At 42.9% G+C, this 115,343-nt stretch carries 95 protein-coding genes (1 of these 95 only partly in view); 25 read left to right on the forward strand and 70 right to left on the reverse strand.

All coding sequences use genetic code 11. The features are described from left to right. Window positions 1-862, forward strand: the 3' portion of a protein-coding gene (locus ACHUFN_RS00505; RefSeq protein WP_394220305.1) for an MFS transporter. It extends 566 nt beyond the left edge of the window; the window shows 862 of its 1,428 coding nt (coding positions 567-1,428); its start codon lies beyond the left edge, outside the window; its stop codon occupies window positions 860-862. 238 nt (window positions 863-1,100) lie between these two features. Here ACHUFN_RS00505 and ACHUFN_RS00510 read toward each other — a convergent pair whose 3' ends face one another. The 3 genes from ACHUFN_RS00510 to ACHUFN_RS00520 form a co-directional block, all read right to left on the reverse strand. Beyond that, window positions 1,101-1,685: a TetR/AcrR family transcriptional regulator gene (locus ACHUFN_RS00510; RefSeq protein ID WP_394220306.1), complete on the reverse strand. Its 585-nt coding sequence runs from the start codon at window positions 1,683-1,685 to the stop codon at window positions 1,101-1,103. After that, entirely contained in the window at window positions 1,685-2,542 is an 858-nt protein-coding gene (locus ACHUFN_RS00515; RefSeq protein WP_394220307.1) for a phytanoyl-CoA dioxygenase family protein, read from the reverse strand. The genes ACHUFN_RS00510 and ACHUFN_RS00515 overlap by 1 nt, the downstream gene beginning before the upstream one ends. A 488-nt stretch (window positions 2,543-3,030) precedes the next feature. Next, window positions 3,031-3,873, reverse strand: a complete 843-nt coding sequence (locus tag ACHUFN_RS00520) for a DUF6279 family lipoprotein (protein WP_394220309.1) — start codon at window positions 3,871-3,873, stop codon at window positions 3,031-3,033. Window positions 3,874-4,047: 174 nt separating this feature from the next. Here ACHUFN_RS00520 and ACHUFN_RS00525 point away from each other — a divergent pair, with 174 nt between their 5' ends. Continuing rightward, window positions 4,048-5,052 carry an ATP-dependent 6-phosphofructokinase gene (locus tag ACHUFN_RS00525; RefSeq protein ID WP_394220310.1) on the forward strand — a complete coding sequence of 335 codons (1,005 nt, stop codon included), beginning with the start codon at window positions 4,048-4,050 and terminating at the stop codon, window positions 5,050-5,052. 92 nt (window positions 5,053-5,144) lie between these two features. Here the strand turns inward: ACHUFN_RS00525 and ACHUFN_RS00530 are convergent, their stop codons facing one another. From ACHUFN_RS00530 to ACHUFN_RS00545, 4 genes are all read right to left on the reverse strand, one after another. Next, window positions 5,145-5,972: a LytR/AlgR family response regulator transcription factor gene (locus ACHUFN_RS00530; RefSeq protein ID WP_012518407.1), complete on the reverse strand. Its 828-nt coding sequence runs from the start codon at window positions 5,970-5,972 to the stop codon at window positions 5,145-5,147. A gap of 1 nt (window position 5,973) precedes the next feature. Further along, window positions 5,974-7,047, reverse strand: a complete 1,074-nt coding sequence (locus ACHUFN_RS00535; protein ID WP_394220311.1) for a sensor histidine kinase — start codon at window positions 7,045-7,047, stop codon at window positions 5,974-5,976. A 163-nt stretch (window positions 7,048-7,210) separates the two neighbouring features. Continuing rightward, window positions 7,211-7,672, reverse strand: a complete 462-nt coding sequence (locus ACHUFN_RS00540; protein ID WP_394220312.1) for an Mpo1 family 2-hydroxy fatty acid dioxygenase — start codon at window positions 7,670-7,672, stop codon at window positions 7,211-7,213. 67 nt (window positions 7,673-7,739) lie between these two features. Next, window positions 7,740-8,423, reverse strand: a complete 684-nt coding sequence (locus ACHUFN_RS00545) for a PilZ domain-containing protein (RefSeq protein WP_394220313.1) — start codon at window positions 8,421-8,423, stop codon at window positions 7,740-7,742. Between the two features lie 185 nt (window positions 8,424-8,608). Here ACHUFN_RS00545 and ACHUFN_RS00550 point away from each other — a divergent pair, with 185 nt between their 5' ends. Then, window positions 8,609-10,414, forward strand: a complete 1,806-nt coding sequence (locus ACHUFN_RS00550; protein WP_394220314.1) for a M61 family metallopeptidase — start codon at window positions 8,609-8,611, stop codon at window positions 10,412-10,414. Between the two features lie 62 nt (window positions 10,415-10,476). Here the strand turns inward: ACHUFN_RS00550 and ACHUFN_RS00555 are convergent, their stop codons facing one another. From ACHUFN_RS00555 to yejK, 3 genes are all read right to left on the reverse strand, one after another. Further along, complete coding sequence (locus ACHUFN_RS00555) at window positions 10,477-11,301, reverse strand: M23 family metallopeptidase (RefSeq protein ID WP_394221020.1); 825 nt, start codon at window positions 11,299-11,301, stop codon at window positions 10,477-10,479. 168 nt (window positions 11,302-11,469) lie between these two features. Beyond that, complete coding sequence (locus ACHUFN_RS00560) at window positions 11,470-12,345, reverse strand: 6-carboxytetrahydropterin synthase (protein ID WP_394220315.1); 876 nt, start codon at window positions 12,343-12,345, stop codon at window positions 11,470-11,472. 66 nt (window positions 12,346-12,411) lie between these two features. After that, window positions 12,412-13,518 (reverse strand): nucleoid-associated protein YejK, encoded by a 1,107-nt coding sequence (gene yejK / locus ACHUFN_RS00565; RefSeq protein WP_394220316.1) that lies wholly within the window; start codon window positions 13,516-13,518, stop codon window positions 12,412-12,414. A gap of 159 nt (window positions 13,519-13,677) precedes the next feature. Between yejK and ACHUFN_RS00570 the strand changes: the two genes are divergently transcribed. Together ACHUFN_RS00570 and ACHUFN_RS00575 are read left to right on the forward strand one after the other, a co-directional pair. Then, window positions 13,678-13,896, forward strand: a complete 219-nt coding sequence (locus tag ACHUFN_RS00570) for a YejL family protein (RefSeq protein ID WP_394220317.1) — start codon at window positions 13,678-13,680, stop codon at window positions 13,894-13,896. 8 nt (window positions 13,897-13,904) lie between these two features. Beyond that, entirely contained in the window at window positions 13,905-15,431 is a 1,527-nt protein-coding gene (locus ACHUFN_RS00575; RefSeq protein ID WP_394220318.1) for a DUF3413 domain-containing protein, read from the forward strand. Window positions 15,432-15,636: 205 nt separating this feature from the next. Here ACHUFN_RS00575 and ACHUFN_RS00580 read toward each other — a convergent pair whose 3' ends face one another. The 3 genes from ACHUFN_RS00580 to ACHUFN_RS00590 form a co-directional block, all read right to left on the reverse strand. Beyond that, a complete protein-coding gene (locus tag ACHUFN_RS00580; protein ID WP_394220319.1) occupies window positions 15,637-16,491 on the reverse strand; it encodes a putative RNA methyltransferase in 855 nt (284 codons plus the stop codon). A 164-nt stretch (window positions 16,492-16,655) separates the two neighbouring features. Further along, window positions 16,656-17,786 carry an enoyl-CoA hydratase/isomerase family protein gene (locus ACHUFN_RS00585; protein ID WP_394220320.1) on the reverse strand — a complete coding sequence of 377 codons (1,131 nt, stop codon included), beginning with the start codon at window positions 17,784-17,786 and terminating at the stop codon, window positions 16,656-16,658. Between the two features lie 62 nt (window positions 17,787-17,848). Then, complete coding sequence (locus ACHUFN_RS00590; protein ID WP_394220321.1) at window positions 17,849-19,003, reverse strand: acyl-CoA dehydrogenase family protein; 1,155 nt, start codon at window positions 19,001-19,003, stop codon at window positions 17,849-17,851. A gap of 259 nt (window positions 19,004-19,262) precedes the next feature. Here ACHUFN_RS00590 and ACHUFN_RS00595 point away from each other — a divergent pair, with 259 nt between their 5' ends. Beyond that, window positions 19,263-20,846, forward strand: a complete 1,584-nt coding sequence (locus ACHUFN_RS00595) for a response regulator (protein ID WP_394221021.1) — start codon at window positions 19,263-19,265, stop codon at window positions 20,844-20,846. Between the two features lie 72 nt (window positions 20,847-20,918). Here ACHUFN_RS00595 and ACHUFN_RS00600 read toward each other — a convergent pair whose 3' ends face one another. Continuing rightward, window positions 20,919-21,794: an NAD(P)-dependent oxidoreductase gene (locus ACHUFN_RS00600; RefSeq protein ID WP_394220322.1), complete on the reverse strand. Its 876-nt coding sequence runs from the start codon at window positions 21,792-21,794 to the stop codon at window positions 20,919-20,921. A gap of 87 nt (window positions 21,795-21,881) precedes the next feature. Here ACHUFN_RS00600 and ACHUFN_RS00605 point away from each other — a divergent pair, with 87 nt between their 5' ends. Together ACHUFN_RS00605 and ACHUFN_RS00610 are read left to right on the forward strand one after the other, a co-directional pair. Beyond that, window positions 21,882-22,367, forward strand: a complete 486-nt coding sequence (locus tag ACHUFN_RS00605; RefSeq protein WP_394220323.1) for a glutathione peroxidase — start codon at window positions 21,882-21,884, stop codon at window positions 22,365-22,367. A gap of 106 nt (window positions 22,368-22,473) precedes the next feature. Then, window positions 22,474-23,514, forward strand: coding sequence for a 2-hydroxyacid dehydrogenase (locus tag ACHUFN_RS00610; protein ID WP_394220324.1), 1,041 nt, complete (start codon window positions 22,474-22,476; stop codon window positions 23,512-23,514). Between the two features lie 109 nt (window positions 23,515-23,623). On the opposite strand, the gene ACHUFN_RS00615 is transcribed toward ACHUFN_RS00610, so the two are convergent. Together ACHUFN_RS00615 and ACHUFN_RS00620 are read right to left on the reverse strand one after the other, a co-directional pair. Then, a complete protein-coding gene (locus ACHUFN_RS00615) occupies window positions 23,624-24,391 on the reverse strand; it encodes a methyltransferase (RefSeq protein ID WP_394220325.1) in 768 nt (255 codons plus the stop codon). 14 nt (window positions 24,392-24,405) lie between these two features. Continuing rightward, window positions 24,406-25,167, reverse strand: coding sequence for a Nif3-like dinuclear metal center hexameric protein (locus tag ACHUFN_RS00620; RefSeq protein ID WP_394220326.1), 762 nt, complete (start codon window positions 25,165-25,167; stop codon window positions 24,406-24,408). Window positions 25,168-25,398: 231 nt separating this feature from the next. Here ACHUFN_RS00620 and ACHUFN_RS00625 point away from each other — a divergent pair, with 231 nt between their 5' ends. Then, entirely contained in the window at window positions 25,399-25,734 is a 336-nt protein-coding gene (locus tag ACHUFN_RS00625; protein ID WP_394220327.1) for a hypothetical protein, read from the forward strand. Between the two features lie 136 nt (window positions 25,735-25,870). Here ACHUFN_RS00625 and ACHUFN_RS00630 read toward each other — a convergent pair whose 3' ends face one another. The 4 genes from ACHUFN_RS00630 to ACHUFN_RS00645 all read right to left on the reverse strand — a co-directional run bounded on the left by ACHUFN_RS00630 (window position 25,871) and on the right by ACHUFN_RS00645 (window position 33,123). Next, on the reverse strand, window positions 25,871-26,518 hold the full coding sequence (locus ACHUFN_RS00630; RefSeq protein WP_394220328.1) for a TetR/AcrR family transcriptional regulator: 648 nt from the start codon (window positions 26,516-26,518) through the stop codon (window positions 25,871-25,873). Window positions 26,519-26,620: 102 nt separating this feature from the next. Then, window positions 26,621-27,649 carry a protease SohB gene (gene sohB / locus ACHUFN_RS00635; RefSeq protein WP_394220329.1) on the reverse strand — a complete coding sequence of 343 codons (1,029 nt, stop codon included), beginning with the start codon at window positions 27,647-27,649 and terminating at the stop codon, window positions 26,621-26,623. A gap of 120 nt (window positions 27,650-27,769) precedes the next feature. Continuing rightward, the gene (locus tag ACHUFN_RS00640; protein ID WP_394220330.1) at window positions 27,770-30,295 is read right to left on the reverse strand and encodes an acylase; all 2,526 of its coding nucleotides are present in this window, start codon (window positions 30,293-30,295) and stop codon (window positions 27,770-27,772) included. Window positions 30,296-30,525: 230 nt separating this feature from the next. After that, window positions 30,526-33,123 (reverse strand): VolA/Pla-1 family phospholipase, encoded by a 2,598-nt coding sequence (locus ACHUFN_RS00645; protein WP_394220331.1) that lies wholly within the window; start codon window positions 33,121-33,123, stop codon window positions 30,526-30,528. A 319-nt stretch (window positions 33,124-33,442) separates the two neighbouring features. On the opposite strand from ACHUFN_RS00645, the gene ACHUFN_RS00650 reads away from it, so the two are divergent. After that, complete coding sequence (locus ACHUFN_RS00650; protein ID WP_394220332.1) at window positions 33,443-34,189, forward strand: YciK family oxidoreductase; 747 nt, start codon at window positions 33,443-33,445, stop codon at window positions 34,187-34,189. A gap of 97 nt (window positions 34,190-34,286) precedes the next feature. On the opposite strand, the gene glnS is transcribed toward ACHUFN_RS00650, so the two are convergent. Further along, window positions 34,287-35,954: a glutamine--tRNA ligase gene (gene glnS / locus ACHUFN_RS00655; RefSeq protein WP_394220333.1), complete on the reverse strand. Its 1,668-nt coding sequence runs from the start codon at window positions 35,952-35,954 to the stop codon at window positions 34,287-34,289. Window positions 35,955-36,253: 299 nt separating this feature from the next. On the opposite strand from glnS, the gene ACHUFN_RS00660 reads away from it, so the two are divergent. After that, the gene (locus ACHUFN_RS00660; RefSeq protein ID WP_394221022.1) at window positions 36,254-37,276 is read left to right on the forward strand and encodes a LacI family DNA-binding transcriptional regulator; all 1,023 of its coding nucleotides are present in this window, start codon (window positions 36,254-36,256) and stop codon (window positions 37,274-37,276) included. A 151-nt stretch (window positions 37,277-37,427) separates the two neighbouring features. Here ACHUFN_RS00660 and ACHUFN_RS00665 read toward each other — a convergent pair whose 3' ends face one another. The 18 genes from ACHUFN_RS00665 to sdhC all read right to left on the reverse strand — a co-directional run bounded on the left by ACHUFN_RS00665 (window position 37,428) and on the right by sdhC (window position 69,747). Next, the gene (locus tag ACHUFN_RS00665) at window positions 37,428-39,131 is read right to left on the reverse strand and encodes an alpha-amylase family glycosyl hydrolase (RefSeq protein ID WP_394220334.1); all 1,704 of its coding nucleotides are present in this window, start codon (window positions 39,129-39,131) and stop codon (window positions 37,428-37,430) included. A 1-nt stretch (window position 39,132) separates the two neighbouring features. After that, window positions 39,133-40,614, reverse strand: coding sequence for an MFS transporter (locus tag ACHUFN_RS00670; RefSeq protein WP_394220335.1), 1,482 nt, complete (start codon window positions 40,612-40,614; stop codon window positions 39,133-39,135). A 38-nt stretch (window positions 40,615-40,652) separates the two neighbouring features. Beyond that, on the reverse strand, window positions 40,653-42,605 hold the full coding sequence (locus ACHUFN_RS00675; protein WP_394220336.1) for a glycoside hydrolase family 13 protein: 1,953 nt from the start codon (window positions 42,603-42,605) through the stop codon (window positions 40,653-40,655). Window positions 42,606-42,751: 146 nt separating this feature from the next. Continuing rightward, the gene (locus tag ACHUFN_RS00680) at window positions 42,752-44,707 is read right to left on the reverse strand and encodes an alpha-amylase family glycosyl hydrolase (RefSeq protein WP_394220337.1); all 1,956 of its coding nucleotides are present in this window, start codon (window positions 44,705-44,707) and stop codon (window positions 42,752-42,754) included. A 124-nt stretch (window positions 44,708-44,831) separates the two neighbouring features. Beyond that, entirely contained in the window at window positions 44,832-45,737 is a 906-nt protein-coding gene (locus ACHUFN_RS00685; RefSeq protein ID WP_394220338.1) for a PEP-CTERM/exosortase system-associated acyltransferase, read from the reverse strand. 85 nt (window positions 45,738-45,822) lie between these two features. Beyond that, on the reverse strand, window positions 45,823-46,332 hold the full coding sequence (locus ACHUFN_RS00690; RefSeq protein WP_394220339.1) for an RNA methyltransferase: 510 nt from the start codon (window positions 46,330-46,332) through the stop codon (window positions 45,823-45,825). An 898-nt stretch (window positions 46,333-47,230) separates the two neighbouring features. Next, the gene (locus tag ACHUFN_RS00695; protein WP_394220340.1) at window positions 47,231-51,562 is read right to left on the reverse strand and encodes an alpha-1,6-glucosidase domain-containing protein; all 4,332 of its coding nucleotides are present in this window, start codon (window positions 51,560-51,562) and stop codon (window positions 47,231-47,233) included. A gap of 83 nt (window positions 51,563-51,645) precedes the next feature. Continuing rightward, window positions 51,646-54,696, reverse strand: coding sequence for a TonB-dependent receptor (locus ACHUFN_RS00700; protein WP_394220341.1), 3,051 nt, complete (start codon window positions 54,694-54,696; stop codon window positions 51,646-51,648). Between the two features lie 286 nt (window positions 54,697-54,982). After that, entirely contained in the window at window positions 54,983-56,506 is a 1,524-nt protein-coding gene (locus ACHUFN_RS00705) for a tryptophan halogenase family protein (protein WP_394220343.1), read from the reverse strand. A gap of 128 nt (window positions 56,507-56,634) precedes the next feature. Next, the gene (locus tag ACHUFN_RS00710; RefSeq protein WP_394220344.1) at window positions 56,635-59,496 is read right to left on the reverse strand and encodes a TonB-dependent receptor; all 2,862 of its coding nucleotides are present in this window, start codon (window positions 59,494-59,496) and stop codon (window positions 56,635-56,637) included. A 328-nt stretch (window positions 59,497-59,824) separates the two neighbouring features. Further along, a complete protein-coding gene (gene sucD, locus ACHUFN_RS00715) occupies window positions 59,825-60,697 on the reverse strand; it encodes a succinate--CoA ligase subunit alpha (RefSeq protein WP_014998326.1) in 873 nt (290 codons plus the stop codon). After that, window positions 60,697-61,863 carry an ADP-forming succinate--CoA ligase subunit beta gene (gene sucC, locus ACHUFN_RS00720; RefSeq protein WP_334020574.1) on the reverse strand — a complete coding sequence of 389 codons (1,167 nt, stop codon included), beginning with the start codon at window positions 61,861-61,863 and terminating at the stop codon, window positions 60,697-60,699. Before sucC ends, sucD begins: the two co-directional genes overlap by 1 nt. Before the next feature lie 152 nt (window positions 61,864-62,015). After that, window positions 62,016-63,527 (reverse strand): 2-oxoglutarate dehydrogenase complex dihydrolipoyllysine-residue succinyltransferase, encoded by a 1,512-nt coding sequence (gene odhB, locus ACHUFN_RS00725; RefSeq protein WP_394220347.1) that lies wholly within the window; start codon window positions 63,525-63,527, stop codon window positions 62,016-62,018. A 9-nt stretch (window positions 63,528-63,536) separates the two neighbouring features. Further along, window positions 63,537-66,356, reverse strand: coding sequence for a 2-oxoglutarate dehydrogenase E1 component (gene sucA, locus ACHUFN_RS00730; RefSeq protein WP_394220349.1), 2,820 nt, complete (start codon window positions 66,354-66,356; stop codon window positions 63,537-63,539). Window positions 66,357-66,532: 176 nt separating this feature from the next. Further along, window positions 66,533-67,243, reverse strand: coding sequence for a succinate dehydrogenase iron-sulfur subunit (locus tag ACHUFN_RS00735; protein WP_394220351.1), 711 nt, complete (start codon window positions 67,241-67,243; stop codon window positions 66,533-66,535). Between the two features lie 14 nt (window positions 67,244-67,257). Then, entirely contained in the window at window positions 67,258-69,030 is a 1,773-nt protein-coding gene (gene sdhA, locus ACHUFN_RS00740; protein WP_394220353.1) for a succinate dehydrogenase flavoprotein subunit, read from the reverse strand. Window position 69,031: 1 nt separating this feature from the next. Further along, window positions 69,032-69,379 (reverse strand): succinate dehydrogenase, hydrophobic membrane anchor protein, encoded by a 348-nt coding sequence (sdhD, locus tag ACHUFN_RS00745; protein ID WP_394220354.1) that lies wholly within the window; start codon window positions 69,377-69,379, stop codon window positions 69,032-69,034. Next, window positions 69,373-69,747 carry a succinate dehydrogenase, cytochrome b556 subunit gene (gene sdhC, locus ACHUFN_RS00750; protein ID WP_394220355.1) on the reverse strand — a complete coding sequence of 125 codons (375 nt, stop codon included), beginning with the start codon at window positions 69,745-69,747 and terminating at the stop codon, window positions 69,373-69,375. Before sdhC ends, sdhD begins: the two co-directional genes overlap by 7 nt. 704 nt (window positions 69,748-70,451) lie before the next feature. Between sdhC and ACHUFN_RS00755 the strand changes: the two genes are divergently transcribed. Together ACHUFN_RS00755 and ACHUFN_RS00760 are read left to right on the forward strand one after the other, a co-directional pair. Next, complete coding sequence (locus tag ACHUFN_RS00755; protein WP_394220357.1) at window positions 70,452-71,729, forward strand: citrate synthase; 1,278 nt, start codon at window positions 70,452-70,454, stop codon at window positions 71,727-71,729. Between the two features lie 88 nt (window positions 71,730-71,817). After that, window positions 71,818-72,240, forward strand: a complete 423-nt coding sequence (locus tag ACHUFN_RS00760) for a DUF3429 domain-containing protein (RefSeq protein ID WP_394220359.1) — start codon at window positions 71,818-71,820, stop codon at window positions 72,238-72,240. Between the two features lie 269 nt (window positions 72,241-72,509). On the opposite strand, the gene ACHUFN_RS00765 is transcribed toward ACHUFN_RS00760, so the two are convergent. The 3 genes from ACHUFN_RS00765 to ACHUFN_RS00775 form a co-directional block, all read right to left on the reverse strand. Further along, window positions 72,510-73,970 (reverse strand): phosphohexomutase domain-containing protein, encoded by a 1,461-nt coding sequence (locus ACHUFN_RS00765; protein ID WP_394220360.1) that lies wholly within the window; start codon window positions 73,968-73,970, stop codon window positions 72,510-72,512. Between the two features lie 169 nt (window positions 73,971-74,139). Next, window positions 74,140-74,652 (reverse strand): GNAT family N-acetyltransferase, encoded by a 513-nt coding sequence (locus ACHUFN_RS00770; RefSeq protein WP_394220361.1) that lies wholly within the window; start codon window positions 74,650-74,652, stop codon window positions 74,140-74,142. Window positions 74,653-74,912: 260 nt separating this feature from the next. Continuing rightward, window positions 74,913-75,875, reverse strand: a complete 963-nt coding sequence (locus ACHUFN_RS00775) for a glutathione S-transferase family protein (RefSeq protein WP_394220363.1) — start codon at window positions 75,873-75,875, stop codon at window positions 74,913-74,915. 220 nt (window positions 75,876-76,095) lie between these two features. Between ACHUFN_RS00775 and tcdA the strand changes: the two genes are divergently transcribed. After that, window positions 76,096-76,872, forward strand: coding sequence for a tRNA cyclic N6-threonylcarbamoyladenosine(37) synthase TcdA (gene tcdA / locus ACHUFN_RS00780; protein WP_394220364.1), 777 nt, complete (start codon window positions 76,096-76,098; stop codon window positions 76,870-76,872). A 146-nt stretch (window positions 76,873-77,018) separates the two neighbouring features. Beyond that, window positions 77,019-77,426, forward strand: a complete 408-nt coding sequence (locus ACHUFN_RS00785; RefSeq protein ID WP_394220365.1) for a hypothetical protein — start codon at window positions 77,019-77,021, stop codon at window positions 77,424-77,426. Window positions 77,427-77,494: 68 nt separating this feature from the next. Here ACHUFN_RS00785 and ACHUFN_RS00790 read toward each other — a convergent pair whose 3' ends face one another. Next, complete coding sequence (locus ACHUFN_RS00790) at window positions 77,495-77,983, reverse strand: DUF2919 family protein (RefSeq protein ID WP_394220367.1); 489 nt, start codon at window positions 77,981-77,983, stop codon at window positions 77,495-77,497. Between the two features lie 425 nt (window positions 77,984-78,408). Here ACHUFN_RS00790 and rimO point away from each other — a divergent pair, with 425 nt between their 5' ends. Then, on the forward strand, window positions 78,409-79,854 hold the full coding sequence (gene rimO / locus ACHUFN_RS00795) for a 30S ribosomal protein S12 methylthiotransferase RimO (protein WP_394220369.1): 1,446 nt from the start codon (window positions 78,409-78,411) through the stop codon (window positions 79,852-79,854). A gap of 212 nt (window positions 79,855-80,066) precedes the next feature. Here the strand turns inward: rimO and ACHUFN_RS00800 are convergent, their stop codons facing one another. The 6 genes from ACHUFN_RS00800 to ACHUFN_RS00825 form a co-directional block, all read right to left on the reverse strand. After that, window positions 80,067-80,726 (reverse strand): SDR family oxidoreductase, encoded by a 660-nt coding sequence (locus tag ACHUFN_RS00800; RefSeq protein ID WP_394220370.1) that lies wholly within the window; start codon window positions 80,724-80,726, stop codon window positions 80,067-80,069. A 132-nt stretch (window positions 80,727-80,858) separates the two neighbouring features. Further along, the gene (kdsB, locus tag ACHUFN_RS00805; protein ID WP_394220371.1) at window positions 80,859-81,608 is read right to left on the reverse strand and encodes a 3-deoxy-manno-octulosonate cytidylyltransferase; all 750 of its coding nucleotides are present in this window, start codon (window positions 81,606-81,608) and stop codon (window positions 80,859-80,861) included. Window positions 81,609-81,648: 40 nt separating this feature from the next. Continuing rightward, window positions 81,649-81,843 (reverse strand): Trm112 family protein, encoded by a 195-nt coding sequence (locus ACHUFN_RS00810; protein WP_394220372.1) that lies wholly within the window; start codon window positions 81,841-81,843, stop codon window positions 81,649-81,651. Between the two features lie 5 nt (window positions 81,844-81,848). After that, complete coding sequence (gene lpxK / locus ACHUFN_RS00815) at window positions 81,849-82,880, reverse strand: tetraacyldisaccharide 4'-kinase (protein WP_394220373.1); 1,032 nt, start codon at window positions 82,878-82,880, stop codon at window positions 81,849-81,851. After that, complete coding sequence (gene msbA / locus ACHUFN_RS00820; protein WP_394220375.1) at window positions 82,877-84,625, reverse strand: lipid A export permease/ATP-binding protein MsbA; 1,749 nt, start codon at window positions 84,623-84,625, stop codon at window positions 82,877-82,879. The genes lpxK and msbA overlap by 4 nt, the downstream gene beginning before the upstream one ends. A 166-nt stretch (window positions 84,626-84,791) precedes the next feature. Continuing rightward, entirely contained in the window at window positions 84,792-87,374 is a 2,583-nt protein-coding gene (locus ACHUFN_RS00825; RefSeq protein WP_394220377.1) for a DNA internalization-related competence protein ComEC/Rec2, read from the reverse strand. Between the two features lie 107 nt (window positions 87,375-87,481). Between ACHUFN_RS00825 and ACHUFN_RS00830 the strand changes: the two genes are divergently transcribed. After that, window positions 87,482-88,009 (forward strand): DUF2062 domain-containing protein, encoded by a 528-nt coding sequence (locus ACHUFN_RS00830; protein ID WP_394220378.1) that lies wholly within the window; start codon window positions 87,482-87,484, stop codon window positions 88,007-88,009. A 124-nt stretch (window positions 88,010-88,133) separates the two neighbouring features. On the opposite strand, the gene ligA is transcribed toward ACHUFN_RS00830, so the two are convergent. The 3 genes from ligA to smc form a co-directional block, all read right to left on the reverse strand. After that, entirely contained in the window at window positions 88,134-90,170 is a 2,037-nt protein-coding gene (gene ligA / locus ACHUFN_RS00835) for an NAD-dependent DNA ligase LigA (protein ID WP_394220379.1), read from the reverse strand. Between the two features lie 259 nt (window positions 90,171-90,429). Beyond that, window positions 90,430-91,980 carry a cell division protein ZipA gene (gene zipA, locus ACHUFN_RS00840; RefSeq protein WP_394220381.1) on the reverse strand — a complete coding sequence of 517 codons (1,551 nt, stop codon included), beginning with the start codon at window positions 91,978-91,980 and terminating at the stop codon, window positions 90,430-90,432. A 20-nt stretch (window positions 91,981-92,000) separates the two neighbouring features. After that, the gene (gene smc, locus ACHUFN_RS00845) at window positions 92,001-95,495 is read right to left on the reverse strand and encodes a chromosome segregation protein SMC (protein WP_394220382.1); all 3,495 of its coding nucleotides are present in this window, start codon (window positions 95,493-95,495) and stop codon (window positions 92,001-92,003) included. 240 nt (window positions 95,496-95,735) lie between these two features. Here smc and cysZ point away from each other — a divergent pair, with 240 nt between their 5' ends. Next, a complete protein-coding gene (cysZ, locus tag ACHUFN_RS00850; RefSeq protein WP_394220383.1) occupies window positions 95,736-96,473 on the forward strand; it encodes a sulfate transporter CysZ in 738 nt (245 codons plus the stop codon). A gap of 53 nt (window positions 96,474-96,526) precedes the next feature. On the opposite strand, the gene ACHUFN_RS00855 is transcribed toward cysZ, so the two are convergent. Together ACHUFN_RS00855 and nlpI are read right to left on the reverse strand one after the other, a co-directional pair. Further along, window positions 96,527-98,122, reverse strand: coding sequence for an SEL1-like repeat protein (locus tag ACHUFN_RS00855; protein ID WP_394220384.1), 1,596 nt, complete (start codon window positions 98,120-98,122; stop codon window positions 96,527-96,529). A 12-nt stretch (window positions 98,123-98,134) separates the two neighbouring features. Next, window positions 98,135-99,037, reverse strand: coding sequence for a lipoprotein NlpI (gene nlpI, locus ACHUFN_RS00860; protein WP_394220386.1), 903 nt, complete (start codon window positions 99,035-99,037; stop codon window positions 98,135-98,137). A gap of 93 nt (window positions 99,038-99,130) precedes the next feature. Between nlpI and cdd the strand changes: the two genes are divergently transcribed. After that, window positions 99,131-99,580, forward strand: coding sequence for a cytidine deaminase (gene cdd / locus ACHUFN_RS00865; protein WP_394221023.1), 450 nt, complete (start codon window positions 99,131-99,133; stop codon window positions 99,578-99,580). Between the two features lie 93 nt (window positions 99,581-99,673). Here cdd and ACHUFN_RS00870 read toward each other — a convergent pair whose 3' ends face one another. From ACHUFN_RS00870 to ACHUFN_RS00920, 11 genes are all read right to left on the reverse strand, one after another. Next, window positions 99,674-100,336: a hypothetical protein gene (locus ACHUFN_RS00870; RefSeq protein ID WP_394220387.1), complete on the reverse strand. Its 663-nt coding sequence runs from the start codon at window positions 100,334-100,336 to the stop codon at window positions 99,674-99,676. A gap of 2 nt (window positions 100,337-100,338) precedes the next feature. Further along, window positions 100,339-100,941 carry an RNA polymerase sigma factor gene (locus ACHUFN_RS00875; RefSeq protein ID WP_394220389.1) on the reverse strand — a complete coding sequence of 201 codons (603 nt, stop codon included), beginning with the start codon at window positions 100,939-100,941 and terminating at the stop codon, window positions 100,339-100,341. Between the two features lie 9 nt (window positions 100,942-100,950). Further along, window positions 100,951-101,643 carry an energy transducer TonB gene (locus ACHUFN_RS00880; RefSeq protein WP_394220390.1) on the reverse strand — a complete coding sequence of 231 codons (693 nt, stop codon included), beginning with the start codon at window positions 101,641-101,643 and terminating at the stop codon, window positions 100,951-100,953. Between the two features lie 96 nt (window positions 101,644-101,739). Then, window positions 101,740-101,910, reverse strand: a complete 171-nt coding sequence (locus ACHUFN_RS00885) for a hypothetical protein (protein WP_394220391.1) — start codon at window positions 101,908-101,910, stop codon at window positions 101,740-101,742. Window positions 101,911-102,058: 148 nt separating this feature from the next. Continuing rightward, complete coding sequence (locus ACHUFN_RS00890) at window positions 102,059-102,592, reverse strand: hypothetical protein (protein WP_394220392.1); 534 nt, start codon at window positions 102,590-102,592, stop codon at window positions 102,059-102,061. 101 nt (window positions 102,593-102,693) lie between these two features. Continuing rightward, window positions 102,694-103,062, reverse strand: a complete 369-nt coding sequence (locus tag ACHUFN_RS00895; RefSeq protein ID WP_394220393.1) for a hypothetical protein — start codon at window positions 103,060-103,062, stop codon at window positions 102,694-102,696. A 187-nt stretch (window positions 103,063-103,249) separates the two neighbouring features. Further along, a complete protein-coding gene (locus ACHUFN_RS00900) occupies window positions 103,250-103,969 on the reverse strand; it encodes a DUF4328 domain-containing protein (RefSeq protein WP_394220394.1) in 720 nt (239 codons plus the stop codon). Window positions 103,970-104,049: 80 nt separating this feature from the next. Beyond that, on the reverse strand, window positions 104,050-105,096 hold the full coding sequence (locus tag ACHUFN_RS00905; RefSeq protein ID WP_394220395.1) for a DUF2157 domain-containing protein: 1,047 nt from the start codon (window positions 105,094-105,096) through the stop codon (window positions 104,050-104,052). A gap of 116 nt (window positions 105,097-105,212) precedes the next feature. Next, window positions 105,213-105,617, reverse strand: coding sequence for an MAPEG family protein (locus tag ACHUFN_RS00910; RefSeq protein ID WP_394220396.1), 405 nt, complete (start codon window positions 105,615-105,617; stop codon window positions 105,213-105,215). 208 nt (window positions 105,618-105,825) lie between these two features. Beyond that, the gene (locus ACHUFN_RS00915) at window positions 105,826-106,209 is read right to left on the reverse strand and encodes a hypothetical protein (RefSeq protein WP_394220398.1); all 384 of its coding nucleotides are present in this window, start codon (window positions 106,207-106,209) and stop codon (window positions 105,826-105,828) included. A 385-nt stretch (window positions 106,210-106,594) separates the two neighbouring features. Next, the gene (locus ACHUFN_RS00920) at window positions 106,595-107,437 is read right to left on the reverse strand and encodes a hypothetical protein (RefSeq protein ID WP_394220400.1); all 843 of its coding nucleotides are present in this window, start codon (window positions 107,435-107,437) and stop codon (window positions 106,595-106,597) included. Here ACHUFN_RS00920 and ACHUFN_RS00925 point away from each other — a divergent pair. From ACHUFN_RS00925 to ACHUFN_RS00935, 3 genes are all read left to right on the forward strand, one after another. Beyond that, the gene (locus ACHUFN_RS00925; RefSeq protein ID WP_394220401.1) at window positions 107,421-107,621 is read left to right on the forward strand and encodes a hypothetical protein; all 201 of its coding nucleotides are present in this window, start codon (window positions 107,421-107,423) and stop codon (window positions 107,619-107,621) included. The genes ACHUFN_RS00920 and ACHUFN_RS00925 overlap by 17 nt on opposite strands. A 73-nt stretch (window positions 107,622-107,694) precedes the next feature. Then, a complete protein-coding gene (locus ACHUFN_RS00930) occupies window positions 107,695-107,928 on the forward strand; it encodes a type II toxin-antitoxin system CcdA family antitoxin (protein WP_394220402.1) in 234 nt (77 codons plus the stop codon). Then, a complete protein-coding gene (locus tag ACHUFN_RS00935; protein ID WP_394220403.1) occupies window positions 107,928-108,245 on the forward strand; it encodes a CcdB family protein in 318 nt (105 codons plus the stop codon). The genes ACHUFN_RS00930 and ACHUFN_RS00935 overlap by 1 nt, the downstream gene beginning before the upstream one ends. Window positions 108,246-108,482: 237 nt before the next feature. On the opposite strand, the gene ACHUFN_RS00940 is transcribed toward ACHUFN_RS00935, so the two are convergent. Then, window positions 108,483-109,145 (reverse strand): hypothetical protein, encoded by a 663-nt coding sequence (locus tag ACHUFN_RS00940; protein WP_394220404.1) that lies wholly within the window; start codon window positions 109,143-109,145, stop codon window positions 108,483-108,485. 615 nt (window positions 109,146-109,760) lie between these two features. Between ACHUFN_RS00940 and ACHUFN_RS00945 the strand changes: the two genes are divergently transcribed. The 3 genes from ACHUFN_RS00945 (at window position 109,761) to ACHUFN_RS00955 (ending at window position 111,445) form a co-directional block, all read left to right on the forward strand. Beyond that, window positions 109,761-110,738: a transposase gene (locus ACHUFN_RS00945; protein ID WP_394220406.1), complete on the forward strand. Its 978-nt coding sequence runs from the start codon at window positions 109,761-109,763 to the stop codon at window positions 110,736-110,738. Window positions 110,739-110,882: 144 nt separating this feature from the next. Further along, entirely contained in the window at window positions 110,883-111,128 is a 246-nt protein-coding gene (locus tag ACHUFN_RS00950; RefSeq protein ID WP_394220408.1) for a type II toxin-antitoxin system CcdA family antitoxin, read from the forward strand. After that, window positions 111,128-111,445, forward strand: a complete 318-nt coding sequence (locus tag ACHUFN_RS00955; RefSeq protein WP_394220409.1) for a CcdB family protein — start codon at window positions 111,128-111,130, stop codon at window positions 111,443-111,445. Before ACHUFN_RS00950 ends, ACHUFN_RS00955 begins: the two co-directional genes overlap by 1 nt. 283 nt (window positions 111,446-111,728) lie before the next feature. Here the strand turns inward: ACHUFN_RS00955 and ACHUFN_RS00960 are convergent, their stop codons facing one another. The 4 genes from ACHUFN_RS00960 to ACHUFN_RS00975 all read right to left on the reverse strand — a co-directional run bounded on the left by ACHUFN_RS00960 (window position 111,729) and on the right by ACHUFN_RS00975 (window position 115,278). After that, window positions 111,729-112,550 carry a toll-Interleukin receptor gene (locus ACHUFN_RS00960; RefSeq protein WP_394220411.1) on the reverse strand — a complete coding sequence of 274 codons (822 nt, stop codon included), beginning with the start codon at window positions 112,548-112,550 and terminating at the stop codon, window positions 111,729-111,731. A gap of 152 nt (window positions 112,551-112,702) precedes the next feature. Next, window positions 112,703-113,035, reverse strand: coding sequence for a hypothetical protein (locus ACHUFN_RS00965; RefSeq protein WP_394220412.1), 333 nt, complete (start codon window positions 113,033-113,035; stop codon window positions 112,703-112,705). Between the two features lie 168 nt (window positions 113,036-113,203). Further along, the gene (locus ACHUFN_RS00970; protein WP_394220413.1) at window positions 113,204-114,721 is read right to left on the reverse strand and encodes a P-loop ATPase, Sll1717 family; all 1,518 of its coding nucleotides are present in this window, start codon (window positions 114,719-114,721) and stop codon (window positions 113,204-113,206) included. A gap of 263 nt (window positions 114,722-114,984) precedes the next feature. After that, a complete protein-coding gene (locus tag ACHUFN_RS00975; protein WP_012518312.1) occupies window positions 114,985-115,278 on the reverse strand; it encodes a DUF1244 domain-containing protein in 294 nt (97 codons plus the stop codon). Window positions 115,279-115,343: the final 65 nt, after the last annotated feature.

Consider the following 115,343-nt stretch of genomic DNA (forward strand, 5'->3'; position numbering starts at 1 on the left):
TTACTTTTGTAATGTGTTCTTACCTGAAGATAGTGAGGATAAGGTGGACTCAAAAAGGTTAGATCTGATCAGTATGGCGTTACTTTGCACATCCTTGTTGTGCTTCACACTTTTTATTTCATCAAGTGCTTCACTATCTAGTCAAACGAACACTGGTTTGCTGGGAGTATTTGCTCTTAGTCTTTCTCTTTTTATAAACAGCCAAAAAGATAACGAACACGCATTCATAAGGCTTAAATTATTCAGAAATACGTACCGTAACACGTTGCTCACTGAGAGTTTTCTCGTTGACGCTACTGCAATGGCAACTCTAGTTGTTGGGCCTTTTTATCTCACCTATGTAACAAATCTATCTCCCGCGAACGTCGGGTTGGTGATGGCCATTGGGCCATTTGTAGGAGCATTGTCGGGTTACCCGGCGGGTCGAATTGTAGATTATTATGGCTCAGGAAAGGCACTCATCTTTGGATTGTGTCAAATAGGGTTGGGCGTCTTATGCTATGCATATTTCCCTCTATTTTTTGGCGTTTACGGGTATATTGTTGCGCTATTTATTATGACGCCGGGACGGCAGTTGTTTCTTGCTGCCAATAGTACATACGTGATCAATAGCGTAACCAACTCTGAAAAGGGGCAAGCCTCCGGGTTGCTTAATCTTTCAAGAAATTTAGGGTTAATGACTGGAGCATCAGTAGGGGGAGCGTCCTTTACTCTGTTTCTTGGGACTGACGTAGTTTCATCTGCAACTCTAGAGCAACTTAACACTGCTTACTCAATGACCTTTTTAATCATGTTCTTCCTACTCATGCTCTCTATTTTGGGCATAATATATACCAAAATAAGAGAGCGTAAATACATCTAGGCGCTCTCAACTAAAAAGTTCGAAAATTGACATTCAGATTATATTAATTCGAGTAAGACTGCCCTTCGCTTTTTAATGCAAAAAAAAATACAATGGGCCATTGGCCGCTTTATGTACTGAGCCGCCTAACAGCGATAGAGGCATCTGGAGACAAACAGCAAACGTTCAAGTTTTGGGTTTTAATTTTCCGAGTTGGGCCACTGAAAGAGACCGAGTGTCATACAAGGGCCACGGCGTCTCAGTTGAGACCGACCGCTCGTGCAACAAAATTCCACACTGAACGTTGTGCTTGCGCTAGTGTCAGCGGTGGTGACGCGGTTAATGCCACTCTTACTCCGGCCATAACACCAGCCAATAACATCGAAGCCATCATTAGAGGGTTGAGCGACGGATCGAGTTCGTTTGCCCTTTGTGCGCTGGCGATATTGCTTGCGCCTAATTGCTCTAGTCGGCTGTTGCGCTCAGCCTCTTCTTCTGCAAACGCAGGGTCTGTGCGTAGGCGCGTGACAGCTATCATCGCCACTGGGTCCTCATAAAACAACGTCACCATTGCATTTACTCGCGCTTGTTCTCGCTCGGCCCAAGTTTCTCCCTCAAAAGGCACGCCCGCAACTTTATCGTCGAAGTGTGCATAGAAGTCGTTTACTATCGCGTTGATTAGGCCAGATTTATTGCCAAAGTGATAATAGGTTAAGCCGTCGGAGACGCCCGCGCGTTTTGCGACATTGGCAACCTCTAAGTCACCATTGCCGAGCACAATTTCTTTACGCGCGGCGTCTAAAATACGTTGGCGGGTAGATTCCTTTGCCGCTGATTTAGCCATTACAAATTCTCAAGTAAGCGTTTGGGGTGCATGCCATTAACCATTCCTGCAAAAGGCGGATGAATTGAATAACCTAGCATTCGGCGAATATCTTCAGATACTTCTGCGACGACTTCAAGTGGTGTACCCAGAAAATAGTTCTCTTGTGTTCGCAACCAGGGTTCACAGTATTGGCAAGTAACTGCAAGACGGTTTGCATCGGACTCATTCGCACCGCCACCATGCCACAAGGTTCCCGGATAAAATAGAACTGAACCGGCTTTCATAACAGCTGATACGGCTTCTTCAGGTTGAGGCTTGCGTTCATCATCCCAAGTATGGCTATTTGGTACAATTACGGTCGCACCATTGGTGTGGGTAAAGTCATCAATTGCCCAAATAGAGGCTGCACCAAGGCCTGCACGTGGTCTTGGAATTGGATAAAACCCATCGTCATAATGCAACGGCTGGCCGCTCTCGCCGGGTAACAGGTTAATGACTTGCAATTGCGACAGTAAGTAATTCGGCATAAACATTTTGTCGAGCATGGCCAAAATGCGTGGATGATCAACAAGACGATCCAGTGCTCTTGTTTTGGTGAGCACCGCATATAAACGTTGTGTTTTATATCCTTCAAATGCGTTTCTGCCAGTTTCTTTTAAGAGTGGCCCAATTTCCGCTTTAATGGTTGCAAGTTCTTCAGCAGACAACACCTCTTCAATAACTACGTAGCCTTGTTTTTCTATTTGTGCTAAGTCGGCTAGTGTCACTTCTTCTGGGATTTGTTGCGCTTTTTCGCTCGTAGTTTGGCGGTATTTATCTGCATTGTCGCCGGAAATGTAGTCACTACTGATGTTCTTTGTAGAAAGTGTTGGCATGTTGAACCCTCATTAAGTTGAGTTCAACTCAATATATATTGTGATTTAATTTTGTTCAATGTCATTATTTTGATTAAAACTTAACCCACTGATCAATTTAGACTTTATGTTACCTTTGGTAAGGAAAAAACGGATCTATGCAAATTACGCTATTGTGATGAACCAAATTTTACTAAAAACTTTTCAAGCGTTATTTTTGATGATGGTACTCGTGTAAGTGTGGGTCATTCCGGCAGTGATTATTATTATCTCATCTTCTTTGAAGACGTGAGCGCTTAAGTCAACAGTGATCATTGTGGTACCGAGCATGCGAGTAGTTCACGTGGCTTGCACAGTATCTATAGTGGGCGCCAAATTTATTGTCTTCAGCGATCAAAGTTTTCGTTGCCCTGTTTGTATCAGGTATGGTTTGTCTGAAGCAAGAACAGAGGTCTACACACCATGCGGACGTTAAAGGGGCCTTTACAATAGTAAGCCCCCTCTCCCTTTTACCGTTTAAAACTCTCTACCGTTTCAATAAATTCATTTATGTTTTCAATGAGGGTTTCTTTTTGCTTGGTAGATAGCGTTGAATAAATTTCTGCAACCAACGTTGCCGAAACGGTCATGTTATGTGCACTACTTTGTTTATATACTTCGCTTCTATAATTATCTGGGTTTTGCATCAGAGTGATAAGGTCTTCTTCGAAATTACTATTCAGTTCACGCGTAACAAATAGCTTTCTAGCCGCGTTTTGAATGTCTCTGCGATACTTCAACCACTCTTCACCAGTGGGAATAAACTGCTCTGCGTATGTGCTTACAATTTGCTTTTGTTCATCGCTTAACTTGCCTATGCGCTCACTTATCGCGTTTTCAATACGCTCTTTTCTATCGTTTAAACGTTCGGTCTCTGACTTTTCTAGCGCCTCTTCGCGCTCCTCCTCTTCTTCTTTGTTATCTTTTTCCAGCGCAGCGAAAAGAGTAACTACCTGTTCGTCATCAAGCGTTTTAGCTATTGAGGCAAGCTCTGGACTTATTTCATCGCGTACTCTTTCCCAATGGGCTCTTCCAAGCTCTAAGTGATTATAAACAGCGTTAAAGTTTAGCGAGCCGTTTTCTACCTGGCTTTTTATTTTAACTAGCTGATCTTTATAACGGCTCAGCTCACTTTTTTTGTGCCAGCGAAGCCAGTTCTGTAAGTAACTATCAAACTCTTCTTCTTGGTCGTTATTAAGCTCGATATAGTCATCAATATACCAATAAACCCACCAATCAATGTTGTTGTAAGCCAATTTAGAGCTGCAAGACGTTAGTAAAAAAACGAATACAAGAATGAACATTGAACGCATAGCTTTTCCTTTTTATGTTGTTTACGTAGCTGTAAACAAAACCGCTTAGTGTTTTACACTTAAATTTTGCCTTGGGCTGGAAGTGGTAAAATAGAGACCATAAATTGAATACTTTACGTGTCTGGGCGTTTACTCTACTTTAATGGCATAGCTTATAAAAAGAAGGATTTTAATGTGTCAAAACGTGTCGCTATTTTAACATCTGGGGGGGACGCGCCCGGAATGAATGCCTGTATACGTGCCACAATTATTGCCTGTCAAAAAGCTGATTACACGCTACTAGGTTACAAGCACGGCTATAACGGGCTTCTTCAGCAGGAGTACATTTCGCTTTCGCTCGACTCTACCCACAACCTTCTTCAGCAAGGTGGCACTATTCTGCATAGCGCTAGATGTAAAGAATTTAAAAACCAAGAGGGATTGATTAAGGCCGCAAATAACCTATTACAAGCCGAAATTGATACATTAATAGTAATAGGTGGAGATGGCTCCTTTAGAGGAGCAGCAAAGCTCAGTGAATATTGGGGCGGTCAGATTATAGGTATACCCGGTACAATAGATAATGATATTTCAGGCACAGATGCCACTATTGGTTACTACACCGCAATAGATACGGCGATGAGTTCTATTGATAAAGTTCGAGATACCGCCGATGCCTTTGAACGAATTTTTCTAGTTGAAGTCATGGGCAGAAACGCAGGTTTTTTAGCGCTAAACGCCGCGCTGTCTTCTGCAGCTGATTACGTAGTAGTGCCCGAATTTTTCGTTTCTGAAAAAGACGAAATTCAAAAGATAGTGTCGCAAATTAAAGCGCAGCGAAGCGTAAAAGGCCCGGTTAGTTTTATTGTTGTGGTAGCGGAAAATGTTTGGCCAAATGGATTAACTGGCTTAACGGACGCCCTTCAAAAGCATAATATTGACGATGTGAGGCCGGTTACTCTAGGGCATGTTCAGCGAGGAGGTTCACCTGTTGCCCAAGACCGTTTATTAGCCACAACGCTAGGCGAGTTCGCTATTAGCCTTGTGGGTAAGGATATAACAAACGTAATGGTTGGAGAGGTTAATCAGCGCCCTGTTACTGTACCGCTTTCGAAAACATGGGAAAATACGAAGCCATTGAACGAGGCTCGGGTTGATGCAATGCGTACGTTAATGAACGAGAGATACGATAATACTTAGTGAGTATTTAACGAAAAGCCTTGTTTTAACCGAGAAGACGCCAATGGCTAATTAACGATTAAACAAGGCTATTGATTAGGCGGGGTCAAAAGCTACATTTTCATTGCTGCTTTTACCTTATCTCGATGACTGCGACTTACTTTAAGCTCTGTGTCGTTTTGAAGTATTAAATGATACTCACCGCTAATGTGACTAACCAGCTTTTTGACAAATCGAATATTAGCAATAGCTGAACGGTGCACGCGAACGAAGAATTGGGGGTTAAGCTCTTGCTCTAACTCCTTCATGGTTTTACGCATTATGTGCATACCGTCAAGCGCATGAACGCACATATAGTCACCTGCGGCGTCTATCCACTGAATATCTTGGACATTGACTCGCGTAACTTCCGAGCCATCTTTTATTGCCAATACGTCAGGATAAGGGTTCGTTTCAACTGGCTCACCGTTTGCTAATTTACGAAGAATTTCCTCACAGTCATCACCGGTTAACTCTGCAACTAAACTAACCAACTTCTGTGACTGCTCGTCTTGATGTTGAGTAGAGAAGTATTCTCGCACCTTGTTTAATGCAGCACCAAGACGTTCATCGTCGGCTGGCTTTAAAAGGTAGTCCAGTGCGTGAACATCAAACGCTTTAATTGCATAGCTGTCGTAGGCAGTCACGAAAACAATCATAGGAATAGGCTGTTTTAGCTCTCGCAACTTATGAATAACTTGAAAGCCATTTAGGCCGGGCATTTGAATATCTAAAAAGACCAAATCAGGACGGTGCTGCGAAATACTGCTAACCGCTTCTAAACCGTTTTGACATTCGGCAAGTACTTGCACATCATCATGACGCTCTAACCTAGCGCGCAGGCCTTTACGCGCCAGCGGTTCGTCGTCCACTACAATGGTTTTAATTACTTGCTTTGTCATGTTATACGTCCTTAACTTCATACGGAATACGAATTCTTACTCGTACTCCTGAAGGCTGATTGTGTTCTATTGAGAATGCAAAATTACGGTGGTAAAGCGACTGCAAACGTTCTTTAATGTTAGCTAAACCTACGCCATTTTCTCGGCTAAGCGTACCGTTTTTAATATCGGCGCCTGGTCCGTTGTCTGCGACATCCATTAATAAATCGTTACCAAATGTCCGTGCGGTAATGGATATACGGCCCCCATTTTCCATTCTAGATATGGCATGTTTTATTGAATTTTCAATAATGGGTTGCAAAATCATACTGGGGACCAGAGCGCTTTCACATCCCTCATCAATATCCCAAGACACTTCAAGACGGTCATCGAAACGCACTTTCTCAATTTCTAGGTATAAGCGTAACGCCTTGATTTCTTGACCTAACGGAACTCGTTTGATGGGGTCATTATCAAGAGAGTAACGCAAAAAATCACTAAGTCGAGATACCATCGCTTCAGCGGTGTCGTTCTCTTTCAATAGCACTAACGTGGAGATGGCATTAAGTGTATTGAACAAGAAATGAGGATTAAGCTGATACCGCAGCATTTTTATGTGTGCCTGGTGCGCCATAGTGCTGGCTTTCAACGCGTTTTGCTTCTCTTTTTGCAGCATCTGAAAGTTTTTAATGCCAAAGTAAACACCGCTCCAACAGCCCACCATAATGAGTGAATTAATAGTATTAGTAAAATACATATACCACTCATCTGGGCGATAGCCATGCTTGTATATCTCCCAATAGTTAATGTTTTTAACTACAGCCCAAAGCAACGCAATCAAATAACACGACACAATCACAATAATGATCATATTCAGTGGCGACTGTTTTCTTGCCCAGCGATATACATAGCGAAGGGGAATGGTAAGTAACCATCCAGCGTAAGCGTTGAGCATGATGATAAAGACCCATATCGGCCTTACGTCATGGAGAAAAGATCCAATGTAATAAATTATCGCGAACCCTGCCCAGCCTGCACTGTGCAACGTCCAAAACAACCGTTCATTACTTTCTATTACACGCTGAAAGCGGCTCACAATATTACCAATCTAAAAACTAATAAGAAGATTATACGCAAGACCTGCCACGACCCAAGCGGCTTGGTCGTGCGCGTTGTGCTTCTGGTCGCAGGGCAAAATCTTGAAACTAGACATGTTTTGGCAGGTTAGCCCTGCTACAAAATGAGTAAACCAACCCTCGTTAATAACTTATATTCATTCTTTTGAGCCAATGCACCCACCACCAGGCTGGCCCGACTAAGAGAAAACGTAAATCATCAAAGAATGATGGTTTTTTACCTTCAATATGATGACCGATGAATTGTAAAACCCACATCACCACAAAAAGAACAAGAGAGAAAAGCCATACTGAAATATTGAGATAGTCGAGTACGTTAATTACGCCGAAGCAAAAAATAGTGAGCAAAGTCATTGCTGCACCGATGGGCCCAGACAACATGAAGTAATAATACAACACAGGTATTGCGATAATGTGTGCCCATGTAATTTCAAAATGCTTGATAAAATCAGGAACTGGCAAACTCCATAACAAGCCAATCGACACTAAATAAATACTAGGTACCGCAATAGCATGTATAATAATGTTAGCTTTATTTTGATGGCTTTCACCGTACTGGATCAATAGCCTTTCAATGCTTCTCATGTTTATCCCCCTAGCCTATTTTCATCTTTGCCTAAAGAGCGCCCCACCGAATATCAAACTGCTTAAATCATGCTAACAGCGTGTGTCGGGACAGCAGCGTTTTTATTAATTTCTCGTCACAGTTGAAGGCAAGCCCGTAATAAATGACATCGTTTTCAAGCTTGTGATTTTTAACCTTAGCGCTAAGGGCAACCTCTTTGCCATCTAAAGAATAGTTTAAAATTACACTAGACTCATCAAGCATAACTGGCCAGTTTGGTTTTACTTGTAGCGCCACTTTGCAGCCTTTTGCGCTTAAATCTACAATGATCCCGATCACACTTTCGTTGTCGGGAAACACGTCTGATGCTAGCGTCACAGAAACACCAAGCTGGGCCCTTTTAACGGCACGAAGTCCTATACTTTCTATTCTTTTAGGAAACGTAGTTATGAGCAGGCTTGAGGGCTTTGAAATTAATTTTAGCACTTTAACTTTGAACGCGATAACCTGACCCGTGTCTCCTTCAAGTACCGAGCGAACAACTACACTATTCCCCGTCGTAAGCGCGTCTCTAACCGTTATCCATTTTGCCGAATTTGAAATGTAAAAAAGTAAACAATCATCAATGAGCATACCAACATAGTCAGTTTTGACGCGCTTAGAAGCGGCTGGCATAGCGATTTCTAAATCAACCGTATCGCCAGGTACTAGGGTACGCAAAGATTCTAGGCCTTCTGGACTAAGTATATTACTTTCGATATTTTCGGCCATTTGTACTTGTTAATGCTGGATTAAGGGATGGTTCTTTAAATGTACTCATCAAACAAGAACTTATCAACTTATATCACCAGACGACTATTGTTAAAACAAAGCAAAGCGCAACGAGAACTGTTGGGGATATGAAAATAGATTGATATAGTGAAACGCAATCAATGCTCAATTAAATCTGGATGTTTATGCCTTCTTCTATTCATTACACGTTAACGATTTCAAATTGGCGTGCTCACCAATTCACTGTAGACATATCTGTGCCTGAGCACGCACAATCTTCACTTGAGCTTTCGCTGCCAAGTTGGATACCAGGCAGTTATATGGTGCGCGATTTTGCCAAAAGTATCATTTCGATTCACGCTTATACTGATGCACACAAAACAAACACGGTATCTCTATCCAAAATGGATAAGCAAACGTGGTCTGTCGACTCAAAAGGGAAACCGTGCATTATTAGCTATGTCGTTTATGCAAACGATCTTTCAATTCGTTCCGCTTTTATGAACGATCAATATGCGTTTATTAACGGTACTAGTGCATTTTTAAAAGTTTCAGGCTTCGAGAACGAAAAGTGCGAACTTGACATAAAACTCAATGAAGACGACCCTACGACTGCTAGTTGGCAAGCTTATACTTCCATGCCCGTTCGTAAGAAAAGTGATACTGGCTTTCTTTGGTACTTTGAAGAGGCAAATTATTACGAGCTAATTGACCATCCTATCTACGTTGGTGTTGCCGACACTCATAGCTTTAATGTTGATGGCGTTACATTTACGTTACTGTTTTCGGGTAATAACAAAATCGATTATGACCGCATAGCCAATGACTTGAAGCCAATTTGTAAACATCATCTTGATTTGTTTGGTAACCCGCATCCTATCGACAACTATTTGTTTATGACATTGCTTGCCGATAATGGCTTTGGTGGCCTAGAGCATAAGTACTCCACAGCTTTACTCTATCCGCGCTTTGATCTCCCTCAAATTGGAGATTCTGAGACAAAAACCGATAGCTATATAACGTTTCTAAGTTTATGTAGCCACGAGTTTTTCCATACTTGGCACGTAAAGCGAATAAAGCCCAACGTAATGGTGATGCCAGATTTGTCTCAAGAGACTTATACCAATCAACTTTGGATATATGAGGGCTTTACTAGTTTTTACGATGATGTCGCACTTGCGAGAGCCGGCGTCATTGAGCCACAAAAATACCTTGATATTATTTCACACAATGTCTCTCGACTACTTCAAAACGCGGGGCGTTTTAAACAAAGCGCTGCACAGAGCAGCTTCGATGCCTGGACTAAGTTCTATAAGCAAGATGCTAGCGCAACTAACAACATCGTAAGTTATTACACCAAAGGTGGAATTATAGCGCTTGGACTCGATTTGTTGCTTCGCTCTAAGTCGGATAACAGTGTAACCCTAGACTCCCTAATGCAGTTGCTATGGCAGCAATATGGCATTGATGAGAAAGGCACGCCGGATGATGTCATTGAAAGATTATGCAAATCTCATTTTAACATCGATGTATCTGAGTACTTAAATTCCGTGGTTTATGCAACAAATGATGTTGATTTAGCCGCCGTGGTAAGCGAAATGGGTGTAGAATTCCACACTCGCTCTCGCGTATCCGCTGAAGATAAAGGTGGTAAAACGAATCAGCCCGCTATTAAAAATCAGCTTGGCGCTACGCTAAAAACTGCGCCTTTTGGGTTAAGTGTTACGCAGGTTTTCGAAGGCTTAGCGGCGATGGATGCAGGCATATTATTAAACGATGTCATCATTGCTATGAACGGCCATATTGTAAACGCGCAAAAACTTCAGCGCATGCTAGATAATACACAGCAACCTTCGGTAGATATTACACTTATACGTGACGGAAGACTCCTTACGCTCACTTTGAAAGTGATGAGAGCCCGCTCTGAAATGGCCTACTTCGAAATCAACGACAACGAAAAACTACAGAAATGGTTGGGAATGAAAAACTAACTAAAAGGTTCATACGAAAAAGGCTCCTAAAGGAGCCTTTTTCAATGGGTAGAGCGCGCTATTTAATCGGCATTTGGCAACCCAGAAATAATGGTTTGAGGATCTAATCGCATTTTACCAAGGTTAATACGCCAGTCTAAATGCGGGCCGGTTGAGCGTCCAGTTGAACCAATCGTCCCTATTTTATCCCCCTGCTTTACTTTCTCACCAACCGTTACTGTTATCTCATCCATATGCAGAAAGGTTGAGAATACGCGCATTCCATGGTCTAAAATTAACGTGTTACCCGAGTAATAAAGGTCGTCCGCCATCGTTACGATTCCATCAACCGGAGCATAAACAGGTGTGCCGGTTTCATTAGCAATATCAACGCCGTAATGTGGCCATTTCGGCACGCCATTTAAAATACGCTGGCTGCCGTAAACACCCGATATCACTCCTTTAGCGGGCCATTCAAAACGTGTAAATAAAGCATCTAAGTTAGAATTACCACTTCGAGCATTAGCAACGTTGATATTGTCACGCTTTATTCGCGCCGTAACCTCAGCGGGAGGCGTCACCATTTTTTGCTCTAAGCCATCTATGCGTTGAATATTGTATTCACGCTTCTCAAGCGTGAAGGTGCGTTGCCACGCTTCACCATTGTGCCCCTTTACAACCAGTGTTTGTTGCAACGGTGCTTCGCGCTCAAACCCGACGACGAATTTACCTTCGCCATTAGTGGGAACGCGCTCATCATTCAAAAATACTTGCGCACCCACTGGCGCTTGGCCGCGTAGAAGTGCACCTTGGGTAAACTTACCATTTAGTGAAACATCAATGCTGTTTTCACTTGAAACCACAGCGCCTTGCGTGTCGGATACAACTGCTGCTAACGCATTGTTCATTGACGTACCAAATATAGACGACAGCCCACCTAGAAAAATCATGCATGTTAAGGTTCGTACCGAAGACTTAATTGCCGTGCGCTTAGATGTGTTTACTGAAGCATATTGTAACGAGGTCAATGTCATAAGTTAATTTCAAATCCTTGTAAATTCTAGTATTTACTTGCGTTAACCCTTAACGGTGGCACCTTTACCTACACCTTCATAAGCGATAACTTGGCAAATGCCATTTGGTGTACGTTTTTTCTGCTCTTCAAGAAGGTATTGGGCTAAACACTCAACGGTTGAGTCGGTATCAATCACTTCGCAATCTGACTTGGGTATTAACAACTCAAAGTAGCCCTGCGATGACTCGTAGGCAAAACAATAATAGTCAGCCTCGTTAGCAACCTCGCCTTTTAACTTTCTGTTACAATAAGCAATTTCGTCTTCTCGTGTGGCGATGTATATATCTTCCCAACGTTCTGCCCAATACTGCTGGCTTTCAACGCTAACCTTTCCGTCTAAAAGGATATCTATACGCGAGCGATGGCCATGAGCAATACGTTGGCAATTACCATCGTGCTTTTTAAGCCCGTGAGTGTAATGATAAAACGGAGAGTTGATGACCTCTTCACGCAGATTCAGCGTTATGTTTTCAACATTCTCGGGTAAATGGGTAGCAAGCACTTCTTTGAGGTATACGCCCACCGACTCCATATTTATTTCATCTGAATAAACAAATGCATACGCTTCTGCAGGACAATGCAGCATAATGCTTCGCCCGTCTGTGCAGGTAAAGCGAGTCTCAACTTGCTCTGTCACATCATCATGTATCACTTCTGAGCCGCTATATTCAGCAGGCACAAGCAACTTGTGGTCGACGTATTCGTCGATTAATCGCTTTAGGTTCTTTTTCACGTGACCAAAGTCTTGAACCATGCTCTCTTCGTTGAGTTCACCGTCCAAAATCACATCGACAATCCAGCTTTCGCCTACCATGCCTCGTTTTGGGCATAGGTAAGAGAAGTCCATTACTGTCAAATCATTTACAAATAATTGCATAACACCCTTGAATCGAGTTTATTTTCTACTAACTAGTATACGTGTTTTATTTCGCCTTCGCAGCGACTAGTCCATTGAAGATTGGCGATTTAGCTGATCTTTCAAATTAGGCGGAATTCCGCGAATGGTAAGCGTATCTGTCGCTGGGTCGTAAAACACTCTGTCACCCATCAACTTGCGCTCGAAGCTTAGCGATATACCACCGCCTTGGCCGGTAAATTTGGCTAGCTGTTTTAGTGCTGCAGGGTCTGGCTGAATTTCTTTCTCAAGCGGCACTTCCATAGACTGTGTAAACGCAGAAAAGTTGCTACTGGTATCTTCATTTTGTGGAAGTCGGTTTGCCAGTTCATCCACCGATAAACTCTCACCAGCATCAATCTTTTCTTTAAAATATGATTTTACTTCTTCTCTATGCTGATGTTGCTCTTGTGGATCTAATGACTCACTGGCTAAATACGCGTCAACTGTTGAAATAAGCTGCTTATTTTGCTGTTTGACGTCGACCAATTCTTCACAACCAACAAACTGCATAAAGAAATCAGAGACCTTGCGGCCCATTCTACCTTTTATAAAGCTAACATAACGCTGCTGTTCTGGCTGTATGTCCCACTGCGTTAAGTCGAAACGCACAGCTAGCTGCATTTTCGCCAAATCTAAGTGCTCGCGTGCAGATAAATCAAGTGAGTTGGTTACTTCAACATGCGAACGCGTGTTTAAAAGGGCAATCATTAAATACTGCGTAGCTAAGTATTCGTACTGACAGAAAATAAGAAAGCCGGTTTCTACCGTGCCGGTTTCTGCTAATGTGCGAACTAAGCGGTTTGTGGCTGCAACTGAAAACTCGTGAAACGCGTTCTCTACATTATCTCCCGCTGCTTTTTGAATATCCATGTACTGCTTAAGGCCTTCTGCGAACTCAGCCACGTTCTCAGTACTTTTTTGAGTCGACGTTTCACCTTCTTCGTTTTCAACGGTAGACTCACGGGTAACTTCACTTACAAAGTGACCAACCCCTTTACCAGGTTTTGCGTTGAAGCTGTGGTTAATTTGATGGGCAAGAAGTTCAATTTCCGGTGTAACTGCCAAACAGTTTTCGCGTGGAATAGCTTCAATTTTCTCGTCTTTGTTTACAATCAATCGATGTACAACAAAGTGATGAATCAGTGCACTCATAGAGTATCGGGTGTCCTGTAGCTTAAAAAGTGTCAGAAATATCCAAAGAATTGCGGGATTTTAGAATGAATGATTGTACTCACTCAAACAACGATTATAATCATTTTACGTGTAAAACCATTCTTTTTATCAAAGAAATCATAAAAAAGAGGCGTAGCAATGCCCCAACAAAGCCGCTATAGCAACGACGAATTCGAAACGCTAATGAATAAAGTTATTCTAACCCTAGAAGAAGGCGGTGCAAACCGCGATCTTTCATTAATGGTGCTAGGAAACGTAATTACTCATATTTTAAACACTCAGGTTGCTCCTGAAAATCGCGAGGCAATGGCAACTCAGTTTGCTGACGTTCTTAAGAAAAGCGTAAAAAATAGCTAAGGGATTGCATGATACTTGCCGAATCACCTCGTCGCCAGCGTGTTACTAAACTGGTAAATTGGGGGCATTGGTTTGCCTTGGCAAATATAATTATTGCCATTGTTATTGCCTCAATTTTCGTTTTTTCTTCTCCTATGCCTGGCACAGGGGTCGGCACTTTGTATCTTCTTGCCAATTGGTTTGGTCATATCGGATTTATGACCTTTTTTGGCTTTGTGATATTTATTCTCCCTCTTTGTTATTTGGTGAGTAACCCCAGAATAATTAAGGCTAGTGCATCAATCATAGCTGCAGTTGGCCTCGCGCTTTTAGCTTTCGACGCGCTGCTATTTAATCGAACAGGTTTTCATATAAGCTTTCATGCTGCAGATCTTCTGCGCAGCGAGGCCCAGTCTACAATGGCGGTAGAAAGCTGGCAGCAATGGGCGTTTTTGTTTTTGCTATTCATTGTATGGCTTGGCTTTCAGCTTGTTTTGGCTAACGCCATTTGGAAACGAGTTGAACGATTTACGCGATATAAAATTGGTGTTCCAGTAACCACATTTTTCGTCTGCTGTTTCGTCACTAGTCACGCTATTCATGTGTGGGCAGACGCAAAGCTCTATCAGCCAATCATAAAACAAGACAACATGTTTCCGCTTTCGTACCCGGCAACGGCAAAAACGACTATGTCACGCTATGGCCTGCTAGATTTAGCGGCTTACGAAGAGCGCAAGCAACTTCAATTTAATCCAGACATACATAATATTACCTATCCAGCTGAGCCAGTTTACTGCTCTATCGAGACCAGTAAAAACCTAACGGTAATTGTTCAGTTAGATAACGAGCAAGATGTTGATTTAAGCAAAATTAAGCGAAATACCTTAAACAAAGTAGATAATTACTACTCTACTGCGAGCAGTATTGAGGGCTTGATGACAACAACATTGTTTGGTGTCCCTGAAATCTACCAAGATGCGCTTTCTCAGAAGCGACCTGTGCTTCTAGCGCTTCCGCTAGGCTCGGGCATGCCTGTTTCAATTCATAGCGATGAAGCTTTACCACTTCCCCACTTGTCAGGTTACTTACAACCGATAAGCAATATTCACGATGGTCTTCATATTGCTTTTATGAAAAGCAGTGAGATTGAAAGCTACGTAAAAAACACGCTAGCCCGTAAGCATGAAGTGATAGTTGCAACGGGCTTTGGAAGCGACAGCGGACAAGGTACCCTTTACAGCACACTCGAGCTGACTGCCAATTTAGCAAGTACGGAAGACTTGGCGCCGACCATTCTAAATGCCTTAGGCTGCAATGCGCCTTCCACCTTCTATTCAACAGGGCAGAACCTTCTATCCCCTTCTAGGCCTTGGCTAGTAAGTACGTCGGGTGAGCGTATTGTCGTATTTCACGACAACAAACGAACTGACGTACTCAGCAACGGTAGTTATGAAATAAGTGATTTGGAAACGGGTAAGCGAAGTAAAGAAGCATTAAATGTCAACTTATTGAGCCAAGCTATTAAGCATTTGTCGCGTTTTTCTAATCAAAATTAAAATTGGATTAGCGTTGCGGTAACTAGGTTACGCATAACCCGAAAGTCGTTCAGCGACGCTAACTGACACATAATAAAAAACGCGGGCAACATAATTTGTAGCTTGGAAACTCGAACCGTGCTCTATCTGCAGCGCTTGAGTTGTTAAGTAAGGCCTTTCTAGCTAGCGATAAAAGACCCAACTAAACAACAATCATCAGACCATTTTAGGCTTTTTGCCAAAGCTGGATATGAAAGTCTGCGGTTACCTGTTGAAGTGAACCAACAATTTCATTAATTTTGCCTTCAGAAAGCTTCCAGTAAAACGGTGTCATTTTAATAAGTGATAGCGCATGCTCTGCGCTTTCAAAATGTATAGGAAACGAAAAGCACTCGTTTTTTAAATGTGTGAAACCGTCTCTTGTTTCACTACTAAGTTGGTGCTGCTTGGGATTGTCGTAAACCTGCTGTTTTAATTCATATAAATGTTGTGGCGCTGGATCTACGGTTAAAAGAATTCCGTTAGCTTTTAACGCTCTTCGATATTCGTCGTTGCTTCCAGGTGCAAATACCTTCACCATCACATCTTGACTGTTATTTATTATTGGTAACTCAAAGCTACTTGCTACAACGAATTGCGCTTGCTTGTAAGCTTTTGCTGCAAGTTCAACGGCTATTTTGGCAATATCACTACCAGCGCCATTTACAATGAACCCTTTTGCTGACAAATCTTGCATTAACGAATCTAAATAACTGCCTTCGCCACAGCCCGTATCGTAAATGTTAATGGTTTCACCTTCGCCGTTTGCAGAGCACGTAGGCTGTTTATCTGCTGCTATAAGGGCTTGCTCAAGCAGCGATGCCATTTTGGCTTTCAACGGTTTGTAAGCACCGCGTTGATGAAACTCTCTTCTGGCTTTAACCATGTCTTTGTCATCGCCGGGAAGCTTTGACTTTTTAAACTGAACAGGCAATAGGTTCACATAACCAGATTTTGCTTTATCGAAACTATGATTATTCTGACAACGGATAGGTGTTGAAGCTAACGATATAGGTGTTTTACAAAGTGGGCAGTGCCACATGACAGGTTCTTATTAGATTTGGATTTGCCGTAAAGGATACCAAAAGCGGCACCTTTGCGGCAATAACAGTAGAAAAGTCCCCATGTGAAAAGCGTCATTAGACTGGCTTTTGAGCTTTTCTAGAGCAGAAGCAGTTTGCTTTTGCTTTTGCTTTTGCTTTTGCTTTAAAGCGAAGCTAAAGGGTGACTCTCTTTAGACCAAGGGGATGTAAAGAAGTGCTCAACAACCTCTTTAGGCACATCATCTACAGTTTTGTATTTCCACCTAGGAGACATATCTTTGTCAATTAACAAGGCTCTAACTCCCTCTTGAAACTCGCCACTTTCCCCGCAGCGACAAGACATATCTGCTTCCATTCTGAAACACTCAGCCAGCGTCATGTTTGCGCCTCTTTTGCACTGCCCATATACCAAATGCATGGTAATGGGAGAGCCTTTTGCTAATGTGCTTTGTGCACGTGTTAACCACTTATCTTCATTCATATCGGCATTAAGAATGTTATGAACAATATCACTCACGTTATCGGAGGAACACAAGTCGTTAATGTGGGCCATGTGTGTTTCAACGTTTGCGCTTGGGCTGACTTCAGGTTGGTTTAATGCACTTACAATATCAGAAACAGAAGACGCTAAGCTGTCTTTATCTACCCCTTCCCATGAATAATCTGCTAAGTTTTTCAGCAGTGTTTCTTTTTCAGAGCTCGCTACCATCGCGTCAGCAAGCCCCACAAAACAAGCATCCGTGCCGTTCATTTGACCGCCAGTTAAACCCAAAAATAAACCGGATTTGCCAGGTAAACGCGGAAGAAAGTAGCTTCCTCCCACGTCTGGATATAAACCAATGGTAATCTCTGGCATTGCAAGACGCGACGTTTCAGTAACTACACGGTGACTAGCGCCACAAAGAAGGCCCATACCACCGCCCATTACGATTCCACTGCCCCACACTATAACGGGCTTGCTGTAGTTGTGAATGGTATAATCTAACGTGTACTCAGTTTCAAAGAAGGTCTCCAAGAATGCAGGAATTTTACCTTCAGACTCTACCATTGATTTGTACATAGACACTATGTCGCCACCAGCGCAAAATGCCTTATCGCCAGATGCATCTATAACAACTGCTACCACATCGCTTCGCTCATCCCATTTTTGAAGAGCGTTAAGCATTTTACCCGCCATATCAAGGTCGAGCGCATTCAGTGCTTTGGGCTTATTCAGTGTTAATCGGCCTATGGTGTGGGTATTACTTGTTGTTTTTAATTCATCGACAATCACTACCGAATCGACATCTGTCATATCCATACCTCGTGAACAAAATATATTTATATGCGAAGACTATCGTGGTTCAAGAACGCGTGCTACAGCACGCTTCTTTCATCTGACAATAAGCGCCTTCCAATGATAACGCGCATTATTTCATTGGTACCTTCCAATATTTGATGCACGCGTACATCTCTAAAGTGACGCTCTAGCGGATACTCTTTTATATAACCGTAACCGCCGTGCAGCTGCAGTGCATCATTGCATACATTGAACCCCACATCAGTCGCAAAGCGTTTTGCCATGGCACAGTAAGTTGTTTTATCAGCGTCATTATTGTCCAACTTACACGCAGCCATACGCACCATCTGTCTTGCTGCGACTAATTCGGTCGCCATATCGGCTAATTTAAACTGTAAAGCCTGAAAGCCGGCTATTGCTTTGCCAAATTGCTCGCGTTCGTTCATGTAATCGCGAGCCACGTTTAACGCTTGCTGAGCTGTGCCAACTGAGCACGTTGCTATGTTGATTCTTCCGCCATCAAGGCCCTGCATGGCCATTTTGAAACCTTGCCCCTCGTCACCAAGAAGCCAGCTTGCATCAAGCTTAACATTATCAAAGGTGATCATGCGTGTAGGCTGAGCATTCCAACCCATTTTTTCTTCAGCTTTTCCGTACTCGACACCGTCAGCGTTTGCAGGCACTGCGAATGCTGAAACCCCTTTTGGCCCGTCTTCACCCGTTCTTGCCATAACAACAAGCACGTCTGTGCTTCCAGCACCAGAAATGAATACTTTCGACCCATTTAATACGTAGCCGCCGTCTGCTTTTGTTGCTTTTGTTTTTAGTGAGGCAGCGTCTGAGCCCGCGCCAGGTTCAGTTAAGCAATATGATGCTAGCTTATCGCCAGAAACTAATTGATCGCACCACATGTCTTTAACTTCTTGTGACCCCCAAGTGGCAATCATCCATGTTGCCATATTATGAATGGTCAGCATTGCAGTAGTCGTTGTACAACCCATTGAAAGTTGCTCAAAAATGATAGACGCGTCGAGTCTTGACAGGCCTAAGCCACCAGCACTCTCAGGCGTGTATAAACCACAAAAGCCTAATTCCCCTGCTTTCTTTATCGCCTCAACTGGAAAGTGGTGTTCTCTGTCCCACATGGCTGCATTCGGCGCCAATTCTTGTTGAGCAAATTGGCGAGCGGTTTCTTCAAAGGCTAATTGGTCATCGGTTAATTCAAAGTTCATTAGACATACCTTCAATTGGATTGCTTTTGAACAACAATAACCAATAGCTCCCCCTTACGTAAACGTAAAGGTAAACATTTATTTAAAATATATGGTCAATATCGTAAATATTTTGTGACGAGAAGGCGTGTTGGCTTTTCCAAGATCTAGGCTGCGCACTAAAACTAGCCCCATTTAATAATGCACTTTTATTCAGCCACTGATAAGCTACATTGAAGTGAGTAAACTTTATCTGGACGTCGTGGAATTTAGAATAGCCATTGTTGAAGACAATGCCACCGCTCGAACTGCGCTTCGAGGGCATCTGATGTCTATCGCAAATTTATCAGTAAGTAGCTTCGCATCAGGTGTCGAATTGAAAGCGGCGCTTAAAAAGCAAAATTTTGAGTTGCTGTTAATGGACTATCACCTGGGAGAAGGTAAATCTGGGGTTGAGTGGATCCAGAATCTCAGAGAAGCTGGTTTTATCAAGCCAAGTACGGGCATAATCTTTTTGACTTCAGATCGCTCTCCTCAAATTATTGGGCGAATTATGGACTTACAACCCGACGTCTTATTAATTAAGCCCTACACCATAGCCTCATTAACGCGACAAATTACCAACTATTTGAGCTATCGAGACTTTGTCAAAAACGTTTTACACGCGCTTGATAACAAAGAGTTAGACCGAGCAATAAGTATAGTAAGAGCAAAGATTAAAGAGGGAATTCCCCCTCGCCTTATTGCTGACATTAGAAAGCTATATGCGCGCCTTCTTTTTGATAATGGAGAAATACAGCGTGCGCTCAATATTTACGACGATGTATTAACCCGTTCTGACAAAGTGTTATGGGCGCAGTGGGGTAAAGTAAAGTGCCAATATTCCTCTGGGCAATGGCCACACTGTAAAAGTCATTTAAGCCAAATGGTGAATTCGAGTCTGGCTCGAGATAAGGCTTTTGAATGGCTTGCATCTATCTCTTTCGAACAACACTCTTATGATCAAGTAGAAAAATACCTCAACGAGATAAAATTTAGTGAATTGAGCCTACCGGCTGCAAAGCTAAAAAGCATCGCTTACCAAAAACAAGATAAGGTAGTTGAAGCTATCGATCTTCTACAAAAAAAGCGTGCCATGCACCGCAGTGCGAAAGATAGATTTAATGACTTCACTTTTGAGCTGGCCGAGTTTTATCTATTTTTAGCCGAAGATGCACCTGAAACAAATAGAAAAGAAAGCCTTTCTCAAGCACGTAAACTAGTGGGTATTGCTGGAAGAAGCCAGGGCGATCCACAGACCTTACAAAAACGTGATTACCTTCTCGCGTTTTCAGCAATGTTAGACGGCGACCTAGAAAAAGCAGCTCACCTTCTAGAAGGCGATTACATCGATAATTATTTACGCACCGAACCGTCAATATTGGTTATTGCCGCAAAAGTTCACCACAAACTAGGCGACGAGCGAAAAGCAGGCGAATTGTTGTTAATGGCCAAGCAAAAGAACGCCGAATTACAAGCTATCTCAGAAAAGGTGATGAATGATGAGCTGATTTTTTCTGGAGGTGAAAGACTCGGGTTAAACCATGACCAAGCAATAGCTATCAACGAAACGGGGATGCATCTTTTTATTGAAGGTTTGTTTAACAAAGCGATGAAGCACTTTTACGATGCATTCCAGCTATCGCCGACTACTGCTGCCTTTGGGCTAAACCTTTTCCATTGCATGATAGAGGCTGATACTCACGTGTACCGTAAGTTTAATCTTAACCAACTGCAAGAGAAGATTTCTAGGTTATCGCTCAACGATACCAATAAAACACGTTTAGAGCAGCTTGCACTTCTAGCACAAGAACAAGCGCTGTAGATGTATTGCCTTTTAAAGCTTGCTAATTGCTAACAACGCTTTACAAATACACCAAATACAGCGCCCCCTTTGTTACTTTAACCGCGTAAGCAAGCTAGATGTATCCCAACGTCCTCCGCCAAGCTTTTGAACATCAGCATAATATTGGTCAACTAACGCAGTAAGTGCCAATGTTGAACCATTTTTACGCGCTTCATCAAGCGCAATGCTTAAATCTTTACGCATCCAATCTACAGCAAACCCGAAGTCAAACTTGTTATTGAGCATAGTGCTTGCTCTATTTTCCATTTGCCAAGACTGCGCTGCCCCTTTGCTTATAACATCTATTACCGCATTGCAGTCTAGCCCGGCTCTTTGTCCAAAATGAAGTGCTTCTGCTAGCCCCTGTACAATGCCAGCAATGCAAATTTGATTCATCATTTTTGCAAGTTGCCCGCTCCCGCTATCTCCAAGGCGCTGACTATGGCGAGCATAATGCGACATCACAGGCTCTACTCTGTCATAGACATCACTATCACCGCCCACCATGATGGTCAGTTGGCCATTTTCAGCACCTGCTTGTCCACCAGAGACAGGCGCGTCTAAAAAACCAATTTGTTTGTTTTTACATTCTGCATACAATGCTCTAGCGATATCCGCAGACGCTGTGGTGTGATCAACAAGCGTACTGCCAGCCTTCATCACCGCTAGTGCTTGCCTTGCGACTTCGTTTACATCTTTATCGTCGCCTACACACATAAAAACAATATCGGCACCTTCACATGCCTTTTCTACCGTGTCAAAAGCCGCCACCTCTGCGCTATCTTGGTCATATTCATTTAACCAGTCTTGCGCCTTTTGTGACGTACGATTGTATACAGCGACCGAATACCCAGCCTTACTTAAGTGTCCAGCCATAGGGAATCCCATTACACCCAAGCCCAAAAAACTCACTTTCAAATTACTCATACAAAATATACTCTAGATACTGAAAAAGATGTTTGGATTACTTAAGAGTAACAGACTTAACAACAACAAAAATATAGGAAAATCACTTTGGAACTCTACCAGCACCCCGTTACGCTAAATACTGGCGAGCAAACTACGCTTGAACAATATAAAGGAAAAGTGCTTCTGATTGTAAATACTGCAAGCAAATGTGGCTTTACGCCACAATATGAAGGACTAGAAGCCCTTTATAAAAAATACTGCGACAAAGGCTTCGAAATATTGGGGTTCCCTTGCGATCAATTTGGTCATCAAGAGCCTGGCAGCGACGAGGATATTGCACAGTTTTGTAGCCTGAATTTCGGCGTGTCCTTCCCCCTTTTCAAGAAAACAAACGTAAATGGACCTGACGCGAATCCACTTTTTGAAGCATTGAAAAATGAAGCGCCTGGCTTATTGGGCACAAAACGTATTAAATGGAACTTCACTAAGTTCCTAGTGAACGCTCAAGGTAAAGTGCTTAAACGCTATGCTCCAACTGTTACCCCTTCAGCAATTGAAAAAGATATTGCGAAGCTTCTTAACGACAGTTAAACATAGGTTGTGTTCTTGTCTTAGGTTTTGTTGATCTGAGTCTAATCTATGCAGCTCTACCTCTATTAAGTTCTAATTACAGTTTATAGAAAAAGTGGTCATTGAGATGAACATTAAAAACAGTGAGAAGATAGATAGTGAACACAACGTTAGCTACAAGAAAAATGTTGCGTTTTTTAGTACACGTCCATACGAACAGAGCGTTTATGTTTCGTTAATTGATGCGCTAAATGAAGATTCACCTCATTCCATTAACGCAACTTTTTTCGACCACCCACTAAACCCATCTACCGCCGCGAGCTGTAATGGCTTTACTGATATCGTTGTTTTTGTAAATGACGATGTCAGCGCCTCGACAGTCGACGCTCTTAGGCACTGTGGTGTAAAACATATTGCGCTTCGTTGCGCGGGCTTTAACAATGTTGATATCGATGCAGCGAAAAATGCTGATATTACAGTAAGCCGTGTGCCTGCCTACAGTCCTGAGACTGTTGCTGAACACACACTTGCGCTAATCCTTACCTTGAATCGCAAAACCCATAAGGCTTATAACCGAGTACGTGAAGGAAACTTCAACCTTCAAGGTTTAATGGGTTTCACTTTGCATGGAAAAACAGTTGGCGTCATTGGTACGGGTAAAATAGGTAAGGCAGTCATTCGTATTCTGCTAGGTTTTGGCTGTAACGTACTGTGTTTCGACCCGTATGAAGATAAGGCAATTACTGATTTGGGTGCGCATTATGTTTCTCTTGATACCCTGTTGGAGGAAAGCATAATCATTACACTACACTGCCCTTTAAATGAACAAAGTCACCATATCATTAACGCTGACAGTATTGATAAGATGCCCGATGGCGTCATGCTTATTAATACATCAAGGGGTGGTCTCGTTGACGACAGTGCCATTATCAAAGCACTTAAATCAAAGAAAATAGGCTATTTGGGACTAGATGTTTATGAAAGAGAGTCGGAGTTATTCTTTACCGATCACTCACATGACATTATTCAAGATGATGTCTTTCAAAGGTTAACAACCTTCCCCAATGTCGTAATAACCGGCCACCAAGGCTTTTTTACACAAGAAGCCTTAGAAGAGATTGCTGCAATTACGCTTAGAAATATCATGGATGGTAAAAACATTACTTAATGTTTTTACAGTATTTATAAAAAGATTACTAAGCGTTATCCAACAGCGTATTTCGACAAACCCTATTGTTTGTAATGGGCTTCAATTCAAAATACGAAGTTGGGCATGTTTATTCATTCAAAGCTTTCTCTAAAATCAACTGGAAGTACTTTCCAAGCCATAAGTAAGGTGCTTGCTTATGGTATTGCCGCTCTAGTGCCAATAAGTCGTCGAACTTGCTATTTTGGTGGGAAATATCGCGCATGTAGTCGTGGAAGCAGCGTATTCCCGCCTTATCTAGCACAGTAAACCCTAGCGATTCACAATGCTCTACAACGCGTATTGCGCTTAGCGGCTGTTTTGGATTAAGCCGAACTTGTTTTTTAACCTTCATGCCCTTCGCTATGTAATCAAAATTACCATAGATGGCATTTGCAAATAGATTCGCATCTTGATTAAAAAAGCTAAGACTTAAGCGCGCACCTTGTTTCATATTTTGGTAAATGAAGTCAATGGCCTCAAACGGCGCATCAAGCCACTCTAGTACTGCATGACATATCACTAAGTCGAATTCAGCTAAATCCTCAATTGACTGTAAATACTGATGTCTTACCTCAATGTTGTCTACGTTAGCTAAGTCCATGCTTTCAAACAAACTTGATGCCTGCATCAACACGTCTTTTGAGGCGTCGGTAAGTACAACGGAATGTCCTAGTGAAGCGATGTGAGCTGTCATCACCCCCGTACCGCCTCCAATTTCAATTGCACGAACAGGTTTATCTAAATAAGGAGCAAGAACATCACACAACAAAGTGTGTCTTAGCTTTCCTTTTGTAGTGCCATAAATATTATTTGAAAACTTTTCCGCGATACCATCGAAGATACGATCGTTGTTCATACCTTTATTCGCCGTTAAGCAGGATTATCGATATCAACAAATTCAACAGACACGTTGAAATGCTGAGCAATATGTTCACCTAAAGATTTCACACCATATCGCTCTGTCGCATGATGACCTGCCGCAATAAAAGTAATACCCATTTCTCTGGCTGTATGAACCGTTTGCTCAGAGACTTCACCAGTAATAAACGCATCAACTCCCAATTCAACGGCTTGCTCTATAAAGCCCTGTCCCCCACCTGTGCACCAAGCTAGTGTTGAAATAGGCTTGGTCTCGGGCCCTTCAAGTAACACTGCTCTACCAAGAATACTTTGCAGTTGAGATTGTAGTGAAGCTCCGTCAGTTTCCTTTCCCAAATTACCTTGCATAACCACGCCAACTGGCTTAACACCAGAGACAGCACTTACATTTTGAATGTTTAGTAATGAGGCTAGTTGGCGGTTATTGCCAAATTCAGGGTGAACGTCTAACGGTAGGTGGTAAGCGTATAAATTAATGTCGTTTGACAGAAGTGCAGAAAGTCTGCGCCTTTTCATTCCAGTGATAACCTGAGACTCACCTTTCCAAAAATAGCCATGGTGAACTATCAGTGCGTCTGCTTGCGCTTCTATTGCAGCGTCTACTAGCGCTTGCGATGCGGTAACGCCTGTAACGATTTTCTTTATTTTACTGGTGCCTTCTACCTGTAAACCATTAGGGCAATAGTCACTGATTTCATTAACCCTTAGCATTCCATCTAGATAGTTAAGTAGTTCAAGGTTTGTAATAGACACACATCCTCCGGTTGAAAGTTAGACAATTTGTTTAAAAAACGTTATAAAAAGGCGCGAACACCTATCATTATACCTGTTATTCGACAATCTTAAGCGGCGTGTGCGTATAATTTTTTATTAAGCTTCTCGCCTGTTTTGTCATAGCACTTCGCAGTCATTCTAAATAATGTGACTGCACAGCATAAGATGATAATTCGTTTGTTGAATTAACAAGACAAAGAGCAAAATAACATGGCAAATTTAGACAAAGACGAAGTACTAGCAGCTTTTACTGAAGCCTATAAGAAAGCTAATGGCAAAGCGCCTTCTATTGAAAGTAAGAGCGGTTGGTATAGCGTTGATGGCGGTAAAAATATGCGCTTAACACAGCTTCAAGAAATGATCGCATCACTAAATTCTAAATCGTCGGGCGCTGCTGCAAAAAAAGAGACGGCAACAAAAGCGAAATCTGTGTCTAAACCGACTAAGAAACAAGGTGCTAAGTCGAGCAAAGCAGGCTTTTCTGTAAAACAGTTTTGGGCAGAGAAGCTAAGCGAAGAAGCCCCAGGCGCAACACTACCAAGATAGTTGATTAGCGATGGTTCACTCGCCCCCATAAGGCTTACATAGCGTAACATTTCAACTTTTTGGTTAGTGCGCTGTGCTAAGCCTTCGGTCTATCCTTGCTACAGATTTTAAACGTTATCGAAGACTTTGATTTTGTTTAAACGCTCATATTGGCGAATGCTCTATTACCTGCCAAGCCCTGTGCGACGAAAGGTACGAGATGATGAATCACCTCTTCAATATCTACGTGTTTGTGAAAGTCAGATTCAGCAATCTCTGTCAGCGCTTGACTCGACGCCATTGAAAAAACAAAACTTCCCATTGCGAAGTGTAAACGCCAAAACAATTCTTCTTCGGGCAATTCAGGAAGACAGCCTCTAATAGCATTAACCAGTGCTCTTATACAATCCCCGTAATCGTTCATAATAAACTTTCGCAAGTGCCCCTGAGTTTCGTTATAACCGCGTCCTAACAACTTTACGAACGTTGCCGTTCCATGCGTAGAGACATCGTTAAGATTCAACATTGGAGGTATAAGTGAATAAAGCAGTTGCTCTACTCCATTAGCTCCCTTTATTGGGGGTAATGAAGCTAAGCACGATTTCACTTGTGGCATGAGATGGTCAAAATATCGCTTAAACACAGCTTGAATAAGATTCTTTTTACTGCCGAAATGGTAATTTACTGATGCTAAGTTAACTTCCGCTTTAGCCGTAATTTCTCGCATTGAAGTTTGAGTAAACCCACCTTGGGAAAACAAATACTCTGCCGCATCCAATATATCGGTTTTAGTGTGCCGTGCCATATTCTTTTTATTATCTTTTGTTAGGTTGAAAACTTAACTAGCGTCTGGACTCATGTAAACTGCTGAATTTACCACTTAACAATCACAGACGCTTTGCTTACCTTAGAACCAGTGACGCATTTTGCTCATTGATTTCATAAAAACACGTTCAACTACGTTCGCGGCTGACATTCCTAATTTTTCAGCAACGTTCTTTTTCACAGAGTATTTTACGCTAAAGATTTCACGCGCAGGATAGTGAGAAAGAATATAATCATCTGAAGTTGTAATATCGTCGATGAGCCCTAGCGATTTGGCTTTCACCCCTGGCCAGTATTCACCAGTAGCTACCGTGTCAATGTCCATTTCTGGGCGTTGACTTTGAACGAAGTCTTTAAATAGCACATGAATTTCTTCTATTTCTTCTTTAAATTTAGCGCGCCCTTCGTCATTATTTTCACCGAAAACGGTTAACGTACGCTTAAACTCACCTGCTGTGTGCTGCTCAAATTCAATGTCGTTTTTCTTTAAAAGCTTATTGAAATTAGGAAGTTGCGCCAACACCCCAATACTACCGATGTACGCAAACTGGGAAGCAAGTAACTTGTCTGCGACACAAGCCATCATATATCCGCCACTTGCCGCCACCTTATCTACGGCTATTGTTAACGTTAGGCCTTTTTCTTTAATTCGCTGGAGTTGCGAAGCTGCAAGCCCATATCCGTGCACGACACCGCCGCCACTTTCAAGACGAACCAGAACTTCATCTTCTGTGTTTGCGACACAAAGAATAGCAGTGACCTCTTCACGTAAATGCTCTACTTCGTGTGCATCCATTGAGCCTTTAAAGTCAATAACGTATAAGCGAGACTTTTTAGATTCTCCATCTTGCTCTTTAGCCTTGCTTTTAGCCTTTTCTTCTTTTTTTTGCTCTTTTGCCAACTTCTTCAGCGCGTTTTTGTCCAACAACACTTGTTTAGCATAATTAGTTATGTCTTTTAATTGTTCGGAAATAGACACGATTTCAAGCTGCCCTTTCCCCTGCTTTTGCTTACTTGCTACACCGACAATAGTTGAAACAACTACCACGAAAGCGATAACAAGTGTTACTGCCTTAGCAACAAACAAACCGTATTCGTACAAAAACTCCAAACTTTACTCCTAGTAAAATAAACGGGCTAACCTTTATTTTCGCCCTTAACGTAAATAGCGGCACTACCTTTTGAGAAGGTAAAGCCGCTGATTCAATCACGTTATAATACCAGCCTCAACTTATTCTGACGATAGTGTAACTTGCTCTACCTTGTTGGCTTCTATCTCTTCCGGAGTGAAATAGATATCCCTTAGCGTAGGCTGAGTTGAATAAAGCTGAGTTTGGTCAAGGAAATGCTCACTGCCATATTTGCGTGACTGTGAGTAAGTCAAAATACCACGGCTTTTTGGACCTTCGTCGGTGAAATTAATTACCATGGCCCAGCTTGTACCATAGTTAATATGATAGCCTTCAGCTTCAGCACTCATGATAGTCTCATTGCTTATAGGGGTGTAAGTATGACGTGGAAGCAATGTGCCGTTTCTGTTTCGAATAACGTCAAATACGTTAAAACCACCTTCAATATTATGCGCTCCTGCCCATGGTAATTTTATACCAGAGGCTGAGCCATCAGGCAGACTTCGCTCAACAAACTGAACCTCGCCAAGCGGCGCATCAAACGCTACACCCGCTTGTTCAACTATCTGCGTCGCGCGCGCTAGCTGCTCTAGGGTTGTGTCATTTTGTACTAAACCTGATGGCGTAGTAACGGGGGATTCAAGCGAAAACGGTGTTTCCCACTGCGGAGCCTGATTAAACTGAAAAGCAAACTCTCTGAAAACATGAGCACCTGTGCTGGTGAGGTTCATAGTGCCATCCCAGTCTTCCAGCGCGCTACAAGCTTGAGAGACGTCAACGTCGGTACCGTCTACATCTACTGGGGTGCTACCTTGCGCCGCACACAAGGCAAGCAGTGAAGGTAAAATATCTTCTGCTAAGTAACTACGGTTATTAAGCAGTAAAGCCTCTACTTCCTGTGGCGTGAAAGTACCGTCACTTCCCGCTTCGTTTTCGATAAATTGTTGACCCATGCGAGAGCGCAACGTTTGCTGATTATCTACATTTCCATAAAGCGGGTTGCTTACTACAATGGGCGAATTTAAGTTAGTTAGCCAATAACTGTCATTAGAATTTTGAACTGAATCTGTACCTTCATACTTTGGTGCCTCTTCATAAGGAACTGGGCCTTCAAAGTCGAATTGAGAAATATTGCCCGGCAAAACGGTGAAACCTGCAGCCGCTTTGGTTTGTATCAGCAAAGGGTTATTGGTTAATTGCTCAATAGCGGTCTCAGTCAAATTTGGTACAGTCGAATCATCAATATAAAAAACCTGACCGTCACTAGATGCTGCCATGGTGTTATTAAAAATCACGCCATCGTAATCTTTAAACGCTTGCTTAAACTCGTCCATTGACGTTGCCATATTCATAGCTAGCCAGTGGTCTACAATATCGAAGTTTGGCAAGTTAGCATCTTTTATGGCGAACGCATTAGTACTGTTCCAATCAAAATTCCCAGGAATTTCGATCATGGGGCCGTAGTTGGTGTAATAGGCTGTTTTATTAAGTTTAATGGTTTGCCCGCCACCTACCGCAACGTCAATTTGCAGAGGTTTTTCATAAATTGTTCGTCTATTACCATCGACTAAGTGAGTAAGGCCGGCGTCATCATTTTCATCGAGAGTAAGTTGATAAACTACAAAATGCTCGGCAGTCGAAAATGTGTGTGTCCACGCAACGTTTTCATTAAACCCAATATTTACCGCACCCGGTAAGCCCATCAACGAGCCGCCGGTAACGTTTAGGTGACCCGGTACTTCAGCGTGAAAATTCCAAAAGCGCAAATTTCCGGTGTGTGGAAAATGTGGGTTCCCCAATACCATACCTTTTCCGTTAGTAGTTTTGTCACTACCTAAACCCCACCCATTTGAGCCCATTTCTTGTGGGTTTCTGTCAGGCAAAGAAACTGAAGGAGCAATTTTGAAAGAAGCTGCGACTTCATTTGAAGTACTGGCTGGTGTCGGTAAATAACTTTCACCTTCGGGCGCCGCTAAAAACATGGGGCCTAAAAAGTTTGCAGCCCCTGGAAGAAGAGCAACACCAAGTGAATAAGTGAGCAAATCGACACTGTCTATTTCTGTAACCCATGGTTGTCCGGCACAGCTTTGATCTTGCTCGTCGACAGGAGTTTCATTTAGATAACGATTGTAACCCGCGGTGTAACCTTGATACATAGCTTGTGCATTGTCAGATAGCAGAGGAAGGTTTTCTTCTGCCAGTTCTCTAATGCCTAATGTAAGAAAACCAAAGTCATTGATAAGGTGCTCTGAATCTCCGCTTCCAAGTACCATGTCTGGGCCGAAATATTTCGCCCGCTCTGAATTATATTTTACGATTTGGTCTGCCAGTACACACAGGTTATCTCTAGCAAAAGCATATCCAACGCCATAAGCCATACTTTCCAAGTTGTCAGCTTTAACGTGGGGCACACCATAGGTTGTCCATGTGATATCTGCAGACAAAGTGCCGGTTGGTGAAAATGATGGAATGGGCGTTGGAGTGGGTTCAGGTGTTGTGGGCGTCGTTGGTGCTGGTTGGTCTACATTTGAAAAGTCGTTATCGTTGCCTCCACATGCGCTTAAGAGTGCTGAAAGAGTTAATGCAATTAATGTCCGTTTAGCGGTGAACGTGTTTGTGTTAATCATCTTGAATGATCCCTAATGATGAATGAAAATGGCGAATTCCCCTTTAGCACATGTATTTTGAATAGTGTTTTGAAAGTGTGCTGATGTACAGATCCGACCTCGATTTACACTACATTAACAACCATCAACATTCAAACAACATTATATTTTTGATACAAAAAAGCCGACGAGACCGTCGGCTTTTAATATTTCTCGTAACGCGATTCAACGCGTGTGCTTAAGCGTAATACTTAGTTAGCTACAACACTCTCATCTTCAATTGGCAGAACCAACGCATCTGAAGCAATGTAACCGGCCACTTGTTTTTGCATTTCAGTGGTTACCGCTGCACTCGCAGCCGGGCTTAAGCTAGAAGCATGAGCGCCGCTATTAAACAACACAATACCGCTAACAGGGTCAGCACCTGGCCCTTGCGTGGTTGTTACTTGCTCTAGTCCAATAGTTGCAGCTAATGGTAACTGACCTGCTAATGGTAGCACGGTAGAAACTGGGATTACTTGGTCTGGCAAGTTCTCTTCGCTTCCGTCACCTACAACCGTCATCATATGAACAGGTGTATTGCTACCTAGCGTTTGTGCGTAGTTAGTCGGGTCACCGGCGTCCATAACAGTCTGCGCTGCGAACGCAAACTCAGCAAATACAGCGTTTACGGCAGCTGCTTGTTCAGCGGTTAGGTTATCTTCAAAAATACTAACGGCATTTCGAAGTTGCTCTTCACTAACGTCAGTTGTGTCATAAAGCTGATTAAGCAATGCAACGAAGTCTTCAGACGCTTGAGATAGTAGCAAGCCTTTAATAAGTGGGCCAAATGCCGCCGACTCTAACAAGAACTGTGCTACACCGCCTCCAGGCGATTCAAGTGACGCTTGCTTAACAGCGAACATACCGTCAAGTGCAGCTAAATCACCACCCATAGAAGTATTCGCCACAGCAGCAAAGTTGCCGCCTGTGATTGCACCTAACGAAACACCCATAATAGACACACGGCTCATATCGAACTTAACGTTTTGTGACGCCGTTGTATCAACAACCGCATTTAGGCCTAAGCGCAAGCCTAATAAGTCGGAAACGCTTTGACGCAAATTGTCTCGTGCAGTCGGAAGGCTTTGTAAGTTCATATAATGAACAGCGGTTACCGTAGTAGCATTAATTTCGTCTGTACCGTCACCGTTTAAGTCAAAACCACGGCTACCGTGTAAAGGCTGGTCAATCGCGACAGACGCAATACCTGCCAGAGATAACGCACCAGTAATTGCTAGCATATCTTCTTTTTTGCTCGTAATGCCGTGCGCTAGAATTACCACTGGCCACCCCGCCTCAGGCATGCTAACAGAGAAGCCCAAAGCGCCCGCGATTGCTGGGTCAGGAATAGTTACCTGAACGTCTAGCGTTTCGGTTCCCATATTTCCGCCTGTAGGCTGAGGGTATGGGTTAAACTTAGTAATATTTCTCGCGCTGTCTAACATTTCACCGTTAATACGAACGTCAGCAAGACCAAGCGTTGAGCACAGCTGTGCATTTGGACCTGGGTCTGCATCTGCCAGTAGTTCTTGTGGTGCACCCGCTAAGACAATCCCGCTGTCACATGCTGCTGTCCAGAACTCATTTACCGGTGCTAGTGGATTTTCGGCACTAGGAACACCTAGGAAGTATGGTAGTGCGATATTACCTTCATATCGCTGCGCTGCACAAAACGGCCCTACTTGCGTTAAAATTGCTGTAGAAACACCTACCGCAAAATCATTTAACCCACCCCACTGGGCAGCTAACTGACCAGAGGCTGTGCCGGCAAGACCTGCACAAGTTTCTAACGCGCTGAAATCAGTTGCGTCAATTGCAGCTTGAACGTTGTCAGGTAAACCTTGTTTACCTTGTTCAACCGCCCCTGCAACAACTGTAGAATTCACCAACCCGATTGCTTCCATAGCATTTGGTGCTGCAGCAACGTCGCTTACGGTAATAGCAGGTAAGGCTGTTGGAGCAGATGGATCGCCAACTGCAGCAAGTTGTGCAAAGGTACCAATCATTACCTTTTTGATGGTGTCTAAAGAATTAGCAACAGACTGTGTCGTAAATGCTGATACGTAGGTGATGTCCTCACGCGCAAATCCAGCACCAATCACCGGGTTAACCAGTGAATTAACTAAACCTTGAATTTGCAACTGAGCATCGCTAGACAAGGGGTTCGTGTTGATATCTTGTCTTACTAAATCCCACGTGGTCGAGCCTTGAACTGATTTCCCAGAAGAATCTTTTAAGTCAGTAGTCATCACAAGCATATACCCTTGAGCAGCTTTCAGCGGCTTCAATGGTACAAACGTAATGGTGTTACTGTCTGCAAGGCTTAATACGTAATCAACACCAAAGGTTAACTGATCGCCAAGCTTACAGCCTGCTGAAGGTGTAGTAATTTGTGCACAGTCTGGGTCGCTTTGATCAAGACCAAGTGTTGCCTCGAACAACAGGACTCCAGATGCAAGAGAGCTTTCATCCAGCGATGCGCCAGCTGGCGTTTCTACGTTGATAACGAATGGATGTTGAGTAGACCATCCATCTAACACGTTAAGTGCGTTTTGTGGGTCGCTGAAATCTGTAGGATCAGCAACTGGAATATTTAATGTGTAATCGAAGAAACCATCATCGCCCGGAAGCATTAGAAGGTCGTTTGGAATGTTTAAGTTACCACCAGCTGGATCGAAAACGATTCGTGAAAATGGTGTTTGGACTTCTGTTTCGGCTTGAATGTCGGAAAGGGTTTCATCGGAGCCACCACAGCCTGCTAGACCCAGCGCAAGGGCCACACTGGAACTTAATACGAGTTTTCTCATCTCTACTCCCTACAAGCATTGTTGTTATTCTGTGTCTAAAACTTTGCTCTTTATAAAATTAGCTTCGCCTACCCTGGCTTTCAGGCGTAGTGTGTCGTTTTAAACATGTTAGACCAGTTGTATCTACCTCAATCTTATTGACTTTGTTGCAACTTTGCAAAGTTTTGTTAACTACTTTTGTTAACTTTTTTTACGTTTAAAGATTTTTGCATTCAATGTTTTACTTGTGAGTCAGGCTGAGTATGATCTGCAGTCATAATTAGCCTAAGGGCATTTGGTCCTTATTATCGCGATTAAATAAACCTTTTAAAGGAATACAATGAACGATTACAACGCACCAGCGGATTTGTTGCGAGACAAAGTTATTTTAATCACCGGTGCCGGCGATGGCATTGGTGCACAGGCCGCAAAAACGTATGCTGCTCACGGTGCTATATGCATTTTGCTTGGTAGAACGGTGTCGAAACTAGAAACCGTATACGATGAAATTGTTGCTGCTGGTGGCCAAGAGCCAGCAATTGTTCCGTTAGATATTAAAGGCGCAACGCCCTCTCATTATCAGCAAATGACCCAAACCATTATTGATCAATTTGGTCGACTAGACGGTGTTCTGCACAATGCTAGCATTCTAGGGCATTTAAGCGCATTTAAAGACATTGATGCGCAAGAATGGCAAGATGTCATGCAAACAAACCTAAACGGTATGGTCTTTATGACGCAAGCGCTCATCCCTGCCCTAGAAAAGGCCGAAAACGCTTCTATTGTTTTTACAACGTCTAGCGTCGGCAGAAAAGGTCGAGCTTTTTGGGGAACCTATGCGGTATCTAAGTTTGCAACGGAAGGCGTTATGCAAACGCTTGCCGACGAATACCAAAACAAGTCATTGCGCTTTAACTGCATCAATCCAGGCGGCACTCGTACACATATGCGTGCACAAGCATTTCCTGCAGAAAACCCAGAAACGCTAAAAACACCGGCTGACATCATGCCTATGTATCTGTATTTAATGGGTAATGACAGTATCGATGTGAACGGTCAGTCGCTAGACTGCCAGCCAAAAAAATAACTATTTGAATTTGCCAATACAATTCTGATACACAAATAAAAAAACCGCTTAAGTTCCCTTAAGCGGTTTTTTCACATTTGGACTCTTTAAAGATAGGTTACTCGCCTATTTTGGCCCACGTATCTCTTAGCCCAACAGTACGATTAAATACTGGTTTGCTTTCTGAACTGTCGTTATCTACACAGAAATAGCCAGTGCGCTCGAACTGCCATGCACCGACTTCCGGAACATTATTAACCAGACCAGCTTCTACCCAGCCTTGCTTAGTTTCTAGCGATTCCGGATTAATTGCGTCAGTGAAGTTTTCTTCAGCTGCAGGATTCGGCACGTTAAACAAGCGGTCGTAAAGCCTAAACTCTGCAGCTTGCGCTGTCGCTGCGTCAACCCAATGAATAACACCTTTCACTTTACGTCCATCGGCCGGGTCTTTACCCAACGTTTCAGGATCGTACGTACAGTAAACCGTGGTGACGTTGCCAGCCTCATCTTTTTCTACGCGATTTGCTTTAACCACATAGGCGTTTCGAAGACGTACTTCTTTATCTAACACCAAACGCTTGAATTTCTTATTCGCTGACTCGCGGAAATCTTCGGCTTCAATGTACACTTCTCGACTAAAGCCGATGTTACGCGTACCCATGCTTTCATCGTTAGGATGATTAGGAGCAACTAAGGTTTCAGTCTTGCCTTCATCATAGTTTTCAATAACGAGTTTTATGGGGTCTAACACGGCCATTGCACGCGGAGCATTGGCGTTAAGGTCGTCGCGAATGCAGGCTTCCAACATAGACATTTCAACCATGTTGTCCATTTTGGTTACGCCAATACGCTTACAAAATTCAACGATTGAGCCAGGTGTGTAGCCGCGGCGGCGTAGGCCTGCAATAGTAGGCATACGCGGGTCATCCCAACCGCTTACATGGTTCTCTTCAACCAATTGAATTAAGCGACGTTTGCTCAATACAGTATATTCCAGGTTTAAGCGAGAAAACTCGTACTGACGCGGTGTGCATTCAATAGAAATATTCTCAATAACCCAGTCATATAGACGACGGTTGTCTTGAAACTCTAATGTACACAGCGAGTGCGTAATTCCCTCAATCGCATCTGAAATGCAGTGGGTAAAATCGTACATTGGATAGACACACCACTTATCACCTGTTTGATGGTGATGAGCGTGCTTCACTCGGTAGATAACCGGGTCGCGCATGCACATGAAAGGTGACGTCATGTCTATCTTTGCGCGTAAGCTGCATTCGCCTTCTTTGTAATCGCCTGCCGTCATCTTGGCAAACTCGCGAAGGTTTGTTTCAACATCCGTATCGCGATAAGGGCTATTTTGACCAGGCTCTTTCAACGTACCGCGCATTTCACGCATCACTTCCTGCGCAGAAAAGTCGACGTATGCTAACCCTTTTTCAATAAGTTCAACAGCATAAGCGTGTAATTGGTCAAAGTAGTTTGATGAATAGCGCGCTTCTCCGTCCCAAGTAAAACCAAGCCACTGCACGTCTTCTTTAATAGAGTTAACGTAAGTAATGTCTTCTTTTGCTGGATTCGTGTCGTCAAAACGCAGGTTGCACGTACCTGTGTAGTCTTGTGCAATCCCAAAATTCAAACAAATAGACTTAGCATGGCCTATGTGAAGAAAACCGTTCGGCTCTGGTGGGAACCGAGTTTTGATAGCGTCATGCAGACCACTAGATAGGTCTTTATCTATAATTTGACGGATAAAATTGGTCGGACGGTGCTCAGTCTCGGCCATTCGCATGTTCCCCTTATGCACGTAATATTTCAAAAATCGCATTGAGTATAACACTGTCACAATTGGTTCAACCATGTTTTATTCAAAGAAGCCTAACAAGTGGTTGAATTAGCGACGATCCAACTATTTAGTCTTCTTTTGACAATAAACATTTGTAATAAACAACCAGCGCTGTGCTAACAATTGTATAACTTTAAGAGGCTAGCCCCATTAAGCGCACGCAAAATACACGCGTTAATTGAAAATTATGGTAATCTAAAGTCGCGACAACATTGTCGTAGCAGCAAAACATGGTGTTTATGAAAGAAAAAGCAACCTCTTTTGATATTGCCCATTTGGCAGGGGTTTCACAATCAACGGTATCAAGGGCTTTAAATAATAGTCCGCTTGTTAATCAGGAAACCCGTGACCGCGTTCAGCGTATTGCCAGGGAACTCAATTACAAAGTCGATAAGAACGCCAGTAATTTGAGAAAACAAAAGAGCAGCACAATTGCCCTACTCTTGTTTGAAGACCCAACGTCTGATGACTCGATGATTAATCCGTTTTTCCTTGCGATGCTTGGTAGTATTACTCGCGCCTGCGCGCACGCGAATTATGATCTGTTAGTTTCATTTCAAAACTTAGATGATGATTGGCATGCTGAATACGAAGACTCGAACAAGGCCGATGGAATTATATTGTTAGGTTATGGTGACTACACTGACTATCAGAACAAAGTAGCCCAGCTAGAATCTCAAGGCACACATTTTGTTCGATGGGGAGCGCCAGATGAAGCTCATCCCGGTGTAAGCATTGGTTGCGACAATTACCAGGGCGGTCAAAGCATTACTGAACATCTGATCAGTCTTGGGAAATCTTCATTTGCGTTTATTGGTGACAATGGAGACCACGCACCAGAGTTTAAAGCGCGTTTCAACGGATACTTCGAAACCCTTCAATCTCATGGGCTTGATAAATCAAGCGTGCAGCGCAACGCCAATTCAACTGAAGACGCGGGCTCTGAAGCGGTTAAATCACTGCTTCAAAGTGGCGAGCTACCGCAAGCGATTGTGTGTGCATCCGACCTTATTGCCATGGGGGTTTTACGTGCGTTAAGACAGGCCAAAGTGAATGTACCCGATGATGTCGCAGTTGTTGGCTATGACAACATTGCTGTGTCTGCCTACACCACCCCTTCACTTACCACGGTTCAGCAAAACACTAAACTGGCTGGTGAACTGTTAGTTAATACGTTGTTGAAAGCCATCAATAATGAAGAAGTTCAAGACTACCTAATGCCAGCTGATGTGATTATTCGTCAGTCTTGCGGTAGTGAATAACCTGAAGTCTTAAGAATTCGCTTTCGTCAGCATTTCAAATATTAAAAAGCCCCGTAAGCTAAGCTTCGGGGCTTTTTAATTTAATCGTCGTTTTAACTGGAGGCGTTCTGTTCAATTTATTTTAACGCTACCTACCCTTACAACATCGCTTTTATTGACGAGCAAGCTGATATTCAATTTGAGCGCGTAAAGCAGAATTACTCACTTTTCCTTCGCGAACCCAAACTTGTACACCATTCGGTGCTACGGTTGCAGTTAACGCCCCGTCGTTTGCGATATTTACGGTTTGACCAGACAACTGCTCAACCCACTGACCAGACTGCATAAACTCGTTAACTTCAAAAGACTGCGCACTTTCACCTTTGTTCAGTAAAACTAACGCAGTTTGTTGCGCATCATTGGTGTCCACTACACGATAAAAAGCCGCGCTATGCCCTTCTAGTTCAAGGTTAACCTGAACACCGCGCTGCAGTGCCACTGTATTTTTACGTACATTCGCAATTTTCGTTAAGGCTTGCTGTATGGGATGCGTTTTTGCTTTATTAAGACGCTCTTGGCCCACGTAATTTCGGTTGCCCGCATGTTCAGCCGTGCCGCGCATATACCCAATTTCAGACCCCATATACACAACTGGGATTCCTCTTACAGTAAACAACCAGTTGTGCGCATTAATAAAGCCGTTATCGGTTGCGTTTATACGTGCCATATCATGATTGTCGTAAAACGTTGTCAGTTCATAGGGGTTTTTATAAGGCCCATGAGTAAGGTGAAGTACCTTCTCTAAATCTGCAAAGTCGCTCTCAAGCGGCTTTTCGAATACACTGACCATCGCTTTTTGCATTGGAAAATCTAAAACGCTCACACCACCATTTTTTTCCAACGTATGTTGAGCGATATTATTAGCCTCGTAATCAAAGGCTTCGCCAAACATAAAGAAGTCTGGGTTTTGTGCGCGAATTCGATCAGATGCTTCGCGCCAAAACGAATGAGGTACATGCCTAATAGTGTCGATTCTGAATGCATCTGCACCTTGTGAAATCCAATGCAAGTAGCTATTGATAAGGTAATCACGTACCGCAGGGTTTTCATCGTCAAGGTTCGACAGCTTTACCAAATCTGGGTAGTTATGAAAAAACGCGTGAAGTGGGTTATTTTCCGGGTCTAATTCTTCAGGTGCCAAATTTTGATGATCGGCAACAAGATTCCCTTCTTTATCGTAAAGCTCACCGTATCCCGGTAAATCTTTTTCCATTGTAAAGCTGGGTGTTCCATGGTTAGCTACTATATCAAACACCGATTTTAGGCCGTGTTCACGCATTTTCGCGGTGTAGTCGCTAACGCTTAAATCTTCGCTAATAAGGTGCTCATCCGCTTTATAAAAATTTGTAGCCCAGTACCCGTGATAACCCGTTTTACCACCATCTTTAAATGCGCCACCGTAAGTAATGGGTTCATCACCATTAAAGGCATAGTCGGGGTTATCGTGAACCGGAGTCATCCAAACAGCGGTAAATCCCATATCCTTAATGTACTCGGCGTTATCTAAAATACCTTTTAAATCTCCCCCCATGTAACCGACGTAGGCTTTTTTACCCTCTGGGCCTTCAAGCGGAAGTTGCCACGTTGGGTGCTCACCACCTTGGTCCACGTGGTTATTAGACGCATCGCCATCTACAAAGCGATCGGTAACAACAAAGTAAACAGATTCACTGGCAAACGGTGTTTGAGTACCCACTATACTGCTATTTCCCGTTACTTGAGCTCGGTTGCTTGCATTAGAGTCTGCGGTACTTGAACACGCTGAGCATAAGACTGTGGCTACAGTAAGTGCAATCGTAGTTCGATTAAATAACATATTAAGCTCCTTCTGCCGCTTCAAGCTCTAATTTATCGGTTTCTTTTACAAAAAATACTGACACTGCACCAATAAGCATTGATACACCTGCAACAACAATGATGTATTTTGCATCGTTATCAAACACGCTACTTAAGATCCAGCCGGCAGTTAAGCCTGACACAATTTGCGGCGCAGCTACGGTAAAGTTAAATATGCCCATGTAAACGCCAGTCTTGTTTGCCGGAAGTGCGCCAGCAAGCATGGCATAAGGCATAGCAAGTATTGCGGCCCAAGCAATACCAACGCCTATCATTGGAATAAGCAGTTTAACTGCGCCTAGCGGAACTGTAACTTCGGTGATAAGTAAGTTTACGTTTACCATTGTTAGGTCTTGGAACAGTAAGAAGCTTACGTAGCTGAGTCCACCTAAAGCCAAAGAACTTGCATATACCGTTTTACGGCCAAATTTGTCAGCTAGCTTGGCTAAGAAAATAGAGAAGATTGCAGCAAACACCGAGTATGCAGCGAACAAAATACCTACCCAATCGCCAGCCGCGCCTTTTGCCATGATGATTGTTTCTGGAACCATTGGCGCTGCGGCAATGTATGCTGGGTCAAACCACTGTTTATCAACATTCCAAATGTGTTGTGTAATAGCTGGTGTTGTATACACCCACATAATAAACAAAGCAAACCATGAGAAGAACTGAACTACAGCCAACTGCTTCATAGTTTTTGGCATATCCTTCACTAGCGTGAAAAACTCTCCTAAGCGCTGTTTAAGCGGCGCTTTTGGCGCTTTTTTGTCAAGAGGGCTCTCATTAGTTAACCCTTTATAACGATTATACTCTTCGGGTGCGTATTCTTTTGTACGAATGACGGTCCAAATTACCGTGCCTAAAAGCACAGTTGCACCGATATAAAATGCCCAAACCACAGAGGGTGCAACCTCGCCCATTTGCGCAGTATTTTCTAAGCCTATAACGTTGGTCAGTACAAACGGTAGAATTGAGCCAATTACCGCACCAATATTAATAAGTAGTGATTGGATAGAATACCCGACATTGCGCTGAGATGGCGGCACCATGTCAGAAACCAATGAACGGAAAGGTTGGAAGCAAACGTTAAACGAAGCGTCCATAAGGGCAACCATCAACGCCCCCATTAGCATTGGCGCTAAAAATGCTACAAATATCGGTGCGTTTGGTAGAAGAATCATACCAAGCACAGCGGCAATGGCACCGGCTAGGATAAATGGTCGGCGTCGGCCCAAACGGTTCCAAGTTCTATCGGATGCTGAACCGACAATAGGCTGTACGATTAGCCCCATTATTGGTGCGACAAGCCAAAATAGCGATAATGAATGTAGGTCTGCGCCTAGGTCAGACAGTATTCGGCTTACGTTTGCGTTTTGCAGTGCAAAACCAAATTGAACACCGAGAAAGCCAAAACTGACGTTCCATATTTGCCAGAAAGACAGGCGTGGTTGAGTTGCTTGCATATTTTGCTCTATTTATTGTTTTACTGTAATTAATAATGTTATTGCACAATGAAGACACTGGCAGACATGGCTGGTAAGTTTAACGTATCTGAAGTGTTAAATATCTTTCCATCGCTCACCCTCTTTAGTGTGTCGTGTGAACTTAGCATTTCTGCGTATGAACTTAGCGGCAATTCCACCGATTTTTTATTTAAGATAACCATAATTTTTTCAGACTGCGCGTTTTGTTTCTTTGCTTCGCGGCGCTTGTTTTCTTCGTCAGTACTCGCCACTCGAAAATAGGTATAAACACCATCTTTGGGCGCATAGTGCTTCAATTCGCCTTCAAATAACCACGGGTGAGATTGGCGTAATGCAAGAAGCGCTTTAACACGGGATTGTGCCCAGCTTTCTTCAGAAGTAAGCCCTTTTCCAGTAAACCCGTTCTTGTCGTTATCTGATGGCCAACCACCTGGAAAATCAGAACGTATGATACCGTGGTCGTCACTCCCCTCATTCCCCATCAAAATTTCAGTACCATAAAAAACCTGTGGTATGCCTCTTGTGGTAAGAAATAGCGTCATCGCCATGTTCCATTTTTCAATGTCATGGTCTAATGCGGTAAATATTCTGCTCATATCATGGTTATCTGGGAATATAACCAAGTTGTTTGGCGCGCCATACAGAAAGTCAGTAGCCAGTGTGTCATAAACACTTATAAAACCAGAGTTCCAGCTTTCATCAAAACTTAGTGCTTTAACAACTGATGCTTGTAACGGAAAATCCATTACAGAAGGTAACGCGCTATCATAATCATCGTGACGATGGCTTGTTGCCTGCCAGTAAGCTGTAATCGCAGGGTTCACCGACCATTCTTCGCCAACAATATTAAAGTTTGGATATTCGCGCATTAAGCGGTTTGTCCATTGACTTAAAAATGCTTTATCAGAATACGAATAGGTGTCTACACGAATGCCGCTAAGCCCAGCAGTTTCAACCCACCAAATCGCGTTTTGAATGAGGTAGTTTGCCAAATGCGGATTGCGCTGGTTTAAATCTGGCATAGTTGGAACAAACCAACCGTCGCTAAAACCTGTAATATCACTATCTATGGCGTGAGGGTCGTGCAATGACTCACGTTTATGCGTTGTTCCTACAAACTCGCCATTATTGTTAATCCAATCTTTCGAAGGAGCATCTTTCATCCATACGTGATTACTTCCGATATGGTTAAGCACCATATCCATGATGATGCCAATGCCATGCTCCTTCGCCTTTGAACTTAGTTCAATAAATTCGTTGTTAGAGCCAAAACGAGGATCCATTTTATAGTAATCGGTCATGGAATAACCATGGTAGCTATACTTCTCCATGGCATTTTCAAGCATGGGCATGGTCCAAATTTGTGTGAACCCCATGTCTTTAATGTAATCAAGGTGTTCGACAATACCCTGAATATCTCCACCGTGACGCCCACCTTTAAAGTCACGGTCTGCTAATTCTGCGTAGCCTTCTACATTGTCATTTTCGGGGCTACCATTAGCAAACCTGTCAGGTGCAATTAAATAAATTGCATCACGTGGGCCAAACCCTTCACGCAATGCTGAACCTTTCTCTCGCTCAAGTAGCGAAAAATTTATCTCTCGTGAGGTTCCGTCATTATCACTAAGCCGCAACACCAAATTTTGTGCTGCTGCTTCAGATGTATCTAGCGTAATGAAAAGATAATTTTCACTATCAAGTGACTTGATTTGCTGCAGTTTAGCGTCGCCTTTGACGATAGAGACAATATCATCCGCTACGCCTTCACCATGAATCATCAACTCAACGTCTTTATTTTGCATGCCCGCCCACCAGTTCGGTGGATAAACATCAATGTCATTGTTATTAGCTGAATAGGTGGAAAAAGCGGGCAATGTAACCGCAATGCTAAGAAGAACTGGGAGTGCGCGCTTTCGAATTCCTGCGCTAGAATGATTAGTGGCTTTGTTTACGCTTTCAAGTTTAGACACATCAACCCCATGTTAAAAATACGTTAAGTGCAGGATACTGATGAGATACTACCTCGCACACTGAAACAGACCAACGCTCTGCATACGTATTCACGAAACACCATGTAAAAAACCATGGTGTTTCGAGTTAATTCTACGGTGCCTTCTTAATAAGAAAAGACTTTGGTTTCTAACGCTTCAAGCGACAAAGTTGCTTTATAGCCATTGAGACCTTTTTCAAGCGTTAGGCTTTCGTGCGATAGCAAAGGATTTAAAGTCAGAGACTCAGCGTCACTTTTCACTACATCTGCGGGTACCGTTAATGCAATCGAGCCTGTCGAGTTATCACTAAAATTAGCAACTACTAACAGGCCGTGACCGTCTTTTTCACGTACAAATGCGAATTGCTTCTCAGTATATGCCGAGCCTTCAACACTAAGATTTTGAGCGTGCAGGCTTGTGTACTTTCCTGTTACTGCACTATGAGACGCAGCGATATTCATCACGTCTTTATAAAACGTGTGTAAGGCTTTTTCTTGTTCTGTAGATTTCCCGCCATCAAATTCACCGCCATTCATAAAGCGTTGATGTGCTGGTACGCCTACATAGTCAAAAATTGAAGTTCGGGTCGGATCGCCAAATCCCGTTTCCTCACTACCGTCTTCACCCACATCTTGACCAAAATACAGTAGTGTTGGAGAAGCGCTTATAAGCGCACTCACGGCTAGCGCAGGTTTCCCCTTTTCAGCACTGCCTGCAAAATCAGGGCTTGCGATACGCTGCTCGTCATGGTTTTCTAAGAAATGAAGCATATTAGGAGCGATATCGCTAATCTCATCATGAATAGCAACAAGATCGCTAACCTCACCTTTCCCTTGCATTATGGTTTTCAACGTATCGTAGAACCCTACTTTATCGTACAGATAATCCATCTTTCCTTTTTGGATGTAAGCACGGTATTTATCTGGTTGATAAACCTCGGCCAAAAGAAACGCGTTGGGATTTTTCTCTTTAATACTACTATTTAAAAATGACCAAAACTCAACGGGTACCATTTCAGCCATATCGTAGCGAAATCCATCCACGCCTTTATCTATCCAATAATGTGCAATATCTCTAAACTTGTACCACGAGTCAGGAACATCTTTCCCCTCCCAAAACGCCGCATGAGCTTCAAAAGGTTTGTTACTATACTCCTCTGGTAACGTTGGAAAATCGTAGGTGCCATCTGGTCGGACACCGTAATTTACTTTTACCGTTTCGTACCAGTCGTTAATATCAGGTTGAGCAGCCCTAGCGCCATTCCCCGTCCATTTCGCTGGGAACTCGTCGAATTTACCGTCAGCTAGAGGGTGTTCTTCTCCACCAAGCGGTTCGTAGTCATTACTTGACGGAACTTTAAATGCTTCACCAACCACGTAGTAGAAGTTGTTATCTCGCGCATATTCAACCGATGTGTCATCTAGTTCGCCAAAGTCGTTAACACCTTCAGGTGCAGAAAGTGATTGGTAATCACGTGCCACATGATTAGGTACAATATCAATAATCACTTTCATTCCTGCTTCATGCGTTCTTGCAATAAGCGCTTCAAATTCCTCTAGGCGCTTTGCAGGGTTGTCGGCAAGATCAGGGTTAACGTTGTAATAATCTTTAACTGCGTATGGGGAACCCGCGCGCCCTTTCACAACATCAGGATCATCATTTGAAATCCCATAATCGGTATAGTCGTTGATCACAGCGTGATGAGGAACACCCGTAAACCAAATGTGGCTAGTACCCAATGATTTAATCGCCTGTAACGCTTTGGGCGTGAAGTCGCTAAATTTGCCAACACCATTTTGCTCTACCGTACCCCAAGGTTGGTTTTTCGTATTCTGATTTCCAAAAAGGCGGGTAAAAACTTGGTAAACCACCGGCTTACCTAATCTTTGCTCTGTGCTGTTGAGATTTGACATTTCTGCTGAATCGCTTTGACTAGACGATGTGGGGCTTGAGTCTGCACCAGAAGCGTTTTGGTTACTTACAGATGAAGGCCCTGAGCACGCACATAACCCAATAGCAAGCATAGCAACAGTTAGCGGTTTGAGGCAAAATCGAGAATGAAAATTTGGCATTGAATTCATTAGTAAAATGTAAGTTATGCCAACAGGATACGCGTTAACCGTTTGTTAAAAAACATGCATACGTATTCAAAAATGAAATAGCCACCTTAAAAGGTGGCTATTGTATTAATTGCACGTGCTAGCATCACGCAGCGTGAGCAATGCGCAGAGGCCTAATGGTGTTATTTACACGAGGCTCACAAAGGTTACCAATTGCCTTAAGGGCACTTTGCAGCTCCGAGTTAATCGTTCTTTGGAAGCCTTTTAAAGGCTTGGCAAGGTCTTCTAAAAACACATGAGTTGAAAGTCTATACGGCATGCGCTTACCATTAAACTCAATGGCACCACCTACTGGAGTGAAGTTAATTCCAAATGCTTTCATCCGCCTTGCTAGTTTCGGCTCCATTAGCACATAGGCATGTTTAACATTTAAATGTAAACATACACTCGTTGCCATAAGATAAAGTGCAATAGAAAGATACGGAAAATGTTCAATGTTGAAAGGAACATTTTTCTTCTTCTTTAGCTTCTCTAATTTATCAGAGGGTAAAATTCTTGAACGCAATTGACGCATTCTAAATTCTTTAGGAATAGCTAATCGAGATATTTCGCATACACTGTGAGGTGCCATACTAGAAGGTAAAAGTGCACCATCACCAATTACGTCTGCACACTTTTCCTCTAATGGCAGCGCTAGCCCGGCTTCGGTTGGCAGTACGAGTCTTATCGTACCTGCACATTCTCCGGTAGGGAGATGTTTGATATAACAATTAATAGACCTGTCATCAAACTTATCTTTTTCAAGTGCTGTAGCGTTCTTTTGCTCGAATTTCATTTCTTCACAATAAACTTTGTGACGTGTTTTGTAACTCACTTGTTTTTCGCTTTCTTCGTTAGCGATCACAAGCTCGTAACGGCTAAAGAAGAAACTAGAAATACTCTCTTCAAGTGAGAGACGATTCGGAATGACCCTCGAAAATTTTTGAGGTAGTTGATTTAGTTTGTTAGACACGGCGCCATTAAACGCTCGAACCGCGCTCATCGATCTCATATTCAACGCAAAGCTCCCCTGATATAAATTTATTATTAGGCCTGTGGGTAACTTCCTGGTCGTAACTCCAGCCTTAAGTTAATTTCTAAGTAATTTTTGCTTTATTATTTGTATCTCTACTTTGTCTAATTAATGCATCTCCACGCACATAATCAGACTTAGCTAAACGGTCGTACAACAGCACATTTGCCGTAGCAGCTAAATTCATACACGAGTATGTTGGCACGTAAACAACATGGTCACACCACGACAACGTCTCTTCACCAATACTCCCATCTTCTGGGCCTAATAAATAAAAGGCATTGTCTGGATGTTCAAACGAAGGCAGCGGTGTTGCACCTTCTACAAGCTCTACCGCAACGACAGATGCGCCTTCGGGCACCACGTCTCGCAATTTTTCCACACCAATTGTTGGTATAACTTTGTGAAACGCCTTTGTATCTGCGTTAAAGTCTTTGGCAAATCGATAACGTTGACCAGTATAAAATACACTGGCTACGCCATAGCAGCCTGCAGCGCGTAAAATCGACGCAACATTTACTGGATTTTTGGGATTTATTAACCCGATTGAAACTCTCTGATTTGCTATTTGCACTTTATTATTAGCGTTATTTTATTTTTGTGTCGTGATAGTGCCACGTAATCTTAATAGCTTCTACTTGTGAAGGCAGAAAAAGTCTTAAGTTTAGTTAAAAGTGTATTAACTGCGCATTAATCTAGTGCTAATTACGCAAATTTGCATCTTTTTATAACATTTATCACAAATTAATTAGTGTTGATAAGCAATAAGCCATCACTTAATTGAGCCCATGCATATTCGAATTTTGTATCCGCAGCTTTATGCTGCGCAAATCGATACTTTATACACGCTTAGATATTTATACATTTACTTTAAGTTAACACCGTAGCCGCTTAACCTGTGCCTCAAGTATAATGTTACCTAAACCAATAGCTCTTGCATGACACTCGCTTTATTGTAGTTCTCTCAGTGAAAGATTCAGCAAAAAGCAGACCAGTTCTTTGAAAATATTGCACGTTACGTGCAAAGTTTACAAATAGTGGCTAATTTAGGGGTACAAAACCACCGTTTTTCATAGAGTTACAAATTGATAAATGATGTTGAGCTTTTTTCTCTTCTTTCATCAATTTTGTTTTTCTACTTATTGGTTGCTCAGAGCGAACTCAAGTTTGCTTAACAACACGGGCATATTCAGTATTTAATACCTGAAAACGTAAGCAGTTTTCTAGAGTGTTGCCATTTTGAAACATCACAACCTTTTGAAAATAAGTAAGTTTATTTAACCGAAAGTTCGACACGGAAAAATAACAAGTTTCAAAGGCCGAATGTTGCAAAATAGATACAACATTAAGAAAGCAAGGCCTTTCAAGTCAATAAATGCAAAGTATAAGGATAATTGAAATTGTGAGTTTCCAAGCCACTCAAAAAAAACCGCGAACTGAAATGTCGCGGTTTTTCTATAATAACGGCTATGCTACTTCATTGTCACCGTCAACGAAGGCGCATTTCCATCAGGTCCTGAAACCCTAAATTCATAAAGCCCAGATTCAGAAACTTCAATCATCAGGTTATTGTTGCTACTTCCTAAGATTTTGGGTTCGCCCGGTGTCACTACGTTAGTTGCAGCGTCATTAGGATTACCTAAGTTCACCGTCGACCAGTCTTCCGAGGCCACTTTAAACTCTATAGTGCCTGCACTAAGCTCAATGTCAGCGGTGTAAACACCTTCACCTTGATAAGTAAAGATATCTACGGCTCCCCATCCATTCATACCTCCGCGAATATAAACTTGAGTGTCACCCCAAAAGGCCTCTTTGAACACACCTATAGTGGGCGCATTTAAATCAGTCACGTTAAATACAAAGACATAGCGATCAGCAGTTTCAATGTTCAGCACTAAATTATCATTGGTTGCTGCAAGCCCAAGCGTTTCGCCTGGCGCCAAATTGCGATCTGCATCATCTGCAGAAAGCGCCCCAAAGTTAACAGTACTCCAATCTTCAGATGCTACTTTGAATTCGTATGAACCAGGCTCAATGTCTCGAGCAAAGGTATAAATACGGCCCCCTTGGTACGCGAATTCCTCATCCGTTCCCCATCCATTCATTGCACCACGCAGATAAACCGGCGTTCCAACATAAGGTTCTTCATTTTCAACAGTTAATATTGGCGCTTCACTGTCAGTTGCATCAATAGTGAAGAGATAAGTCGCATTTATTGAAGGAGTGAATGATAAGTTTGTGTTTGTACGCGCAAGGACCTTTTCCTCACCCGCTACAACAGTTTCATCATCACCATCCGCTGCGCCAAAGTTTACTGTATCCCAGTCTTCAGAGGCGAATTTAAATCCATAGGTGTTACCACCCTCAAGGTCAACTGCTACCGTATAAATGCCATCGCCTTGATACATGAACGCATCATCAGTAGACCATCCGTTCATATCACCACGAAGATACGTAACCGTATCACCATAAGGAACGACATCTGGTGCACCTGAAGTTGCGAACGCCGATAAACCGTATCCTTGTACGCCTGTTTGTGGTTTGACGAATACCGCAATGGTCAGAGCAGGAACAGTAAATGTTCCATTACCCTCTTCCCCTTCAACAAACGTTGCCCCACGTACAACAGCATCTACTGAATTCATCTGCGTTGCGTGAAGAGAAAAGCCAGTTGCAGTATTTACGGTTATCGACTTCTCTTCATATCCAGTATTTACTAGCACCATCACTGCATCGTTCATCATATCGAGGTCTTGTCGAACAATTTCAGTATTGTCTGATACACCATCATCAATGCTCATTGCAATAAGGCCGCGTTGCTGGCGATCACCAATGTTATGGAAGCCCACACGATCCATGATGTCTTCAGCCGTAGTTAGTCTAAACAACGGACTTGTCATACGGATATTAAGTAACTCTGTAAACACATCCGATGCAAACATGATGTCTGACATTGACGCTGCGCGATCAGGGCTGTAAATAAAGTTGCCCATCTCTTCCCATCTTGCTTCGTTTTCTGACGCAAGAGGTAAACCCACGTTCCAGTTATTAGTTTCATAGGTGAAATCGACATAGTTAAACCAGTCACCAGAGTCGTAGGTATTTCTGTCCATTGATTTAGAGCGCAACATATCGCCGCCCATTTGTAAAAATGGAATACCTTGTGAAACAAGATTAATACCCATTGCTACATTTTGTGCTCGCACACGCTCGGCTAAACTAATGTCTTGAGGTAAAACGTAGTTAAGTTGATCCCATAATGTTTCATTATCATGTTTCGACACATAATTGATAATGTCAGCTGGGTCTTCGGCATAACCACCCAAATTACTCGTTGCCCCAGCGCTCCCCGAAGACGTTTCTAAGATGTAGTCTTTTAAGGTCCCAATCATGCCTAATTTCACGCGGTCTTGTGCGCTAAGTAGGCCATCGTCATTTGGTCTGAAAATAGCACCTTGGCGAATAGCTTCACGAATACGGTCGTTGAACGTACCAATTTCCGTACCTGCCATGTTGAGCTGGCTGGCTTGTTCGTAGCCTCGGTCTATTTTGGTCCAGCCTTCTCCATAGAAATAGTTATCTTCATCAATTGCTTGAACCGCATCGCGCAGACGAACCATAGTGTCTTTAGTCGCTTGGCTCATAATATCGAATCTGAAAGAGTCATACTTGTAGTGCTCAGCCCAAACAAGCAGTGAGTCTTCCATGAACTTTTCCATCATGACGTTACGAGGCTCTGTATCATCGCAGCAGGTTTCACGAACAATTGCGCCTGTATCAACTTCATAACGATGGTAATAACCAGGTACCGCTTTATCCAGTACTGACTTGCTGAAAACGCCAGAAGCATTGGTATGGTTGTATACCACATCTAACGCAACGCGTAGGCCCATTTCATGAAGCGCTTGAATCATAGCGCGCATTTCAATGATACGTTCAACACCTTCAGCATTTGATGCATAGCTGCCTTCAGGCGCATTAAAATGATGCGGATCGTAGCCCCAGTTAAACGTGTCTAAGTTTCTTAAGTCACTGGTTAATTGCTGTGCCTTCCCAGCTTCAGATAAAGGATCGTAAGAATTATAAACATCAATCAGAAGCGCATTAGCATCTTCTTCTTCACAAACAGCTGCGTCACTGTTTAATCGACAAAGCTTACCTACAGTGTCATACAAATCCACCGTATTGCTAGGGTCTTCGTCAATGGTTGCGATATCATTTGCAGGTAATATGTGGAAATACGTTAAACCAGCGTTCACCAATTTTTTAAGGTGTTCAACCGGCGCTGTGCCCTCTTCAGTAAATGCTAAGTATTTACCGCGGTTTGCTTCAGATGTAGACATGTCTAGTACGCTGAAATCACGAATATGCCCTTCGTAGATAACCGCATCTTCAAGGTTTTCAACTGTGGGGATTGAATGTGTATCCCAACCTTCAGGTTTCAAATCTTCATCGGCAAGATTTACAAAGCGTGAGAATCGGCCGTTGGTACTCAGTGATACTGAATACGGGTCGGTTACAAGTAATGTTTCAATATTGCCTGTAACAGGATGATACACAGTCACTTCATAACGGTACAATTGACGGTCAAGAGACATATCTCCTTCATAGCGCCATACACCAGAAGTTTCATCACGTACCATTTCAACACGCTGATTCAGTGTCTTATTGTCGCTGTAAAGTAGCAGGTTTACATTGGTTGCAGTAGGCGCCCAAAGCGCTGCAGTAATGCCTGTCTCTGAGTATACGCCGCCAAGTTGTGCTTCATTTGCGTCGTTCTCTCCCATGGTGTACAAGGCATCTATCGCGTTTGCAATCTGAATGCCTGTTGCAGCAACAAGTAGGCCTTCAGCATCATAACCACCTACTACAGCTTGGGTTGTGAGTACTGTTTTGGCATCTTCATCTGACCAGTCACCTTCCCATGCTTGCATAGTTGAAAGGTGTGGAGCGCGAGCTGACTGTTCATCTGTTAAAGATGTGCTCATTAGCGTTACTTGTGTACCGCTAAGGCCCTCTTCCAGCGTGCTTTCAATGTCAGCTTGCGCAGAATAATGAAGTTTTACTTCGGCGACTGTCTCTGGCACGTCCCACAAAATAGTGTTCGCGTCTAGCCAGTGAGCGCCGAATCCTTCTATGTCAACAGGCTGTGGCCCCAAAGACATGATCGGAAACTCAAAAATGGTTGGTTCGCCAGAAAGCGTGAAGTTTATGCGAACAAAGGTTTCATCATCCTGAACAAGATTTCCTTGGAAATCTCCGCCGCCCATTTCTTTTCCAGCGTCGTCAGTGCCTTTATGTATGATGAAGTTATGACAATCGTCATAGCCGTCTTTGAGCTCAAGGATCCAATAAGCACCATAGTTAGGGTCTATACCACTGTGAATTCGCCCGTTTGCCCAATCCGTATCAGCATCAGCATACGCGTCGCACTCATCATTGTTCCACGTATGTAGTCTCCAACCCTCGTAAGCCGGGTCATTACTAGAGTTATCTGCGTCAACCGCTGCACGGTTGTAATACAGCACGGCTTGATTCGATGACGGTGAAAATACGGGGTCAGGTAATGAGGGATCTGCACCAGCCTCACACGCGTCATTTGCTTCATTTGGTACCAAGGGTGCATCACACTGGATGGGAGGTGGTGGCACACACATTGTGCCAGCTTCGTTGGGCACATTTGGTACGTCGCACGTCAATAGGTCGTTAGAGCCAGATTCTACACCTGAACCTCCACAGCCAGCTAACGTGTATGCGCCTACTAGGAGTAACGCTGCGCGCCCTACTCTTTTTTTAGTAAACATAGGTTTCTCCTGAAATATCTCACAAGGTTTGGCAGCAATAAGGGCTGTCGAATTGCTTTTCTGTTTTCCTAAGATGCTGATTTTCATAGTACGTATGTCATCCCTAGGAAATACTGCGTGCCAAAATATTGAATGGTGCCGGTTTGCTCTTGTGATGAGAAATAGCTCTTAGTTGGCTCATCAGTAAGGTTGTTGACTTGAAACAACACGCTCCAATTGTCGTTAACCTCGTAAGAAGCTTGGTAGTCGATAACAAGTTCGTCATCGAAGTTAACCACTTGGTCGTTTACTGCAACTTGCTGAGAAACAAATGCATCACGGTATCGGCTAGAAATACGTGTTTCGAAACCTTCGTATTCCCAAAACACGGTTAATGTTGCTACGTTTTCTGAAAGGCCAGGCAAGTTTGCAGCATAAACGTCATCACCCAAAGTGCGTTGAATTTCACTTTCTGTAAATGAATAACTGGCACTGACGCCCAAACCAGACAACATGCCTGGAAGCATGCTATAGATTTGTGTATAGGCTATTTCAAGACCTCGTATATACCCGCCTTCAGCATTGTTTACAGCAGTGCTGTAGCTACCGTTTTCTGTGGGTACGGTAACAAAGATTGGGTCGCCATTTTCATCACGTGCAAGCTCAGCTTCCTGACCTGCGAATTCAGGCGCTAAGAATACGGGAACACTTATATTTTCAGGAATAACAATGCCATTCGCTTCAAAGTCATAAGGTTCAATTTCGATATCTTCTACAAAAGAATCAATGTCCTTATAGAAACCAGCAACAATCAGCGCCCCTTCAGTGTCAGAAAAATAATACTCCCAAGACACGTCATACTGGGTTGCGTAAAACGGTTCTAGATATGGGCTATTGCGTGCATTACCATTTACCATTGCGGTAGGGTTAGACAAAGTAATCTCGCCTGAATCTCTGTCTTGAAACGCCGTAACAAGCTCAATGTTTGTAGATGCATTTGCCGCAAATCGATTGATCGGTGCTCTTCCCATAACTTTCGCAGCTGCTACACGTAATTGGGTGTCGTCGGTAAGCTTAAAGTTTAAGTTGATCGAAGGAAGGACATCCTCGTATTCGTGACTAATCAGTGCAGGTCGATAGAAATTATTTATCAGCCCCGCTTCGTCGGTAATGTTTTGCGCACCTGCTGTAGGGTCGCTTACTTCAACCGATGTCCCTGTTTCTAAGTCTTCAATTAAGCGAGTAGCACGCTGTAACGTCGTTGAACTTTGTTTACTTTCAACATAACGAACACCCACATTACCCGTCACGGGAATACTGCCTATTTCTGTGTTGATATTAGCCATTAAGTAGGCAGAGTTTACCGTTTCGAACACGTCGCCGCTTTCTTGCAGTGTCCACGCCGTTGCAGGTCCTGTACCTGGCCCATTGATAACACCGGCGGCCCCAGGCCCCCAGGTTTGAACAGGTCGTGGGCGTCCATCAGGGAACCATGCGTCTAATACACTGTTTAAATCAACTGAAAGGTAGCTAGGAAAGTAAGAAAAATCGCCGCTCCAGTCTACTTGTTCTACCATATCTGGCGTTAAGCGAAGCGGTGGTTCGCTTACAGAAAAGGCGCTATCGTTTCCATATTCAAATACTGAGCGATCATTATTGTATTCTCTATCGGAATAGCGGTAGCCAAATTCAAAACCGGAGACAATTGGAATATCAACATAATATTGAAAATCGATGCGATAGGCGTCTAACTCATCTTTGTTTTCAAAAGGATATATCCCGTACTTACTTACCATAACGCGGTCTAGGTCAGTAAACGCGTCTGTTTGGTTGAAGCCGATATCAGGAAGGTCCAACCCATTCAACAGATAAGATATTTGAACGTTTTCATCAAACACAGGGTTTGCTACGGTCGCGTCTTCGCCTACTAGCGACCACAGCAATCCATTTCGAAAATCACTTTCAGCACTCGAACGTGATACATCAAACTGCACTGCGAAGTCTGACGAGATTTCCCAACTCGCATTCACACCTAAATTGGTAACACTATCAAAATCTTGGTTGTCGTCGTTAACGAGTTCAACGCGCGTAAAGCTGCTGTCCGAGCGAGAAAAGGTTCCACCAATAACGCTATTATTTACAACAACAGGATTAGTAACACCAGCATTAATACCGCCTAGCTTCACGCGAAACCCACGGGCGAAAGCTTCAGAATCAAACTTTGATAAAAATGCGTCGGCTTTTAGTGTAAAGGTGTCTATGGGAGCCCATTCAAACGCAGCGACATAACCGTCGCGGGTCTCTTCACCACCCTTGTGCTGCATTTCAAAGCCTTCAGAAATAAGCTCACATTCTGGGCAATCTGTCGGACCATCGGTATCACCTTCAAGACCGTCTACATCAACCTGGCCGTTATAGGCTAAACCTATAAACTGAGTAGATACACTTGGCTGAAATAAACGGGCGTAGCCTAACGACACACCTAGTGTGTCATCTAAGAACTTACCTTGATATGAAAAGCTCAGTCTATGACCATACTCTTTAGCGTCACTAATTTCTGATGCGCGATCATTGTACATTCCACGCATATTTGCGCTGAACTTATGCTGCTCTTCAATGGCAAGTGGAGAGGCCGTTTTGAGTTCTACCGTACCGGCTATGCCACCCTCTATAAGAGACGCTTTGGGAGACTTATACACCGCAGCTTCGCTTATTAGTTCAGATGGATATTGATCGAACTCTATGGCACGACTACCACTTGTTGATACCTGCTCTCTACCGTTTAGGGTAGAAAACACAAAGTCTCCTGATAAACCACGAATGTTAATCTCTGCCGCCTGTCCGCCGGTTCTCACGGCAGAAATACCAGGCAAACGCGTCAATGCATCGGCCATTGAAACGTCAGGTAACCCGCCAAGGTCATCAGCCGATATCTGTTCAGAAACGGTGTCAGAAAAACGCTTTTGGTTGAGTGATTGGATCAAGCTGGTACTAAAACCACGAACTTCGATACGTTCCAGTGTATCTTCCTGTGGCCTTTCAACTTCATCAATGGTGTTGTTTGACTGCTCCTGTGCGTGTAATGGAATTGCGCTAAACGCAACGCCACTACTTATCAAAGCAGCCATGATGGTGCTGGGTTTGAATGTTTTCATTGGTGTCCCATTCCTTGTTTTATTATCAACACTTTTAGGAATACCACACCCAAAAGTGCCTCTTATGGTTCAATACCAAATACTAATGTGTTGTACAAAATGGGAGCAATGGGTTGCATACGTATTCATTTACACTTATGCAACATATTTATAATAAGGCGGTATTTTTGTTGATATTTATTAACATTAACTTGAAAACAACGAAAAAAGGCAGCGTGATTGCTGCCTTATTAAAGAAGAAAAAAGTTTCATCCTTAATACCAAACTCAAGGTATCGCGTTGATTTTTAAGAATTCATAGAGCGTTTATGTCGTACAACCATACCATTAATGTAGTCGTCATGCAGAGGAAGTTTGGCGATAGGCTCCCTCTTTATCTCTAACAAACTTTTTAACATTTGGTCTAACTGTGAGTCTGCCACACTATTCACTAAACCGTGATAATCATTAGGAATGATGCCCTGCCCGTATAATACTTGCAGCCAAGAGCTTTCAAGAAACAGATCGTTCTGCTCACGAAGCAAATTACCAGACTGTTTGAAGAGCTCTATTTTATGTTGCAACGAATCTGGTAACGTTATATTTCGCATGTCGTTAAAAAACGCACTATCCGTTCTCTCATTTACCGTGTAGTGCAATACAAGGAAATCTCTGATTTGTTCGAACTCTATCTCAGACTGCTTATTATATTCAGACTCTAGACTAGGGCTAAAACCATTATGCGGAAACAGCTGAATGAGTCGAACAATAGCTGATTGAATCAAATGTATGCTGGTAGACTCTAATGGCTCTAAGAAACCACTAGATAAACCTACAGCTACTACATTTTTGTACCACTGCTTGCGACGCCTTCCCGTTGTAAATTTGATAAGCTTAGGGTCGCCGAGGGGCTTTGTATCCAAGTTCGACATAAGTGTGTCGCACGCTTGTTCGTCAGTGATATAACGTGAACTGTATACATGGCCATTTCCGTTTCTATGCTGCAATGGAATACGCCACTGCCATCCAGCATCATGAGCGATTGAACGGGTAAATGGCGCTGTTTTTTCATGTCGTTCAGAGGGAACAGCTAGAGCACTGTCGCAAGGAAGTAAATGAGACCAATCGTCGTATCCGGCACCTAGTGCATCTTCAATTAACAACCCTTTAAAGCCGGTGCAATCGACGAACAAATCGCCTTCTATTATTTCCGAACCTTCTAAATGCAATGCTTTTATAAAACCACTGTCAGTAAAGCGTTCTACTCGAGAAATCTTCCCTTCTTTACGTGTAACGCCCATACTTTCACTAAGTTTGCGTAGGTATTGAGCGTACAAGCTAGCGTCAAAATGATAGGCAAAGGGCAGTTCTACAACCGGATCCTTGGCATTTATTTGTGCGAACCGCCCAGCTTGTGCAGCATGGTAATTCAAGTCGTATTCCCACAAATCATGGGGTAAACCTTGTTGGCGAGCCTTAACCCAGTAGTGATGGAAGTGGCAGAATGCCATACTCTTTCCAGGCGCACCAAAGGTGTGATAGTAACTTTGCCCTTTGGTTTTCCAATTTTCAAAACGAATAGCGAGCTTTATCGTTGCTTTTGTATCGTGGATAAACTGCGCTTCATCTATGCCTAATACTTGATTAACTAAACGTATAGGAGGGATCGTAGCTTCGCCAACACCAATGGTACCAATCGATTCAGACTCAACCAGAGTGATATCTACCGATTTTCCTAGTACCTTTTTCATCAAAGATGCCGCTAACCAGCCTGCGGTCCCTCCCCCGGCAATTACAACACGCTTTATCGGCGTATTTTGAGGATCATGCATAAACTTCTCGCAACTTATTTTTAAAAATCTAAGGTTTTCTTTTTTACAAAAAAAAAGCCACCGTTTGCTTATCGTTTTAGCACAAGCTAAAACAAAAAGCAGCAGGTGGCTTCACACACACTAAGAACTTAGAACTTGTAGTTGAAACCTAGCAAGTAGTTGGTTCCGTAAGTTTGGAACTGAGTGATTTGACGTCCATCAGCAGCTGATGCTTGGATGTCGTCTTCATCTGTAAGGTTTTGTGCCTGTAATGTAACGCGAAGACCTTCTAGGTACTCAATACCTGACTCACTAAAGTCATAGCCAATCTGCGCGTCAACAAGCGTACCGCCTTGTTTTGTAGCATCAACAAGCGCCAAACTTACACCACGTTCTTCTGTTAAGAATTGGTCACGTTTAGTTGCAGCTACGCGGAACTCAAAACCTTTGTTTTCGTAGAAGAATGTCATGCTGTATGACTCTTCAGAAAGACCTGGAATACGTCTTTCGTCCTGACCTGGCGCAGCGTCTACTTCACCGTCCATAAAGGTTGCACTAGCAAATAAACCGAAACCTTCTAGTGACTCGTGAACAAGGTCAAACGGCAGTGAACCTTGTAGCTCGTAACCGCGAACAAAACCTTCGAAACCATCTAGAACACTGCTTACTTGGCCAGTGAACAATACAGGCGTCTGGCCTTCAGAACCCTGGTGAAGCTCAGGAATATAGAACTCTGTGAAATCAGCTACGATTGATGTGCTGCGGTGCCAGTTCTTAATGTCTTTATAGAAGAAAGACACAGCTACATAACCAGTATCAGCAAAGTAGTTTTCATATGCTAGGTCAAACTGGTTCGCTTCAAGCGGACGCAATTCAGGGTTACCGGCACTACCACCCCAAGGACCATTCTCAATATCAGGGCTAGTAATTTGGTTATCGTTGAATGAGAACGTTACCTGAGTATTAGGACGCATGTCATCCATACGTGGGCGAGAAATTACCTTGCTCAAACCTAGACGTACAAATTGACCTTCTGCAACTTCTGCTGACAAGTTCAGCGTTGGTAGCACATCTGTATAATCAGCACCGCCTGATACAGGGTTGGCAATAGTGAAGCCATCTCTGTCAGAAGTTGCTGAGAAACCTGTAGATTGCTGGTCTGCACTAACAACTTGAAGACCAACGTTACCGCGAACCCAAATATCACCCAGTTCCATTTCTAAATCTAGCTTGGAATAAAGTGTGATAAGTTCTTCGTCAACGGTATAGGTATCACCCAAACGGTCGTTCTGAACGCGGCTCGCATCGCTTTCAGTGTAATAACCGCTTTCGTATAGAGCTAGAGAATCATAAGCAAGTACGCCGTTGATACCGATAAAATCAAGGTTGGTTACACCTACAACATCAGGAATTGCAGCCTCTCCAGGATATTCTGGTGATGTTAGGTAAGCGCCGTTATTGTCTTTAGACTTCGAGCGATCAGAGTAAACCACACCTGCAGAAAGGCCAGTTACTACGCCCCAATCTACATATCCTTTAACGTCGAAGCGTAGCGTATCTAACTCTTCTTCGAATGAAGGTTGGTTAACAAAGCCATCTTGCGCATCTGATTCAAGAAGAGGGCGTGCTCCCCATGCCTGTGGTCCAGCTAGGCTGATTAACGCAGGGTCGGTTAAATCAACAGCGGCAAGCGTTGGGTGGTCAGAGAACATTACGCCAGTAGACGTCATTTCCCAGCTGCGTGCTGAAAGTGGACGACCATCAGTACCTGCACGGCCTACACCTGAATAGCTCTCAACTTCAATGATTTCTTTTTCCACTTTACCTGTAGAGTAATCTACTTCTAGTGTCCAAGAATCGTTGATTTGATATTCAGCATTAATACCCACTGTAGTTAGGTCTGCTTCTTGGCGACGCGCATCGTTACGAACAACACTGTAAAAACCATCAGTGAAGCCGCTTGTAACTAAACCATTTTCTACACCAGTAATAGTATATGCGCTAGTACCCCACTCCCCTAGGCCTTCTTCTAGACCACGGCGAACGTCATCTTCTACGAAGTCGATGTAAAGTGCATCTAGCTGAACATTTAGCTTATCAGTAGGTGCCCACTCAACCACAGCTGCAAATGAGTCACGCTCTAGCATTGCTGAACGTTGGAAAGAATCATGACCACCAAGTACAACAGTACCGTCTGGAACCGCTACAGTATCTTGACCATCAAAGCGACGAGGATTCCAAAGCGGATCACCGTCATCATTAAATGTATTTTCAGGCGTAGTATTTACTGTTGCATAACCCCAACCACGGAACTGTTGTTCTTGACGTGGAGATTCCATGCTTGCAACTGTTAGTGCCAAACCAATTGTGTCGTCAGCAAACTGGTCTACATAGTTTACTGAGATACGATGACCATTATTGTCAAAGTCTGGGTTAGGTGAATCTTCGGCGTTCTTTTCGTATACGCCGTTAACTGTGAATGTGCTTTGCGCTGTTAGCGGCTTTACAGTTTGAAGATCGATTGAACCACCAATGTTTTGCGTGGTCATCCCTGCTTCTGGCGTTTTGTATACCAGAATGTTTGAAATAATTTCCGTTGGGTAAAGGTCAAATTCAACACCACGGTTGTCACCCATACCTAGTAATTCACGACCGTTTAACGAGGTACCCACGTAGTTTTCATTAAAACCACGAACAGAGATACCACTTGTACGACCGTTACGACGCTCACCAGTTACACCTGGAAGACGAGCGATTGATTCTGCAATACTGGTATCTGGTAGCTTACCAATATCTTCTGCTGACAATGCTTCAACAATTGAAGTGTTGTCCATTTTGATTGCTTGAGCGCGTTGTAGGCTACCGCGGATACCGCTTACTTGAATAACTTCAAGGTTAGCTTCATCTACAGAATCGGTACTCGCCTCTTGTGCTAGTGCCGGTGCACTACCAAACGCCATGCCACCAGAAATTAGCGCGGCTTTAATCAGGTTGGGTTTAAATTGTTTCATAAAACGGGTGTCCCATACGGTTATAGTTGTTGTCTTTTTGTTGTTCTTATGACAATTAAATGACAATACATCTCGTCCGCATAATGCTATAGAGGACCCATGGTTTGCACAATTGCCTGCATACGTATTCAATAAAATTTGTGCAACACACCATTAACAAAGGTTATTCATCATTTTCTGTAATTTAACAACACAAAACATCCTATTACAGGGCTTTAGCTAAGATAAGTTGTAATTTTGTTACAATCAAAAATTCGTATTTGTTAACAAACACGCACAAAAAAGCCCGCATTAAGCGGGCTTTTTACAAATAAAACCTTGCGGCAAATTACCAACCAGTGGTTTCGCGTAGTGCTTTACCGATGTCAGCAAGTGAACGCACTGTCTTAACGCCAGCGTCTTCTAGTGCTTTGAATTTCTCATCTGCAGTACCTTTACCGCCTGCGATGATTGCACCTGCGTGACCCATACGTTTGCCTGGAGGAGCAGTAACACCCGCAATGTAAGAAACAACAGGCTTGGTTACATTAGCTTTAATGAACGCAGCTGCTTCTTCTTCTGCAGTACCGCCGATCTCACCGATCATTACGATAGCTTCAGTTTGTGGGTCGTCTTGGAACATCTGAAGGATGTCAATGAAGTTTGAACCAGGAATTGGATCACCACCGATACCTACACAGGTAGACTGGCCGAAACCTTCGTCAGTCGTTTGCTTAACCGCTTCGTACGTAAGCGTACCAGAGCGAGAAACAATACCTACTTTACCAGGCTTGTGAATGTGACCAGGCATGATACCAATTTTACACTCTCCAGGAGTGATAACACCTGGGCAGTTTGGACCAATCATGCGAACGCCTTTCGCTTCAACGTATTCTTTAACGTAAAGCATATCTAGCGTTGGGATACCTTCAGTAATACATACGATTAGCTCAATACCCGCATCTGCAGCTTCAACAATTGAATCTTTACAGAAAGGCGCTGGTACGTAGATAACTGTTGCAGTTGCGCCAGTTGCTTCTACCGCTTCACGTACAGTATTGAATACTGGAAGACCAAGGTGCTCAGTACCGCCTTTGCCTGGTGTAACACCACCAACCATTTGCGTACCGTAAGCAATTGCTTGTTCAGAGTGGAATGTACCCTGACCGCCAGTGAAACCCTGACAAATTACTTTAGTATCTTTATTAATTAATACAGACATTATTTGCCCTCCGCTGCAGCAACTACTTTCTGTGCTGCATCAGTTAGCGATTCAGCAGCAATGATATCAAGACCTGAGTTCGCAAGTACTTCACGGCCAAGCTCTGCATTGGTACCTTCAAGACGCACAACAACTGGTACTTTTACGCCAACTTCTTTAACTGCACCGATAATACCTTCAGCAATCATGTCACAACGAACGATACCACCGAAGATGTTTACCAATACCGCTTTAACGTTGTCATCAGAAAGGATGATCTTGAATGCTTCAGCAACACGCTCTTTAGTCGCGCCGCCACCAACGTCTAGGAAGTTAGCTGGCTTGCCACCGTGTAGGTTTACGATGTCCATAGTACCCATTGCTAGGCCTGCACCGTTAACCATACAACCTACGTTACCGTCTAGTGCAACATAGTTAAGTTCCCACTGAGCTGCGTGAGCTTCACGCGCGTCTTCTTGTGAAGGATCTTGCATATCTTTCAGCTTAGGCTGGCGATATAGTGCGTTACCGTCGATACCTACTTTTGCGTCAAGGCAGTGTAGGTTACCGTCAGTTTTGATCACTAGCGGGTTAATTTCGATAAGCGCTACGTCAAGCTCTTCAAACATCTTAGCTAGGCCAAGGAAGATTTGAGTAAATTGCTTAATTTGAACGCCAGAAAGACCAAGTTTAAACGCCATTTCGCGCGCTTGGTATGGCTGAGGACCTACAATTGGGTCGATTTCAGCTTTAAGGATTTTTTCTGGCGTTTCTTCTGCAACAGTTTCAATCTCAACGCCACCTTCAGTAGAAGCCATAAATACAACGCGACGGGTTGTACGGTCTACTACTGCACCAAGGTAAAGCTCGTTTGCGATATCTGTGCAAGATTCAACTAAGATTTTGCTCACAGGCTGACCGTTTTCGTCAGTCTGGAAAGTCACCAAATTTTTGCCAAGCCAGTTTTCAGCGAAAGCGCGAATGTCGTCTTTGTTTTTAACTAGCTTTACACCGCCAGCTTTACCGCGACCGCCCGCGTGTACCTGACACTTAACTACCCACTCTTCTCCGCCAATTCGGTCAGCGGCTTCTACAGCACCTTGAGCAGTGTCTGCTGCGTATCCTTCAGAAACAGGCAAACCGTATTCTTTGAATAGCTGCTTACCTTGGTATTCATGCAAATTCATGGTGTTTCTATCCGATTTTTAGTAAGACAAAAGCCGCAAATGCGACTTGATTAGTTTGACTGATATTATAGGGCAAATATCAGCGTTGCGTTAGGCGCAAAGCAAGTTTACACAGGCTAAGCACCTAACCACAATTCCGCGAGACGAAAGTCTTATACGTCTAGAAGTAGACGCGTTGGATCTTCTAGCATCTCTTTAACGGTTACCAAGAAACCTACCGATTCTTTACCATCAATAATACGGTGGTCGTAAGAAAGCGCTAGATACATCATTGGTAGAATTTCTACTTTGCCATTAACAGCCATTGGGCGATCTTGGATTTTATGCATACCAAGAATTGCGCTTTGTGGCGGGTTAATGATTGGTGTAGACATTAGTGAACCAAACACACCACCGTTGGTGATTGTGAAGTTACCACCTTGTAGTTCAGCCAATGACAGCTTACCGTCACGGCCTTTAAGTGCTAGTTCCTTAATTCCTTTTTCAACACCTGCCATGCCTAGAGTATCAGTATCTTTAAGTACTGGTGTTACAAGACCACGAGGTGTAGAAACAGCAATCGATACGTCGAAATAGTTGTGATAAACAATATCGTCGCCATCGATTGACGCGTTAACTTCAGGGAAACGTTTAAGCGCTTCAGTTACGGCTTTCACGTAGAAAGACATGAAACCAAGGCGAATACCGTGACGCTTTTCAAAACTTTCTTGGTATTGCTTACGAAGATCCATGATTGGCTTCATGTTTACTTCGTTAAACGTTGTTAGCATTGCCGTAGAGTTTTTCGCTTCAAGAAGACGATTTGCAATCGTCTTGCGAAGACGTGTCATTGGAACACGTTTCTCTGTACGGTTACCCGTTGGAAGGTCCGCTGGCACAGATTCAGAAGCAGCAGGTGCCGATTTCGCTGAGCTGTCACCGCCTTTAAGATATTTTTCAACATCTTCTTTAGTAATACGGCCGTTTTTGCCCGTACCTTTCACTTTAGCAGCATCAACACCCTTTTCAGCAAGTAAACGACGAACTGAAGGGCTAAGCGCATCACTACTTTCTTCGCTGTCATCGCTCGCGCTTGATTCAGCTGGCGCAGAAGCAGCGCTTGATGCGCCTTCAACAAACTTAGCAATTACTTCTTCAGCCGTTACAGTAGCGCCTTCTTCAGCAATGATTTCAGCAAGTGAGCCATCGGCAGGAGCAACAACTTCAAGCACTACCTTATCAGTTTCAATATCAACCAGGTTTTGGTCACGAGAAACTGCTTCACCTACAGCTACATGCCAAGTAGCGATAGTTGCATCTGCAACTGACTCTGGAAGTACTGGCACTTTAACGTCAGATGTTTTACCAGAAGCCGCTGGCGCAGATTCTGATTTAGTGTCTTCTTTAGCCTTGCTTTCAGATTTAGTTTCAGCTGAAGCAGAAGCGCCACCTTTTTCTAATTTAGCAATGACTTGCTCACCTAAAACAGTTGCACCCTCTTCGTTTAGGATCTCACCAATTGTACCGTCCGCTGGCGCCACAACTTCTAAAACCACTTTATCAGTTTCAATATCAACCAGGTTCTGGTCTCGTTTAACTGCGTCACCGGCCTTAACGTGCCAGGTTGCAATGGTGGCATCGGCAACTGACTCAGGTAGAACCGGAACTTTTATCTCAATTGTCATTACTGTTCCTTATTTAATTGTGAGTGCGTTTTCAACCAGGGCTTTCTGTTGCTGGTTGTGAACGGATACATAACCTACTGCAGGTGACGAGGATGCATCACGGCCTGCATATGTTAATTTTGCACCATCTGGAATTGCTTGCCAGAAGTGGTGTTGGCTACAGTACCAAGCGCCTTGGTTTTGAGGCTCTTCTTGGCACCAAACCCAATCTTTTACGTGGCTGTATTGTGCCACAACTTTAGCGCATTCTTCTTGTGGGAATGGATAAAGTTGCTCTAAACGGATGATTGCAACGTCTGTTTGCTCATTTTTACGGCGCTGGTCTAGCAAATCGTAGTAAACCTTGCCCGAACACATAACAACGCGCTTAACATTTTTCGGATCGATATCGTCAATTTCACCAATTACGTTATGGAATTGTCCTTCCGCCAGCTCTTCTAGTGAAGAAACCGCAAGAGGATGACGTAATAATGACTTAGGTGACATTACGATAAGCGGTTTGCGCATTGGGCGTACCACTTGGCGACGAAGCATGTTGTACACCTGTGCAGGTGTTGAAGGTACACATACTTGCCAGTTGTGATCAGCACACATTTGCAAGAAACGCTCTAGACGTGCTGAACTATGCTCTGGTCCCTGGCCTTCGTAGCCGTGTGGAAGTAATACAGTTAGACCACATAAGCGGCCCCACTTCGCTTCACCAGAACTTAAGAATTGGTCGAATACAACCTGCGCACCGTTAGCAAAGTCACCAAATTGCGCTTCCCAAATCGTTAAGCATGTTGGTTCTGCTGTTGCGTAACCATATTCGAACGCCATAACAGCTTCTTCAGAAAGTACAGAGTCATAAATTTCGATTTCACCCTGACCTTCACGAATATGCTGTAACGGCATATAGGTAGACGCATCTTTTTGGTTGTGTAGAACAGCGTGACGGTGGAAGAAGGTACCACGACCAGAGTCCTGACCGGTAATACGAATATCTTCGCCAGCATCAACGATTGTGGCATAGGCCAAGTTTTCTGCCATACCCCAATCAAGCATTTTTTCACCTGCGACCATCGCTTTACGATCTTGGTATAGCTTGTTTACACGCGACTGAAGTTTGTGCTCTTCAGGTATTGTAGTAATCGATTCGCCAAGCTCTTTAAGCTTTTCAACTGACAACGCACCATCATAAGGCGTGTCCCAGTCGTGACCAAGGTACGGAGACCAGTCTACACTGTGCTCAGTCATTGGACGCCACTCCTCAACCACGCATGCGCCATGGTCAAGTGCTTCACGATATTCATCTAGATAGCGGTCTGCGTCTCGCTGCTCAATCACACCCTCAGCGATAAGCTGGTCGGCGTATAGCGCGCGTGGCACAGGATGCTTTTTAATCTTCTGGTACATCAACGGCTGTGTTGCATTTGGCTCGTCAGCCTCGTTGTGACCATGACGACGGTAACACACTAAATCAATTACCACGTCTTTCTTAAACTTATTGCGGTACTCAAGCGCAAGCTGTGTAACAAAGGCAACCGCTTCTGGGTCATCAGAGTTCACATGGAAAATTGGCGCCTGCACCATTTTCGCAATATCAGTACAGTATTGCGTAGAGCGAGTATCTTCGGTTTTTGACGTGGTGAAACCAACTTGGTTGTTCACCACGATACGAACCGTACCGCCTACAGCAAAGCCGCGTGTTTGCGACATGTTAAAGGTTTCTTGTACAACACCCTGACCTGCAATTGCTGAGTCACCGTGAATAGTAATAGGAAGCACGGTGTTGGTGTCGTCATTACGACGCGCAAGACGCGCACGCACTGAACCCATAACAACCGGGTTTACAATTTCAAGGTGAGACGGGTTAAACGCTAGCGCTAAGTGAACATTGCCACCTGGCGTTGCAAAATCAGAAGAGAAACCTGCGTGGTATTTCACGTCGCCCGCGCCTAGCGAGTCGTCGTGTTTACCAGAGAATTCATCAAATAGTACTGATGGGTTCTTACCTAGTACGTTAACAAGTACGTTCAAACGACCACGGTGGGCCATGCCGATAACAACTTCTTTTGTGCCCGTTGTACCTGCTTTAGTAATAAGCCCCTTAAGCATTGGAATAAGCGCGTCGCCACCTTCTAGTGAGAAACGCTTAGCACCTGGGAATTTAGAGCCCAAGTATTTTTCCATGCCATCGGCCGCAGTAAGACCTTTAAGAATGCCTAGCTTCTCATCACGAGAAATCTCAGGCTTAGCTTGGACCGATTCTATTTTTTGCTGTAACCAACGCTTTTGTTCAGTGTCGGTAATGTGCATATACTCTGCACCGATAGAACCGCAGTATGTTCTGTTAAGCGATTTGAATAGTTCACCAAGTGGCATTGAATCTTTGCCAATAGCATAAGAGCCCACGTTGAAAACTGAATCGAAATCTTGCTCTGAAAGGCTATGGTGTGAAAGTTCAAGGTCGCGAACGCGCTCTTGCTTCCATAAACCAAGCGGATCTAAGTTTGCGTGTTGGTGTCCGCGGAAACGGTACGCATTGATTAGCTGAAGAACTTTAACTTGCCTGTCGTCTGAAACATTTGCAGAAGGCACAGACGGACTAGACATGCGGGCTGTAGGCCCTAACGCAGCAAGTTGCCTAAATTGATTCTTAATAGTTGTATGATTGGTTTCTAACTCTACGCCATCGACTTTGGGGAGGTTATCGAAGATTTGTCGCCAATTTTCAGAGACACTTTGCGGGTCTTCTAAATAGGTTTCATACAACTCTTCAACATAGGCAGCGTTGGCACCTGCCATGTGCGAGGAATCCCACCACGCTTTCATCACGCTTTCTTGCATTTAATTTGCCTTGCTACGTTTTATAAAATCTAGTTAACAATCAAGATGTATTATAAGGTTATTCTCAGCATAACCAAGTGTTATAACTGCGAATATATAAAAAAATAGCCATCCTTTTGGGATGGCTATTTAGAGCATCGCTATCTGTAACTTTTAAAAGTTATCAGAATATAGTACTAAACAGCCCGTTGTAAAAGCATAGACTTAATTTGGCCTATTGCTTTCGTCGGGTTCAAGCCCTTAGGACATACACTTACACAGTTCATAATACCGTGACAGCGGAATACGCTGAACGCATCATCAAGGTCGTTAAGACGCTCTTCAGTTGCAGTATCACGACTATCGATTAGGAAGCGATACGCGTGTAGTAAGCCAGCTGGGCCGATGAACTTGTCAGGGTTCCACCAGAACGATGGGCATGACGTTGAACAACATGCACATAAGATACACTCATAAAGACCGTCTAACTTGGCACGTTCTTCTGGCGACTGCAAATGCTCGCGCGCTGGCGGTTGCTTGCTATCGTTGATTAAGAACGGCTTAATCTTTTCATACTGCGTATAGAACTGAGTCATATCTACGACAAGGTCGCGTACAACAGGTAGACCTGGAAGTGGACGAACTACTACCTTGCCTTTGCCCAGTGCAGATAACGGAGTAATACACGCAAGGCCATTTTTGCCGTTCATGTTCACACCGTCTGAACCACATACACCTTCACGGCACGAGCGACGGAAAGAAAGCGTCGGATCCTGCTCTTTAAGTGCAATTAGCGCATCTAGCACCATCATGTCTTGACCTTCCTCTACTTCTAGAGTGTAGTCTTGCATGCGAGGCTTCGCATCTACTTCTGGGTTGTAACGATAAATCGAAAAAGTTAATTGCATGATCGTTGCCTCTCTTAATATGAACGCACTTTAGGCGGGAATGCTTCCCTAAGCTTAGGCGCCATATTCACTTCACGTTTAAGCATTTTATCAGTGTTCGGATCGTAGATACTGTGGCATAACCAGTTGTCATCATCACGGTCCGGGAAGTCGAAGCGGCTGTGCGCGCCACGGCTTTCTGTTCTGAAGTTCGCTGCTACTGCAGTGCTGTACGCGGTTTCCATTAGGTTATCAAGCTCTAGACATTCGATACGCTGGGTATTGAAGTCTGCGCTCTTGTCGTCAAGGCGTGCATGGTTAAGACGCTCGCGGATTTCGCCAAGCTCTTTAAGACCATCAGCCATTGCGTCACCTTCACGGAATACTGAGAAGTTAAGCTGCATGCATTTCTGCAAGTCTTTCTTAATTTGTACTGGGTCTTCGCCCTTGCCTTTCTCTGAATTTTCCCAACGGTTGAAACGCGTCATAGAGGCTTCAAGGTCAGACTCAGAAGCGTCACGCGTTGGTGCCATTTCAGACAATGTTTTACCAAGGTGTAAACCAGTCGCACGACCGAATACAACAAGGTCAAGTAATGAGTTACCGCCAAGACGGTTAGCACCGTGTACCGATACACATGCAATCTCACCACAAGCAAACAAACCGTTAACGACTTTGTCGTTACCGTTTTCATCAACCGTCAAGCACTGGCCATCAACGTTCGTTGGAATACCACCCATCATATAGTGACAGGTAGGAATTACTGGAATTGGCTCTTTTACAGGGTCAACGTGTGCGAACGTACGTGAAAGCTCAAGGATACCCGGTAGACGAGACTCAAGTACGTCCTTACCAAGATGGTCAAGCTTAAGCTTAATGTGAGTACCCCATGGACCTTCACAACCACGACCTTCACGAATTTCGGTCATCATTGAACGTGCAACAACGTCACGACCCGCTAGGTCTTTTGCGTTAGGTGCATAGCGCTCCATGAAACGCTCGCCGTCTTTGTTTAGAAGGTAACCACCTTCACCACGACAACCTTCTGTTACCAAGGTACCTGCGCCAGCAATACCCGTTGGGTGGAACTGCCACATTTCCATATCTTGAACCGCAACACCTGCGCGAAGTGCCATACCAACGCCATCACCTGTGTTGATGTGAGCGTTAGTTGTAGATGCATAGATACGGCCCGCACCACCTGTTGCTAGAACAACGGCGCGAGACTTAAAGTACACAACCTCACCAGTTTCGATGTCAATTGCTGTACAACCTACTACGTCGCCGTCTTGGTTTTTCACTAAATCTAGCGCGTACCATTCAGAAAATACTTTTGTTTTGTTCTTTACGTTTTGCTGGTAAAGAAGGTGAAGCAGAGCGTGACCAGTACGGTCGGCCGCAGCCGCTGTACGAGCACCCTGCTCTCCGCCAAAGTTTTTAGACTGACCGCCGAATGGACGCTGGTAAATTTTACCATTTTCGAAGCGCGAGAATGGCAAACCCATGTTTTCCATTTCGATAATAGCTTCAGGGCCGGTTTTACACATGTATTCGATAGCGTCTTGGTCACCGATATAATCCGAGCCCTTTACGGTGTCATACATGTGCCATTCCCAGTTATCTTCGTGTGAATTACCAAGTGCTACGGTGATACCACCCTGCGCAGATACAGTGTGAGAACGGGTTGGAAATACTTTAGAAAGCAGTGCGCATGATTTACCAGACTGTGAAATCTGTAGTGCCGCGCGCATACCTGCACCGCCTGCACCAATTACAACTGCATCAAACTCGTGAACGGGTAAACTCATCTTACACTCCCCACAATACGAATAGGCCAACAGCAACGTAGCCAAACGCGATGATATTTAATATATATTGTAGTCCTGCACGTAGACCCGCTGCTTTAACGTAGTCTGTAAGTACCTGCCATAGGCCGATACGCACGTGGATCATCACTGCTACAAGTGCTGCCAATGTGAAAACTTTCATAGCTAGGCCAGAGAACAACTCTCGCCATTCGATAAATGTTAAGTTATCGGTGGTGATAAAAAACCACGCCATGAATACCGAGTACGCGAAAATAATTGCTGCTGTTGCGCGAAGAGAAACGTAATCTTGTACGCCGTCACGCTTAATGCTTGCTTGGTTGGTTACCATAGTGCAACTCCCAATACTACGGTCAGTACAATCCAAAGCGCGATAACTGCTTTCGCACTTGTATTGCCCGACTCTAATTCTTCCCAGTGACCTAAATCCATAACAACGTGTCTTAGGCCGCCTAGAATGTGATACGTCAGCGCTGAAGCTGTGCCAATTGCGACAAATTTTCCAAGGAAACCGTCCATGATTGCTTGAACGTCCGCGAAACCTTCAGGCGAGTGAACAGAAACTGCCCATGCCCAAATAACAAAGAGTAGCGCGAAGAACATTGCAACACCGGTTACACGGTGGAGAATTGACGAAATAGCAGAGGGCGGAAATTTAATAGTATTGAGTTCTAAATTTACTGGTCTTTGCTTTTTCACAATGTATGCCTGTTTAATCCGTAGGGGATAATGAATTTCTTACCTTTATTATGTCCTGAGTAAGTGAATTCGATTTTTAACCTGTTAATTGCCTCATCCATTGAGTTGTTAACAATTTGTGAATTATTCTTTAATGCTTGTAACAGAATAATTATTCCTGTTTCAGAGCACCGCTGAGTATATCCAGCGTAGTATATAATTACAATTTTTTGTGCCGTAGTAAGACTTTAGTCGCTATGTACACTTTTGTGATAATTATTTTAAATAAAAAGAGATCAAAATTGTGTGCAACACGTTTAAACGAGCGCAATTACAGTGGCCTGAAGTTTATCAGTAGCGAATTAGAATAACTATGCACATCAATAAGAAATTAAGCACTTTTAATCTGTATGCGTACTTATTACACATCAAAAGGTTACTTTTTAAACTGAGGTGATAATATATTTGTCGATCGGTGGTTTACCTTTGGCGAAAACCCATTGATAATTGCACTTTATCGGGCAAAGTGAATTCCCAACGAGTTAATTATTCGTAATCTGATTGCTAGTATTTTTTTTAGCAATTCGGAATATTTATTGTGCATATATGCAATTAAATTGACTTGATGGTGCATAATAAAGTACAAATACGCCCACTTTTCCCAACGAAGCGGACATTTTCGTCCGTTTTCGCTGCAAACAGAACCATTCTGAGGAGAGCATTTTATGGCAGATCAGAAAGCCATTCTTAAAGCCGGCGGTAAGGAAATCGAGCTTCCTATCTTGTCTGGCACCGAAGGACAAGATGTAATCGATGTCCGTACGTTAGGCCAACACGGTTTTTTCACGTACGACCCAGGTTTTATGGCGACAGGATCTTGCGAGTCTTCAATTACTTATATTGATGGCGCTCAAGGTGTTTTATTACACCGCGGTTTCCCAATCGAAGAATTAGCACGTGATGCGGACTACCTAGAAGTATGCCACATGCTTCTTCACGGTGACGCACCAACAAAAGAACAGTACGAAGAGTTTAAAGAGACTATTACTCGTCACACCATGGTACATGAACAAATTAACATGTTCTTCCATGGTTTCCGCAACGACGCACACCCTATGGCTATGCTATGTGGTACTGTTGGCGCGATGTCTTCGTTCTACCACAGTGATTTAGACGTTTCTAATGAAGAACAACGCATCCGTAGTGCGCACCGTCTAATCGCTAAGATGCCTACGCTTGTTGCAATGTGCTACAAGTACAACATCGGTCAGCCTTTCGTTTATCCACGTAACGACTTAAGCTACGCAGCTAACTTTTTGAACATGATGTTCTCTGTTCCAGCAGAAGAGTATCAAATCAGCCCAGCTGTTGAGCGCGCAATGGACCGTATCTTTACGCTTCACGCAGATCACGAGCAAAACGCTTCAACGTCTACTGTACGTCTTGCAGGCTCTTCAGGTGCTAACCCTTATGCGTGTATTTCGGCAGGTGTAGCTTCACTTTGGGGCCCTGCTCACGGTGGTGCAAACGAAGCATGTCTTAACATGCTGGAAGAAATCGGTACAGTAGACCGTATTCCTGAGTTTATTGCACGTGCTAAAGATAAGAGCGATCCGTTCCGTCTTATGGGCTTTGGTCACCGCGTTTATAAAAACCACGACCCACGTGCTACAGTAATGCGTGAAAGCTGTCACGAAGTATTGAGCGAGCTTAACGTTAAAGATCCACTACTTGAAGTAGCCATGGAGCTTGAAAAAATTGCACTAAGCGACCCGTACTTCGCAGAGAAGAAGCTGTTCCCGAACGTAGATTTCTACTCTGGTATCGTACTTAAAGCAATTGGTATCCCTACCAACATGTTCACATGTATCTTTGCCCTGTCTCGTACAGTAGGCTGGATTTCACATTGGCATGAAATGATGAGCGACCCTAAACAAAAAATTGGTCGTCCTCGTCAGCTTTACACTGGTCACAGCCAGCGTAAGTACAACCCAATTAAGTAATACTGAACTTAGTATTACGATAAAAAGTAAAAATAGCGCCCATGAGGCGCTATTTTTGTTTATAAGATTTCAAATTCAAGGAACATCAATGCCCTATTCTGCTGTCTTTTTAGGTATTGCCGGCCTCATTCCTTTTGTAGCTATGCCGTTGGCGTATCAATTAAACCTCTTGCCTCTAACGCAAAGCGCAATTTATTTTGTGCAGTACTCAGCAGTACTATTGTCCTTTTTTGGCGGCATTCACTGGTGGGATGCTGTTAGTAATCAGCGCTATGACAAGCAAATGTTTATTGCGATGTTACCCACCATCGTTGGTTGGGTATGCTTGATTTTTTCTCATGATGTGAAGGTTTTTGGCGTGTTGTCTTTAAGCTACGTGGCTGTACTTATTTATGACAAGTTTACACTTAGTCTACCTAAACAACAGGTGGTAAGTTACATCGGGTTAAGAATTGGATTAACCAGCGTTGTCGTTGTTTGTCATGCGTGGATGATTTACTTGGTGGCTTGATAATGTCGGTTCACTCACACTGTATACCTTACTTGAACTAAGTGGTTGCTAACGCCCAAATAATAGCGTTGCTCTTTAGACAAGGCCTCAGATAAGCATTCAGGGTAAAAGATTTTACCAAAAGCCGTAGTTAAGGTTACGCATAACCATGCAAACCTTTGATAAATAGAGCATTATTGCTACATTAGCGTTTTAAGAAAAAGGGCGACGACACTACGTGTCGTCGCCCTTTTTTTGTAGCTTTGAAGCTTTAGAGATAAGGTTGCACTTTATTCAGATCGAATAAGTGAGAGTAGCTCTTCTGTCATTTGCTCCATTAAAGCGATATCGCCTCTACTTTCTACATTCAGACGAATCACTGGCTCTGTATTCGATTTACGTAAATTGAAACGCCACGAGTCAAACTCAAGACCCAATCCATCTGTAGTATCGATAACGCTCGCTAATGGTCTGTATTTACTTGTTACACGCTCTAACGCGGCGTCTGCATCTTTGAGTTTGCTGTTAATTTCGCCTGACGATGGGAATGCTTCAATGCGCTCTTTTACCATGCTTGCAAGGGTTTGCTTTTTAACGCAAACAAGCTCTGCAATAAGCAACCAAGGGATCATGCCCGAATCACAGTATGCGAAATCTCTGAAGTAGTGGTGAGCGCTCATTTCGCCACCATATACTGCATCTTCTTTACGCATACGTTCTTTTATAAACGCGTGGCCTGTTTTCGATTTAATGGGAGTACCACCTGCGTTCGCTACGATGTCTTCCGTATTCCAATATACGCGTGGGTCATAAATAATCTTGCTGTCGGTGTTCTTTTCTATAAACGCTTCAGCCAATAGCCCGACGATGTAATAACCCTCTATAAACTCGCCGTCTGCATCGAACAAGAAACATCGGTCAAAGTCACCATCCCACGCAATACCAAAATCGGCTCCCGATGCCTTTACAGCGTCTGCCGTATCAGCGCGATTTTCTGGAAGCAAAGGGTTAGGAATACCATTTGGAAATGTTCCATCGGCGTTGTGGTGTACTTTGACAAATTCAATTGGAACACCTTTCGCTTTCATCGCCTCTTCAATAGCATCTAATGCTGGACCTGCTGCTCCATTACCTGCATTAACAACGACTTTTAGTGGCGTAAAGTTATTTAGATCAACGTAGGAAAGCATATGGGCAACGTAATCAGACATACACGATTCAATTTCATACTTGCCCGTTTCCATTAGTTTTGCTTCTTCCACGTGTGACTTTCCATTAAAGAAAGCCTCCTCATCAATCGTCGCATTATTTGTATAATGCGCTAGTCGCTCTTGTACATAACTATTTTCAAGCAATTCCGCTTTTTCTTTAATCGCGTTAAGGCCAGTATCTCCGCTGATAGGTACTGAACCAGCTTTGACCAACTTCATACCGTTATAGTTAATAGGGTTGTGGCTGGCGGTAACTTCAATACCGCCATCTACGCCAAGATGCTTTGTCGCGAAGTAAATTTCTTCCGTTCCTGCCATACCTATATCAGTAACGCTTGCACCAGCATCGATAAGCCCTGCACTTAGCGCTAATTTCAGAGGCGTTGAAGTAAGGCGTACATCACTGCCAACAACAACTGTTTTTGCATTAAGCTCTTTAGCAAACGCGAAACCAATTCGGTATGCAACATCTTCAGTAAGCTGAGAGTTGAGTTCGCCACGAATATCGTACGCTTTAAAGCAGGTAATTGGGGTTGTCATCTAGATCAATATTCCCTGTGTTTTGACTATATAATTACAAAAAACTACTTCCACGTATTTTCAGCACACTACAGCGCTATTTTTCGCAAAAGTAAAAATGCATTTCGAATATATTGATATTAAATCATTAGGGGAAACGAATTACTAACGTAATTTACAAAAACGGACCTTAACGAAGCTTTGTAGCGTGTAAGGCTAGTTCGTATAGAGTGCTATTGCATAGGGTGTTTTGATGGCGATGCTTTTTAATGTAACAAAAGGTTGGCCTGAAGCCATTTTTAACAAGCGCTTTCTCTGACGCTGGATTGTTGTCCATCACCTCCGCGGTAAGTGTAGTAATTCCCATTTCTTGAGCTTGTCTTGATAGAAATGACACACAAAAAGTAGCAATGCCTTTGCCGCTTTGTTGTTCGGCAACACGATAACCAATTTCAGCTTTGTCACCTTCAATATTTTTAATATTCGCACGCGCTAAAATGCGGTTATGTTCAACAAGTACGTGGCTACTGGCTCTTTTTTGACTTTGCAGATAGAGAAGTTCATTGATGTGGTTTCCTACTCCATCGAGTGAATAAAACGCATCTTCTCGAGGCGCTATGACGTTTTCGAAATACGATTTATTGGTAAGTTCGAAATCTAAAAGTGAAACCACGTGTTTATCAGCGATGCGTTCAAATTGCATGACGTGTTTTGCTCCTTTCAAATCACAACAAAAAAACTAAACTATTTACTGATTTCTGCTTCATGGCCCAAGCCCTTGGATATCACTCACTTTCAAAATACGATGATACCCTGAGTGACGTCTGTTTTCACTGCGCTATTGTGTAAGAGACACTCCTGCACCATCGTTTGTAGGCATTCCTGTTACAATTTTCTCAATATATTTGCGTTCACTGGCTTCTAACGTCATTGCGTTTTTCCTGCACAAAACTGAAATTTACTTTACTCAATGCCCTCTCGCCCATGAGGTGATAAAAGATCGTAGTCCGGGCCGACAGGAATTACCTGCGTTGGGTTAATCATGGTGTGACTGTAATAGTAGTGACGTTTGATATGGTCGAAATTTACCGTGTCAGCAATTCCAGGGACTTGGTACAACTCTTTCATGTAACCAAATATGTTTGGATAGTCGGCAATCTGTTTTTTATTACACTTAAAATGTCCGTGATACACTGGGTCAAATCGTATGAGCGTAGTGAATAAACGCCAGTCAGCTTCCGTAATGCTGCTTCCAACAAGATAACGCTGTTTACCTAGCCTTTCTTCTACCATATCTAACGCGTGGAATAAGGCGGTTACTGCTTCTTCGTAGGCACTTTGTGTTGTAGCAAATCCTGCTTTGTATACACCGTTGTTTATATCGTGATAAACCATATTGTTAATGGTATCTATTTCTTCCCTAAGCGCTTCAGGGTAATAATCGTCGTTGTTTTTTGTAAGTGAATCGAACCCGCTGTTAAAAATACGAATGATTTCAGCTGACTCATTATTCACTATTGTTTCCGTTTGTTTATCCCATAAAATGGGGACGGTTACGCGCGTGGTAATGTCTGACTTTGCTTTAGTATATACTTGATGGGCGTAATCAAATCCGTAGAGTTTGTCCCCTGTCGAGCCGGGGTAATCCTTGAACTCCCAACCATTGTCGAGCATTTCTGGGTGGACGACAGACACATCAATATGACCTTCTAAACCTTTAAGCTTTCTAAAAATCAATGCTCTGTGTGCCCATGGACACGCTAAAGACACGTAAAGATGGTAACGACCAGACTCAATCGGAAACGCCGCGCCGTCATCATCGCTTATGGAGTCACGGAACTTAGATGCCTGACGTTCAAACTTTCCGCCATTTTTACTGGTGTCGTACCATTTGTCTTGCCACTTTCCATCAACGAGTAAGCCCATATGTCTGCCCTTTTTTGTGAATGCATTTTAAATATAAGGTTATTTAAACATGTATTGTGTAGAACGTATGTTGCGTTAATTCGGATTTATTATTCGAAAAAACTGGAGTGTGTTGATCTTTGGTGTTCACTTTTGAGATGATGCGCGCCCTGCTGTTATGGTGAAGTGTTTTCTTGGAAATACACACCTTTTTTGTCAATTTAGTAAAGTGAAATAAAGCATGTCTGATGATCCTCGTTTAGGCGGTATAGTGCGTTTATATGGTGCACAGCAAACTAGTAACTTAGTTAATAGCCATGTGGCCGTTGTGGGCATTGGCGGCGTTGGAAGTTGGACCGCTGAAGCGCTTGCACGTTCTGGCGTAGGCAACATCACACTTATCGATTTAGATGATGTTTGTGTTACCAACACAAATCGTCAAATTCACGCGTTATCCAATACAATTGGTGAAGCAAAAGTTGAAGCAATTGCCAAAAGAATTCACCTCATAAATGCAAGCTGCAACGTGCATTGCGTTGAAGATTTCGTAACACCAGAAAATACTGCTTCGCTATTAACAAAAGAAATGCACGCCGTTGTTGATGCCACCGACAGTATTCGTGCTAAAGCAGCTATGATTGCTCACTGTAAGCGCAACAAGATCCCTATTGTCACTGTTGGCGGTGCGGGTGGCCAAATAGACCCCACACAAGTTACAAAGGGTGATCTCGCCAAAACAACACAAGACCCTCTTGCCGCGAAGCTACGCAGTGAACTTCGTCGCAACCACAACTTTAGTAAAAACCCTAAACGTCGATTCGGCGTTGAATGTATCTATTCTACTGAGCAGTTGCGTTATCCTCAGCCAGATGGCTCTGTTTGTTATAATAAATCGACAATGGAAGGCGGTACACGACTTGATTGTGCAGGAGGGTTTGGTGCTGTAGTAACGGTAACTGCAACCTTCGGTATGTTTGCTGCAGCTAGCGTTATCAACAGATTAACTGGACAAAAATAGACTTTGGTCGATAACTTACGCACAATGAAGAATATGCTCAAAAGTTTCGGCATATCAGCTTCAAACAAGAAAAACTAAATATAGCGCCAGCCAGTTATCATTAAGCTGCGTGTACCAACATTATTATCGGTGAGAAGGAGAACAAAATGACACCTGATGAACTCAATAAACTAATGGCAGACTGTGCGTCTGACGCTGTGGCAACCGCGGCAGAAGAGTTCAATATCGTCCTCGATCACTCACCAGCTAGCGTTGAATTAATTGACGATGTATTACTTAGCTTCGTTGATAAATATCATGACCAAGCACTAGAAGACCAAGCCGTGTTTACTATCTGCAATATCTTTGGCGCTTATGTGGGCGAAATATTGAAAGCACAGCTTAGTGGAGAATGGGTTTATGACCAAACTGACCCTAATGCACCTTCTGTGTTTCTAAAAGTAGGCGATAATACCTATGCTTTCGCAGGTATTTGTTACGAACGCTTGGTAAATGATAGCCAAGTTAGCGTAAACGCATACTATCAGCAGGCCCTGTCGAACCACAAACATTAGCTTATCGCCTACTGAACATCAGTCTAAGCACCCATCAATACTAAGGCACCGGCAAAAAGGTTGGTGCCTTACTTTTTATCACTTACGCTTGAATCAACAACTGCCCAGTCCTCTACCATCCAGCGTAAATGGCGACTTCGCCAAACAGCGTAAAATGCAAAAACACAAAACACCATTCTAAGCGCGACAAAAAATTCAAAGCCCCATTGGTGGTCTATTAAATATGTGAACTGAACTGCTAGGAGTAACAAACAGCCTAACTGTATGCTTGGCCGCACTACCCTACGCCACTTTACAAATCCTTTTTTCCAAAGCCGCTCGCGTTGGCTTACTAACACTAGTCCCATTAAGATAGGTAAACTGGCTACAAGTGCAGTGCCCAAACTCGCTTTGTTTGGATAAAAAAAACTTAGAAGCTCACTGGTTTGTGAGCGAGAAGCAAGTGAAAAGATAAAGGCAATCCAATCAATACATAGCATAAGTGAAAGTGCGTAAAGCCACTTAGGCGGTAAAATACGGCCAGACTCATCGTAAAATTGTAGGGGGAGTTTAAGCATTTACATAACCAAGCTCGTGCGGTCTCCCCTAATTTGGGACATCACGAGAAACCAATGTTAGCCAATTACCGTTTACAATGGGGGGCAACGCATAAAATAAAACCCTATCTTGAGAATTTGTTTTATTAACTTACCGCCTTACGTAATTGCGCTGTCGATGGCGACGTCGTCGTTGCTTCAGAAAATATATTGAGACAAGGTGTTCATTAACTCAGTGAATACGACCGAAGCCATATTACTATTTAAAAAACACCAATTAATATAAATTTTTAATACTTATAGTTAAGCTATGTATGAAAACGTGCATTAACTCATAAACTTAAAATGAGGTAAACAAATTGAACAGTAACAGCTGAGTTCTTCTTCGTTTTACTGTATAATCCGCGCCCATTTTAAGCACAGTCATTCCCTAGGTGATATTTTAGATGACAGTAGAAACGTTTAATCCAAACAAAGTAGTAAATAAAACCACAACGCTAGAAACGCCAGTGAAGGTGCTAAGTGACAACAAATCTTCACAACAAAGCAATGGCAGCAGAATTGGTTTTGTTAGCTTAGGTTGTCCTAAGAACTTGGTTGATTCAGAGCGTATTCTTACTCAGCTTCGCACCGAAGGATATGATGTAGTTCCTACCTATAACGATGCAGATTTGGTTATTGTTAACACATGCGGCTTTATTGATGCGGCGGTTGAAGAGTCTTTAGATACCATTGGCGAAGCGCTGAAAGAAAACGGTAAAGTTATTGTTACTGGATGCCTAGGCGTAAAAGAAGACGAAATTCGGGAGCTACACCCAAATGTACTGGCTATTACTGGCCCACATGCTTACGAAACGGTTGTTGAACAAGTTCATGAACACTTGCCTAAGCCACAGCATAATCCGTTTGAAGATCTCATTCCCGACCACGGCGTTAAGTTAACACCTCGTCACTATGCTTATTTGAAAATATCAGAGGGCTGCAACCACCGTTGTACATTCTGTATTATTCCTTCAATGCGCGGTGACCTTGTCAGTCGTCCAGTAGGAAATATTCTTGATGAAGCTAAGCGTTTGAAAGATGCTGGTGTAAAAGAGCTATTGGTAATTTCTCAAGACACTAGCGCCTACGGTGTAGATGTAAAACATAGAACGGGTTTCTGGAATGGTATGCCAGTAAAAGCACATATGCAGCAGCTATGTGAAAAGCTTGGCGAAATGGGCATTTGGGTGCGTTTACACTATGTTTATCCCTACCCGCATGTTGACGACCTCATTGAGCTTATGAATGAAGGTAAAATTCTTCCATATTTAGATATTCCATTTCAACACGCTAACAAGCGAATTCTAAAGCTAATGAAACGCCCAGGAAGCGCAGAGCGTGTTTTAGAGCGAGTGAAAAAGTGGCGCGAGCAATGTCCATCTTTGGTTATTCGATCAACATTTATTGTGGGCTTCCCTGGTGAAACAGAAGAAGAATTTGAGGAATTGTTAGATTTCATTCGTGAAGCACAACTCGATCGCGTTGGCGCATTTGCCTATTCACCTGTAGAGGGAGCACGTGCAAACGATCTACCCGACCCTGTACCGGAAGAAATTAAACAAGCCCGTCTTGCACGTTTTATGGAAGTTCAAGGTGAAATTAGTGCAGCTCGTTTAAAAGCAAGAATTGGTAACGAGTATCAAGTCGTTATCGACAGCGTGGACGCAGAAGGCGCTGTTGGACGAACTTATGCAGACGCGCCAGAAGTTGACGGCTTAGTTCATTTGAACGGCGTTTATGACGTAAAACCAGGCGATCGAGTATGGGCCGAAGTAATACACGCCAATGAACACGATGTATGGGCAGTACTTTCTGAAGATCAGGATTCAGAAGAAGACGCAGCTCAATAGGTCAAAAAATAAGGTACGCTGATAAATTCAGCGTTCTATTTAGTACTCATAAGCCCTTTCAATTGTTTACCAGCTGAAAGGGTTTTATATATAACAAACCTTTTATATAAATTAATTAAAAGGTTAATGCTTCCTCCAGCGATGGTTGGTACAAAACTGAAATAAAACAAGCGCTCACCTAGCAGTAAGCGCTGGATTTCTAAATGCTTAGGCTACCATGGCAGTATTTCGCCATTTGAATGAATGAATCGCCCAGCATTGTCTAAGTTCAACTCATCGATGCGCGCTGCTAAACGTTCAGCACATGTGTCTGCATCGATATCGCCAGCACCGTTTACCATTTCCGTTTGCACAAACCCAGGGTGGAAAATGCCTACCGCAATGCCCTTTGGTTTGAGATCATTAGCCATCGACACCCCTGCAGCATTGAGCGCAGCTTTGGACATGCGATATCCGTAATAGCCGCCAGACCCGTTATCAGCCATTGAACCCATGCGACTGGTAATTAGCGCCACTTTGCTGTTTTCAGCCATAGATGACATAAGCGTTTGAGTGACTAAAAGCGGCCCCAGGGCATTAACGCGAAATTGATAATCGATGGTATTTGGGTCCCAGTCGTCAAGGCTTTCGCGGCCCAACACACCAGCATTATTGATAAGTAAATCAATTTTCACATCCGTCAATGGTGCAAGTTTTTCCGCCAGCATTTCTGGTTGTGAAACATCAACGCCTTTAATGATTGTGACACCAGCATTGTTTAATTCATCACAACTATTACGGCATGTGGCAGAAACTTTGGCACCTCGAGCTTTGTATTGCTTGGTAAGCGCTAGCCCTATACCGCGGTTGCCTCCAGTAATAACTACGTTCATAACGATTCCCTTGTTACAGTGTGTTTACGTTTCTTTGTTTTTATCAACTTATTGTAAGATTCGGCTGATTTTTGGTTCGTCTTAGTGCGCTTAGCATAAATGGACTAGACTTACACCAGCACTCGTATCTCGTTAACTTATAGTATTTAAAAGTCTTTCTAGATCTTCCGGTGTATCAATTCCAATGGGCGGGGGCGCAGTGGCTACCTCGCAATGAATTTTATCGCCATACCAAATAGCACGAAGTTGTTCTAACGACTCAATTTGTTCAAGTTGACTTGGTGCATAAGCAACATACTGTTTCACATAATTAGCGCGATACGCATAAATACCAATGTGGCGTTTGTAATGAGCAACATTTGCCGATTTCGGGTTTGCCATCATATGATCGCGCTCAAAAGGAATAGGAGAACGAGAAAAGTAAATCGACTCACCTTTTTCGTTCACTAGCACTTTTACAATATTGGGGTTAAATACATCTTCCACGCTCGCGATGGGTGTTGAAAGCGTCGCCATTTGGCATTGAGGAGCATTTGCCAAATTATTTGCAACCTGCCTGATGTTTTCAGCCGGAATAAACGGCTCATCACCTTGCACGTTAACAACAATAGTGGAACTCGGAATATTTTCTTTTTCAATGACTTCAGCGATGCGCTCAGTGCCTGATTGGTGGTTTAAAGATGTCATACAAACCTGTGCAAAACCAACGACAACATTTTGGATGCGCTCATCGTCTGTGGCAACAATGATGTTGTCAGCCCCTGCTTCTTTAGCGCGTTCAACAACATGCTGAATCATTGGCTTTCCACCAATTAGAGCAAGAGGTTTGCCAGGAAATCGGCTAGAACCAAATCGAGCGGGAATCACTACGGTAAATGACATATGTTTTTAGCCCCTATTTACCACTTAGAATTACATTAAATTAGCGCGTAGCGTCTAATTCGTCTAACGACAGTTCTGTTGCTTTGCTTTCAATAAGAACTGGAATTCCGTCCTTAATATCAAACGCCAAACGGTCGAAACGACACACTAATTTAGCGTTGTCCTCACTAAGTACTAGTTTTCCTTTGCACACTGGGCAAGCCAAAACTTCTAAAAGCTTTTTATCAAATGCCATTGTTATTATTCCTGTCCGCTTTGATGAATGGTCAAACCTGCCTTAGCCAGTTTGACGTTGATTAAATTGAAAAAATCTGGCGCTAAGTGCGCAGTTACTGGTAAGAACCAACAATCTTCATGAGCAAATGATGCTATTTTCACTGCATCTTTTTCTGTCATCAGAACTCTGTTGCTTGGGAGGTCAGAAGGCGCAATAGCGTTATGATCAGCCAAGGGAATCGCTTGTGAAAGTTGAATCCCCATCTCTTTGAGCTGGCTGAAAAAACGCTGAGGAGAACCGATGCCCGCTATAGCGCTGCAAGGTACTTTTCTAATCTCCTCGAGTGTGTTCGTTCTTACTCTATTTGAAACAGAAGTGAAATCTCCTGGTACCAATGTCATTAAGAATTGAGGAGCAACGGGGGTTTCAAACGTGGGCATTGAGCGACTGTTATGTATTAGGGCATCAACTTTACCCAGTCGCCACTGCCCCTCTCGCAGCGGCCCCATAGGAAGCAAGAATCCACTGCCTACTTTTCTGTCGTCCATCACAACCAATTCAATGTCGCGATGTAGCGCGTAATGCTGAAGGCCATCGTCACAAATGATCAACTGACATTGTAATTCATCGCTTAAGTATGCTGCGCCACGTGCTCGCACAGGGTCAATAACAACATCGCATTGACTTCTAATTGCTAGCAACCGGGGTTCGTCCCCTACTTCTGAGGCTGCATCATCTGCCTTCACTAACCGCGGATAAATGGGTGATTTAGCCCCATAACCACGACTTAAAATTCCAACTTTAATGCCCTGCTTTTGGTAATACTCGGCTAATGCTAAAACAACGGGCGTCTTACCATTACCTCCAACAGAAATATTTCCAACTACAATAACAGGCACATTCGCCTTAAACGTATTTTTGATGCCTAATTTAAATAGCAGTCTTCGAATAGCCGACACAAAGTAAAACAGCAGTGCAAAAGGTGAAAGAAGCCAGACTAGTGCATGGCCAAAATACCACTTGTCGTGCAGTGTTTTAATCTGTTTGTCGCTCACTTACTTTCACCAAACTGAAGGGCGTGTAACTGAGCGTAATGTCCGCCTTTTGCTAGCAGTTCATTGTGCTTACCTTGCTCAATAATACGACCTTGTTCGACCACCATTATGCAATCTGCGCTTTCAATGGTTGATAAGCGATGGGCTACGACAATACTCGTGCATCGTTTTTGAAGCGCTACCAGTGCATCTTGTATTAGGCGTTCTGATTCAGTATCTAGGGCTGACGTTGCTTCATCCAATATGAGTATGGGTGCCTCAGCTAGAATCGCCCGCGCGATTGCAAGGCGCTGACGCTGTCCACCAGAAAGCATTAACCCATTTTCCCCAATTACGGTATCTAAACCGTCTGGCAAATTGCCCAAAAATTCCTCGACGTGCGCCATTTTAGCCGCATTTTTGATGTCGTCGCGCGACACGTTTTGTCGCGCGCCATAGGCAATATTGTTTGCTATAGTGTCATTAAACAAGGTCACGTTTTGGGAAACCACAGCAAATTGCGCGCGTAAGTCTTTTAGGTCGATATCGTTAAGTACCGTGTCATCTAAGCGAATTTGCCCTTCTTGCGGTACGTAAAATCGTGTTAGCAGTGATGATATTGTTGATTTCCCGCTTCCCGAGCGCCCTACTAATGCTATAGACTGGCCAGGTTTCGCGGTAAAGCTAACGTTTGATAATGCCGGGGTCTGTTTTCCAGGGTAAGAGAACGTCACGTCATCGAACTCTATTTTCCCCTTAGCGCGTTCAATCTTAGTTTGACCTTTATCTTCTTCGTCAGCCTCATCAAGTATTTCAAAAATACTGGTACACGCTGCCATGCCCTTTTGAAACTGGTTGTTAATTGTTGTCAACTGCTTAAGGGGTTTAAGCAGCATAACCATGCAGAAAACCACGTTTATAAATACACCTGCGGTTAGCTTTTCCAACATACCGGGGGTACTAGCAATAAACAGCACAACGGCAAGAGCAATCGATGCAATGACCTGAATAGACGATACACTTAAAATAGACGTAACGTTGAGTTTCATTGATTGTTGGCGATTATGATTATTTTTCTGCGCAAAACGCTCACGTTCAATATCTTGGCCACCGAACATGATTACCACTTTATGCCCTCTCACTGCCTGTTCGACAGAAGAGGTTAAATTTCCCATCGACTGCTGAATGTTCTTACTAACCACCCTAAAACGTTTACTAACGATAGATACAATGATTGCAACGACAGGCCCAATTAAAAGAAAAATGAGAGACAACTGCCACGAATAATAAAACATGACACAAAGTAAGCCGATAACCAGCGCGCCTTCGCGCACCAGTGTTAGAAGAGCTTTGCCAGAAGCATTTGCCACTTGTTCAGTGTCGTACGTTACCTTACTTATTAAGCCCCCAACGGCGTGATTATCGTGGAATGACACAGGCAAATGAATATATTTTTCAAACAGTTGCTGACGCATACGCATGACGACTTGTGCGCCTATCCAGCTTAGCGTGTAGCTGCCCATAAAGTTGAAAACACCACGTAGGAGAAACAGCGGCACAATAGCGTAGGCGGCTAATCGCAAATAATCACGGTCGTTCTTGCCCAAAGATTCATCAATCATTGGCTGTAGCTGAGAGAAAACGAATGTATCTACAGCGGAGTAACCAATCATTCCAATAATGGCAAAGACGAAAGGAACTTTGTACGCTTTTAAATACTGTAAAAATCGCTTAATTTGATAATCCGAGTTGTCGGCTTGTTGCATGTAGTTTTTTTAACCTGTTTGAAACGTTAACAAAAACGCGTTAAACGTATTGTACTCGTTCTCACTCTAATTCACTAATATAGCGGCAAAATTGGTTAATCTGCCAACTAGCTGGATAATGTGTGGGCACTTCACTGCCATTTAAAGGCTTGTACCATGCGAGCATTCACCGCAGCAAATGTCTAGGTGCCCTCGCTTGTAAATACCAACGTTTTTTCAAATTGACTCGCTGGGTTTCGATTTTAAAGTTTATCTTGTTAAATGTAACCCTTGTATAGCCATGATAGCTTGTTAAATACTGGGTTACCTCGTTGTTTTCATACCGCTTAGCCACTGACTTAGCTGGAAACTTCCAGCGATTCTCGAAGCCTTGAGTAAATATAACGGCTCGCGGGTTCACTTTTTTGATAAAAATATCAGTTGAAGATGTTTTGCTGCCATGGTGAGGCGCTATCAGTATGTCTGAATTTAAAGCGAAAGAGCCTATCTTTTGCTCGTGTACAATTAAGGCATACTCGCTGCTCTTTTCAATGTCACCAGGGATTAAAACACTACCCATTGTGTCATGTATTTTGACTACGCAAGAAGTGGCATTTGTATCCAGTGTATTCCCTTTTAGTGGCCACATGAATTGGATGGTAAGGCCTTGCCAAATGAAAACCTTACCACGTTCACACCCATTAGTAGGCGAATAGAATGCAGCGTTTGCAGTCTTTACGTGTTGCTTAAGTGTCATTGCACCGCCAGCGTGATCGTTATCGCTGTGCGTATGGATCACATGATCGATAGACTGTACTTTTAGCTTTTCTAGAAGCGGAAGCATGTGTTGCGAAGCCGTTTGGGCAACACCATTATACTGTGCCCCCGAGTCTATTATTATTGCCCTTTCACCTTTGGTCACCATTATGGCACTTGCTTGTCCAGCGTCCATTACATGAAGCGTCCAACTTTCGCCGTGTTGCGGTTGCCAGCCTACTACACCGCTTACAGCTGGAATAAAAAGCAGCAACGAACATAAAGCTTTGAAGCGCCAACTGGGTAACATGACCAGTACAATCGCCCCTACCGCACATATTGCTGCCCCACTATCAATTAAAAGGTTAACGGCGCTCCAATTGAACCTGCTGAGCTTATCTAGCAGGTGCAACAAGTATCCAAAAAGCAGATCGCAGTATTGAAGTACTAGCACACTTATGCGATTAACAAATTCAATGTTCAAATAATGCAAAGATAGCAGCGAAAACAAAGAAATAGGCATTAACAAAGTGATAATGGGTAAAGCAATTAAATTTGCGATTATCGCAATAAAACTTACGCTCCCAAACCAAATCAGAGTCAATGGCATCATAAACACGCTTAGCGCAATTTGTAGCTTCAATAAAACTGTATACCAAGTACCGCGATGCAGTCCTAAAACACAAACTAAAAACCAAATAAAAAAAACTGCACCAATACTTAGATAAAAGCTGGCTCCTAACATTGATAAAGGAAAAAACAGTAAGCTCAACGCCAGCATAGCTAACCCTATATTAAGCGGTCGCCAAACTAACCGCGCCGTGGACAATAGACAGCCTATGCAGAGTAAAATAAATGCACGTACTACAGGTAGTGCGCTGCCACTTAACAACACATAAAAAGCACAACTAGCCATAACCACACAAAACACCAGAATTCTCACGGGAGCAACAAATTTAAACCCAGGCCAACTTTGCAACATCATTTCAAGCTTGGTAACAGGCCTTCCAACCGCCTGAGCAAAAGTAAAAACCAAAGGGTTTAGCAGAAGAAGACACACGCCAGCGACTATAGAAAGGTGCATACCAGAAATACTAAATAGATGACCTGTGCCTGTGCGTTGAAGTAACGTCCAGTCATCATTGGTAAATGCACGTTTATCTCCCAACAGTAATGCATTCCACCATGCCTTATGCTCTAGCTGTAAATACGACAATGTTTTTGCTAATGCGCGGCGCTCGCTGTGATGGTGTGAAGACTGAATTGATGAAACTGATTTAATATAGCCTGTAGCGTGAACAAATTGACTAACCAAATGCTGTTGTCGATTAAATCCTATGGGATTTGCTAAGCCGTAAGCTGGCTTCAGTTTAACTACCGCCGTGAATCTATCCCCGTTGTTAAGACATTCTGTTCTATTGTTATAAGCGGCTAAGCCAAACTTTGGTTGTTTATAGGCACCATGGTTATGGTCGTGAGAATGGGTATCGGATACGTGGTTCTTTGGAACCTCACTCACCTTTGAATAATGGGCATGTGTTAACCTGACTTTAAAATCAAAAACGAAAGTTAGCGCGTCTTTTAAAGGGATATTTTTTAGCAATGTGGCGGTGCTATGATTATTCAATGTCTCAATAGCAACGATATAATGATAAGTGTCAAGCGTACGGCTAGCAGGTGAAGCTGCACAACCACCAGAGATGACTCGCCCGGAAATTGTGACATCTTGTTGAATTTTCCCGTGGGGCAGTTGCCAAGCGTAGTAAAAATGCCCTACACTCGCCACCCAAAGTACACCCACTAGCAAACCGCTAACGGCCGTACAAAGCAGAGCTCCCAATGTAGTTTGTTGATCTGCGTTGTAGTACTGAGATAGCAAGTTAACAACACCAACAATAATAAGTATAGCGGTTATCACCGCCATACTGTCTAGACTGGGTAGTTTTTGCCAGAAAACAGCACTTATTGCGCCCGCGCAAAAACAGCTTAACCAAATTGTGATACGATTGACCATGTTTTCACGTAGCAATGACAGTTAATGGCTGTGACAAGTGCATTGGCATGTTACAGAAGTCCATGCTCTGTCATTTTTGTTTTTATTTTCGAGATGCATTGATATTTATGCCTAAGAAATTTATTCGACGTTTTTTGCCAGACCACCAGAGCATTAAGCAAAACAAAGCCTTAAAGATTTTTGGTAACGTGCTTCACGAACCGAACCTTTGGCATTTGAACCGTCGTTCTGCATCTGGAGCGTTCGGTATTGGCTTATTCTTCGCTTTCTGGCCTGTGCCATTTCAAATGTGGCTTTCTGCCGGGCTGGCTATTCCGTTTCGAGCAAATTTACCCTTGTCTGTTGCAACGGTTTGGGTGACAAACCCTTTCACCATTCCCCCTATATTTTATGGTGCTTATAAGGTGGGCACTACTGTACTTGGGACCAAACCTGAGCACTTCGAATTTCAATTCAGCTGGCAATGGGTTGTAGAGAGCATCAATACAATTGGGCCAGCGTTTTTAGTGGGCTGCGGCATTTGCTCCGTGGTGTTTGGCCTAGCTGGGTATTTTTCATTAAACTGGGTGTGGCGTTTTCAAGTGAGAAAAGCTTGGGAAAGAAGGCGTCAATTACGCAGCCAAGAGGCGCAATAAATAACGCCAAGAGTTAAACGCAAAAACGCCACATCATTGATGTGGCGTTTTTGTTTGTAACACTGGTGCTTGTTAGGGCAAATGAATGACAATAAAGCCCTAACAAGGTGTATCTTCTGACTGTTTATTTCTCATGCTCTGCAAGAAAGGCAATAAGTGCAGCTTCGTCCCATACCTCAACATCTAATTCTTGTGCTTTCGTCAATTTAGAACCCGCTTTCTCGCCAGCAACCAAGAAGTCAGTATTTTTACTTACCGAGCCAGCTACTTTAGCGCCTAATATCTGTAAGCGTGCTTTAGCATCAGAACGGCCCATTTCATTCAGCGTGCCTGTAATAACACACGTTTTGCCTTCCAGTGGAAGGTTGTCCGCATCTGGTTTTTCTATTGCGGGCCAATTGATACCTTCTTTTAAAAGTGCATCTATGACTTCGGTATTGTGAGATTCATTAAAGAAATTGAAAATATGAGTAGCGACTACCTCGCCCACATCTTGAACTTCAACTAATGCCTCTAACGTGGCTTCACGTATAGCGTCTAGCGTTTCAAAATGTGCCGCTAGGTTAGCAGCGGTTGCTTCTCCGACCTCTCTGATACCCAGCGCATACAGAAACTTAGCAAGAGTGGTTTGTTTGGACGCCTCAAGAGACGATAATAATTTACTGGCCGATTTCTCCGCCATTCGTTCAAGCCCCACAACATCGCCTAATGAAAGCGTGAAAAAGTCAGCGGGACTGTGTACAAGGTCGGCATCTACTAGTTGGTCTACTAACTTGTCGCCAAGACCATCGATGTCAAAAGCTTTACGAGAAGCAAAATGCTTAAGCGCTTGCTTACGTTGCGCCGCACAAATAAGCCCCCCAGTACAACGCGCAACAGCTTCGTCTTCAAGCTTTTCTACTTGTGAATTACAAACGGGGCATTGGCTAGGAAACTGAATATCGCTTTCACTACCTTCGCGATTGGCTTCAACCACGGAAACAACCTGTGGAATCACATCTCCAGCACGGCGAATCACCACGGTGTCGCCAATTTTCACGCCCAAGCGCATAATTTCATCTTGGTTATGCAGCGTAGCGTTAGACACGGTTACGCCGCCAACAAAAACAGGCTCTAAGCGCGCAACAGGGGTAATTGCGCCAGTTCGCCCTACTTGAAACTCCACGTCTAGAAGCTTGGTTACTTCTTCTTGTGCGGGAAACTTCTGTGCAATTGCCCAGCGTGGAGCACGGGCCACGAAACCAAGCGTCGTTTGTAAATCAATACGATTAACTTTAAATACAACACCATCGATGTCATACGCCAAGTTATCTCGTTTTTGTAGAATATGATTGTAATAATCTAAGCAACCCTTACCGCCCTCTGCCGTGTCAATATCCGGGCAAAGCGGCATTCCCCACTTACCTAATTGAATCAAGCGTTCGCTATGTGTAGTTGGCAGGTCAAAGCTTTCTGGCTGAACAACACCTAGCGAATAGGCGTAAAACATCAATGGGCGTTTAGCAGTAATCTTCGAATCAAGCTGACGCAAACTTCCCGCGGCTGCATTACGAGGGTTCGCAAATACTTTTCCACCCGTTTCTTTTTGGTGCTCGTTTAACTTTGCAAAACCGTCTCGAGGCATAAAAACTTCTCCGCGCACTTCTACGCGCTGTGGGTAATTTTCCCCGCGTAATGTCAATGGCACGTTAGAAATTGTACGCACGTTGGCGGTGATGTTCTCTCCAACTTGGCCGTCACCCCGCGTTGCCGCTCGAACTAATTCACCATTCTCGTATAAGATGCTTACTGCAAGGCCATCTAATTTAGGCTCACAACTAAAACTCAGGCTCGCTGAATCTTTCAACCTGTCTTTAAGTCGCTTTTCAAATGCAAGCAGCGACGCTTCATCAAAGGCATTATCTAGCGATAACATAGGTACGTCGTGCGTCACCTGTTCAAACGCAGACAGTGCAGCGCCTCCCACTTTTTGGCTAGGCGAATTAGGGCTCATAAGCGCGGGATAATGTTTTTCAAGCGCAATTAGCGCCTGCATATCTCGGTCGTAAACCGCATCGGGAACAGATGGATCGTCTAAAACGTAATACTGGTAGTTGTATTCATTTAAAGTATTGCGAAGTTCTGCAACTTTCTTGGTTGCTTGCTCTAAAGTGTCAGACATGGGTGTGTTGTCACGCCTTTTAATTGTTTAAATGTTTTACGGTATGTAGCCTGGGGAGAACTGCGTTCGGGCTACTATGGTTCTTAAAGTGTGGCTGCAAAAGCTGATGAATAAAATAGAAACGATCAGAACATGACTTAATCAGTCTTGCCAACGCGCCTAATAATGGAAAAGGGCCTGGGTGTTAACCAAGTCCTTTTACCATTAAGCTTTCCTCAAACTAATGAACGTAAAGCCTGTTTTGCTCACTACATTTACGCTAATTACGAGCTATCATTCGTTTGCGTTCAAATTCACGAATTTTCTCAACGTATTGCTGTAATCCCTGCTTGGTCAAGACGCTACGTCGCCCATCTAAGACTTGAGCGCCGAATTCATCAGCTAGCTTACGAGCGGCATTATGCATCATGTTAAATACTTGATGTGGATCGCCTTCAATAGGCAATATCATAAACAACGAAACGCCTTGTGTTTCAAAGTTCTCAAGGTTATCGATATCAAAAACGCCAGGCTTAAACATGTTAGCGAGACTAAACAGTACTGGCCCCTTACCATTAGAATTAACATGGCGATGGAATATGTCTTGATCGCCAAACTTAAAACCAAGTGTTAGTAACATGGGAAGCAAAGCAGCACCTGCAATGGGTTCACCCTCTGGCATTCTGACATTGAGCACCAACACTTCAGGCTCAACAGACGGCGATTTCGCTGTTTCTTGAGCACGTTCGTTACCCGCACTACGGTCATCAGATGCATTCGCACTAAAGCTCTCTTGCTGATAATCAGTTGAAGCCTCACTAGTGTCGAAGTCGATGCGCATTTGATCGTCACCGAAATTAGGCTCTTCACGTCTTCTAACAGACGATTTGTTTCGTTTACTACGCGCAAAGCGTTTTGTCTGTTCTGCTTCACCTTGCAATTCGCTTGAAGAGAACGACTCTTCAGGCGCATCCAAACTGAAATCTGCTACTTCTCGCTCATTCCTAGCTGGCGTTTTTTGCAATTCAGGGGCTTCTTCAAGCGTTGGGTCAACATAAAACTTTTGCGCAGCACGTGTTGGTTCAACACGAAATTCCTCGCCATCTCTGTCACTTCGGTTTACTGAGCGTTGATGCTCATTGGCTTGTGCTGACCCAGTTGTATCTTCAGTTTCTCTCGATATATCTTGAGCGTTACCTTGTGATGTACGGCGGACGTCTTCAAAACTGCCGTTTTCGTCAACAGTATCCTCGCTCCCCTCTTTCAGCAAAAAACCAGGAGGCTCTGGAAACGCCGCAACGTTGTTATCAATCTTGCCCGGTGCTGATTCCGAGAAGCGCGATTGCCCCTTCATGTGTGGCTTAGGGTTCGTTACCACTGAACCGTACAACTTAGGCTCTTCAGCCTGATTTTCATTTAAATCAACATCGGAACCCTTGTTTAGACTCTGCATAGCTTGCTGCTCTTCACCTTCATCGCTGTCTTGATGGTGTTGGTGCGAGGAAGTTTGAGATAAGCGGTTATGATCGCTTTCAAAAGTATCACCATGTTGTGAATGATCGTCGTTTACATCATGCGTTGACGACCCACTATCATAAGCTTGCTCTTTACCCACAACCCTTACGGCACCAATACCCAGTTCGTCAAAGCCTTCTTTGCTGTCAGACTCATAATCATTGTCGTCGTCAGTGTCCTGCCATTGACGCGGCTCTAAGCGCTCTTTTTCTGTTGGCTTACTATTTTTACGAATTTTCCAAATACCATGGGCAAGCACTGCGATAATAAATACCGTGCCTCCAAGGAGTAAAAATAAACGTAACTGATCTTCCATTTAATTTCTTTCGCCCTTTGTTATGCTTCAGCGAAGGCCACAGCCTCATCAACATCTACCGCCACCATACGCGAAACTCCGGGTTCCGCCATAGTTACGCCGGTAAGATGACTGGCCATTTCCATCGCTATTTTATTGTGGGTTATATAAATAAACTGCACTGTTTGTGACATTTCTGACACTAAGTTACAAAAGCGCCCTACGTTTGCGTCATCCAATGGTGCATCTACTTCATCCAACAAACAAAATGGTGCCGGATTTAACCTGAAAATAGCAAACACCAATGATAAAGCGGTTAATGCTTTTTCTCCACCGCTTAAGAGATGAATCGTGCTATTTTTCTTACCAGGAGGGCGCGCCATAATGGTAACACCAGTTTCAAGCAGATCATCATCAGTAAGCGCAAGGTATGCTGAGCCGCCTCCAAACACTTTAGGAAATAGTTGTTTAAGGTCTTCATTAACCTGTTCGAATGTGTTTGAAAAACGTGTGCGTGTTTCTTTGTCTATCTTACGAATGGCAGACTGTAAAGTGTCTAGCGCCCTTTTGAGGTCGTCGTGTTGCGTGTCTAAGTGAGACTTCCGTTCAGACTGTGTTTCATACTCTTCAACGGCGGCTAAGTTAACAGCACCTAAACGCTGTAAATTGGCTTGCGTTTTTTCAAGCTCTTCTTGCCAACGCTTTTCCTCTGCATCTTCTGGCAAGGTTTCCAAAATGCTCTTTAAGGACAGCTGTGTCTCATCAAGTTGTTCCAATATAGTATTAGCACGTACGCGATACCCTTCAATATCGATATTTAACTTGTCGATGTTTGTTTGCCGAGATTGAATATCTTTACCCAGCATCTGATGGCCTTTTTCAGCCTCTTTTAACCATTGCTCTATGCTTTCAAGTGCACTGTGCTTTGCATTTTTCAACTGCTCTAACTCAGCTTTATGTTCCAATAGAGATTGAAGCTCGGCTGCTTGAACCTCTTCAGGAGAAACAAGCTGATTAAGCTCTTGCTTCAATCTTTCTTTGCTTTTTATGTATTCTTCACGCTGCTGAAGATTACGCGTAACCTGTTGGCTATATAAATTTTGATGATTATCGAGCTGTTGTTTTTTAAGCGCAAGCGCATGATTTTGCGAGGTAAGTGAATCGACTAATGCTCTTAATTCAGCAGTGTTTCGTTCTATAGATTCGCGTTTAGTGTTCACATCATCGATATGCACTTCGTGCTCTAGAATTTGCGCCTCTTGAAGCTCTAGCTTCTCTGAAAGTTGTGCAAGTTGCTCTTCTTCTTTCGCTAGCATGAGCTCTTGTTTTGCAAGCTCATCATTCAGTTTAACAGAGCGCGTTGATTGCTGCTCTTGCTGCATTTCTAGCAACGATAATTTGTTTTTTATTTGAGATAGCTGATTTTCTTTTTCTCTTACTCTTTGTTGCTGCGACTGCTTTTGCGCCTCGCTTTCTGTGAGCGTGTGCTGAACACGTTCAAATGCATTATTAACTTCATCAATGAGGCTTTCTTTAGCGTTGATTTCGCCCACAAGAGCCTGAATTTTGTTTGCTCGCTGCACAGCGCCATCACTCACCTCGCCCGGTCTTACAATCCATTGTGCACCAGCCCACAGGCCTGTTGGTGAAATAGCACTGGTGAAACCTGTGCCAAGGTTTTCACAAGTACGTGCAAGGTCGTCATTGTCTTTGCACAAAAAAATGTCGTTAAAGAAGGCTGGTACACGAGACGTTGAAGATGCTTGGCTTCGTTCGCGCAATAGCGCTTGTGCCAATGAGCCTGCCTTTGCATTAGTAATGAACGCTGCATTGGTAAATACTTTAATACCGCTCGGCAAACTTTCTGAATTTTGCAGCAACGCTTGAATGCCATGACTTTTTGCAACCACAGGGTCGTTACTGTGTTGCAAAATACACTCTACACAGCGCGCAAGTGTTTGGCTTGAACTAAACTGTTGCCATAACTTTTCTATGCCTTCCAGTAGCACATCATCGTTACTAGAAGCATCTTGCTGAAGCGCTTCTAATGCGGCTTTTGTCGATTTTGCGGTTTGTAATTGCCCTAGAGCTTCACGAAGGCTTGCTTCAATTGATTTTGCTTCACTTTCTTGTTGCAGCACTGTTTCAATTGCTGTTTGAAGCGCACGTTGAGCGTCTTCAATTTCAATGCTGAGTTCTTCGCGCTGCCCTTCTAAAAGTGCAATCTGACTAGAAAAATCTTCGTTGTCTAACTGTTTCAGTTCTTCGTGAAGCTCACTGATACGCTGAGATGTACGAAGCTGCATGCTCATCGTCGATTGAATTTGACTGTGGCACTGCTGCACATTGTGACGAAGCTGATTGTAAGTTTGCTCTTGTTCTCGTGCTTTGGCGTTAAACTCTCTTAAAGCTTGCTCTGAGTCTTCAAAACGATCTCTAGCATGCTCTAATTCGGCTTCTTTCAACGTCATTTCCGGCGCAATATCCTCAAGTGCATCGTTGGATACCGCCAAAGCCTCCTGTGCCTCAGAAATTGAATGATTTAATAAGTCGTGCTTTTCGTTTAAATGCGATAGCTCTTGCTCTACTTGCGCCTTGCGCTGTTTGGCGTGAAGCGCATTTTGCTCTAATCGTGTAATAGAATTGCTTGTTGTAAACAACTGCTGCTGAAGGTCATCAATGGCTTGCTTTGTCTCAACTTGTTTAGTTTTGTAAGACTCAAGCCCCGCTTCATCGCCCTGGAGCCTTGCCACCAAATCATCAACTTCCAGCTGTAAAGCTTGTTGCTGCTTTTGAAGCGCTTCTATATGTTCGCTATTTTTCAGAAAACGAATGGCAGCAAGCTGACTTTTCAGCGCTCTGGCCTGTGAACGTAACGTTTTGTAACGTGTCGCCGCGGCGGCCTGTCGCTGAAGTTTTTCTAGCTGTTTACCTAACTCATCGCGAACATCGTTCAAACGCTCAAGATTATCTTGCGTGTGCCGAATACGATTTTCTGTTTCTCTGCGACGCTCTTTGTATTTTGATATGCCAGCGGCTTCTTCTATGAAAACTCTCAACTCTTGTGGCTTAGATTCGATAAGCCGGGAGATCATTCCCTGTTCGATGATGGCGTATGATCGCGGCCCTAGCCCTGTACCTAAAAACAAGTCGGTTACGTCTCGTCTACGACATTTGGTGCCGTTGAGGAAATAAGTGGAAGTCGCGTCTCGCGTAACCAAGCGCTTAACAGACAGCTCATTATAGTTGGCAAATTCGCCAGATATTCGCCCAGAGCTATTGTCGAACACAAGTTCAACGCTGCACTGTCCAACGGGTTTACGGGAAGAAGAGCCATTAAAAATTACGTCGGTCATGGCGTCACCGCGTAAGTTTTTGGCGGAGCTTTCGCCTAAAACCCAACGTACGGCGTCGATAACGTTAGATTTTCCACAACCGTTTGGGCCAACAATGGCCGTCATTTCTCCAGGGAAAGGAATGGTAGTTGGTTCGACGAAAGACTTGAAACCCGCAAGCTTTATCTTTTTAAGCCTCATGCATCATTCCTCTGATAACCAGAGCTGGAAGCCGAATTCGCATAGTAGACGGCTTAAATAGCAGATGAAGTAGAAATGATGCAATCACACAGTAGATTCTTTTGTTATTATGCTTCGACTCTACCAAATCTAACAGCTTGTAACAATTACCATTTAAGTGAGTTAGGCACAGAATGCGCGAAGTGCGTATGATAGAGAAGACAGTTACTAAACACAGCGTTCAAACGCAAAGGAGTATGAATGAGTTCAGGTGGTGTACATTATTTCTTTGAAGGCTTTTCGCTTATTAAAACGAAAGGACTTAAGCGTTTCGTTTTCGTGCCCCTAACCATAAACTTGGTGCTATTTTCAGTGGCTTTTTATTTCTTGTTCGGCCAAATAGAGATGGGCATTGCTTATGTTATCGACCTTGTCCCTGAGTGGTTAGGCTGGATCAAAACCGCCATCAGTTTCTTCTTGTGGCCTCTTGCTGTCATTAGCGTTTTGCTCATTTTCGCACTTATCTTTGGAACCCTAGCCAACTGGATTGCCGCCCCGTTTAATGGCGTGCTTTCTGAAAAAGTGGAACGTCACCTTACTGGTCAAGATTTGGGAGACGAAGGTGTAATGTCTTTGGTGAAAGATATTCCGCGTACAGTAGGCCGCGAACTCACAAAACTTATTTGGTATGTACCGCGTGCCATCTGCTTTCTATTACTGTTTTTTTTCTTACCTATAATTGGCCAAATACTGTGGTTCTTATTTAATGCATGGATGATGGCCATTCAATATTGCGATTACCCTTACGACAACCACAAAATAGACTTTACACGCATGCGCTTGCACTTAAGCGAGCATAAAGGAAAAGCCATGACCTTTGGCATGATGGTGAATGTATTTTCCCTCATTCCAGTCGTTAACTTTATTGTTATGCCCGTTGCGATTTGTGGCGCTACATCTATGTGGGTTCGAGAGCTTAAGCACACACTCGCTGACTAAAAGCGAGTGTACTAATCAGTTTAGTCAATTACAGCTAGCCATTAATTGGGTATTTACTTACCGCCGGTAAAGGCCTCGTATTCAGCTAACCAGTGTGCTGCCTCTTTTTGATTTCCACTGTTGTGAAAAGCTTGAAAGAAATTCATTGAAATAGGCCGTTGTGCGTTTTGTTTTTCTAATTGCTGCTGCCACAGCACAAGATACAGCGGCGGTATCACACCACTATCGTGATGTTCCATAAACGTTATTCTGCGGCTCGGTTTATAACTATTTGCGCCCAGCACCGTACAGGTTTTAGAACGCGCAATAATGGTTGAAGGGTCTATGTTTAACCAATTCTCCACCGTCTTATAGGGCGCATACCAATAATCAGTGTCAACAATAAGGTTGGGCGGAGAAAAGTCGCCCATTCCATTTTCATTGCACAGTTTATTAGCCATGCCTTTACCAATGGGGTACTCGTCAGCAAAACCTGCAAAGTGTGCGAGTTCGTGGACAAATACCGAGTACGCATCGCTAATGTCTAAGTACATTACGCCATTTTGAACGTTAGCTTTGCCCTGTTCTGCCACTACAATCGCGTGACTGAATTTATGCTTTTTCGCGATGCTCGCTAATGGCGTTATATTACAACCCAAGATACCGGCATTTTTGTAATTTGAATCGCAGCTTAAAACATCAGGTTTAAGCCAGATAGGTGGCGCTATGCAAATTGAAAGATTCTGTAACCTTTCATCGTTTATGTATTCATTATAAAGATTGTGCGCTCGCATAATCGTTGCCAGGCTTGTTGCAAACGGCTGCACTCGTTGAAGGCATTGAGTGTCGCTTTCCCAACTAAACGGCACCGAGTGCTTTGATGCTTGGCTTAAAGTGTACGGGGTGTAAAGGTTAATCGTTTCTAGCGCTTTGCTTGCTTGGCGATGCCCTTGTTTTGCTGCGAAGGTAAAATGTTGCTTAGCCTGTGAATATTCGCCTTCATCCCACAATAGGCGGGCGTATTTAAATGCACTTTGCATGTCTAACGTAGCCGTTGCGGCAAGCAGAGGCTTGGCGAGCTGCTGCTGCCCATGCAGCAAATACCAATCGGCCAGTGCTGCTTGTGCAGGTACATAGTTTTGTGAAGCAGCCCGCACGAGCCACTTCTCACGCTTTTCGGGGGAATCGGTAGACATTGCAAATGCCAACTGTGCTTCAGCCACCTCGCCCAATGCGGCTAAGCGCATAAAGCGCTGCGACGCGCCTTCTTCACCTAATATTTGGTAAAGCAGCCACGCTGCATCTGCATTTTCTAGGTTAACAAGCTTTTCTAGAAAGTACGTGGCAGTGTCTTCATTTATCGATTTGGCGGATGAAAACGCTGTGTTAAAGGCTCGCTCAAACACCATAACCATTTGAGATTGCGCTTCATCACTGCCCTGCTTCGCCGCCAGCCATAACAGCGCTAGTGCTTCATTAGCTTTCGTGCGTGGCGGGTTTAATGGAGAAACATCGACAGCCTCGCTGTTTTCTTTTTGAAAATCGGCGGGCAGCAAGTGGCTTTGCGAAGAAAGTACACTCACTGCGTTAGCAATAAGTTGGGGAATGTAGCGCCCACTGTCGCCCGCAACGACGAGCAGTGCAAACACTGCTAGAAATAAGCCTCGCATAACGCTTGTAGCTTACTCTTCGCTAACCGCGTCGCTGCTAGCTTGTTCACGCAAACGGTTAAGTTCCATTCTTGCGTAACGGTGTTCAACATAATCAAACACATTAGTGCTTAGCGCAAGCTTGAAGTAGTTTGATGCAATACCACTATTTCCGCGCTGAGAGTGATACTTTCCAAGATAAAAGTAGGCTTCGCAAAGCCTGTCTGTTAAGGCTTTTTGACTTTTAATGCCAACCAATAAAGAGTTCAGCACGTCGTTTTCATCTACCGTACCTAAGAATAAATCCACCAATGTGGTCGCCCAATGCTTGTTATCTACTGTGGGGCGAATAGTGGCTAAATAGGTTTGACCTTCTAGTTCTGATACCTCGTGGTGGGCAAAGTATGCCCAAAGCGCACGAAAAGGGTCGCTCTCGTCTTTTTCAAAGAATCGATTCAAGTCACTGGTGGCTAATTCTGCTCGGCCACCGTAATAAAGCGCAATACCGCGGTTTAAAAATGCAAAGTCGTAATCAGGGTTAATTTCTAATGTTGAATCAAACGCATCGTAAGCCTGAATAAAGTCTTTTTGCTGAATGTAGTGAATACCAATAGAGTTATATGCTTCAGCTAAATCTGGCTTTAAGTTAATTGCTTGGGTGTAATCAAACTGAGCTAAACCGGAAAGCCCTACACTGTCGTATAGCATGCCACGTTGAAAGTGCAGCTCGGCCTTGTCTTCATCTGAAAGTGCGGGACTGGTTAGCACCTGGTTGTAGCGCGCAATTGCCATTTCAGAGCGCGGATTAACAGGCGCTGGCTCTGCTAAAAGCAGGTTTCCCATTTGAGGTTTTTGTGAAACAGGTGGTGTTTGCGCACAACCGGTCAAAATAGCAGCGAATAGCGAAAAAAAGATGAGACTAACGTTTCTGCACATGGTAAAAAAGCATTCTATAAAAAAAGAAAAAACCGCCTGAGTATTAAGTATACGCTTGTTGCGGCGTTAATGCCGCCAACCTTCTCGCATTTGATGGTAAAAGTAAAGCGTAATGGGTGGTTAACACAGGTAGCTATGAAGAAAAATAACTTAGAAAAACTTTCACAACTTGCTTTCGACGCACAGAAAAACTCTCACTCACCTTATTCCAACTTTAAAGTTGGCGCCGCAGTACTTACGCCCTCTGGTGAAACCTTCTCTGGTTGTAATGTTGAGAGTGCAGCCTTTCCGTTAGGCCAATGCGCCGAGGCTACTGCTATAGGCAATATGGTTACCCAAGGTGAAAAGCGTATATCGCATATTGTTATTGCCAGCCCGAACGATGAGTTTTGCTTCCCATGCGGCGGATGCAGACAAAAGATTGCTGAATTTGCCCCAGACGAAACGCCTGTAACCATGGTTAGCCAAAGTGGCGAAACCTTCGAAACCACCATTGGTGAATTACTTCCAAATGCGTTTCGGGCCCATGATTTAGACAAATAGGCCTTCCTCGAAAAATACTGCTATTCGTAAACGAGGCTTACCTATTTGTACCTTGCCTCGTTTACGAACGTATCCTGCTTGATGCTTTTTAAATCAGCACATCAACGGTTTACTCGACTGTTTAATAGAAAGTATTCTTCCTTGGGCATCGAAGGCGAGCGCCACGTGAGTGCCAATATTGATATCCCCTTCAATGCGCCCGTTAATATTTAACGATGCAATGAGGTTCTCAGAGACCACAACCTTCTGATCACTACAGTTCACTAAAAGCCAGTAACCATCTTGCGCTTGCAGCGTTGCTGGTTCTAACGTCACCGCTTTAGCCACTAATTTGCTCTCGACATATTGTTGAGTATAAGCATTAAAACGTGCTTGGTAATCGTTACCCGTTTTGCTAGCTAGTAGCTTATCTTCACCCTCAAAACCGTGATAATGAACAATGTCTACGCGATGTGCCGCTGTTTGCGGGCCCAACGAATGACTATTCTGTATTGTTCCAATGTGGTACACCCCAAACATTGCAATAATAGCAAACGCCCCAGCGGTAAAGCGTAGGGTTGAAGATGAAAAATAAGCGCGAATATGAGAAGCCATGGCGGCAAACACGCGTTCAGTTTCATTCTCTTTCGCCTTATTATGCGCGAGTACACTGGCTCGTATCCTTGCATTGGCCTTTTGGGTCATCGCATCATTTTGCTTCTGCACTTGCTGGCTGCGTTTAAACGCATCTTGTAGCTCTTTATCTGATATAGACATGATTACAATTTCTCCAGCATAGTTTTAAGACTGTCTTTGGCATATCGAATCCGAGTTTTCACTGTTTCTTTTTCAGCGCCACAGATCGCGGCTATCTCTGCTAGCGTAAACCCCTCGAACTGTAGCGAAAGCGCCTCTTTTTGCTTGTAAGGCAACTGCTGCATACAAGCCTTGAACACGTCTATTTCTAGCCCTTTTGCCACGTCGTCCTCTATCGAAGACTGAGCGTGCTTAAGCAATTCAGATAAAGAAAACGAATCTATTACATCGTTGTTATATTCAAGATTGGCGCTTTTTCTAAATTCATCAATAAGTGCTCTCCTTCCAATTATGAACAGCCAAGCTTGAAAATTTTCGCCATTTTTAAACAAATGGCGATTCTCTATCACTTTTATCCATGTGCGTTGACACATATCTTCTGCTGTGGAGCTATCACTAAGCATTTTCAAAAAATAAAACAGCTTGTTATTGTGTAAATCAAAGAGTGCGGCTAACGATGCTTCATTACCTTTAACGCTATATTGCAGCATTAGCCTCTCACTCACACCTAACGCTTTTTCGCGCTTACCTTGAAACAGGTTTTGCAAGCTTGCGCCTATACTCATAGGCAATCCTTATTTTTCTAGTTTGAAATCTAATACTACAACCATACCTGGTTGACTAACAGGTACACCGCTTTCCAGTTTGGGTTTGTATTTCCATTTTTTAAGCGCTTTGCGTGCGGCTCTATCAAACACACGCTTAGGCTCTGAGTCTAAAACCGTGATGTCAGATACTGCCCCACTAGCACTAACAGTGAACCCAAGTTTTACCCAGCCCTCAATACCATCGCGACTTGCCTCTGGTGGATAGGAGGGATCTGCCCTAAATTGAGGCGTAGCCTGCATATCACCTTTGGCACTATTTAAGTTAATCGACAATTCCAAAGCCGTGTTAGGGATATGCGTTTTTATTTCAAAATTACCAGGGCCTTCATTAGGTTCAGGGTCAATCTCGACAACTTTTTGAGGAGGCGTTTTAATTACCTGCTCAATTGGCACCATTGGCTTTTTAGTAATGGTTCGTTCGTCTTCAGGTTGGTAGATGATGGGTTCGAAGAACACCGGTGGGGCTTCGCTTACGTTTACTTTGTCTTGCTTAATAAGCTCTGCCATTAATACAAAAAGCCCCGCTGTAACCACTCCACCAGCAATGGCGATGACGGCAGTTCTTATAGAACGTTGAGCTAATGGTGCTTTCTTGAACGGTAGCGCACTGTTTACTGTTAAGTGTTGCTGGTTTGTACTTGATAGCAATGTTGTTGGCATAAAGTTCCCCCTTTTTTTTCACTAAACGGGGGAACTCATAGGAAGGGGTGAAATTTTTTAAAATTTTTAATTACCCCATTTATGAAGTAACCAGATTTACTCTTTATTTTGGTTGCTGGGGTTTTGATTTGCCTCGCTTTGTCGACGTTGGTTTTGGTTATTTGCATCTTGGCGTTTGTTTAATTTAGCCGCAGCCATAAAGCCGACGATAAAAATCACAAATATAACAACGCCCACCCAAATCAAAACATTAAAAAGAAAGTCCATATCGTTTCCTCACTGCCGTAACGTGATTAAGGCCACCATTTACTTTTCTGGCTCAGCGAATCAAAGTACTTTATTAAGATACTTCATCGTGAATGCGTTTTCTAACAGTAAGTTTGTCATTCACCGAATGCGTGGCAGTTTCTTTTTTCTACCAATCGGCACTGTACGTTTTATTGGCTTCAAACGCTTCAACTTCTAGTGGCGCCTTGTTGTAACCATACTTCGCTAAATCAGATAAGTGTTGAGTAATAACACTATCTAAATTAGCCCTTTCAATTTGAAGCACATGTACAAGTTCGTGAGCTAGCCTAGGTCTATCTAACTCATAGCCATGTCTTACATAAATTGAGTAACCGAACACTTGAGCGTTGTTGATAATGCCTTCACCAATGAAGCCCATGGCTTCTCCAAGCACTTTTAATGGGTAGTTTTCGTAGGGGTAAGGGACTTGTTCAACGTATACAACTCTAATTTTTTCGGGATGTAAAATGCCGATTTCTGAAGCAAGCGATAGCTCTCTTTGATTGAGTGGCTCGCCAATTTCCATACCCTTCTTATCGGTTTCGTAAGCCCAGTCGATATATTGTGGGATAAGAACATTTGAAATGATTTTTTCATAAGAGAGAGCGGCGGCGATAATTGCCAACACTAGAATAACGGCCGTAATTTTTACAACTTTCATTATTTTCGTAATTCCTTTTAGCTTTTTAATAAGTTACAAGATGAATTACGACATAAACTACGATATTTAGCTGATAAATCAAGTCATTAATGTATTTAATACTAGCCCCACCTTTGTACCGACTCTAGTGTGTCGTACGGAAGAGAGTTAAATGCAATTTTGGCTTGCGGTGCCTTTGAATGAATAACGTTTATAAGTTTTTCAAAAAGAAGAAAGTGATCGGGGTCAGTCCTAACTCCAGCCCCCACCAAAACAATATCGGGTTGTTCAGCACTGAGCGCATCTACAACTTGTTCGCTAGCCGTTTCGCCACTGTCGGTTAAACACCATTTTGCGTCGTAGCCGTTTTCTTTTAGCTCTGAAACAACTTGTAAAAAAGCCGCTTCCAGCTTTTCTTTTGTTAATTGAGGCCATTTTTTAAAATCAACAGCATCTGATTTCAAACCAATCAACAGCACTTTTTTACTCATTGTTTATTCCCATTCACGTAATAGACTCGAACACCTGTTCAATTTTCATACTAGTATAATCTTTAAGTAAACGAACCGCTAAAGAAATATTAAGGCCAAGTTTGCTGGCGCACGTTCAATAAAGCCTGTTTAGGCTAAATTGTACATACAATGTGTTGGTAGTTAGCCTTGCGCGCGAGTTTAAATGTTACTTAACCGTTGCCGCCGCAGTTTCTACATCTGAATTTTCTTCTGTTTGACTTAAAGCAAAATTCCTCGAGGCCATTTGCGCAGATGATATTTTACTGATTAACAACCAAGTAACTATTGCTAAAGGAATGGAGAGCAATTCTGAAACTTGCGAGACTATATTCACATTCATGATTTGAGAAATTTCTTCTGCACGATCTAACATTCTATATACCACTTGCCCTAAAATATTGTTCGCAATCCAGAAAAACCACCACAAGCCTAGAATTGGGCTGGCGCTCTCCATTTGCCAATTAGTTGGATTATGACTAGCTTTCCAAATCTCTTTCATTGCTTGATAAGGCTTCCACAAACACACAATGGGAATGACATAAAACCCAATTGACCACGCTGGCGTGAAGGCCATATCTTTCGCCCCTAATTGGCGTGCATTTTGGTTAGATTGATAAATCCATTTGAGAATGAAGTAGCCAGAAACTATAAAAATGCCCAAATACATTAATGCAATAATTTGCTGCCTTTTGTCGTTCGCTTCGGCATCTGCCACTGCCATTTCTTGGCTGAAGTAAACGCCATCTTGAAAGTCGGATAACAGCTGGTACTCCAATAAATTTGAGCCTATGGCAATAACTGCGATTAGAACTTGTGCATAAAGCAAATACTTAATCCATGTTACAAGATGAATAGGTTCTTTAAATTCGATATTTTTATTCGACATTTCCAACTTCCACTTTGTGAAAGAAAAGCACCCTGCTCTTCTTTTTAAGGTGATTAACGCTCGGTTAGCTTGTTGTCTAACTAAGCCTTTTTCTCTAGCAATTCTTGCATCGCCTTAGGCAGTGCGGCTCTCACTTTTTTAGTAATTTTGTTTTCATTTTTTTGCCACACTACGCCTAGATAAACGACACCCAAGCCTATGGCGGTAAGTGCCACAGGAAACAGCCAGCTATCTTTAAACACCGTAGAAGCTAAATGGCCTAAGTAAAAACAACTCCCTAACGCCCCGAAGATCACAAATACGCGCCGAGTTAATAAAGCTCCTATGCCAATCATAAGAAGGTTCACGCAAAAATAACCAAATTTAGACAGCTCATTATCAGAATCCTGACTGGTAAGCCCGCCCCAAAAAGCGATAACACCAAACAGGTAAAGCCAAAACGCATAATCAGCCGTATGTCGCGACCTTATATCAACCCAAAACGCCAACAGCGTCATTAGTAAACCAAAATACATGGAAACAAGGGCGTGTAACTCAAAAGAATGCGCATATAAGGCGTCGTATTCGCTAACTAGAAACTCGGTTACATCCATACTCATGTACCAAAGTGTTACCGCTATAGGCATGACGAGAAAAGGATATTTATACCGCCAAACAACAATTACTCCCGCAATAAGCGTACCCAGTTCGATATACAGCCATAGCCACTGAATACGAGTATGAAACTGGCGATAAACCGTATTATCGTGGGGCCAAAGGCCAAGCCATTGCTGTGCACCATAAATAGCAAGAGGGGTTAAGCACACCACGAAGGTCGCACAAATGCCTGCGGGAATAATAAGGTTTTTGCTTGCAAAGGCGTTTGCCAGTTTTAACCCCACGGCGGCATATAGCATTGATATAAACACGATACCTGCCCCGCCGAACTGCTCCCAACCCAGGTTCATGAATAAGGTCATGGCACCAATAGCAATTAGACCGCCTAAATAATAAAGAATATGCGTGAAGGAAAAAGACGGAGTATGCAGGCTTTCTTCTTGAAAGAAATGATAGAGCGCAGCGCCCTGTTGCTCAGAGATGATATTGTTTGCGACTGCTTTTTGAAGCGTTGCTTTTGATACTTCCATGTACTTCTTAACCTTGGTCTATACGACTACTAATTATTACTTTACTGACTACTGAGGAAAAAGCCAGCTTAAGTGATACCAGAAATATTATTGTAAGCCTTGTTGGCAACTAATTTCTAAACGGCAAAAGCGTTTGCAACAAACGCTGCCCACATCACCAGCACAGCAACAAAATTAATGGTGAACACCATACCGCGTAAGCGAACATTTGAAGTGAAAATTTGAACAGTGCTGTGAAGCACTCGCCCGATGACAAACACCCACGCCAAAAAAATTTGTGTAGTGTCTATTGGCTGGTTCGACGCCATGAGAAGCACACAAATAACGTGAAAAAAGATTGGCCACTCGAATTGATTGCTTAAATTGGCGCTGATCTTGGGTTGAATATTTTGAAATGGGTTTTCCCCTTTCTTGCCCTTTCCTATTCCCCACACCACTGGCGCGCGAGCTATTGTTAAAAATGCATAAAGCAGAGCGCACCACAACACATGTAGAAAAATAGGTAAGATAAGCTCGTTCATATTAGTTTTTGGGTTTATAAGTTTTTGACAAGTATCTCATTGTATTCGTGCCACACTGCCATTCAGCGACTGTGGCGTAGAATAATAGAACCACCACCAAAGCGACACGACGCAAAGAAATATCAGCTAGATTTTACTTTTAATGCTTGTGCTTATCATGCTCTACTGTCGTGTATACGCGTTTTTTAAATTTGTTGGCGAATTAGTGCTAGCTACGCTTTTGGTCTAGTCCTATTACTACGTCTTTTAACGCGGTAATGTCTGCATTTTTGTCACTGTAATGACGCACAGCCTTGATGTAATTTTCTTCGGCTTTATCTTGGTTTCCCGCCTTTTCGTGCAGTAACCCTATTCTTAAATAAGTAAACGATAAATTATTTGGACCCAACTCAGCACTACCATTATTCAACTCTAAAACTCTTGAAAGGGCTTGTAGTGCATAAAGCCCGCTTTCAGGTGAGCCTTGTAAATATTGACTGTGCGCTAATTCAATTTCTTTCTTTAAAAAGTCTGAAGTAATCTGGTTAGCAGAGGAAACCGTTGAAGCGAAAGCACCTAATGCAAATAGGCTAAATTTGATTGTTTTATTCATGTAAATTCCCTTTAGATTGAAGCGTGTTGTAAAACATTTGAAAACTAGGTCGCAGAGCCTTAATTCTTAATGACGAAATACCTCTGCATGTTAATGTTCGTGCGACCAACCTGCTGTTCCATTATCGACATGTCGCTAGCGATACATAAAAGATAAACATTATTATCAGCAATAACAACATGCGAAGGCCTAATTTAAGCTTCTCAAGGTTTGTTCATTTTTCTTTTATTTTGATTTTCAACAAAGGCAGATAAATTGGTTTAAGCGAAAATACTCTCAACAGTGAGATTTAAGTTTTGTTTATAAAGCATGTGCTCCTCCCTAGAAAAATAGCCCTTAAGAACAGGCGGAATTATTTGGATTATTAAGCATTAATTTATTACTTTCATAATCCTAGCTTGGAGACTAGTTCATGCCATCTTGCTACATCTTCTTCATTACCATTTATCGCCCGCTCCCCGAAATGTTTGACGGTTTCATCTGCTTTGCCTCCGATAGTATTTAATGCCTTATCAGCAAGAGCATTAACCTGCTCTTGCGTTGGGGGCGGTAATTGACTCTTAGATGACTTATCGAACTCACGAATAAAGTCTGCGATGACATCACTTTGTGCTACTGATCTTGCTTGGTCCAAGCCAGCACCCATTTTTCTAACAATAGAAGACATTTGACTTATATCTTTATCTGTTAGATTAGATATAAGGTCTGCAGTTTTGTTAGCTCTTATTGAAATTGTATTGAATAGTCCTTGCGGATTTTGGCCAGTCTTAAGAGTTAATAAATTGAGAATCCCAGCTAAGTCAGCGGTAAACGTGCCAAAATCGCGTGATGAATGCTTAGCCTGCCATACGGTCATAGAAAAGCCAGTGGGCCCATTGAGAACGCTAGACAGGGTCGATCTTTCAGCTTCAAATAGATCCAGGTCAGTTCTAACTTCTTCTGGCGAGGTATAGAGAAGACCTCGATTACGAAGTGAGTGTAACGCCATCCAAAGTCGTGAAATATCTACCTTTAGCTGTTCAGTGGCTTTGGTCTCCGCTCTTTCAGCGGCGATAACGGCTATAATTGCAATAGCCCCCACCATTAAAGCAAAGATGTTTGAAATAGAAGCAGATAATGTTGCAACTTGTGAAATATGTTCAGTAGTGTTTTCAGTTGGTGGATCTAACGGACCAAAGTTGGTTAAACCGATAAAAAGTATAAGACTGGATATGACAACTGAAGCCATTGCTAACCCCAGTGCGAGCCATAAGTACTTACTTAAAGGGCTTCTTCCCATGATTATTTTCCTTCCTATTTACAAACCTATCCTTAATGCTTTACTTCGCACTAAAAGGTGTGCGCTTGCTGGTTTAATGGTGGCCATTTTCAAAGCCAAACAATATGTAAGCAAAGATATCGGCCTTGTTTAGTACTTTGCAATGCGCATATGTATGCGCACACTTAGTGGTGAAACTAGTTGGAGTGATAAAATGCAAGATTTATATGACGTCCATTCCCCCCAAGAAAGCAACTAATCTAAGCTTAAATAGCGACTTATTGCAGAAAGCTAGAAGTTTAAAAATTAACCTATCTGCGACCTTAGAACAAGCCCGTAGAGACAAGCTAAAAAGTATTGAAGCAGAGAAATGCAAAAAAGAAAACAAAGCTGCCATCGCTGCTTACAACGAGTTTGTTGCTGATAATGGTTGTATAGGGGATGAGTACAGGAACTTCTAATGGCGCAATTTGATGTTTACAGAAATCCAAGCAAGAAAACTAACAACGCTTATCCTTTTCTTGTTGATGTTCAAAACTCTGTAATTGATCAATTGGTAACGAGGCTGGTTGTACCGTTAACAAGTAGCAATTCTCGAAACAGTTTTTACATGAAAAAGCTGACGCCAGAGATAGAGTTTGAAGGCACAACATACTTATTTCTAGCGCAACAACTTAGTTCCATACCCGAAGAAGTACTCAATGATCGCATTGGTTCGCTGGAGCAATCCAGAGAGCTGCTTATAGATGCAATATACTTCGCTATCACTGGAATATAATACATACAGATAAAAAGGCAGGCATAAAATGTATAACTTTTTACACAAATATGCCTGTCATGGTTAGTCAAGTATTATTACCAGCAATAACAACCTGCGAAGACCCAATTTAGGCTTCTGAAGGCTTGTTCATTTTCTTATATTTTTATTATTTCTGCTCTCTATGCATATTCCTTGCGAAACTCATCAGTGTAAGCATGAACCTTCTTTTTATTAGTCCATGGGTTGATACGTTTGTTAGCTATTCACCTTTAAGTGTTCAATATCATACGCTCTTGAGCCTAGTTGTTTCGTAAACTCTATATGAAAATCTATTACAGTATTAAGTGCCCAATTGGCACAGTCTGTTTGGTAAATACCGCTACCAAGATATGTCCCAGCATCCGACGAAAGGTTGAACTTGCCCTTTAAGCGCCTCTCCAACTTTGAAAAATGATATTGTTTGATTTTGTTAGTGTTATAAATAATTAGTTCTTCGGGTTTAGCGTGGATTAAGTAATTTCTTAAATCAATTAATGAAGATGCCGAATCGTATAGTGTCGTAGATTTATTAATAGCTTTTCGAGCAATAACATCAAGAACTTTGTTGTATTTTTTTAACACAGCTAATCGTTCAATTTCTCTGAATTCTGTAATTAGGGTCTTTCTGTGATCTTCATTGAAGCCCAAGTTCCCCCAAATTCCATCAAACTCTTTTGCATCAATGAGAAGTTCATTTATAAAGCCTTCTAAAAAGGCTACAGAATGAGTGATAGTAGCTAGGCTGAAATATTTAGTTTTTGTTCTATCTGAGTCTATTGTTGATTTTGCAAAGAATGATGCTGCTTCGATATGCTCCAGTGAAAGGTAAAGCCTCTGTACTGTCGTTTGGTTCCCTTGCCCATCAAATATGATTTTCATGACGATACCTCGAAGAATTGCTAACGCCCGTCTGAACAGGCGGAAAATAGCAGGCTAAAATTAGCGACGAAGGAACGCAAGCCTGCTTTTTTGCGTCCTTTTTTAAACATTTGTTAGCTATATGCCAAAATCAGTCTGAAGCTTTTTAAGGTCACTCCATTCATTATCTTTATAGAAATTAATGTCAATAGGATAAGCATCGTTACCAGATAAGGCTTCATAAATACTTCCCTATCTGCGATATAAAACACAAACTCTTTAAGGTCATTTTCTGTCGCTGAGTATACGTCGAAATAAAGTTATTCACGGCCTCTGATTGTTTCAAGGCCATCTTCAAGTTTAGTTCATTCACATGTTTTAGCGGCATTCCGTTATTAGTTGAGCCATTATATGTCCATGAAACTACAGTCAGCCACTCCATTTTTGAACGAGTGCTACCATCAGGGAAATCATTAATGAACTTATAAACGACAGGTTTTCCTTATATTGTTATAAACATGTTATAAACAAGACAGGCATAATTCTAAAACTTGCAAACTGTTCCTTTGTACACTTTCTTTCACCTGAGTAGCTCTTCAAACTGGTCAAAGAGTTAATCAGAGTCAGACAGCCGCAATGCCTAAAGCCCGAAAGTCACAAATCAGTTTATTGGATACGCCCTATTATCACTGTGTTTCCCGCTGTGTTCGTCGAGCGTTTTTGTGTGGTGAGGAAAACGGAAGAAGCTTTGAACACCGTCGCCAATGGGTGGAAGACCGAATTCATGTTTTGAGTGAGGTGTTTGCCATTGATTTATGTGCTTATGCGGTGATGAGCAATCATACGCATCTAGTGTTACACGTAAATCAACAGAAAGCAGACGCACTGAGTACAGAAGACGTGATTCAACGTTGGCATAGACTATACAAAGGCACCCTACTCTCGCAGCGCTATATATCACCAGATTTACGCAAAGACCTACACGAAAGCCAAATTAAAACGATAGAGTTAACGGCTGAGGTATGGCGTAAACGGCTATTTGATATCAGCTGGTTTATGCGTTCACTGAATGAATATATTGCCAGGGCCGCGAATAAAGAAGATAACTGCACGGGGCATTTTTGGGAGGGACGGTTTAAGTCTCAAGCATTATTAGATGAGTCTGCCCTTGCCGCCTGTATGGCTTATGTTGATTTAAACCCGGTACGGGCAAAAATAGCTAAAACCCCTGAGGCATCTGACTATACCAGCATTCAATATCGTATTAACGCGGCTAGAGTAGGCAAAACACCCAAACGACTTATGCCTTTCGTTGGCAATCCAAGGCAAGAGATGCCACACGGTTTACCTTTCACCCTTCCAGACTATTTCCAGCTTGTAGATATAACTAGCCGGTATATTCATCCAAACAAGCGCGGCAAGGTTGAGCATAATCTACCCTCTATTTTAGAGCGTCTCAATATTGAACACGAACAGTGGCTAACTTTAACCACGCAGTTTGAAATTTGTTTTAAGCACGCCGCTGGCCAAGTTCTTCGCCTTGAGCAATACGCACACAATCAACATCAGCAACGGGTTCAAGGGAAACAAAGTGCAATGCGATTACTTGGTTAGCTTTGCAGCTCAGTAAAGAGCAAGACGGGCACAAGATTTAAACATCTGTACTCAAAAATATCTGTGTTGTTAAGAAGGACTTAGTTCTTTTCAATGCGCATTCGCATGCGTATACTTGATATTAAGACCATTTGGAGTGATAGCATGCAAGATTTATATGACATTAATGCCCCAAAAAAAGCGACGAATTTAAGCTTAAACAGCGACTTATTACACAAAGCTAGAGACTTAAAAGTTAATCTGTCTGCAACCTTAGAACAGGCACTTAAAGACAAGTTAAAAAGTGTTGAAGAAGAAAGATGGAAAAAAGAAAACAAAGCTGCCATAGCTGCGTATAACGAGTTTGTTGCTGAGAACGGTTGTATAGGTGATGAGTACAGTAACTTCTAATGGCACAGTTTGATGTTTACAAAAACCCAAGCACAAAAACAGATAAAGCTTACCCCTTTCTTGTAGATGTTCAAAACTCTGTAATTGACCAATTAGCAACACGGTTAGTTGTACCGCTCACAAAGAATAAGACTAGAAACAGTCTTTATATGAAAAACCTTACGCCGGAAATAGAATTCGAAGGCGAGACATACCTATTCATGACTCAACAACTTAGTTCCATACCCGAAGATGTGCTCAAAGACTGCATCGGTTCTTTAGAGCAATCTCGCGAATTGCTAATAGGTGCAATAGACTTTGCTATTACTGGAATATAGCCTTTCTATAAGAGACTCTGACAGGTGGGCATAACGGCATAATGTGCCTAGAGAAGTGCACAAATGAGCCTGTCTTGTTTAGTCTGGCTTGACTCCACTTGAACCGCTCGCCGAAGATCAGCTGAAATTGTTGGCCTCGGCTGATTATATGTGCTTTTAGGCATGTTGATTTAATGCTCAGTTATCAACCCAAGAAAAATGCCTGTCTTATTTGGTATAAAAATGGGGGATTAAATAAGCACATAAAGTAGATTTTTTTAGACAATGATGACTGTCTAGTGGCCTACAAATCTATTAAACTTCTAACTTTTTTAGACATCTCACTTGCAGGAATATTATGTTCCTTGCTTAATATCTCAACAACAGCATCAAAGCTAATATCAGCGTCCATATAGCTGTTTATCCTATCCTTTAAACCTCTTATGTAAACCGACTTAATTGATCCATTGTCAGTTTTAAACTGTATCCGTTCAGTAGTGTCGAACCCTCGACCACTTAATAAACGTGGAGCTCTTCTTTCAGACTCTAAAGATCTTACTCTTTTATCCATAGAACGTGTGGTAGCGAGAATTTCTGCAAGAATATCGTCTTCACTTCTTTTTTCTATAACTTCAGTTGCAGGAGTCTCTATTAAGATTGCTTTAAAAGATTGGTCAAACTGTGGCCAATATGTTTGAAACACTTGCTCTAATGTTTTTTCTTTTAGTGATTTTTCTTTTAATGAGTTGTTTAGTGTCCTAACAAGCTCCCACATACTATCTTGGAGAGGTATTGTGTGATTGAATTGCGATAGTGGAGTTCCAACATCCGAGGGCTCTAAATCTATTAAAAAAGTACATACACGATTAGTAGATAGTCCCTTAGCTAACGCGCCAGCCTCAAAAAGTATCCATGGCTTATTTTTATTTTCTTGAGTTAAACAAATAATACCGATAGTGGTATTTTGTAACTGTCCGTTAATTTCGGAAAACCACAGTGAACCTCGATCTATATCCTTGCTCGACATCCAAGGGTCTACAGCTTGTATTACACATTGTAGCCATTCGTCCATAAGTTCTGCAATGGCCTTACTTCTTTCTCCAGACCAGCTTAGGAAAATATTCAATTAAAACTCCTAAATATTAGTATAGTCAAATTCACCTATCTCTCATTAAGAGGCAATAATAAATGAGCAAAATTAAGAAACGAAGTAAAGCAGCCCATGTATTAGCGTCCTTGCGAGCGGAGAGAATGCCTAATGTGGTTTCTAAGAGCCGTTTACCCTAATACGACCTTGTAAGTAATTGCGAAACCCGCGCATACTGCCGTTGATACGTAGGCAAAGCCCCAAGCCATATAACGGACACTTCCTTTGGAGGCTATTTTTTCTCCGAAGTAAGACTGTGCCTTATTAATGGCTGCGAATGTCAAGCCAACAGCGATTAATCCAAGGAAAAGCCCAGATACTATTCCTAGGATATAAACCAACTTCTCAAGATATTTAAAACATAATATTGATACTGTGAAAAAGCCTACAGATAAAGCGTAGCATTCTGACTGCCACTTTATAAAATCGTAGTGTTTAACAAAGAAATTTGTCATTCTATTCATCTAAACTCCTTTTTTTTAAGGCAATAACGCCTGACATTTGCGTCGGCGGGCGTCACCTTGATGATCTTGTTATACTCATGGTGCATGTCATATTAAGCAATCTTATCTAGTCATATCCGGTCATAGACAAAGATACCTGTCTTGATTAGTCCTGATTCTATTAACTTATTAGTTTTTTATTGATTCTTCTTGGTCTTCAAGTTTCAATGCTATCCTAATACCTTGATGAATTGTGAATGTTGCATCAAAATCAGGCTCAGCTTGGTCTTCTCTGTGACTCCATGAATAACTGGCAACTTCACTATTTTTACCTTCCTTATGATAAATATTTCCAATCACACTAAATCTATATAAAAACGAGAGCATAGCTTTTACATTCTCTTCGCCTCCATCTACTTCAAATAGATGTGGCTTTTTCTTTCTAATCTTATCCAGCGTTATAGTAAAACCTCTACCAATACCTTTGAGAAGAGATAAAGAACTCTCTACAAACTCTGTGCTTTTATGACCTTTCATTTCGTTACGAACATCATCATAAAGGTATTGTGAATATAACCCCTTAGTTTTAACTAGAGCGAACGCACCGCATTTATTAAAAGACGGAAACTCTTCACCAGCGATTTTAATTAGTTGAACAAGGTCTCTAGGTCTTGCAAAAGTTCTATCTAAAAGCCACAAAGCTGTATTCCTATTCTCGATAGTATCATCGAATAGCTCATAAAAAACTTCGTTATATTGCTCTGGAGCTATCCTCTTATTGAGTTTTAATGCGGTAATGACTCTGTGTATTAACATATCAAAAAGAGGAGAGTTTTCTCTTTCTTCTGGCCGCCAATTAAGCATTAAAGAATTGTCCATTTTATATTTATTTAAATCTGAGCTGTTTAATGCCCTGAATATATCTGAACGCAACAATAATATAAATTTTCCATTAAAATCTGCTCGATAGAACTTTCGATTCAATTCATCTACAGCGTAAATGAGGCTACAAATACCATTCCCATAAACTTCAGAGCCTTCAAAACCATCGTCCAAGTCATCAAAAAAAATAGTAAATTGAGAGTTAGTAGATTGACCTATAGATATAATTACATCTTCGAGATCTTCTAAATAGTCTAAATAATTGCCTGCACTAATTTCTGAATCTTGTTGGCCAGATAATTGTGCTACTTTTGAAGAACCAAAAGTCCATTTTATATTCTTCGATTTATCAAAAACTCTCTTTTGGTTAATCTTTAGTCCGAAGTTCTCTTTTAAAAAGGTTCTCAATAGTTCTACTAATTCAGTTTCTATGCAAGACTGATCGGAAATCAATTGATAAGAAATATTTATAAGGAGACACCATTTCCAGATAAAAAAGAACTCTTTTTCAGTAAATTCTTCGTCCTTGTATTCTAAGAGCTGGTGATATTTGAAGTTTCTAAATGATCCAACTTTTACAAATTTATCGAAGTGTTTATTTCTATCTTTAAATTTATGTTCGATAAACTTTGCCAGTAAGCTTTTACCAGTGCCCTTTCTTCCAATTAAAAAAAACACATGGGGTTCCATAACCTTAGTAGAATTGCTCTCATAATCATAAAAATAGTTATGAAACATTGGAAGAAAATCAGCTTCATCTTCTCCCGAAGCACTCCCTTTAGTCACATCTGCCAACGTAAATCTTCTTTTTATTATTTGTGACATATACAATTCCTTTCGATAAGAGCTTACAATCTGATTACCCCCAAAAACAGAAAGCGTTCACGGTCGTTGACGCTACTCTTGCTATTTTGAGGCTTGTACCTTAAACCATAAACAATAGTAAAACCAAGTAAAAAAAAGAATTTCAGTATTCGACACTAATATCAAACTACAGACTGAGAAGTCTGCTTTTTATATTTTAATGAAACAAAAAAGCCAGCATTAGCTGGCTTCAAAACACAAAAAAATTCCGCCTTAACGAAAAACTATTTCCCCTGCCTAGCAGCCAACTTTTCCAACTGCTCGTCAGTGGCAGGAAGCTGGTGCTTTTCCTTCCATTCTGAATACGGCATTTTATATACCACTTCGCGTGCGGCTTCGTAGTCGATATCAGCGCCCTGCTCGCTTGCAGCTGCCGAATACCATTTTGCTAAGCAGTTACGGCAGAAGTCGGCCAAAATCATCAGGTCAATGTTCTGAACGTCTTTATTTGCGTCTAAGTGTTCTACTAAGCGGCGGAATACCGCTGCTTCCACTTCGGTTTGCGTTTGCTTATCCATTATTAAATACCTCTAAAAAAGCGCTTTTCGTTATGGGTTGAAAGTGTGGCTAAAATGTAAGGATT

This window comes from Alteromonas gracilis (genome assembly GCF_043642145.1).
GTDB lineage: Bacteria > Pseudomonadota > Gammaproteobacteria > Enterobacterales > Alteromonadaceae > Alteromonas > Alteromonas gracilis_B.

What these genes read in the sequence shown, in the direction of transcription:
- ACHUFN_RS00510 (WP_394220306.1), bottom strand. Translation starts at nt 1,685, where the DNA reads ATGGCTAAATCAGCGGCAAAGGAATCTACCCGCCAACGTATTTTAGAC.
- ACHUFN_RS00515 (WP_394220307.1), bottom strand. Translation starts at nt 2,542, where the DNA reads ATGCCAACACTTTCTACAAAGAACATCAGTAGTGACTACATTTCCGGC.
- ACHUFN_RS00520 (WP_394220309.1), bottom strand. Translation starts at nt 3,873, where the DNA reads ATGCGTTCAATGTTCATTCTTGTATTCGTTTTTTTACTAACGTCTTGC.
- ACHUFN_RS00530 (WP_012518407.1), bottom strand. Translation starts at nt 5,972, where the DNA reads ATGACAAAGCAAGTAATTAAAACCATTGTAGTGGACGACGAACCGCTG.
- ACHUFN_RS00540 (WP_394220312.1), bottom strand. Translation starts at nt 7,672, where the DNA reads ATGAGAAGCATTGAAAGGCTATTGATCCAGTACGGTGAAAGCCATCAA.
- ACHUFN_RS00545 (WP_394220313.1), bottom strand. Translation starts at nt 8,423, where the DNA reads ATGGCCGAAAATATCGAAAGTAATATACTTAGTCCAGAAGGCCTAGAA.
- ACHUFN_RS00550 (WP_394220314.1), top strand. Translation starts at nt 8,609, where the DNA reads ATGCCTTCTTCTATTCATTACACGTTAACGATTTCAAATTGGCGTGCT.
- ACHUFN_RS00555 (WP_394221020.1), bottom strand. Translation starts at nt 11,301, where the DNA reads ATGAACAATGCGTTAGCAGCAGTTGTATCCGACACGCAAGGCGCTGTG.
- ACHUFN_RS00560 (WP_394220315.1), bottom strand. Translation starts at nt 12,345, where the DNA reads ATGCAATTATTTGTAAATGATTTGACAGTAATGGACTTCTCTTACCTA.
- yejK (WP_394220316.1), bottom strand. Translation starts at nt 13,518, where the DNA reads ATGAGTGCACTGATTCATCACTTTGTTGTACATCGATTGATTGTAAAC.
- ACHUFN_RS00570 (WP_394220317.1), top strand. Translation starts at nt 13,678, where the DNA reads ATGCCCCAACAAAGCCGCTATAGCAACGACGAATTCGAAACGCTAATG.
- ACHUFN_RS00575 (WP_394220318.1), top strand. Translation starts at nt 13,905, where the DNA reads ATGATACTTGCCGAATCACCTCGTCGCCAGCGTGTTACTAAACTGGTA.
- ACHUFN_RS00580 (WP_394220319.1), bottom strand. Translation starts at nt 16,491, where the DNA reads ATGTGGCACTGCCCACTTTGTAAAACACCTATATCGTTAGCTTCAACA.
- ACHUFN_RS00585 (WP_394220320.1), bottom strand. Translation starts at nt 17,786, where the DNA reads ATGACAGATGTCGATTCGGTAGTGATTGTCGATGAATTAAAAACAACA.
- ACHUFN_RS00590 (WP_394220321.1), bottom strand. Translation starts at nt 19,003, where the DNA reads ATGAACTTTGAATTAACCGATGACCAATTAGCCTTTGAAGAAACCGCT.
- ACHUFN_RS00600 (WP_394220322.1), bottom strand. Translation starts at nt 21,794, where the DNA reads ATGAGTAATTTGAAAGTGAGTTTTTTGGGCTTGGGTGTAATGGGATTC.
- ACHUFN_RS00610 (WP_394220324.1), top strand. Translation starts at nt 22,474, where the DNA reads ATGAACATTAAAAACAGTGAGAAGATAGATAGTGAACACAACGTTAGC.
- ACHUFN_RS00615 (WP_394220325.1), bottom strand. Translation starts at nt 24,391, where the DNA reads ATGAACAACGATCGTATCTTCGATGGTATCGCGGAAAAGTTTTCAAAT.
- ACHUFN_RS00625 (WP_394220327.1), top strand. Translation starts at nt 25,399, where the DNA reads ATGGCAAATTTAGACAAAGACGAAGTACTAGCAGCTTTTACTGAAGCC.
- ACHUFN_RS00630 (WP_394220328.1), bottom strand. Translation starts at nt 26,518, where the DNA reads ATGGCACGGCACACTAAAACCGATATATTGGATGCGGCAGAGTATTTG.
- ACHUFN_RS00640 (WP_394220330.1), bottom strand. Translation starts at nt 30,295, where the DNA reads ATGATTAACACAAACACGTTCACCGCTAAACGGACATTAATTGCATTA.
- ACHUFN_RS00645 (WP_394220331.1), bottom strand. Translation starts at nt 33,123, where the DNA reads ATGAGAAAACTCGTATTAAGTTCCAGTGTGGCCCTTGCGCTGGGTCTA.
- ACHUFN_RS00650 (WP_394220332.1), top strand. Translation starts at nt 33,443, where the DNA reads ATGAACGATTACAACGCACCAGCGGATTTGTTGCGAGACAAAGTTATT.
- glnS (WP_394220333.1), bottom strand. Translation starts at nt 35,954, where the DNA reads ATGGCCGAGACTGAGCACCGTCCGACCAATTTTATCCGTCAAATTATA.
- ACHUFN_RS00660 (WP_394221022.1), top strand. Translation starts at nt 36,254, where the DNA reads ATGAAAGAAAAAGCAACCTCTTTTGATATTGCCCATTTGGCAGGGGTT.
- ACHUFN_RS00665 (WP_394220334.1), bottom strand. Translation starts at nt 39,131, where the DNA reads ATGTTATTTAATCGAACTACGATTGCACTTACTGTAGCCACAGTCTTA.
- ACHUFN_RS00670 (WP_394220335.1), bottom strand. Translation starts at nt 40,614, where the DNA reads ATGCAAGCAACTCAACCACGCCTGTCTTTCTGGCAAATATGGAACGTC.
- ACHUFN_RS00680 (WP_394220337.1), bottom strand. Translation starts at nt 44,707, where the DNA reads ATGAATTCAATGCCAAATTTTCATTCTCGATTTTGCCTCAAACCGCTA.
- ACHUFN_RS00685 (WP_394220338.1), bottom strand. Translation starts at nt 45,737, where the DNA reads ATGAGATCGATGAGCGCGGTTCGAGCGTTTAATGGCGCCGTGTCTAAC.
- ACHUFN_RS00695 (WP_394220340.1), bottom strand. Translation starts at nt 51,562, where the DNA reads ATGTTTACTAAAAAAAGAGTAGGGCGCGCAGCGTTACTCCTAGTAGGC.
- ACHUFN_RS00700 (WP_394220341.1), bottom strand. Translation starts at nt 54,696, where the DNA reads ATGAAAACATTCAAACCCAGCACCATCATGGCTGCTTTGATAAGTAGT.
- ACHUFN_RS00705 (WP_394220343.1), bottom strand. Translation starts at nt 56,506, where the DNA reads ATGCATGATCCTCAAAATACGCCGATAAAGCGTGTTGTAATTGCCGGG.
- ACHUFN_RS00710 (WP_394220344.1), bottom strand. Translation starts at nt 59,496, where the DNA reads ATGAAACAATTTAAACCCAACCTGATTAAAGCCGCGCTAATTTCTGGT.
- sucD (WP_014998326.1), bottom strand. Translation starts at nt 60,697, where the DNA reads ATGTCTGTATTAATTAATAAAGATACTAAAGTAATTTGTCAGGGTTTC.
- sucC (WP_334020574.1), bottom strand. Translation starts at nt 61,863, where the DNA reads ATGAATTTGCATGAATACCAAGGTAAGCAGCTATTCAAAGAATACGGT.
- odhB (WP_394220347.1), bottom strand. Translation starts at nt 63,527, where the DNA reads ATGACAATTGAGATAAAAGTTCCGGTTCTACCTGAGTCAGTTGCCGAT.
- sucA (WP_394220349.1), bottom strand. Translation starts at nt 66,356, where the DNA reads ATGCAAGAAAGCGTGATGAAAGCGTGGTGGGATTCCTCGCACATGGCA.
- ACHUFN_RS00735 (WP_394220351.1), bottom strand. Translation starts at nt 67,243, where the DNA reads ATGCAATTAACTTTTTCGATTTATCGTTACAACCCAGAAGTAGATGCG.
- sdhA (WP_394220353.1), bottom strand. Translation starts at nt 69,030, where the DNA reads ATGAGTTTACCCGTTCACGAGTTTGATGCAGTTGTAATTGGTGCAGGC.
- sdhD (WP_394220354.1), bottom strand. Translation starts at nt 69,379, where the DNA reads ATGGTAACCAACCAAGCAAGCATTAAGCGTGACGGCGTACAAGATTAC.
- ACHUFN_RS00755 (WP_394220357.1), top strand. Translation starts at nt 70,452, where the DNA reads ATGGCAGATCAGAAAGCCATTCTTAAAGCCGGCGGTAAGGAAATCGAG.
- ACHUFN_RS00760 (WP_394220359.1), top strand. Translation starts at nt 71,818, where the DNA reads ATGCCCTATTCTGCTGTCTTTTTAGGTATTGCCGGCCTCATTCCTTTT.
- ACHUFN_RS00765 (WP_394220360.1), bottom strand. Translation starts at nt 73,970, where the DNA reads ATGACAACCCCAATTACCTGCTTTAAAGCGTACGATATTCGTGGCGAA.
- ACHUFN_RS00770 (WP_394220361.1), bottom strand. Translation starts at nt 74,652, where the DNA reads ATGCAATTTGAACGCATCGCTGATAAACACGTGGTTTCACTTTTAGAT.
- ACHUFN_RS00775 (WP_394220363.1), bottom strand. Translation starts at nt 75,875, where the DNA reads ATGGGCTTACTCGTTGATGGAAAGTGGCAAGACAAATGGTACGACACC.
- tcdA (WP_394220364.1), top strand. Translation starts at nt 76,096, where the DNA reads ATGTCTGATGATCCTCGTTTAGGCGGTATAGTGCGTTTATATGGTGCA.
- ACHUFN_RS00785 (WP_394220365.1), top strand. Translation starts at nt 77,019, where the DNA reads ATGACACCTGATGAACTCAATAAACTAATGGCAGACTGTGCGTCTGAC.
- ACHUFN_RS00790 (WP_394220367.1), bottom strand. Translation starts at nt 77,983, where the DNA reads ATGCTTAAACTCCCCCTACAATTTTACGATGAGTCTGGCCGTATTTTA.
- rimO (WP_394220369.1), top strand. Translation starts at nt 78,409, where the DNA reads ATGACAGTAGAAACGTTTAATCCAAACAAAGTAGTAAATAAAACCACA.
- ACHUFN_RS00800 (WP_394220370.1), bottom strand. Translation starts at nt 80,726, where the DNA reads ATGAACGTAGTTATTACTGGAGGCAACCGCGGTATAGGGCTAGCGCTT.
- kdsB (WP_394220371.1), bottom strand. Translation starts at nt 81,608, where the DNA reads ATGTCATTTACCGTAGTGATTCCCGCTCGATTTGGTTCTAGCCGATTT.
- ACHUFN_RS00810 (WP_394220372.1), bottom strand. Translation starts at nt 81,843, where the DNA reads ATGGCATTTGATAAAAAGCTTTTAGAAGTTTTGGCTTGCCCAGTGTGC.
- msbA (WP_394220375.1), bottom strand. Translation starts at nt 84,625, where the DNA reads ATGCAACAAGCCGACAACTCGGATTATCAAATTAAGCGATTTTTACAG.
- ACHUFN_RS00825 (WP_394220377.1), bottom strand. Translation starts at nt 87,374, where the DNA reads ATGGTCAATCGTATCACAATTTGGTTAAGCTGTTTTTGCGCGGGCGCA.
- ACHUFN_RS00830 (WP_394220378.1), top strand. Translation starts at nt 87,482, where the DNA reads ATGCCTAAGAAATTTATTCGACGTTTTTTGCCAGACCACCAGAGCATT.
- ligA (WP_394220379.1), bottom strand. Translation starts at nt 90,170, where the DNA reads ATGTCTGACACTTTAGAGCAAGCAACCAAGAAAGTTGCAGAACTTCGC.
- zipA (WP_394220381.1), bottom strand. Translation starts at nt 91,980, where the DNA reads ATGGAAGATCAGTTACGTTTATTTTTACTCCTTGGAGGCACGGTATTT.
- smc (WP_394220382.1), bottom strand. Translation starts at nt 95,495, where the DNA reads ATGAGGCTTAAAAAGATAAAGCTTGCGGGTTTCAAGTCTTTCGTCGAA.
- cysZ (WP_394220383.1), top strand. Translation starts at nt 95,736, where the DNA reads ATGAGTTCAGGTGGTGTACATTATTTCTTTGAAGGCTTTTCGCTTATT.
- ACHUFN_RS00855 (WP_394220384.1), bottom strand. Translation starts at nt 98,122, where the DNA reads ATGCGAGGCTTATTTCTAGCAGTGTTTGCACTGCTCGTCGTTGCGGGC.
- nlpI (WP_394220386.1), bottom strand. Translation starts at nt 99,037, where the DNA reads ATGTGCAGAAACGTTAGTCTCATCTTTTTTTCGCTATTCGCTGCTATT.
- cdd (WP_394221023.1), top strand. Translation starts at nt 99,131, where the DNA reads ATGGTAAAAGTAAAGCGTAATGGGTGGTTAACACAGGTAGCTATGAAG.
- ACHUFN_RS00870 (WP_394220387.1), bottom strand. Translation starts at nt 100,336, where the DNA reads ATGTCTATATCAGATAAAGAGCTACAAGATGCGTTTAAACGCAGCCAG.
- ACHUFN_RS00875 (WP_394220389.1), bottom strand. Translation starts at nt 100,941, where the DNA reads ATGAGTATAGGCGCAAGCTTGCAAAACCTGTTTCAAGGTAAGCGCGAA.
- ACHUFN_RS00880 (WP_394220390.1), bottom strand. Translation starts at nt 101,643, where the DNA reads ATGCCAACAACATTGCTATCAAGTACAAACCAGCAACACTTAACAGTA.
- ACHUFN_RS00885 (WP_394220391.1), bottom strand. Translation starts at nt 101,910, where the DNA reads ATGGACTTTCTTTTTAATGTTTTGATTTGGGTGGGCGTTGTTATATTT.
- ACHUFN_RS00890 (WP_394220392.1), bottom strand. Translation starts at nt 102,592, where the DNA reads ATGAAAGTTGTAAAAATTACGGCCGTTATTCTAGTGTTGGCAATTATC.
- ACHUFN_RS00895 (WP_394220393.1), bottom strand. Translation starts at nt 103,062, where the DNA reads ATGAGTAAAAAAGTGCTGTTGATTGGTTTGAAATCAGATGCTGTTGAT.
- ACHUFN_RS00900 (WP_394220394.1), bottom strand. Translation starts at nt 103,969, where the DNA reads ATGTCGAATAAAAATATCGAATTTAAAGAACCTATTCATCTTGTAACA.
- ACHUFN_RS00905 (WP_394220395.1), bottom strand. Translation starts at nt 105,096, where the DNA reads ATGGAAGTATCAAAAGCAACGCTTCAAAAAGCAGTCGCAAACAATATC.
- ACHUFN_RS00910 (WP_394220396.1), bottom strand. Translation starts at nt 105,617, where the DNA reads ATGAACGAGCTTATCTTACCTATTTTTCTACATGTGTTGTGGTGCGCT.
- ACHUFN_RS00915 (WP_394220398.1), bottom strand. Translation starts at nt 106,209, where the DNA reads ATGAATAAAACAATCAAATTTAGCCTATTTGCATTAGGTGCTTTCGCT.
- ACHUFN_RS00925 (WP_394220401.1), top strand. Translation starts at nt 107,421, where the DNA reads ATGACAACTGAAGCCATTGCTAACCCCAGTGCGAGCCATAAGTACTTA.
- ACHUFN_RS00920 (WP_394220400.1), bottom strand. Translation starts at nt 107,437, where the DNA reads ATGGCTTCAGTTGTCATATCCAGTCTTATACTTTTTATCGGTTTAACC.
- ACHUFN_RS00930 (WP_394220402.1), top strand. Translation starts at nt 107,695, where the DNA reads ATGACGTCCATTCCCCCCAAGAAAGCAACTAATCTAAGCTTAAATAGC.
- ACHUFN_RS00935 (WP_394220403.1), top strand. Translation starts at nt 107,928, where the DNA reads ATGGCGCAATTTGATGTTTACAGAAATCCAAGCAAGAAAACTAACAAC.
- ACHUFN_RS00940 (WP_394220404.1), bottom strand. Translation starts at nt 109,145, where the DNA reads ATGAAAATCATATTTGATGGGCAAGGGAACCAAACGACAGTACAGAGG.
- ACHUFN_RS00945 (WP_394220406.1), top strand. Translation starts at nt 109,761, where the DNA reads ATGCCTAAAGCCCGAAAGTCACAAATCAGTTTATTGGATACGCCCTAT.
- ACHUFN_RS00950 (WP_394220408.1), top strand. Translation starts at nt 110,883, where the DNA reads ATGCAAGATTTATATGACATTAATGCCCCAAAAAAAGCGACGAATTTA.
- ACHUFN_RS00955 (WP_394220409.1), top strand. Translation starts at nt 111,128, where the DNA reads ATGGCACAGTTTGATGTTTACAAAAACCCAAGCACAAAAACAGATAAA.
- ACHUFN_RS00965 (WP_394220412.1), bottom strand. Translation starts at nt 113,035, where the DNA reads ATGAATAGAATGACAAATTTCTTTGTTAAACACTACGATTTTATAAAG.
- ACHUFN_RS00970 (WP_394220413.1), bottom strand. Translation starts at nt 114,721, where the DNA reads ATGTCACAAATAATAAAAAGAAGATTTACGTTGGCAGATGTGACTAAA.
- ACHUFN_RS00975 (WP_012518312.1), bottom strand. Translation starts at nt 115,278, where the DNA reads ATGGATAAGCAAACGCAAACCGAAGTGGAAGCAGCGGTATTCCGCCGC.